The organism is Winogradskyella schleiferi (assembly GCF_013394655.1).
In the GTDB taxonomy this organism is placed as follows: domain Bacteria; phylum Bacteroidota; class Bacteroidia; order Flavobacteriales; family Flavobacteriaceae; genus Winogradskyella; species Winogradskyella schleiferi.
In genome coordinates this window covers 4,142,057-4,257,399 of record NZ_CP053351.1, presented here as the reverse complement: position 1 = coordinate 4,257,399, position 115,343 = coordinate 4,142,057, and the positions used below count along the sequence as shown (strand labels likewise).

The 115,343-nt window shown below is 34.7% G+C and carries 110 protein-coding genes, 1 tRNA gene and 1 pseudogene (1 of these 112 cut by a window edge); 50 read left to right on the top strand and 62 right to left on the bottom strand.

The genetic code is table 11. The features are described 5' to 3' along the window. Positions 1 to 399, top strand: partial view of a DUF4292 domain-containing protein gene (locus HM990_RS18430; RefSeq protein WP_178991243.1) — the 3' portion only. 393 nt of this gene lie to the left of the window's left edge; 399 of the gene's 792 nt are visible here — the last part of the coding sequence; its start codon lies beyond the left edge, outside the window; the stop codon is at positions 397 to 399. Positions 400 to 732: 333 nt separating this feature from the next. Next, positions 733 to 1,953 carry a murein hydrolase activator EnvC family protein gene (locus HM990_RS18425; RefSeq protein WP_178991241.1) on the top strand — a complete coding sequence of 407 codons (1,221 nt, stop codon included), beginning with the start codon at positions 733 to 735 and terminating at the stop codon, positions 1,951 to 1,953. A 3-nt stretch (positions 1,954 to 1,956) separates the two neighbouring features. Here HM990_RS18425 and HM990_RS18420 read toward each other — a convergent pair whose 3' ends face one another. Continuing rightward, positions 1,957 to 2,466, bottom strand: a complete 510-nt coding sequence (locus tag HM990_RS18420; protein WP_178991239.1) for an acyl-CoA thioesterase — start codon at positions 2,464 to 2,466, stop codon at positions 1,957 to 1,959. A 745-nt stretch (positions 2,467 to 3,211) separates the two neighbouring features. Then, on the bottom strand, positions 3,212 to 4,150 hold the full coding sequence (locus tag HM990_RS18415) for an HU domain-containing protein (protein ID WP_178991237.1): 939 nt from the start codon (positions 4,148 to 4,150) through the stop codon (positions 3,212 to 3,214). Positions 4,151 to 4,422: 272 nt separating this feature from the next. Between HM990_RS18415 and dprA the strand changes: the two are divergent. Further along, positions 4,423 to 5,526, top strand: a pseudogene (gene dprA, locus HM990_RS18410) (DNA-processing protein DprA). 41 nt (positions 5,527 to 5,567) lie between these two features. Here the strand turns inward: dprA and trpS are convergent. Further along, entirely contained in the window at positions 5,568 to 6,536 is a 969-nt protein-coding gene (gene trpS / locus HM990_RS18405; RefSeq protein WP_178991235.1) for a tryptophan--tRNA ligase, read from the bottom strand. A gap of 278 nt (positions 6,537 to 6,814) precedes the next feature. Here trpS and HM990_RS18400 point away from each other — a divergent pair, with 278 nt between their 5' ends. Further along, positions 6,815 to 7,579: a lysophospholipid acyltransferase family protein gene (locus HM990_RS18400; protein ID WP_178991233.1), complete on the top strand. Its 765-nt coding sequence runs from the start codon at positions 6,815 to 6,817 to the stop codon at positions 7,577 to 7,579. A 50-nt stretch (positions 7,580 to 7,629) separates the two neighbouring features. On the opposite strand, the gene HM990_RS18395 is transcribed toward HM990_RS18400, so the two are convergent. The 4 genes from HM990_RS18395 to recA all read right to left on the bottom strand — a co-directional run bounded on the left by HM990_RS18395 (position 7,630) and on the right by recA (position 11,352). Continuing rightward, the gene (locus HM990_RS18395) at positions 7,630 to 9,234 is read right to left on the bottom strand and encodes a hypothetical protein (RefSeq protein ID WP_178991231.1); all 1,605 of its coding nucleotides are present in this window, start codon (positions 9,232 to 9,234) and stop codon (positions 7,630 to 7,632) included. Positions 9,235 to 9,237: 3 nt separating this feature from the next. Further along, on the bottom strand, positions 9,238 to 9,783 hold the full coding sequence (locus HM990_RS18390) for an RNA polymerase sigma factor (protein WP_178991229.1): 546 nt from the start codon (positions 9,781 to 9,783) through the stop codon (positions 9,238 to 9,240). A gap of 56 nt (positions 9,784 to 9,839) precedes the next feature. Further along, a complete protein-coding gene (locus HM990_RS18385; RefSeq protein ID WP_178991227.1) occupies positions 9,840 to 10,253 on the bottom strand; it encodes a hypothetical protein in 414 nt (137 codons plus the stop codon). 94 nt (positions 10,254 to 10,347) lie between these two features. Then, on the bottom strand, positions 10,348 to 11,352 hold the full coding sequence (gene recA / locus HM990_RS18380; protein ID WP_178991224.1) for a recombinase RecA: 1,005 nt from the start codon (positions 11,350 to 11,352) through the stop codon (positions 10,348 to 10,350). 928 nt (positions 11,353 to 12,280) lie between these two features. Between recA and trhO the strand changes: the two genes are divergently transcribed. After that, a complete protein-coding gene (gene trhO, locus HM990_RS18375) occupies positions 12,281 to 13,345 on the top strand; it encodes an oxygen-dependent tRNA uridine(34) hydroxylase TrhO (protein WP_178991221.1) in 1,065 nt (354 codons plus the stop codon). A 135-nt stretch (positions 13,346 to 13,480) separates the two neighbouring features. On the opposite strand, the gene HM990_RS18370 is transcribed toward trhO, so the two are convergent. Beyond that, positions 13,481 to 14,899: a peptidoglycan DD-metalloendopeptidase family protein gene (locus HM990_RS18370; protein WP_178991219.1), complete on the bottom strand. Its 1,419-nt coding sequence runs from the start codon at positions 14,897 to 14,899 to the stop codon at positions 13,481 to 13,483. Between the two features lie 229 nt (positions 14,900 to 15,128). Here HM990_RS18370 and HM990_RS18365 point away from each other — a divergent pair, with 229 nt between their 5' ends. The 6 genes from HM990_RS18365 (at position 15,129) to HM990_RS19940 (ending at position 21,205) form a co-directional block, all read left to right on the top strand. Continuing rightward, the gene (locus HM990_RS18365; protein ID WP_178991217.1) at positions 15,129 to 16,376 is read left to right on the top strand and encodes a PSP1 domain-containing protein; all 1,248 of its coding nucleotides are present in this window, start codon (positions 15,129 to 15,131) and stop codon (positions 16,374 to 16,376) included. Then, positions 16,357 to 16,860 carry a gliding motility lipoprotein GldH gene (locus HM990_RS18360; protein WP_178991215.1) on the top strand — a complete coding sequence of 168 codons (504 nt, stop codon included), beginning with the start codon at positions 16,357 to 16,359 and terminating at the stop codon, positions 16,858 to 16,860. Before HM990_RS18365 ends, HM990_RS18360 begins: the two co-directional genes overlap by 20 nt. A 5-nt stretch (positions 16,861 to 16,865) precedes the next feature. Continuing rightward, positions 16,866 to 19,214: a penicillin-binding protein 1A gene (locus HM990_RS18355; RefSeq protein ID WP_178991213.1), complete on the top strand. Its 2,349-nt coding sequence runs from the start codon at positions 16,866 to 16,868 to the stop codon at positions 19,212 to 19,214. 92 nt (positions 19,215 to 19,306) lie between these two features. Continuing rightward, entirely contained in the window at positions 19,307 to 20,008 is a 702-nt protein-coding gene (locus tag HM990_RS18350; RefSeq protein ID WP_178991202.1) for a CoA transferase subunit A, read from the top strand. Positions 20,009 to 20,185: 177 nt separating this feature from the next. Then, positions 20,186 to 20,839, top strand: coding sequence for a CoA transferase subunit B (locus HM990_RS18345; protein ID WP_178991200.1), 654 nt, complete (start codon positions 20,186 to 20,188; stop codon positions 20,837 to 20,839). A gap of 240 nt (positions 20,840 to 21,079) precedes the next feature. Next, a complete protein-coding gene (locus tag HM990_RS19940; protein WP_262886555.1) occupies positions 21,080 to 21,205 on the top strand; it encodes a hypothetical protein in 126 nt (41 codons plus the stop codon). Here HM990_RS19940 and HM990_RS18340 read toward each other — a convergent pair. Beyond that, the gene (locus HM990_RS18340; protein ID WP_178991198.1) at positions 21,200 to 22,891 is read right to left on the bottom strand and encodes an ABC transporter ATP-binding protein; all 1,692 of its coding nucleotides are present in this window, start codon (positions 22,889 to 22,891) and stop codon (positions 21,200 to 21,202) included. The genes HM990_RS19940 and HM990_RS18340 overlap by 6 nt on opposite strands. 159 nt (positions 22,892 to 23,050) lie before the next feature. Here HM990_RS18340 and HM990_RS18335 point away from each other — a divergent pair, with 159 nt between their 5' ends. Continuing rightward, the gene (locus HM990_RS18335; RefSeq protein WP_178991196.1) at positions 23,051 to 23,206 is read left to right on the top strand and encodes a hypothetical protein; all 156 of its coding nucleotides are present in this window, start codon (positions 23,051 to 23,053) and stop codon (positions 23,204 to 23,206) included. 336 nt (positions 23,207 to 23,542) lie between these two features. After that, the gene (locus tag HM990_RS18330) at positions 23,543 to 25,882 is read left to right on the top strand and encodes a GEVED domain-containing protein (RefSeq protein ID WP_178991194.1); all 2,340 of its coding nucleotides are present in this window, start codon (positions 23,543 to 23,545) and stop codon (positions 25,880 to 25,882) included. Position 25,883: 1 nt separating this feature from the next. Here the strand turns inward: HM990_RS18330 and HM990_RS18325 are convergent, their stop codons facing one another. From HM990_RS18325 to hemA, 12 genes are all read right to left on the bottom strand, one after another. Then, positions 25,884 to 26,597 (bottom strand): 3'-5' exonuclease, encoded by a 714-nt coding sequence (locus HM990_RS18325; RefSeq protein ID WP_178991192.1) that lies wholly within the window; start codon positions 26,595 to 26,597, stop codon positions 25,884 to 25,886. A gap of 103 nt (positions 26,598 to 26,700) precedes the next feature. Further along, on the bottom strand, positions 26,701 to 27,846 hold the full coding sequence (locus tag HM990_RS18320; RefSeq protein WP_178991190.1) for a serine hydrolase domain-containing protein: 1,146 nt from the start codon (positions 27,844 to 27,846) through the stop codon (positions 26,701 to 26,703). A 37-nt stretch (positions 27,847 to 27,883) separates the two neighbouring features. Next, positions 27,884 to 28,357 (bottom strand): methylated-DNA--[protein]-cysteine S-methyltransferase, encoded by a 474-nt coding sequence (locus HM990_RS18315; RefSeq protein WP_178991188.1) that lies wholly within the window; start codon positions 28,355 to 28,357, stop codon positions 27,884 to 27,886. Between the two features lie 2 nt (positions 28,358 to 28,359). Next, positions 28,360 to 29,499, bottom strand: a complete 1,140-nt coding sequence (locus HM990_RS18310; protein ID WP_178991186.1) for a CNNM domain-containing protein — start codon at positions 29,497 to 29,499, stop codon at positions 28,360 to 28,362. A gap of 31 nt (positions 29,500 to 29,530) precedes the next feature. Next, positions 29,531 to 30,520 carry a porphobilinogen synthase gene (gene hemB, locus HM990_RS18305; RefSeq protein ID WP_178991184.1) on the bottom strand — a complete coding sequence of 330 codons (990 nt, stop codon included), beginning with the start codon at positions 30,518 to 30,520 and terminating at the stop codon, positions 29,531 to 29,533. A 75-nt stretch (positions 30,521 to 30,595) separates the two neighbouring features. Beyond that, the gene (gene hemF, locus HM990_RS18300) at positions 30,596 to 31,498 is read right to left on the bottom strand and encodes an oxygen-dependent coproporphyrinogen oxidase (protein ID WP_178991182.1); all 903 of its coding nucleotides are present in this window, start codon (positions 31,496 to 31,498) and stop codon (positions 30,596 to 30,598) included. Positions 31,499 to 31,501: 3 nt separating this feature from the next. Beyond that, the gene (locus tag HM990_RS18295) at positions 31,502 to 32,038 is read right to left on the bottom strand and encodes a GNAT family N-acetyltransferase (protein WP_178991180.1); all 537 of its coding nucleotides are present in this window, start codon (positions 32,036 to 32,038) and stop codon (positions 31,502 to 31,504) included. Next, a complete protein-coding gene (locus HM990_RS18290; RefSeq protein WP_178991178.1) occupies positions 32,035 to 32,808 on the bottom strand; it encodes an EI24 domain-containing protein in 774 nt (257 codons plus the stop codon). The genes HM990_RS18295 and HM990_RS18290 overlap by 4 nt, the downstream gene beginning before the upstream one ends. 298 nt (positions 32,809 to 33,106) lie before the next feature. Further along, entirely contained in the window at positions 33,107 to 34,138 is a 1,032-nt protein-coding gene (hemE, locus tag HM990_RS18285; protein ID WP_178992090.1) for a uroporphyrinogen decarboxylase, read from the bottom strand. Positions 34,139 to 34,179: 41 nt separating this feature from the next. Further along, positions 34,180 to 34,536 carry a four helix bundle protein gene (locus tag HM990_RS18280; protein ID WP_178991176.1) on the bottom strand — a complete coding sequence of 119 codons (357 nt, stop codon included), beginning with the start codon at positions 34,534 to 34,536 and terminating at the stop codon, positions 34,180 to 34,182. Positions 34,537 to 34,595: 59 nt separating this feature from the next. Continuing rightward, the gene (gene hemC / locus HM990_RS18275; RefSeq protein ID WP_178991174.1) at positions 34,596 to 36,176 is read right to left on the bottom strand and encodes a hydroxymethylbilane synthase; all 1,581 of its coding nucleotides are present in this window, start codon (positions 36,174 to 36,176) and stop codon (positions 34,596 to 34,598) included. Beyond that, positions 36,169 to 37,416 (bottom strand): glutamyl-tRNA reductase, encoded by a 1,248-nt coding sequence (gene hemA / locus HM990_RS18270; RefSeq protein ID WP_178991172.1) that lies wholly within the window; start codon positions 37,414 to 37,416, stop codon positions 36,169 to 36,171. The genes hemC and hemA overlap by 8 nt, the downstream gene beginning before the upstream one ends. A 209-nt stretch (positions 37,417 to 37,625) precedes the next feature. Here hemA and HM990_RS18265 point away from each other — a divergent pair, with 209 nt between their 5' ends. Continuing rightward, a complete protein-coding gene (locus HM990_RS18265) occupies positions 37,626 to 38,525 on the top strand; it encodes an AraC family transcriptional regulator (protein ID WP_178991170.1) in 900 nt (299 codons plus the stop codon). Between the two features lie 237 nt (positions 38,526 to 38,762). Here the strand turns inward: HM990_RS18265 and HM990_RS18260 are convergent, their stop codons facing one another. Beyond that, on the bottom strand, positions 38,763 to 42,275 hold the full coding sequence (locus tag HM990_RS18260) for a TraB/GumN family protein (RefSeq protein WP_178991168.1): 3,513 nt from the start codon (positions 42,273 to 42,275) through the stop codon (positions 38,763 to 38,765). Between the two features lie 347 nt (positions 42,276 to 42,622). Here HM990_RS18260 and hemH point away from each other — a divergent pair, with 347 nt between their 5' ends. The 8 genes from hemH to HM990_RS18220 all read left to right on the top strand — a co-directional run bounded on the left by hemH (position 42,623) and on the right by HM990_RS18220 (position 51,403). Further along, the gene (gene hemH, locus HM990_RS18255; RefSeq protein WP_178991166.1) at positions 42,623 to 43,657 is read left to right on the top strand and encodes a ferrochelatase; all 1,035 of its coding nucleotides are present in this window, start codon (positions 42,623 to 42,625) and stop codon (positions 43,655 to 43,657) included. Next, positions 43,657 to 45,012, top strand: a complete 1,356-nt coding sequence (locus HM990_RS18250) for an MATE family efflux transporter (RefSeq protein WP_178991164.1) — start codon at positions 43,657 to 43,659, stop codon at positions 45,010 to 45,012. Before hemH ends, HM990_RS18250 begins: the two co-directional genes overlap by 1 nt. A gap of 284 nt (positions 45,013 to 45,296) precedes the next feature. Next, positions 45,297 to 45,845 carry a CopD family protein gene (locus HM990_RS18245; protein ID WP_178991162.1) on the top strand — a complete coding sequence of 183 codons (549 nt, stop codon included), beginning with the start codon at positions 45,297 to 45,299 and terminating at the stop codon, positions 45,843 to 45,845. A 198-nt stretch (positions 45,846 to 46,043) separates the two neighbouring features. Further along, entirely contained in the window at positions 46,044 to 47,486 is a 1,443-nt protein-coding gene (locus HM990_RS18240; RefSeq protein ID WP_394351758.1) for a sensor histidine kinase, read from the top strand. 139 nt (positions 47,487 to 47,625) lie between these two features. After that, entirely contained in the window at positions 47,626 to 48,408 is a 783-nt protein-coding gene (locus HM990_RS18235) for an enoyl-CoA hydratase/isomerase family protein (RefSeq protein WP_178991160.1), read from the top strand. A 51-nt stretch (positions 48,409 to 48,459) separates the two neighbouring features. Beyond that, positions 48,460 to 48,993 carry a hypothetical protein gene (locus HM990_RS18230; RefSeq protein ID WP_178991158.1) on the top strand — a complete coding sequence of 178 codons (534 nt, stop codon included), beginning with the start codon at positions 48,460 to 48,462 and terminating at the stop codon, positions 48,991 to 48,993. A gap of 314 nt (positions 48,994 to 49,307) precedes the next feature. Continuing rightward, entirely contained in the window at positions 49,308 to 50,270 is a 963-nt protein-coding gene (locus HM990_RS18225) for a Fic family protein (RefSeq protein ID WP_178991156.1), read from the top strand. 59 nt (positions 50,271 to 50,329) lie between these two features. Beyond that, positions 50,330 to 51,403, top strand: a complete 1,074-nt coding sequence (locus tag HM990_RS18220; protein WP_178991155.1) for a PA0069 family radical SAM protein — start codon at positions 50,330 to 50,332, stop codon at positions 51,401 to 51,403. Between the two features lie 92 nt (positions 51,404 to 51,495). Here the strand turns inward: HM990_RS18220 and HM990_RS18215 are convergent, their stop codons facing one another. Beyond that, positions 51,496 to 52,053: a hypothetical protein gene (locus HM990_RS18215; protein WP_178991153.1), complete on the bottom strand. Its 558-nt coding sequence runs from the start codon at positions 52,051 to 52,053 to the stop codon at positions 51,496 to 51,498. A 332-nt stretch (positions 52,054 to 52,385) separates the two neighbouring features. On the opposite strand from HM990_RS18215, the gene HM990_RS18210 reads away from it, so the two are divergent. Then, the gene (locus tag HM990_RS18210) at positions 52,386 to 52,976 is read left to right on the top strand and encodes a hypothetical protein (RefSeq protein ID WP_178991151.1); all 591 of its coding nucleotides are present in this window, start codon (positions 52,386 to 52,388) and stop codon (positions 52,974 to 52,976) included. A 75-nt stretch (positions 52,977 to 53,051) separates the two neighbouring features. On the opposite strand, the gene HM990_RS18205 is transcribed toward HM990_RS18210, so the two are convergent. Continuing rightward, the gene (locus tag HM990_RS18205) at positions 53,052 to 53,609 is read right to left on the bottom strand and encodes a hypothetical protein (RefSeq protein WP_178991149.1); all 558 of its coding nucleotides are present in this window, start codon (positions 53,607 to 53,609) and stop codon (positions 53,052 to 53,054) included. 289 nt (positions 53,610 to 53,898) lie between these two features. Between HM990_RS18205 and HM990_RS18200 the strand changes: the two genes are divergently transcribed. Together HM990_RS18200 and HM990_RS18195 are read left to right on the top strand one after the other, a co-directional pair. Next, the gene (locus HM990_RS18200; protein ID WP_178991147.1) at positions 53,899 to 54,771 is read left to right on the top strand and encodes an AraC family transcriptional regulator; all 873 of its coding nucleotides are present in this window, start codon (positions 53,899 to 53,901) and stop codon (positions 54,769 to 54,771) included. Between the two features lie 16 nt (positions 54,772 to 54,787). Continuing rightward, the gene (locus HM990_RS18195; RefSeq protein WP_178991145.1) at positions 54,788 to 54,961 is read left to right on the top strand and encodes a hypothetical protein; all 174 of its coding nucleotides are present in this window, start codon (positions 54,788 to 54,790) and stop codon (positions 54,959 to 54,961) included. Between the two features lies 1 nt (position 54,962). Here HM990_RS18195 and HM990_RS18190 read toward each other — a convergent pair whose 3' ends face one another. The 10 genes from HM990_RS18190 to HM990_RS18145 all read right to left on the bottom strand — a co-directional run bounded on the left by HM990_RS18190 (position 54,963) and on the right by HM990_RS18145 (position 67,280). Continuing rightward, entirely contained in the window at positions 54,963 to 55,622 is a 660-nt protein-coding gene (locus tag HM990_RS18190; protein ID WP_178991143.1) for an HD domain-containing protein, read from the bottom strand. A gap of 9 nt (positions 55,623 to 55,631) precedes the next feature. Then, complete coding sequence (locus tag HM990_RS18185; protein WP_178991141.1) at positions 55,632 to 56,612, bottom strand: acyl-ACP desaturase; 981 nt, start codon at positions 56,610 to 56,612, stop codon at positions 55,632 to 55,634. A 20-nt stretch (positions 56,613 to 56,632) separates the two neighbouring features. Continuing rightward, the gene (locus tag HM990_RS18180; protein WP_178991139.1) at positions 56,633 to 57,370 is read right to left on the bottom strand and encodes a lysophospholipid acyltransferase family protein; all 738 of its coding nucleotides are present in this window, start codon (positions 57,368 to 57,370) and stop codon (positions 56,633 to 56,635) included. Between the two features lie 159 nt (positions 57,371 to 57,529). Further along, the gene (locus tag HM990_RS18175; RefSeq protein ID WP_178991137.1) at positions 57,530 to 57,940 is read right to left on the bottom strand and encodes a BrxA/BrxB family bacilliredoxin; all 411 of its coding nucleotides are present in this window, start codon (positions 57,938 to 57,940) and stop codon (positions 57,530 to 57,532) included. Positions 57,941 to 58,090: 150 nt separating this feature from the next. Further along, complete coding sequence (locus HM990_RS18170; RefSeq protein ID WP_178991135.1) at positions 58,091 to 58,498, bottom strand: hypothetical protein; 408 nt, start codon at positions 58,496 to 58,498, stop codon at positions 58,091 to 58,093. A gap of 217 nt (positions 58,499 to 58,715) precedes the next feature. Then, positions 58,716 to 59,855: a cytochrome-c peroxidase gene (locus HM990_RS18165; RefSeq protein WP_178991133.1), complete on the bottom strand. Its 1,140-nt coding sequence runs from the start codon at positions 59,853 to 59,855 to the stop codon at positions 58,716 to 58,718. A gap of 3 nt (positions 59,856 to 59,858) precedes the next feature. Further along, on the bottom strand, positions 59,859 to 61,340 hold the full coding sequence (locus HM990_RS18160; RefSeq protein WP_178991132.1) for a hypothetical protein: 1,482 nt from the start codon (positions 61,338 to 61,340) through the stop codon (positions 59,859 to 59,861). Beyond that, the gene (locus tag HM990_RS18155; RefSeq protein WP_178991130.1) at positions 61,327 to 62,775 is read right to left on the bottom strand and encodes a RagB/SusD family nutrient uptake outer membrane protein; all 1,449 of its coding nucleotides are present in this window, start codon (positions 62,773 to 62,775) and stop codon (positions 61,327 to 61,329) included. Before HM990_RS18155 ends, HM990_RS18160 begins: the two co-directional genes overlap by 14 nt. Positions 62,776 to 62,777: 2 nt before the next feature. Then, a complete protein-coding gene (locus HM990_RS18150; protein WP_178991128.1) occupies positions 62,778 to 65,804 on the bottom strand; it encodes a SusC/RagA family TonB-linked outer membrane protein in 3,027 nt (1,008 codons plus the stop codon). 51 nt (positions 65,805 to 65,855) lie between these two features. Continuing rightward, positions 65,856 to 67,280, bottom strand: a complete 1,425-nt coding sequence (locus HM990_RS18145) for a T9SS type A sorting domain-containing protein (protein ID WP_178991126.1) — start codon at positions 67,278 to 67,280, stop codon at positions 65,856 to 65,858. A 265-nt stretch (positions 67,281 to 67,545) separates the two neighbouring features. Here HM990_RS18145 and HM990_RS18140 point away from each other — a divergent pair, with 265 nt between their 5' ends. Next, complete coding sequence (locus HM990_RS18140; protein ID WP_178991124.1) at positions 67,546 to 68,319, top strand: TerB family tellurite resistance protein; 774 nt, start codon at positions 67,546 to 67,548, stop codon at positions 68,317 to 68,319. 76 nt (positions 68,320 to 68,395) lie between these two features. On the opposite strand, the gene HM990_RS18135 is transcribed toward HM990_RS18140, so the two are convergent. From HM990_RS18135 to HM990_RS18115, 5 genes are all read right to left on the bottom strand, one after another. Next, complete coding sequence (locus HM990_RS18135; RefSeq protein ID WP_178991122.1) at positions 68,396 to 69,556, bottom strand: metal ABC transporter permease; 1,161 nt, start codon at positions 69,554 to 69,556, stop codon at positions 68,396 to 68,398. Further along, positions 69,549 to 70,676 (bottom strand): metal ABC transporter permease, encoded by a 1,128-nt coding sequence (locus HM990_RS18130; RefSeq protein ID WP_178991120.1) that lies wholly within the window; start codon positions 70,674 to 70,676, stop codon positions 69,549 to 69,551. Before HM990_RS18130 ends, HM990_RS18135 begins: the two co-directional genes overlap by 8 nt. A 127-nt stretch (positions 70,677 to 70,803) precedes the next feature. Further along, entirely contained in the window at positions 70,804 to 71,577 is a 774-nt protein-coding gene (locus HM990_RS18125; RefSeq protein ID WP_178991118.1) for a metal ABC transporter ATP-binding protein, read from the bottom strand. Between the two features lie 115 nt (positions 71,578 to 71,692). Continuing rightward, positions 71,693 to 72,604 carry a metal ABC transporter solute-binding protein, Zn/Mn family gene (locus HM990_RS18120; RefSeq protein WP_178991116.1) on the bottom strand — a complete coding sequence of 304 codons (912 nt, stop codon included), beginning with the start codon at positions 72,602 to 72,604 and terminating at the stop codon, positions 71,693 to 71,695. A 40-nt stretch (positions 72,605 to 72,644) separates the two neighbouring features. After that, a complete protein-coding gene (locus HM990_RS18115) occupies positions 72,645 to 74,897 on the bottom strand; it encodes a TonB-dependent receptor (protein ID WP_178991104.1) in 2,253 nt (750 codons plus the stop codon). Between the two features lie 97 nt (positions 74,898 to 74,994). Between HM990_RS18115 and HM990_RS18110 the strand changes: the two genes are divergently transcribed. Then, complete coding sequence (locus tag HM990_RS18110) at positions 74,995 to 75,651, top strand: metal-dependent transcriptional regulator (RefSeq protein WP_178991102.1); 657 nt, start codon at positions 74,995 to 74,997, stop codon at positions 75,649 to 75,651. 234 nt (positions 75,652 to 75,885) lie between these two features. On the opposite strand, the gene HM990_RS18105 is transcribed toward HM990_RS18110, so the two are convergent. The 4 genes from HM990_RS18105 to HM990_RS18090 form a co-directional block, all read right to left on the bottom strand. Beyond that, on the bottom strand, positions 75,886 to 76,026 hold the full coding sequence (locus HM990_RS18105; RefSeq protein ID WP_178991100.1) for a FeoB-associated Cys-rich membrane protein: 141 nt from the start codon (positions 76,024 to 76,026) through the stop codon (positions 75,886 to 75,888). 46 nt (positions 76,027 to 76,072) lie between these two features. Next, complete coding sequence (gene feoB / locus HM990_RS18100; RefSeq protein ID WP_178991098.1) at positions 76,073 to 78,172, bottom strand: ferrous iron transport protein B; 2,100 nt, start codon at positions 78,170 to 78,172, stop codon at positions 76,073 to 76,075. Next, the gene (locus HM990_RS18095; protein WP_178992086.1) at positions 78,165 to 78,398 is read right to left on the bottom strand and encodes a FeoA family protein; all 234 of its coding nucleotides are present in this window, start codon (positions 78,396 to 78,398) and stop codon (positions 78,165 to 78,167) included. Before HM990_RS18095 ends, feoB begins: the two co-directional genes overlap by 8 nt. Before the next feature lie 92 nt (positions 78,399 to 78,490). Next, positions 78,491 to 79,171, bottom strand: a complete 681-nt coding sequence (locus HM990_RS18090) for an SCO family protein (protein ID WP_178991095.1) — start codon at positions 79,169 to 79,171, stop codon at positions 78,491 to 78,493. An 84-nt stretch (positions 79,172 to 79,255) separates the two neighbouring features. On the opposite strand from HM990_RS18090, the gene HM990_RS18085 reads away from it, so the two are divergent. The 9 genes from HM990_RS18085 (at position 79,256) to HM990_RS18045 (ending at position 85,260) form a co-directional block, all read left to right on the top strand. Beyond that, complete coding sequence (locus tag HM990_RS18085) at positions 79,256 to 81,190, top strand: M1 family aminopeptidase (protein ID WP_178991093.1); 1,935 nt, start codon at positions 79,256 to 79,258, stop codon at positions 81,188 to 81,190. Between the two features lie 91 nt (positions 81,191 to 81,281). Then, positions 81,282 to 82,625 carry an RIP metalloprotease RseP gene (gene rseP / locus HM990_RS18080; RefSeq protein ID WP_178991091.1) on the top strand — a complete coding sequence of 448 codons (1,344 nt, stop codon included), beginning with the start codon at positions 81,282 to 81,284 and terminating at the stop codon, positions 82,623 to 82,625. Positions 82,626 to 82,711: 86 nt separating this feature from the next. Then, a tRNA-Asn gene (locus HM990_RS18075) sits at positions 82,712 to 82,785 on the top strand. A 52-nt stretch (positions 82,786 to 82,837) separates the two neighbouring features. Next, positions 82,838 to 83,125: a GIY-YIG nuclease family protein gene (locus HM990_RS18070; RefSeq protein WP_178991089.1), complete on the top strand. Its 288-nt coding sequence runs from the start codon at positions 82,838 to 82,840 to the stop codon at positions 83,123 to 83,125. A gap of 139 nt (positions 83,126 to 83,264) precedes the next feature. Beyond that, the gene (locus tag HM990_RS18065; protein ID WP_178991089.1) at positions 83,265 to 83,552 is read left to right on the top strand and encodes a GIY-YIG nuclease family protein; all 288 of its coding nucleotides are present in this window, start codon (positions 83,265 to 83,267) and stop codon (positions 83,550 to 83,552) included. Positions 83,553 to 83,691: 139 nt separating this feature from the next. Then, positions 83,692 to 83,979, top strand: a complete 288-nt coding sequence (locus HM990_RS18060) for a GIY-YIG nuclease family protein (protein ID WP_178991089.1) — start codon at positions 83,692 to 83,694, stop codon at positions 83,977 to 83,979. Positions 83,980 to 84,118: 139 nt separating this feature from the next. Then, positions 84,119 to 84,406 carry a GIY-YIG nuclease family protein gene (locus HM990_RS18055; protein ID WP_178991089.1) on the top strand — a complete coding sequence of 96 codons (288 nt, stop codon included), beginning with the start codon at positions 84,119 to 84,121 and terminating at the stop codon, positions 84,404 to 84,406. Between the two features lie 139 nt (positions 84,407 to 84,545). Then, positions 84,546 to 84,833, top strand: coding sequence for a GIY-YIG nuclease family protein (locus HM990_RS18050; RefSeq protein ID WP_178991089.1), 288 nt, complete (start codon positions 84,546 to 84,548; stop codon positions 84,831 to 84,833). Positions 84,834 to 84,972: 139 nt separating this feature from the next. Further along, a complete protein-coding gene (locus HM990_RS18045) occupies positions 84,973 to 85,260 on the top strand; it encodes a GIY-YIG nuclease family protein (RefSeq protein ID WP_178991089.1) in 288 nt (95 codons plus the stop codon). Positions 85,261 to 85,394: 134 nt separating this feature from the next. Here HM990_RS18045 and HM990_RS18040 read toward each other — a convergent pair whose 3' ends face one another. From HM990_RS18040 to HM990_RS18025, 4 genes are all read right to left on the bottom strand, one after another. Next, entirely contained in the window at positions 85,395 to 85,805 is a 411-nt protein-coding gene (locus tag HM990_RS18040) for a nucleoside deaminase (RefSeq protein ID WP_229719313.1), read from the bottom strand. Positions 85,806 to 85,895: 90 nt separating this feature from the next. Next, positions 85,896 to 86,090 carry a hypothetical protein gene (locus tag HM990_RS18035; protein ID WP_178991087.1) on the bottom strand — a complete coding sequence of 65 codons (195 nt, stop codon included), beginning with the start codon at positions 86,088 to 86,090 and terminating at the stop codon, positions 85,896 to 85,898. Between the two features lie 145 nt (positions 86,091 to 86,235). Further along, positions 86,236 to 86,724 (bottom strand): DUF892 family protein, encoded by a 489-nt coding sequence (locus tag HM990_RS18030; RefSeq protein ID WP_178991086.1) that lies wholly within the window; start codon positions 86,722 to 86,724, stop codon positions 86,236 to 86,238. 137 nt (positions 86,725 to 86,861) lie between these two features. After that, positions 86,862 to 87,815, bottom strand: coding sequence for an NAD-dependent epimerase/dehydratase family protein (locus tag HM990_RS18025; RefSeq protein ID WP_178991084.1), 954 nt, complete (start codon positions 87,813 to 87,815; stop codon positions 86,862 to 86,864). A gap of 172 nt (positions 87,816 to 87,987) precedes the next feature. Here HM990_RS18025 and HM990_RS18020 point away from each other — a divergent pair, with 172 nt between their 5' ends. Then, positions 87,988 to 88,515, top strand: a complete 528-nt coding sequence (locus tag HM990_RS18020; protein ID WP_178991082.1) for a hypothetical protein — start codon at positions 87,988 to 87,990, stop codon at positions 88,513 to 88,515. A gap of 269 nt (positions 88,516 to 88,784) precedes the next feature. Here the strand turns inward: HM990_RS18020 and HM990_RS18015 are convergent, their stop codons facing one another. After that, positions 88,785 to 89,501, bottom strand: coding sequence for a hypothetical protein (locus HM990_RS18015; protein ID WP_178991080.1), 717 nt, complete (start codon positions 89,499 to 89,501; stop codon positions 88,785 to 88,787). An 89-nt stretch (positions 89,502 to 89,590) separates the two neighbouring features. Beyond that, complete coding sequence (locus tag HM990_RS18010; RefSeq protein ID WP_178991078.1) at positions 89,591 to 90,400, bottom strand: NAD(P)H-binding protein; 810 nt, start codon at positions 90,398 to 90,400, stop codon at positions 89,591 to 89,593. Positions 90,401 to 90,519: 119 nt separating this feature from the next. Here HM990_RS18010 and HM990_RS18005 point away from each other — a divergent pair, with 119 nt between their 5' ends. Further along, positions 90,520 to 91,005: a CBS domain-containing protein gene (locus HM990_RS18005; protein WP_178991076.1), complete on the top strand. Its 486-nt coding sequence runs from the start codon at positions 90,520 to 90,522 to the stop codon at positions 91,003 to 91,005. Here the strand turns inward: HM990_RS18005 and HM990_RS18000 are convergent. After that, complete coding sequence (locus HM990_RS18000; RefSeq protein WP_178991074.1) at positions 91,002 to 91,352, bottom strand: hypothetical protein; 351 nt, start codon at positions 91,350 to 91,352, stop codon at positions 91,002 to 91,004. The two genes, HM990_RS18005 and HM990_RS18000, sit on opposite strands and share 4 nt — an antisense overlap. 387 nt (positions 91,353 to 91,739) lie before the next feature. Between HM990_RS18000 and HM990_RS17995 the strand changes: the two genes are divergently transcribed. The 7 genes from HM990_RS17995 (at position 91,740) to HM990_RS17965 (ending at position 101,306) form a co-directional block, all read left to right on the top strand. Further along, positions 91,740 to 93,251, top strand: coding sequence for a sodium:solute symporter family transporter (locus tag HM990_RS17995; protein ID WP_178991072.1), 1,512 nt, complete (start codon positions 91,740 to 91,742; stop codon positions 93,249 to 93,251). Further along, the gene (locus tag HM990_RS17990) at positions 93,226 to 94,731 is read left to right on the top strand and encodes a class I adenylate-forming enzyme family protein (RefSeq protein WP_178991070.1); all 1,506 of its coding nucleotides are present in this window, start codon (positions 93,226 to 93,228) and stop codon (positions 94,729 to 94,731) included. Before HM990_RS17995 ends, HM990_RS17990 begins: the two co-directional genes overlap by 26 nt. Then, on the top strand, positions 94,728 to 95,672 hold the full coding sequence (locus HM990_RS17985; protein ID WP_178991068.1) for an alpha/beta fold hydrolase: 945 nt from the start codon (positions 94,728 to 94,730) through the stop codon (positions 95,670 to 95,672). The genes HM990_RS17990 and HM990_RS17985 overlap by 4 nt, the downstream gene beginning before the upstream one ends. Continuing rightward, on the top strand, positions 95,669 to 97,084 hold the full coding sequence (locus HM990_RS17980) for a hypothetical protein (protein ID WP_178991066.1): 1,416 nt from the start codon (positions 95,669 to 95,671) through the stop codon (positions 97,082 to 97,084). Before HM990_RS17985 ends, HM990_RS17980 begins: the two co-directional genes overlap by 4 nt. 169 nt (positions 97,085 to 97,253) lie before the next feature. Beyond that, positions 97,254 to 99,746, top strand: coding sequence for a TonB-dependent receptor (locus tag HM990_RS17975; RefSeq protein WP_178991065.1), 2,493 nt, complete (start codon positions 97,254 to 97,256; stop codon positions 99,744 to 99,746). Positions 99,747 to 99,757: 11 nt separating this feature from the next. Beyond that, positions 99,758 to 100,543, top strand: a complete 786-nt coding sequence (locus HM990_RS17970; protein ID WP_178991062.1) for an alpha/beta fold hydrolase — start codon at positions 99,758 to 99,760, stop codon at positions 100,541 to 100,543. Next, positions 100,533 to 101,306: a 3-hydroxybutyrate dehydrogenase gene (locus tag HM990_RS17965; protein WP_229719312.1), complete on the top strand. Its 774-nt coding sequence runs from the start codon at positions 100,533 to 100,535 to the stop codon at positions 101,304 to 101,306. Before HM990_RS17970 ends, HM990_RS17965 begins: the two co-directional genes overlap by 11 nt. Before the next feature lie 142 nt (positions 101,307 to 101,448). On the opposite strand, the gene HM990_RS17960 is transcribed toward HM990_RS17965, so the two are convergent. Then, positions 101,449 to 101,784 (bottom strand): single-stranded DNA-binding protein, encoded by a 336-nt coding sequence (locus HM990_RS17960; RefSeq protein WP_178991060.1) that lies wholly within the window; start codon positions 101,782 to 101,784, stop codon positions 101,449 to 101,451. Positions 101,785 to 102,024: 240 nt separating this feature from the next. On the opposite strand from HM990_RS17960, the gene HM990_RS17955 reads away from it, so the two are divergent. Continuing rightward, positions 102,025 to 102,531 (top strand): hypothetical protein, encoded by a 507-nt coding sequence (locus HM990_RS17955; protein ID WP_178991058.1) that lies wholly within the window; start codon positions 102,025 to 102,027, stop codon positions 102,529 to 102,531. Positions 102,532 to 102,569: 38 nt separating this feature from the next. Here the strand turns inward: HM990_RS17955 and HM990_RS17950 are convergent, their stop codons facing one another. Beyond that, positions 102,570 to 103,541 carry an IS110 family RNA-guided transposase gene (locus HM990_RS17950; RefSeq protein WP_178991056.1) on the bottom strand — a complete coding sequence of 324 codons (972 nt, stop codon included), beginning with the start codon at positions 103,539 to 103,541 and terminating at the stop codon, positions 102,570 to 102,572. A 563-nt stretch (positions 103,542 to 104,104) separates the two neighbouring features. Between HM990_RS17950 and HM990_RS17945 the strand changes: the two genes are divergently transcribed. The 4 genes from HM990_RS17945 to HM990_RS17930 all read left to right on the top strand — a co-directional run bounded on the left by HM990_RS17945 (position 104,105) and on the right by HM990_RS17930 (position 108,544). Continuing rightward, a complete protein-coding gene (locus HM990_RS17945) occupies positions 104,105 to 105,394 on the top strand; it encodes an alpha/beta hydrolase-fold protein (RefSeq protein ID WP_229719311.1) in 1,290 nt (429 codons plus the stop codon). A 214-nt stretch (positions 105,395 to 105,608) separates the two neighbouring features. After that, entirely contained in the window at positions 105,609 to 106,445 is an 837-nt protein-coding gene (locus tag HM990_RS17940; protein WP_229719310.1) for an MBL fold metallo-hydrolase, read from the top strand. 331 nt (positions 106,446 to 106,776) lie between these two features. After that, positions 106,777 to 107,256 (top strand): hypothetical protein, encoded by a 480-nt coding sequence (locus tag HM990_RS17935; RefSeq protein ID WP_229719309.1) that lies wholly within the window; start codon positions 106,777 to 106,779, stop codon positions 107,254 to 107,256. Positions 107,257 to 107,482: 226 nt separating this feature from the next. Then, positions 107,483 to 108,544, top strand: a complete 1,062-nt coding sequence (locus HM990_RS17930; protein ID WP_178991052.1) for a bestrophin family protein — start codon at positions 107,483 to 107,485, stop codon at positions 108,542 to 108,544. A 75-nt stretch (positions 108,545 to 108,619) separates the two neighbouring features. Here the strand turns inward: HM990_RS17930 and HM990_RS17925 are convergent, their stop codons facing one another. The 10 genes from HM990_RS17925 to HM990_RS17880 all read right to left on the bottom strand — a co-directional run bounded on the left by HM990_RS17925 (position 108,620) and on the right by HM990_RS17880 (position 115,301). After that, on the bottom strand, positions 108,620 to 109,453 hold the full coding sequence (locus HM990_RS17925) for a hypothetical protein (RefSeq protein WP_178991050.1): 834 nt from the start codon (positions 109,451 to 109,453) through the stop codon (positions 108,620 to 108,622). A gap of 31 nt (positions 109,454 to 109,484) precedes the next feature. After that, entirely contained in the window at positions 109,485 to 110,126 is a 642-nt protein-coding gene (locus HM990_RS17920; RefSeq protein WP_178991049.1) for a peroxiredoxin-like family protein, read from the bottom strand. Positions 110,127 to 110,160: 34 nt separating this feature from the next. Beyond that, positions 110,161 to 110,718: a carboxymuconolactone decarboxylase family protein gene (locus HM990_RS17915; RefSeq protein WP_178991046.1), complete on the bottom strand. Its 558-nt coding sequence runs from the start codon at positions 110,716 to 110,718 to the stop codon at positions 110,161 to 110,163. Between the two features lie 63 nt (positions 110,719 to 110,781). Then, positions 110,782 to 111,345, bottom strand: a complete 564-nt coding sequence (locus HM990_RS17910) for a TetR/AcrR family transcriptional regulator (protein WP_178991044.1) — start codon at positions 111,343 to 111,345, stop codon at positions 110,782 to 110,784. 263 nt (positions 111,346 to 111,608) lie between these two features. Then, positions 111,609 to 112,094: a hypothetical protein gene (locus tag HM990_RS17905; RefSeq protein ID WP_178991042.1), complete on the bottom strand. Its 486-nt coding sequence runs from the start codon at positions 112,092 to 112,094 to the stop codon at positions 111,609 to 111,611. A gap of 555 nt (positions 112,095 to 112,649) precedes the next feature. Continuing rightward, a complete protein-coding gene (locus tag HM990_RS17900; protein ID WP_178991040.1) occupies positions 112,650 to 112,826 on the bottom strand; it encodes a hypothetical protein in 177 nt (58 codons plus the stop codon). Between the two features lie 84 nt (positions 112,827 to 112,910). Then, positions 112,911 to 113,429, bottom strand: coding sequence for a ferritin (locus HM990_RS17895; RefSeq protein ID WP_178991038.1), 519 nt, complete (start codon positions 113,427 to 113,429; stop codon positions 112,911 to 112,913). Positions 113,430 to 113,515: 86 nt separating this feature from the next. Beyond that, positions 113,516 to 114,064 carry a YceI family protein gene (locus tag HM990_RS17890; RefSeq protein ID WP_178991036.1) on the bottom strand — a complete coding sequence of 183 codons (549 nt, stop codon included), beginning with the start codon at positions 114,062 to 114,064 and terminating at the stop codon, positions 113,516 to 113,518. Positions 114,065 to 114,070: 6 nt separating this feature from the next. After that, on the bottom strand, positions 114,071 to 114,433 hold the full coding sequence (locus HM990_RS17885; RefSeq protein ID WP_178991034.1) for a hypothetical protein: 363 nt from the start codon (positions 114,431 to 114,433) through the stop codon (positions 114,071 to 114,073). Between the two features lie 13 nt (positions 114,434 to 114,446). Continuing rightward, positions 114,447 to 115,301, bottom strand: a complete 855-nt coding sequence (locus tag HM990_RS17880) for a DUF5777 family beta-barrel protein (protein WP_178991032.1) — start codon at positions 115,299 to 115,301, stop codon at positions 114,447 to 114,449. Between the last annotated feature and the right edge of the window lie 42 nt (positions 115,302 to 115,343).

The following is a 115,343-nucleotide window of genomic DNA, read 5'->3' as shown; positions in this document are numbered from 1 at the left end:
GATCTCGATTTTATGAAAGTCCAAAACATTCTTTTAGGCCAATCGATTTATGACCTAAAAGACGAACCACATCAGGTTTCAGTAAACGGAAATTCATATGCCATAAGTCCAAAAGACCAAAATGCGATTATGGAATTGTTTTATTTGATAAATCCGTCACATTTTAAAATGGATAGTTTACAATTGCAACAACAACTAAAGAAGCGTATGCTTCAAGTCGATTACTCATCGTATCAAGAAGTTAAAAAGCAGATTATACCAGAAAACATCAGAATTATCGCTGTTGATGATACAGACCAAGTGGCTATTACGCTGGAGTTTAAATCGGTAGCTTTGGATGGTGAGGTTCGTTTTCCATTTAATATTCCTTCTGGTTATAAGGAAATTGAGATAAAATGAGATATGCGATATGAGACGTAAGACCGCTTCGCTTCAAGAACAAAGAACCAAGATATAATTTTAACTAACTGATAAACAGTATAGTTTGAAAATAAAACAATATCTAATTGTTTTTGATGGGTCACTAATAATTAAGTAAAAAAGACTTAAGACTAAAAATTGATGAAGGTTTATAATTTTGAAAAATCAATTTGTTTTTCAGCTAAAATTTATGATGCTTTCTAGGATTGTCCCCTTGAGGCTAATTAAAAACAAAATATGTTTTGTTTAGAAATTACCGAGCGAAGCTTTTAGGGTGTTTTTTTATAATAGGTTAAAATCATTAAAAAATTAATGAAAAAGAATTTTTATATACTTCTAAGTTTAGGACTTCTGTTGTCCTGCACGTCTCTCTTTGCGCAAAGCGACAAGCAAAAAAAGCTTGAGCAACAACGCCAACAGGTTTTAAAAGAAATGAAGCAAATCAACGCGTTGTTGTTTACGAAAAAGAAAGAAGAAAAATCAGCAATAACGTTGATTGAAGATATCAACTACAAGGTAAATGTTAGAAAAAACCTGATAAGAATTACCAACGAACAGGCTAATCTTTTAACAAGGGAAATAAGTACCAATCAAAAAGAAATTACAAGTCTTAGAACTCAGTTACAAGAATTGAAGGACGATTATGCCGCTATGGTCGTCAAATCATATAAAAGTAAATCTGAACAGAGTAAAGTGATGTTTTTACTGTCTTCAAGAAATTTTCAGCAAGCCTATAAACGACTACAATATATTAGGCAATATAGAGAATATCAAAAAGAACAAGGCGAAGCAATTAAGACCAAAACAAAGGAATTACAAGAGTTGAACATTCAATTATCCAAACAAAAGGAAGATAAACAAAAACTCATAGAAGAAAATCGAATTGCAAAGCGAGAATTAGAAAGTGAATTAAAACAGCGTGAAGTTCTGATGGCTTCCATTAAATCTGATATGGGAAAATTTGCCGCTCAGATTAAGAAGAAAAAGCAAGAAGCAGATCGTTTAGATAAAGAAATCAATCGAATTATTAGAGAAACTATTGCTGCGGCCAACAAAGAATCAAGTAAAACATCTTCTAAAAGTAAGTATGGTGAAACACCAGAAGCAAAACTGCTATCTGCAAATTTTGAATCCAACAGAGGTAAACTGGGTTGGCCAGTCTCGAGAGGTGTTGTTAAGGTGAAGTATGGCAAACAACGCTCATTGGTTGATAATTCCGTGACACAAAATTATAAAAGTATCTATATCGCAACAGAAGACAAATCTGGAGTTAAAGCGGTTTTTAATGGAGAAGTGACTAGAGTACTGGTCATTAAAAATGGTAATCCTGCCGTATTTATTCGACACGGTATATATTTTAGTGTCTATATGAACCTTTCTAAGGTTAATGTAAAGAAAGGCGATAAAGTTTTGGCAGGCCAAGTTATTGGCGAAGTATTTACCAATAAAATTAAAGGTGAATCGCTACTGGGTTTCAGAATTTATAAAAATGATCAAGTCATGAATCCAGAACCTTGGTTGGCAAAATTTTAAGACTTACTCAAAAAGCGCTTTCAACTCAGTAGCTTCATTCGGTTTCATTTTTCCAGCTAAAAGTAAACTCAATTGTTTACGACGCAAAGCCGCATCAAAACGTTGCTTTTCCAATTTTGTTTCTGGTACTAATTCTGGCACTTTCACAGGTCTTCCAGTTTCGTCAACAGCCACAAACGTATAAATCGCTTCGTTGGCTTTAATACACTCGCCAGATTCCCTGTCTTCAATCCAAACGTCCATATAGACTTCCATAGATGAGGTAAATGCTCGCGATACTTTAGCCTCAATCATTACCACACTTCCCAAAGGAATAGAGCGATTAAAAGCGACGTGATTTACTGAAGCCGTAACAACAATCCGTCTGGAATGTCTTCGGGCAGAAATACTAGCGGCTCTGTCCATACGTGCTAACAATTCGCCACCAAACAAATTATTGATAGGATTGGTTTCGCTTGGTAATACCAAATCGGTAACTATAGTTTTAGATTGAAATGCGGTTCTAGATTGCATAGGTGTTTAAAATTTGTGCAAAGATAGAGCGATTTTAGGATGAAGTTGGTTAATTATTAGTGAAAAGTGAAAAAGAAGAATGGAGGGTGAAGTTGGAAGCACGAAGCACGGAGTTAGAAGTTTTCTCACCATACCGAAAGTTTTCGAAAGCAAAGTCGCAGAGCGAATTGTGCAAATATATTTCTTTTTTTATCCGTGAAACCTCCCGAAAAAAACAGGACAAGCTGTGTCAAAAAATAGCATACATCGCAGTGATTATCTGCAAAGATTAGTGTAAATCAGTGAAATCCGTGTTAACTTTTTTTTCTCTACGCATCTCTGTGAAACCTCTATGAATCTCAGTGTAACAATTTCAGGGTAAATCCGTGAAATACGTGGCAAAAATAACATACATCACAGTGAGTAACCACAAAGATTAGTGTCAATCAGTGAAATTCGTGTCAACTTTTTCTCTCTGAGCATCTCTGTGAAACCTCTGTGAATCTCAGTGTAACAATTTCAGGTTAAATCCGTGAAATAAGTGTCAAAAAATAGAACACATCAAAGTAAGTATCCGCAAAGATTAGTGTAAATTAGTGAAATTCGTGTCAACTTTTTTTTTTCTCTACGCATCTCTGTGAAACCTCTATGAATCTCAGTGTAACAATTTAAGGTTTAATCGGTGAAATTCGTGTCAAAAAATAACATACATCACAGTAAGTATCCGCAAAGATTAATTAGTGAAATTCGTGTCTGAAATTTAACCTTACTTAAGACGCTTTATCAACAACCAAGCATCACGATTGTGCTCACGACGAATCTTAAAAAGTTCTCGCTGTGCTTCACTTCTGGTTTCAAAACTAGCATAAACCACTTCATGCAATCCATAGCGGTTCGCACCAATTTTACGTGCTTTAAAGCCTTTTTCCCTTAATTGTTTTACTTTCTTATCGGAATTAGCTTCTACTCTAAAAGCACCAGCAACAATATGGTAGTTACCGCTTTGTTTTTCCAACGATAATGTGGCGGCAGGCAAAGGGTTACTGATTATAAAAGTCGCTTCTTGTACCTTAGCATCGAGTTGCTCATTGGCTTGCTCTTGTGCTAATTGATTGTGATTCTCAATCGTATTATTGTAATAAGTCGCGGCACCAAAACCACCAAGACCTATTAAAACAACAGCTGCAGCCGCATATTTTAACCAATTACGATTAGATCGTTTTTCTGGAGTCAATGCAATAGGTGCAGTCTCTTCTATTGTTTCAACGGTTTCTTTATAAACTTCACGTGTAATATCAGAAGACGTGAAGTGAGATAAACCAAAAGCATCAGTTAGGTAATTAATATGGCTAGATGGATCAAATTGAATTTTTCCATCAGCATTCAGCACCAATTCTCCAATGTTTTTAAGTTGAATGGTTTCCCCTTCAACCAAATACGATTTAATCGATTTTATTTGCTTAGAGATTTTATTTAAAGCCGTTGAATAAGGTATTTTTTCAACTTCAGCAATGTAATTAGCCAACAAACCATCATTTTGTTGCAATTGCTCGTTAAAAGATAACGCTTTTTTTGGTGGATAAAAGGTGTGTGTGGATTCGTGAATTTTAGCCGAAACACGATGTGTTAAAAATGCTCCAAACTCAGGAACAGTAACACAATCGTAACGGTATAAAAGGTCGCTAATGTAAGTCTCTAACTGCATATTAACGCAAAGTTAAAAATTTTTATTTCTGAACGAAGTGAAGTTAAGTTTAGTTATTAACATAGAAAATAATAGTTATACAGGTCATTGATTTACAATCATTTTTTTATGACAAATACCTAAATATTTTATTTGCTTATAGAAATTTAATCATGAAATTGTGGTAATTTATTTTCTATTCAAACAAACAGCATCTTAATTTTCAATCCATTAAGAATTAAATAATTATATTCGTGAACAGGCGATTAAATTCTTCAAACATCTAGTTTTTAATGACGGACCAACAACTCATTTATGCTTTAGCCTTGCAGCATGTTCCGAAAATCGGGTCAACAACGGCTAAAAAATTAATAAATCACTGTGGTTCTGCAGAAGCTGTATTAACTGAAAAAAAGTCTAAGCTTTTAAAAATCGATGGTATCGGTACTATTACCATTGAAGGCCTTTATGATAAAATACATCTGGAAGAAGCCGAACAGGAATTAAAATTCATAAAGGACAATGCTATTACTGCACACTATTTTACGGAAGACACCTATCCAGAACGTTTGAAACATTGCATCGATGGACCGCTTGTGTTGTTCCAATCCGGAAATATTAATATAAAAGCGCAACGCATAATCAGTATTGTTGGTGCTAGGAAAATCACGACTAGCGGTATTGCCTTTTGTGAAAAATTGGTGGAAGCGCTATCGCCATTTAACCCAATTATTGTTTCAGGTTTTGCTTAAGGAACCGATATTACGGCGCAAAAAGCGGCTGTAAAACACAACCTGCAAACCATTGGTTGTTTGGCCCATGGGTTAAATCAGATTTATCCTAAAGTGCATAAAAAATATGTGCCAGATATTGAAAATCATGGTGGATTTTACACCGACTTTTGGAGTACGGATCCATTTGATAGAAATAATTTTTTAAAACGAAACCGCATCATTGCAGGACTCAGTGAAGCCACAATTGTTATAGAATCTGCAGAAAAAGGTGGCAGTTTAGTAACCGCAGATATTGCCAATTCATATAACAGGGAAGTTTTTGCTGTACCAGGAAGAACAACGGATAGCCAAAGCGTCGGTTGTAATAATTTGATAAAATTCCAGAAAGCCCATTTATTGTCCAATCCATTGGATGTGCCTTATATGTTGAACTGGGAGCTGGAATCCGATAAACAACCAGCAGTACAACAAAAATTATTTGTAGAGTTAGAACCCGATGAAAAAATCATCTATAATTTCTTGAAAGAAAACAACAAGGAATTATTGGATGTCATTGCGCTAAGATGCGAAATGCCAACGTATAAACTCGCTGGATTGTTATTGAATATGGAATTGAAAGGCGTGGTTAGGCCTTTGCCTGGTAAGTTGTTTGAGGTTATTTAGAAAATAGGAGACCATTCATGTTTTTAAAACCTGGTCTGATTTTAATACCCGACCTTCTTCCTAACACGTCCCATAACAGCATCAGCAACAACCTTGGCCTTTGCAGCACCTTTAGCTAAAGCCGCATCAACCTCTTCAAGATTATTCATGTAATAATCGTAGCGTTCTCTCTGTTGGGAAAAACGCTCCAAAATCAATTCATACAAAGCTTGTTTGGCGTGTCCATAACCATAATTGCCACGGTCGTAATTCGCTTTCATTTCTGCTATTTGAGACTCTGAAGCTAATAAACTATAAATAGCAAAACAGTTACAGGTTTTCCAGTCCTTTGGATCTTCAAGTGGTGTGCTATCGGTTTCAATAGACATTATTTTTTTTCGTAATTGTTTTTCGGGTAAAAAGATGTTGATAAAATTACCGCGACTCTTGCTCATTTTTTCGCCATCCGTTCCAGGAATGAGCATGGTGTGTTCCTGTATTTTTTCTTCAGGTAGTACAAACGTCTCTCCCATTTTGGTATGAAAACGGGAAGCAACATCACGCGTCATTTCAATATGTTGTAATTGGTCTTTTCCAACCGGAATAATTTCGGCATCATACAATAAAATATCTGCTGCCATAAGCATAGGATACATAAATAGACCCGAATTAACATCATCCAGACGGTCGGCTTTATCCTTAAAACCATGTGCGAGTTTTAATCTTTTATAGGGAAAAAAACAATCTAAATACCAAGCCAGTTCAGTCACTTGCGGAATATCACTTTGTCTGTAAAACACGGTTTTTTCAATATCCAAGCCAAAAGCCAACCAAGTTGCAGCTACCGAATAGGTATGATTTCTCAGCGCTTCAGCGTCTTTAATTTGGGTTAAGGTGTGCATATTTGCAATAAAGAGAAACGATTCGTTTTTAGCATCGTTTGACATTTCTATTGCTGGTAAAATAGCACCTAAAATATTGCCTAAATGTGGTGTTCCTGTACTTTGTATGCCTGTTAGTATTCTTGCCATAATATTACTTGCGAAAGCAGGTATCTTTTTAATTAAACTTCAATTCAACTTAAAGGTTAAATCTCAGGATAAGCCCTGAAACTTGAAAAATTGACATAAGTGTCAAGTTATTAAACCAGAGATCCCGCCCAAAAAGCGGGATTAGTTCAACTAACTATTTTGAATGCATTACTTCGTAACTTTTCAAAACAAAGTTTCACTAAAAAGCAAAGGTAATTTTTTTAGTAGAATTATGAAGAGCGATTGATAACTCATTTAAATTAACTAGTTTTGGTGCTATGGCATTTTTCAAATATCCATTCTGGTTGTTATATCGCATTTGGTTCTATGTTTTGGTGGCCATTCCAATTATTGTGCTGTTTCCTTTATTGATTATTTCCATATCTAGAGAGCAATGGTATCCATACTTTTTTAAGTTGGCTCGTATATGGTCTAAATTTATTTTAATTGGTATGGGTTTTGGCTATAAAATTACAAGGGAAGAAACGCCAGATCCAAACATGAGTTATATGTTTGTGGCCAATCACACTTCAATGGCAGATATAATGATGATGCTTGTTGCGGTTAAGAATCCATTTGTATTTGTTGGAAAGAAAGAGTTGGCTAAAATCCCGCTCTTCGGATTCTTTTATAAACGCACCTGTATTCTGGTGGATAGAACTAGTGCCAAAAGCAGACAAGCGGTTTTTTTAAGGGCACAACGACGCTTAAAACAAGGCTTGAGTATTTGTATTTTTCCTGAAGGTGGCGTGCCAGAAGGAAATATTTTGTTAGACGAATTTAAAGACGGAGCGTTCCGTTTGGCGGTAAACCATCAAATTCCTGTGGTGCCCATTACATTTTACGATAATAAAAAGCGTTTTTCTTATGTTTTTTTTAGTGGTAGTCCTGGGAAAATGCGCGCCAAGATTCATAAATTTATCCCTACGAAAGGTTTAACTATTGCAGACACAAAAACTCTCAATGAAAACGTTAGAACGATCATTTGGAAGGCACTTACAAATGGCTTAAGCACAAAAAAAAGCCACTCCAACCAAGAGTAGCTTTTGTCATCATTGCATTCATCATAGCTTTTTGCAATAACCTAACTAACCTAAAACTTAAAACTTAATCCTGTATAAACACCAACAAAGAAAGGTTTAAAATCTCCTGTGGTATTATTAAATGTGTTTAATTGATACTTAAAGGTTGGTTCAAGATTAAAATTCCATTGTTTTGAAAGATTGTAATCCATTCCCAAACCAAAATTGGCACTAAAACTAGTAGCGTTAATATTATTTGCTTCTCCAATTAATGTTGAAGTGCCATCAACGTCGGCATAAATTTCATTGTCATTTAATATAAAGGTGCTAAAACCACCAATTACGTTAATCCCAAATTTTTTGTCTAATACGGCATATTCTAATCCAATAGGTATTTCAATAAAACCAAATTTTTGTTCAATATTGCCCGCGACTTTAGAATTGATTAATTCTGGTGTAGAAGATCTATTCATCAATGTAGAACTCATAAGCGATACGCGTTGTTCACCTTCACTAAATGAAATATTACCGAATCGAGCTTCAACACCTCTTGCGGCTGTTGCTGGCCCAGTAAAAGCAAATACATCTGTAGTGGTTTGGTTTAGGTTTACACGATTAACACCAGCTCTAATTTTTAATTTCTTTGAAATAGCATAACTACCAGTAATACCATAACTCATATTAACGTCACTGCTTTTAGCGTTGTCGTTAAACTGTTGGTCCAATGAAGAGCCTTGACCCAAAGAGCTAAAATAAACAGGCGCAACATTTGGCGCAATGCTCCACCTGTTTCGTTCATCTTCTTTTTCTTCTTCATCTGTAGTTTCGTTATTTTCTGCAATAGCAGCTTCGATAGATTCTTTTTTGAGGTCTTCAATAAGTGAATTTTCAGGTTCAGAAGTTTCTGCTTTGTTTGTAACTAAATTTAAACTTTCAGATATTTCTTTTTCTGAGGATTTATTATCTGCCACAGCCGTTTTTTGGTCTTCAATGGTCTTTTTAATTGCCGATTTTCTATCGGATTCTGCATTTAACAACGACTTATCATTTTTCTCTAGGAGTAACTTTTCGTCAGTTTTTAAAGTAGAATTAGAATTCGTTTCATTGGCAATTTTTGTGATATGCTGCTCATCTTCTAATGTTGATGGACTTCTGCGTTTTTGAGAAGCTTTCGTTTTTTCTTCTACCTTAGAATTAGTAACCACTACATTCGATTTTTGATTCGAATTGTTAGGGTTTATTAATGGGTTTGAATTCGAAGGGTATGTTTTTGGAGTTGAATCATCATCAGAATTTTTCAAATTGGATTCTTTTTCTGAATCTAAGTTTGAATCAACAACCTTAGTATGGTTATTCTCAGCAGTATTCAACTCATTTAGACTTTCATCAGATGACGTCTTTGTATTAGTCTTTTCTGAGTTATCTCCTGTATTTACAACAGGAAAATCTTGAGCGTTATTATCATCAGAGTTAAATAGAGAAACACCAACAGTTAGCAAAAGTGCAATTACAGCTGCGACGCCTCCAAGTTGCCCCCAAAGTGCAATAACCCGTCGTTTTTTCTTTTTCTTAGGTAGACTTTCGCTGATACGATTCCAAACGGTATCATTAGGTGCTATCTCAAAATCCTTGAATTTTTCTTGAAAAAGTCTATCTATGTTTTTTTTATCGTCCATTATTTATAAACTCTGCGAATTTGGGGTCGCGTTATGGGCTTCTATCTTTTCTTTTAAAATCATTCTTGCTCGCGCTAAGTTAGATTTTGAGGTGCCGGTTGAAATATTTATCAACTCACTAATTTCAACATGGGAATACCCATCTAAAACATATAAGTTAAATACCAATCGATATCTGTCTGGCAACTCTTGAATGATTTTCAGTAAGTACTCAATACCAACATCATTTTCATTAATATCTACTTCTACATCTTTAATATTACCTTCATTAACAATGTCATAAACACCAACATCTTCCCTGTAGCGTTGCAATGCTGTATTCATGGCGATTCGTTTGAGCCAACCCTCAAAAGACCCTTTATTTTTATATTGTGCTATTTTACTAAAAATAGTTATAAATGCATCATGCAGATTATCTTCCGCTTCCGCATAGTTTTTAGAGTACTTAAGACAAAGCGAAAATAGTTTACTTGCATACTGCTTGTATAATTGGCTTTGAGCTTGAGCATCTTGATTAATACAATTTTTTATGAGTTGTTCTAAACTCACATTGGTCTTGAGTTAATTAATAATTAGTCTATTTCTAGGGCATTTGAATCGCGTAATCAGTCCTCAACAGGTACTTCTACTAAATAATATTGATCTTCTCCTTCTTCATCATGTCCTTGATAAAACTTAAATAAATAGGTTTCATTCGAATTGACCATAAAATTTAAAGTTACAGTAACAGATTCTGGGTCCTGTACACAAGTACCATCAATATAAACCGAATTGATTACAGCAACAGTACGTTCATTTCCATCAATGTCATAGAAAAAGTTATAAAATTGATAACAATTGGACGGTCTAACATAGGTGATTTCAATTTCATAAGTTTCGCCAAAAACAAAACTTTCGGGCATCACAACACTTTCAATAGGTAAAATCTCTGTACCTGAATAATTAGTGCCGTCATCGTCAAGACTACAGGATGTAAACAATGAGATAAAAGCAAAGACTAAAAGGGCATATCTTTTCATAATATAATATTTTCTATGCTGTAGATGCAAAAATCATAAAAGGGTTGCGTCTAAAACTAAAAAAATCCTGGTTTTAACAGGATTTTTAATTTTCTTAGTTCGATTCATTAATAAAAGCTCTCACTTTCTCTTCCAATTCATCCATTAAATCCGGATTATCTTTAATGAGCATCTTTACGGCGTCTCGTCCCTGACCTAGTTTGGTGTCTCCATAACTGAACCAAGAACCACTCTTTTTAATAATATCATGTTCTACAGCAATATCTAAAATTTCTCCCACTTTAGAAATGCCTTCGCCGTACATAATATCAAATTCAGCCAATCTAAATGGTGGAGCAACTTTGTTTTTTACCACTTTTACTCTGGTTTTGTTTCCCCTAACATTACTGTCACTATCTTTAATCTGCGTAGAACGTCTAATATCTAAACGTACAGAAGCATAAAATTTTAAGGCATTACCTCCAGTTGTGGTTTCTGGGTTGCCAAACATCACGCCAATTTTTTCACGTAATTGGTTAATAAATATTACCGTACAATTGGTTTTACTTATCGAAGCGGTTAATTTTCTGAGCGCTTGTGACATCAATCTGGCGTGCAGACCCATTTTAGAATCTCCCATTTCCCCTTCAATTTCACTTTTTGGCGTTAAAGCAGCAACAGAATCAATTACCACGATATCGATAGCACCAGATCTAATTAAATTATCCGCAATTTCTAACGCTTGCTCGCCATTATCAGGTTGTGAAATAATTAAATTATCAATATCTACGTTTAATTTTTCGGCATAGAAACGATCAAAAGCGTGTTCAGCATCAATAAATGCAGCAATACCACCTGCTTTTTGTGCTTCGGCAATTGCATGAAGGGTTAAGGTTGTTTTACCAGAAGATTCTGGGCCATATATTTCAATCACACGACCTCTCGGATACCCACCAACGCCTAATGCAATATCTAATCCTAATGAGCCTGAAGGTATAGCATCTACATCTACCACAGCCTGATCGCTCATTTTCATTACTGTTCCCTTTCCATAAGCTTTATCTAACTTGTCTAAAGTTAGTTTTAAAGCTTTTAATTTCGCATCTTTTTCACTACTCATTATATTATATTTTTTCTTAGAATTTTTCTTGATTTTTAATTTTGAAGGTAAAAGTAAAACTTAAGATGAAATTCTTAATTAAACTGTCTTCAAAAATACGGCTATTTTTAAATATTTTTTCATTCATGTCCATTAAAAAATGTTTTCATTTTGGTTGAGCTTTTAAAATTTTGTTAGCTTTTTAAAATGAAATCTTACTTTATATAAATTAGCTTTATTTATTATGCGATACCACTATAGTATTTCTAGGTATTTCTTTTTTTAGTTGAATCATAATTAAATTTTTTCAAGGCTCTAAAACTGATAACATATTGATGATGCATATTTAAGTAGACCACCTTTATTCCTGCTTCAATAACGGCATAGTCTTCCATAAATAAGCGGCCTTTTATCTTTTTTAAATTTTTAACGCAACCCTTTTACACTTTTTGCATCTACTAAATGAAAAAGGAAAAAATTGCTATGAAATGCGCTACTTAAAAACTCTAAAGTTGTCTTTAGAGTTGAGTAGCGAATTATTTCTCAACAGTTTTAGTAAAACATTAGGTGTTTCAGTTACCGTTAAACCAAGTAAATTTTAAGATCTATTTGGAATTAATCCCTCAGTAACTGTCAAGCCCATGAAGATTAACTTTTAGTTTAAGTTTTAGGTTGATAAGTTAATCTTAAAAGCACTTTGAATTATTCAAGGTGCTTTTTTTGTGATTAATGTCAAGCCTTTTCACTAAAAACAATACCTTTGCATCTAAAGAGCGTAAGGTTTAATAAGGGGTTGCTCATTTTTATAGAAAAACTTTTTATTGAGATCCAGAACATAATTTATCAACTAATTGTCAATTGATAACGGTTAAGTCTTGTTTCTTGGTTCTAAAAGCGAATCGGTCTTATGTCTTTTATTTAAAATCTTTAACTCTTAAATTAGTATAGCATGCAACTGTACAATAACTTAAGTGCTAAGGAAAGAGCAGAACTCATTGAACAAGCGGGAAAAGAACGCTTAACCATCTCTTTCTACAAGTACGCCAAAATCAACAATACCGAAATTTTTAGAAATCACTTATTTCTTGCTTGGGATCAATTAGAGGTCTTGGGAAGAATCTATGTGGCGAACGAAGGCATAAATGCCCAGCTATCTGTACCCGCAGAAAACTTTGAACCATTTAAAAAGCACTTAGACACCATTTCGTTTTTAGAGAATGTAAGATTGAACATTGCTATTGAGCACGACAATTTTGCCTTTTTAAAACTGAAAGTTAAGGTCCGAAATAAAATAGTGGCAGATGGATTAAATGATGCTACGTTCGATGTTACTAATAAAGGAATACATGTTAACGCAGAAAAGTTTAATGAACTTATTGAAGATCCCGATACGGTTTTGGTAGATATGCGAAACCATTATGAAAGTGAAATAGGTCATTTTAAAAATGCTGTAACTCCAGATGTGGATACCTTTAGGGAATCTCTCGACTTAATTGAAGAGGACTTAAGGGAACACAAAGAAGACAAAAAATTGGTGATGTACTGTACAGGTGGCATTCGATGTGAAAAAGCTAGCGCCTATTACAAGCATAAAGGATTTAAAAATGTGTTTCAGCTCGAAGGTGGTATTATAAATTACGTTCGTCAAATTGAAGCCGAAGGTTTGGATAATAAATTCATTGGTAAGAATTTTGTATTCGACCAAAGACGATCCGAACGCATTTCTGAAGATGTCATTGCCAATTGCCACCAATGCGGAAAACCAGCAGATCTACATACCAATTGTGCAAACGAAGCTTGCCATCTATTATTCATCCAATGTGAAGACTGCAAAGAAAAAATGGAAAATTGCTGCTCTACAAATTGCATGGACATAAATAGATTGCCTTACGAAGCGCAAAAAGCATTACGAAAAGGTCAAGGGAATAGTAACGATATTTTCAAAAAAGGACGCGCAGATCATTTACCATATAAAAAGGATTTGAGGAATATTTTTGAGTCTTCAAATCCTTAAATGTAAATTAATGTCAGACTGAGTATTAGCAAGGTTAAAATATATTTTGACTGAAGATAGCTCACGCAATACTTAGTAAGTCGAAGTCCGTTTTACACATAAACCTATCTACTTTGCTCAGTCTGACATTTAGCTTTATTTCTTAATCAATTTAATAGTTTTCTTTTGATCCTGTTCTCCTTCAAGAGTTACAAAATATAGGCCTTTAGAAAGTTGTGTTAAGTTTAATTTCTTGATACCCTCTTCAGCCATATCGTCAACCATATGAACGGTTTTACCTAACACATCTACTACATTTGCTTTAGTTATTTTGGTCGTAGAATTAATGTTTACAATATCATTACAAGGGTTTGGATATATTGAAGTGTCTTTAAATGCTTCATCATTAACGCTTAATGCTCCAGAAACATTGAAAGTGTGGCTTACAGTTTCTCCTCCAAAAGTAGCTTTCCAAGTCCAGTCACCGTTCATATTAAAATAACCATTGTAAGAATAAAGATAGTACCAATAGGTTGCTGTAGTTTGTACGGTGATGTTCCAATTACCAAATAAAGACGAATTGTCTGGTCTAAGAATTTCAAGGGTAATATTATCACCCGCAGTTTGATCTCTTACAAAAACAGTAAAAAAAACGGTGTCATTAGTATCAAACGTGTTACTTAAGTTTGGCGTTTCTGTTGTTGGGCAATTAGGAAACACGATAGGAGCTTCATTATGAGTCAATACGGCATTTATCTTGGGATTGACATAAGGTTTTTGGTTTGCCCACCAAGTATCATTGTTCATGCTATTATGTGCGCCTTGGTAAGGGTCTACTAGTTGTGTATATGAGTTGTCTGTGTAAACTTCAAAATGTAGATGAGGTCCAGTAGAAATTCCTGAACTACCTACAATACCTAAATATTCTCCAGCAGTTACCATATCTCCTACATTTTTGGTCGTTGTTGATCCATTTTTCATGTGGCCATACCATGCAACACTTCCATCATTATGCTGAACATAAACGGCGTTCCAAGGTGTTGTAGTGTTAAAATTGCAACTCTTATCAAAATTCCCATCGCCTTTTGCTATTATTTGACCAGGAGCTGCTGCAACAATTTCAACTCCATCCGTCTCCATTAAATGCCAAGTAAATGGCCAAGTAAATATGTCGAGGCCTTGATGGTTATAGTCAGAAGTATCATAAGTTTTTGTACCTCCATTATAATCCAAGAGATTATTATTAAATGCCAAATTATGATCTACATGACCAGAAATTGACCAGACATCATTATAAGTCACAGTGCTGGCTTTTTGAACGGGCCAAATAAAAAGTGGATGACCTCCTCTTGCTGTATTTGCATCATAAGCTAACTTATTTTGACGTTGAAGTGCTTCAACATTAGATTTTAGTTCTTGCTTAATCGCATCTCTTTGTTCTATAGTTAAACATGGAGATTTAATTGTGACAGAATTACGCTCACCACCTTCCTGCAATGGAAGTCCGAGATTTTGAGCACTGCTAAAACTTAAAAAGAATAGCATTAATACAATTGTTGTAATTTTAGTTTTCATAATGAATTAATGTTTTGGTTCATAGTTATATCGGAAAAATTTGAAAATGTGAGCATAAATATGTAATCATCACAATATGAGAAAGTTAAATGTATTTAAGTTTAATTTAAAATCTCAGTCGAGTGTCCAATTAATTTTCTGAATAAATAATCTTATCTTTACTCATTAATTATTTACGAATCCTGTATCTAAATTTTTTAAAGATTTAGATTTAATATATAAATTTTTTATGGCTTGTAACAGTTGCACAACTGGTAAAGATGGCCAACCAAAAGGATGCAAAAACAACGGAACTTGCGGCACAGATAGCTGCAATAAACTTACTGTTTTTGATTGGTTAGCCAACATGTCGCTTCCAAATGGACAAGAACCCTTTATTGGCGTTGAAGTTCGTTTTAAAAACGGCAGAAAACACTATTATAAAAATACCGAAAACCTTACACTGAGTATTGGAGATATTGTGGCAACACAAGCAAAGTCTGGTCATGATATTGGCATGGTTACACTTACTGGTGAACTGGTACGTGTACAAATGAAGCGTAAAAAAGTAAAGCTTGACGACGCAGAAAATGTTCTGAAAATCTACCGAAAGGCAACACAAAAGGATATTGATATTTGGTCCGCTTCTAGAGACAAAGAAGAACCAATGAAGGTAAAAGCACGTCAGTTTGCTATTGATTTAAATCTGAAAATGAAAATTTCGGATATCGAATTTCAAGGCGATGGCAGCAAAGCGACGTTTTACTATACTGCTGAAGAACGTGTCGATTTTAGGGAATTAATCAAGGTCTTTGCTCGCGAATTCAGAACACGCATTGAGATGAAACAAGTCGGCTTTAGACAAGAAGCAGCAAGACTTGGTGGCATTGGATCCTGCGGAAGGGAATTGTGCTGCTCTACTTGGCTCACCGATTTTAGATCAGTTAGTACATCTGCAGCGCGTTACCAGCAATTGTCTTTAAATCCGCTAAAACTTGCAGGACAATGTGGTAAATTAAAATGTTGTCTTAATTATGAATTGGATGCATATTTGGATGCTTTAAAAGCCTTTCCAAAAAACGATACTAAATTATATACCGAAAAAGGAAATGCCGTATGCCAAAAAACGGACATTTTTAAAGGACTCTTATGGTATGCATATGAAGGGGAATGGATGAATTGGCACATCATCACTACAGACCAAGCCAATGAAATCATAGAAAAAAACAAGAAAAAAGAAAAGGTCGCAAGTCTTGAGGAATATGCTGCAGAGCACATTCAGGATACTAAAACTGAGTTTGAGAACGTTGTAGGTCAAGATAGTTTAACGCGTTTTGATGGTCCAAAATCGAATAAGAAACGTAAAAACAATAGGAATAAGAAAAATAATAAGAACCGAAACCACAAGAATAAAAACGGTAACACCAAAAATAAATCCCAAAATCGAAACCGCAAACAAAAACCAAAAGCCAATTCAAATGCTAAAAAAGACTCATAGGTTAGTTTTGGTTGTAATCTGTTGTTTTTTATTCACAAGTTGCGACCCCGATGCTGCGTTTGATAGGTACAAATCAGTTCCAAATAAATGGCACAAGGATTCTATTGCCAGTTTTAATTTTAAAGCTCCCGATACCACAAAAAATTATAATTTGTACGTTAATCTAAGAAATACCAACGCTTATAAATTCAGTAATTTATTTCTTATTGTAGAATTAAATTACCCTAACGGAAAAGCCGTTAAGGACACATTGGAATATAAAATGGCAGCGCCAAATGGAGAACTTTTAGGAAGTGGTTTTTCAGATTTGAAGGAAAATAAGTTATGGTTTAGAGGTTATAAAGACCCATTTAAATTTAATGAAGAAGGTGATTACCAAGTAAACATTCAACATGCTATGCGAAACAATGGCGATGTTGATGGTGTTGAGAATTTAGAAGGTATAACAGATATTGGTTTTAGAGTAGAAAAAGCTCAAAAGTAGTAATTATGGCAAAAAAGAAAACAACGAAATCTAAATCAGAAACTTTAGATTATTCAAAGTATGTACGTTGGTTTTGGATGGTATTTTTAGGTGGCATCTTAGCGGTTGTATTATTATTTCTATTGGCATCTTGGGGAGCTTTAGGAGAAATGCCAGATCACACCAAATTGGAAAATCCTGAAACTAATTTAGCAACTGAGATTATCTCATCTGATGGTGAAACACTGGGGAAATTCTATTTTGATGACAATAGAACGCCAATAGGTTATGAGGATTTACCTCAAAATATAGTGGATGCTTTAATTGCTACAGAAGACGTTCGTTTTTATGATCATTCAGGTATTGATGGTAGAGGTACTCTTAGAGCGATTTTTAAATTAGGAAGTGGAGGTGGAGCAAGTACTGTTTCTCAGCAGTTGGCTAAAAATCTTTTTACAAAGCAAGTCTCTGAAAATAAGTTTGGTCGTGTCTTTCAAAAAATAAAAGAATGGGTTATTGCTATTCGATTAGAGCGTCAATATACCAAAGAGGAAATTATTGCTCAATACCTAAATATCTATGATTTTGGTAATAATGGAGATGGTATTCGTTCTGCCTCTCGTATATACTTTAAAAAAGAACCTAAAGATTTAGATATTAAGGAATCTGCAATGCTGGTTGGAATGCTCAAGAATTCGTCACTTTATAACCCAAGGCGAAACCCTGTAGGTGTCAAAAACAGACGTAACGTTGTTTTGGCTCAAATGAATAAATATGAATTTCTTTCACAATCCATAAAAGATTCACTTCAAAACACAGAATTGGATTTAAATTATTCGCCAGAATCACATCGCGAAGGCATTGCCACTTATTTCAGAGAGTATCTCAGAGGATTTATGAAGGACTGGGCGAAAGACGAAGCTAATAGAAAACCAGATGGAAGTAAATACGATTTATATACTGATGGACTTAAAGTTTTTACAACAATAGATTCACGCATGCAGCAATATGCTGAAGACGCCATCTCTCAGCATATGCCGAGATTACAAGCCGAATTTGATCACCAAAACACTCCAGACAGAAATAAGACCGCACCATTTTTAGAGCTCAGCAATTCTGAAATTAAAGACTTGATGAATGAACACATGAAACGTGGAGAGCGTTGGAGAATTCTAAAAGGTCAAGGAAAATCAGATAAAGAAATTAGAGCTTCATTTGAAAAACCAACACAAATGACGGTTTTTAAATGGATAGATGGTAAAGCAAGTGAAGTGGATACCATAATGAAACCTATGGATTCCATGCGTTATTATAAATCATTTTTACGTCCAGGAATGATGTCTATGGATCCGCAAACAGGTCATGTAAAAGCGTGGGTTGGAGGCATGAATTATAAGCATTTTCAATACGATATGGTTAAGCAAGGTGCACGACAAGTGGGTTCTACTTTCAAGCCTTTTGTGTATGCCACAGCCATTGACCAATTGCAATTTTCGCCTTGCGATTCATTTCCAAGAACACCAATTACTATTGAAGCCAATAAATTCGGAAATCCAGAAGCTTGGACTACGAAAAATTCTGATGGTAATTATTCCGGAAAACAAACCCTTAAAGACGCATTAGCAAGTTCTACCAATACGGTTACGGCACGTTTAATTAATGAAATAGGACCACAACCTGTTGTGGAAATGGCTAAAAAATTGGGTGTTTCGGCAGATATTTTACCAGTACCTGCAATTGCATTGGGCACGCCAGATATTAGTGTTTACGAAATGGTTGCGGCCTATTCTACGTTTGCGAATAAAGGGGTTTACAATAAACCTGTAATGGTGACTCGTATTGAAGATAAAAATGGTACTATTTTATATCAGTTTACGCCAGAGAGTAAAGATGTTCTTAGTGAAGAAGTGGCTTATGTAACTGTAAATCTTATGGAGGGTGTAACACAAGCAGGCTCTGGTAGACGATTAAGACATAGTGGTTTTGATAAATGGAATGCTGTTTATAAAGAAATTATTACAGGGTATCCTTACGAATTGAAAAATCCAATTGCAGGTAAAACAGGAACGACTCAAAACCAAAGTGATGGTTGGTTTATGGGCATGGTGCCCAACTTGGTCACAGGTGTTTGGGTTGGTGCAGAAGATAGAGCTGTGCATTTTAAGAATATTCAATATGGTCAAGGTGCTTCTATGGCCTTGCCAATTTGGGGATTATATATGAAAGCCTGTTACGCCGATAAGACCTTGGATGTTTCCGGTGGAGAGTTCGAGAAACCTTCAAATTTAAAAATTGATGTCGACTGCGAAGCCAGGGACGAAGGTGATCTTGGTAGCGATGATGATCCTGAGGAACCCGTGGACTTCGATTTTTAAAAACCTTCAATAGTCACACCTTTATTTTATGATTTTTAATTATTGGTTTAGAACTTAGTTTCGTATTTTTCAGAAGCAAAATATTTCTAGCTATGATTAATAAAAAAGTGGATAATATTTCTGATGCACTCAAAGGTGTAAGAGATAATATGACCTTTATGTTCGGTGGTTTTGGTCTATCCGGAATTCCCGAGAATGCCATTGCCGAACTCGTAAAACTAAATATTAAAGGACTGACCTGTATTTCCAATAATGCAGGAGTAGATGATTTTGGCTTAGGTTTACTGTTACATCAAAAACAGATTAAAAAGATGATCTCATCTTATGTTGGAGAGAACGATGAGTTTGAGCGCCAAATGTTATCAGGTGAACTAGATGTTGAGCTAATACCGCAAGGCACATTAGCAGAACGTTGTCGAGCAGCACAAGCTGGATTTCCTGCCATATTTACACCAGCTGGTTACGGAACAGAAGTTGCAGAAGGCAAAGAAGTACGCGAATTTGATGGAAAAATGTATGTCTTGGAACATGCGTTTAAGGCTGATTTCGCTTTTATCAAAGCCTGGAAAGGCGACGCGGCCGGAAACCTTATCTTTAAAGGTACAGCCAGAAACTTTAATCCTAATATGTGTGGTGCTGCAGAGATTACTGTCGTTGAGGTTGAAGAATTGGTGCCAGTAGGCGAATTAGATCCTAACCAAATACATATTCCTGGAATTTTTGTGCAACGGATTTTTCAAGGTGAGACCTATGAAAAACGAATTGAGCAACGGACTGTTAGGCCAAAAAGTTAAAAGTACTTAGAGTGCCTAAAGTTTTGCGAATCAGTCTTATAAACTTATAAATAGTAATGCTACAAACACATAAACCATAAGCATATAAATAGTAATGAACCGACAAGTGCCCATACTTCAAGCACATTTCAACTCTAAGTACTTTAGGCACTTTTTTATAACTTATAACTTTAAAAGATGTTAGATAAAAACGGAATAGCAAAACGTATAGCAAAAGAAGTACAAGATGGTTACTATGTCAACTTAGGCATAGGAATACCTACTTTGGTAGCTAATTATGTAAGAGATGATATAGAAGTAGAATTTCAAAGTGAAAATGGCGTTTTAGGAATGGGTCCATTTCCATTTGAAGGTGAAGAAGATGCCGATATTATCAATGCCGGAAAACAAACCATTACAACATTACCAGGCGCTTCATTTTTTGATTCTGCCATGAGCTTCTCAATGATACGAGGTCAACATGTTGATTTAACCATACTTGGAGCAATGGAAGTATCAGAAAATGGCGATATAGCAAATTGGAAAATTCCAGGAAAAATGGTTAAAGGCATGGGAGGCGCTATGGATTTAGTGGCAAGTGCAGAAAACATCATTGTGGCCATGATGCATACCAATAGGGCAGGCGCTTCTAAGTTGTTGAAAAACTGTTCATTACCATTAACTGGTGTTGGTTGTGTGAAGAAGATAGTAACAAATATGGCCGTATTAGAAGTTACACCTAATGGATTTAAACTATTGGAACGCGCGCCAGGAGTTTCTGTTGAAGACATTAAAAAGGCAACCGAAGGAGAAATGATAATTGAAGGGGAGATTCCTGAAATGAAAATTTAAAACAATTTATATTCTAAAATAGAAGCCGCTAATTCTAGCGGTTTTTTTGTGCGAAAAAACTTCATATAACTTGTTAAATGTTAAAAAATAACGTATTTCAACGATTTATAACGTATTTAGACTGATTAATTGAAAATAAGTTTCATATTGCTATCCCAAACGAATAGAACTGAAATTAACTTGATTTAACATAAACCGCAATTTGCCTTTTTGCCCTAAATCTACCATGAATTACAGCTTATGAAAACTAAATCTACTTTACCAGAACCTACTTCTAATAAAGAAAACGAATTTTCAGTTCTAGAAAACACTTTAGAGTTAGTCTCAAATGTGTTTAAATTAGCAAAAAAAGTATTCATGCTATAATCCTTTTGGAATAGCATGAATTAGCTTTTTTGTGTAAGCTTGCTTTGGTGAAGCATAAATAGTATCGGCATCGCCAATTTCTTCAATTTTACCTTTATTCATTACTAGCAGCTGATCTGCCATATATTTCACGACTGCTAAATCGTGCGAAATAAATATATAGGTAAAACCAAACTGTGCTTTTAAATTATTCAATAAGTTTAAAACTTGGGCTTGTACAGAAATATCCAATGCCGAAACCGATTCGTCACAAACAATAAGTTGAGGTTCTAAAGCAATCGTTCTTGCAATACCAACACGTTGACGTTGCCCACCAGAGAATTCGTGTGGATAACGATCAAAAGCCGAAGCGTCTAAACCTACTTTTTCAAGAATTGCTATAACTTTTTCTTTTCGGGCTTTGTTGGACGTACCAATATTATGAACTTTCATAGGTTCTAAAATTGCATTACCAACGGTTAATCGTGGATTTAAAGATGCAAACGGATCTTGAAATATAATTTGAATCTCTTTCCGTAACATTCGCATTTCCGAAGTACTCAAATTGGTAATGTCTTTTCCTTTGTACAAAATGCGACCAGAAGTGGCTTTATCTAATTGTAAAATCGCATTTCCCAAAGTCGATTTTCCACAACCAGATTCGCCAACCAAACCTAAGGTTTCGCCAGGAAATACTTTAAAACTTACGCCATCAACAGCATTAAAAGGTTCATCTTTAGAAAACCAGCCTGTTTTTGAGAGGTAAATTTTTTCTACGTCAATCACTTCCAACAAAGGCGCTTGAGCATATAGTTTTTTGTGATTTTCAGTTCGATCAGTATCGGAAATAATGGTTTTACTCACCTTATCCTTCATAAAATCTGAAATCGTGGGTAAATGTTTCAAACGGAAATCCGTAGAGGGTCGTGCTGCAATTAATGCTTTGGTATAATTATGTTGTGGATCATTAAATATGGTTTCAGTCGTACCTTGTTCCACTATTTTACCTTGATACATTACTAAAACACGATCTGCCAATTCAGAAACCAAAGACAAATCATGCGAAATAAACAAAACGCTCATTTTGGTTTCCGTTTGAATGTCTTTTAACAAATCTAATATCTCTTTTTGAACGGTAACATCCAGCGCTGTTGTAGGTTCATCAGCAATCAATAATTTTGGTTTACATGCAATGGCCATCGCAATCATCACACGTTGTTTTTGGCCGCCTGAAATTTCATGAGGATAGGCTTTGTAAATACGTTCGGGATTAGGCAATTTTACTTTTTCAAAAAGATTGAGAACTTCAGATTTTATGTCTGAGGACGATAATTTAAAATGCTGTTTTAAGATTTCCTCAACCTGTTTTCCACAACGCATGGACGGATTTAAAGAACTCATAGGCTCCTGAAAAATCATGGCGATTTCTTTACCTCTTATAGCTTGGAATTCTTTTTCGGATAAGTCAACCAGATTTTTATTTTCAAATAGGATAGACCCAGAGGTAATTTTGGAAATTTGTTTCGGCAACAAACCCATTAAAGCCAATGAAGAAATAGATTTACCTGAACCAGATTCTCCAACGACGGCTACGATTTCGTTGGGTTGAACGTAAAAGGAAATATGTTTTATTATCTGATTTTCAATGTTCTCTTTAAAGAATGAAATATTCAAGCCATCAACTTCAATTAGTTTTTTATTTGCCATATGTAAAAATACTTATTTTCTTTAATTTTAGTCTTGAAAAACTAACCAGATAGAAGTTGTGCTAATAGTACCATATTTTATAATGCACGCACATTTCTAAATTAGTTTTTAAAAACGAAATATTTACTAAATGGGCAGCCATAAAATTTAAGCTTGACTATGATACAAGCACCTTATGGTAGCGCTCTTAGTTTTGGAAATAGTTCTTATCCAATTGAGAATTGTATAGGTTTGGATATGGCAATTCAATCTGTAAGTTTGCCAGATCGAAATGATAATTTAGTCTATGTATTGGGTATAACCACCATGCACTGAAAACAAATTACATTGAGTATGTCTAATACTACATTACAAAAATACTATCGAGGCATACTCAAAAGATAGTTTATAGATACCTTTAAATAGCTAAACGCTAGCTGTTTGAATTTTAACTTTCTCTTTATTATACTGCTTTACCTATAAACGCATTTAACAAATTTTGTGGCTTAATAATGGCCTTTAACAGCTATATATCCATTCATAGATAGATAGCGTTTCATTCGTCTACAGCAAATTGCAATCTGTCGAAATACAACCCAATAGTATTCAAAATCATATGATCTTTGACTCGGATTTTAACTCATTATAATCGAATAATAAACCAAATTTATCATGTCTTATAATTTACGCTTTTTATTTTTTACAATACTTTTTGCGATTCAAATTAATGCACAAATGCCACCTGCACCTATCAATTTACTCGCAAATAATATAACTGCAACGTCCGTAAATTTATCTTGGGATGCAATTACAGATCTGAATGGATCATTAACTTATAACATTTATAAGGATGGTATTTTCCTTGCAAATACATCAGAAACAACTTATCAAGCTGCAGATTTGTCTTCAGGAACTTTGTATGTATTTACGGTCAAAGTAGAAGATACGTCAAATACTGAATCTTCAGCGAGTAACGAAGTGGCAGTTATGACTTTAATAAACTACTGCTCGTCATATAGTAATGTTTATAATGAAGAGTGGATCAGAAACGTTCAATTGAATACCATAAATAATTATTCTAGTAATTTACCTTACTCGGATTTTAGTTCTTTATCTACACTTCTAAGCAAAGGAACGCAATACACTATCTCTATAATTCCAGTTTGGTCAGGTATAGTTTATAATGAAGGCTATTCAGTTTGGATAGATTATAACAATGATGGAGATTTTAATGATGCAGATGAACAAGTTTGGACACAAAGTGCTACAAGAAGTGGACAAGTAACGGGATCATTTACGGTACCAGTGTCTTCTGTAAGTGGAAAAACGAAAATGAGAGTATCCATGAAATATAATGGCATACCATCCTCATGTGAAAACTTTACTTATGGAGAGGTAGAGGACTATACTGTCAATCTTGTTGGCTCAAATGATTTAATTTATACTGGTGGAAATTGGATAACGGAAGAACCTTCTAACTCCTTGTACGACAAGGATATATTTATTTTGGATGGAAATATTAATATAGATTCTGATGTTAGAGTCAATACTATTGAAGTTTCAGAAGATGCATCACTGACCATATCAAAGCTTGGCTCATTAACAGTTGATGCAAATTTTATAACCAATGGTAATGTGACGTTAGAATCGGATTCAAATGAATTTTCTAGTCTAATAGTCAATGGCTACGTTATTGGAGAAGTGACTTACAAACGCCATGTCAATATCTCTAGTGGAGGAAAGGATTTAATTGCAGCCCCTGTTTTAGGACAGCCATTTAATGATTTTTTAGCGGCAAATTCTAATATTGTGAGTAATGGTGATAATACCTTATATTTATTTGGACCTTTTGAAAAACCCACTAATGAATATATTACTTATTCTAGTACAGAAACAGCAAAATTAACAGCTTCAACCGGATATCGTGCGGCTTCTACAGATAACGATACATTTACTTTTAAAGGTTTAGTGACAACTGAGGCAGTTTCTGCACCAGTATTTATTTCTGGTTCCACAACGCCAGAATGGAATCTTATAGGTAACCCGTACCCTTGTTACATTAGTCTTAAGGAATTTTTAAGGTTAAATAATTCGAAATTCAATACGGCACGTGCTGGTATTTATGGCTACGATGGAGACGCCTCTAATGGCTGGACGATATGGAACCAAGCCTACGTAGATGATAACCCTGAAGCTAAAATTGCACCAGGACAAGGTTTTTTGGTTGCTACTAATACAGATGGAATCAATTTTGAATTTACACCTTCAATGCGTGTTTTGGGTAATACTGATGATTTTATTGCAGGTAGACAGCAGACTACGAGTATTTCACATTTACAAATTAAGCTATCTAATACCACCAACTTTTACAAAACTGACTTCTATTTTACTGATAATGCCACATTAGGTCAGGATCCTAATTACGATTCCGAGATAATAGGAGCATCCACATCATTGGCCATATATTCACATTTAGTTGAAGATAATTTAGATAAAGCAATAGGTGTACAGTCCATTGGAAACACAAGATTATCTGATGTTGTTATTCCTTTAGGTGTGACTATTGAAAGTGGTCAACAAGCAACATTTAATATCTCCGAAACTACACTTAGCGCAGATATTAATGTTTATTTAGAGGACAGAATGTTAAATACATCTACTTTGTTAAATAATATGGATTACACTTTTACATCGAATGTTGAGTTAAACGGAACAGGGCGTTTTTATCTCCGATTTTCAGAGGAGAGTACACTAGGTATTATAAATAATGAACTCGCTAACATTAAAATTTATAATAAAAATGCCTCTAAAATCATTAGTGTAGAGGGAGATTTGGCTTCTAATTCAAGATTGTCTATTTATGATTTACAAGGTCGATTGATAAAGGTAGAAAGCTTGAAAACAAACGGTAGTTTGCAAACTATAAATGCCTCTTATTTAAGTACAGGTATTTACGTAGTAAAATTAAAAACTGGCTTACGAGAGAAGGCTCAGAAAATAATAATAAAGTAAATTAAATATGTTTTATTTCACTATTGTGCAGTAGTTCATCGCCTCTTAATCTTAAGAATATTTGAGCTACTGCAATAGTATCTTTTTCGCAATAGATAATAATACGGTCAATTTCTTTTTCTTTATAATAAACGCGGTAAACTTCGCTACCATCAATATCATCTTTAGGCGATGGAATACCGAGAACATTAGTTAATAATTTTAACGAGGTATAGGTTTTATAGTCACCAAATTTCCAGAGTTCTAAGGTGTCGAGGTGCGGTACTTCCCAAGGTTTTTTACCAAAAAGGTTCAGTTTGTACGGTAATTCTATATTGTGGATAATCATGCGTCTAGCGATGTATGGAAAGTCGAATTCTTTTCCATTGTGCGCACAAAGTAAATGTTTGTTAGCGCTAAAATGTGAAATCAGTAAATTTTTAAAGTCCTTTAAAATCTTAATTTCATCGCCATAAAATGAAGTGACTCTAAAGCTTCGAGATTCACCTTGCATTTTAAAATAACCTACCGAAATACAAACAATTTTGCCAAACTCAGCCCAAATCCCTGCTCTGTCGTAAAATTCTTCGGATGTAAACTCTTCTTTCCTTTGGTATCGCGATTTGGCATCCCAAAGCTCTTGTTTAGTTTTGTCTAAATCAGAAAAGTTTTCCGTTTCAGGAACGGTTTCTATATCAAGGAATAGGATGTTTTCAAGGTTGAGTTTGCTGATCATATCATTTCGTGTGAAAAGGCATTTTTTTTATTTTCAACTAAAGTTAATATTTTTAATTTACTTTTTATTTGAACTTGAGATTGAAGTGTGTTATTTGTGTAAATTATGACCGCGAAGCCATCATCTCATACGCCTCATCTATATAAACATAAAAATCCGAAGGAAAAGAATTGATGGTTCTAGGACTTCTATGATGCCCTAATCTAACTACGATTAAATTATCTTCAGGAATCACTATAACATATTGCCCTAAAATTCCTCGCATGGCAAATATATCCTTGCCCAGATAATCGCTAATCCAAAATCCGTAACCGTAAGGCGCACCGCTAAATCTAGCTTGTGTTGCAGTAGCTACAAAGGTTGAATCCAGTACTTGATTACCATTCCATTTTCCATGGTCTTTGAAGAGCTTACCAAAACGTGCAAAATCTCTTGCATTACTAGAGATACAACAAAAAGCTTTTGCTAATTTATTTTCATCATCATCCAATTGCCACAAAGCGTCACTTTTAGCACCTAGCGGTTGCCAGAAACTTTCAGAAAGATAATCTGCCAAAGGTTTTCCTGTAGCTTTTTTAATGACCATACCAAGCAATTGTGTACTGCCGCTTAAATATTCAAATTCTTGACCAGGTGCTTTAATCACTTTTTGATTTAGAATAGTTTCGGCTAAGTCATCATCATAATTGGCTCTTGCCGTAATTGAGAATGGACTCGTATAAGATTCTACCCAATCTAATCCAGAAGCCATAGAGGATAAGTCACCAACAGTGGTTTCGGCACCTTCAAATTCCTTGTAAAAATCACTAACAGGTTGATCTAAACTTTTTATATGACCGTCCATTATAGCTTTGCCCAATAAAGATGTGGTTATACTTTTAGCCATTGAAAATGAATTGGTTTTAGAATCATTACTGTAATTATCTGCATACTGTTCGTACCAAATACTATCATTTTTTATGATTAAATAGGCAATTGTACCAAGTTCCTTATTTATAGTAGTAAGTTCTTTTGTAGGACTGGATTTGTTGTAATCCTTATGCAAAGGCCATTCATCTGTGGTATTTCCCTTTTTAATAGTATCATTTTCAAAATAGGGATAGTCATCAATAAAAGCTGTTTTGTGGCCTGTAAAATAAACGACATGAACACCTTTTAAAATATAGTCGTAATCAAAAATATAAGCAACTATTATGAGCACACCAATAATTCCGATAAGCCATTTTAATAGAGTTTTGATGAATTTCATAAGAAGAGTTTAAAAAATAAATATAGTGAAACTCAAATTAAAAAAGTGACTGCTGTTTATATTCACTTTCATGATTTAGCAACCATTGCTTTCTATGCAGACCACCAGCATATCCTGTTAAACTGCCATCACTTCCGATGACTCTGTGGCAAGGCACAATAATCCAAAGTGGATTTTTTCCGTTAGCGCTAGCAGCAGCTCTAATGGCCTTTACATCGCCCAATTGTTTAGATAATTCTAAGTACGAAATGGTTTTACCAAAGGGAATGGTCTCAAGTTGATTCCACACTTTTTTCTGAAAAGTGGTGCCTTCAGGATTCAATTTTAAATCGAAGGCTTTACGTTTTTCGTTAAAGTACTCCTTGAGCTGAATGACACAATCCAATAAGGTTTCTGGGATGGTATCTGATACTTCTTTTGGTGTATCCAATATGGAAACCGAAGCAATACCATTTTCGTTTCCGATGATTTTGGCACAACCTAATGGTGTATCAATGGTACAGGAATCCATTTTTATTCGTTTTCTTCGGAAGTGTTCTCTATAGCAGGTTTATCCTCTAGAATACCTAATTTTTTAGCTCGGGCTTCCCAACTTTTTCTTGCCATGTGCTGTAGGTCTGAAACATCATCACTTTCGTCCATAATTTCCAAACCAAGTAAGGTTTCGATAACATCTTCCATGGTTACGATTCCGCTTACAGAGCCATATTCATCAACGACCATAGCCATGTGATTCCGACTATCTACCAATTTCGAGAACAAGGTTGGTAAAGGTGAGTTACGCTCTACGACAATGATATCTCTTTTAAGATCAGATAAAGTTTTTGAACCATTATCCAAGGCCATTTCTTTAAACACCTCATCCTTTAGTACCAAACCTTTGATATTATCAGCTTCTTCCGAGTAAATTGGAATTCTGGAAAAACGAAGGTCCATGTTTTTCTTAAAAAATTCTTCAACACTTGTGTTTTGATCAACAGCTTTCATAACGGTTCTTGGTGTCATGATATCTTTGGCAAAAACCTGCTTAAAGGTCAATAGGTTTTTTATAATAGTACTTTCATTTTCTTCAAAAACCCCTTCTTCATGAGCAATATCTGCCATGGCTGCAAAACTTTCCCGATTTAAAACACTTCCATGACCTTTGCCACCAATTAGTTTTGTGGTTAATTGTAATAGCCATAGAATACCTGTCCATTTTAACGGGAAAATTAAAATATTCAATGCTTTAGATGTAAAATTGGCCAATTTTTTCCAATATGTTGCACCAATAGTTTTTGGAATAATTTCTGAAGCCACCAAAATTAGAATGGTCATAACAGTAGAAACGATACCAACCATTAGGTCTTCTGTAAAATTGATGCCTAAAACAGTTCTTTCTGTAGTACCATACAATTCTGCATAAGCCACTTTGGCCTGCACACCAACCAAGATGGCACCAACGGTATGCGCTATGGTATTTAGCGTAAGAATAGCAATTAAAGGACGATCCACGTCCTTTTTTAAATTTTCTAGATTTTCGGCATAAGATTTTCCTTCTTTCTTTTTAAGATTTATAAACGTTGGTGTTATACTTAAAAGTACGGCTTCCAAAATGGAGCACAAGAATGAAAAAAATACGGATATGACGGCGTAAAAAATGAGTAAGCCCATTAATGTTTTGAAGTTTTAAGTTAATGCGAAGTTACGAAATCAATTTAACAACATCCTTTGCAAAATATGATGCAATAATATCTGCACCAGCACGCTTAATAGAAGTCACTTGCTCCATCATCACAGCATCATGGTCCAACCAACCTTTTTCGGCTGCAGCTTTTAACATGGCATATTCTCCAGAAACTTGGTAAACAGCAAGTGGGATATCAAAACTATTTTTAATATCGCGAACAATGTCCAAATAGCACAAACCTGGTTTTACCATCACAATATCTGCACCTTCATTAATATCCATTTCGGTTTCCCTAATAGCTTCGTCTCTATTGGCAAAGTCCATTTGATAGGTTTTTTTGTCTTTTGGTATATCAACCAAATCCACAGGTGCAGAATCCAAAGCATCTCTAAAAGGCCCATAAAAAGCCGAGGCGTATTTTGCGGAATAACTCATAATGCCTACATCGAAAAGATTAGTTTGGTCTAAAGCTTCACGAATACCTAATATTCTGCCGTCCATCATATCACTTGGTGCTACGAAATTGGCGCCAGCTTCGGCATGGGAAATGCTCATTTCGGCTAAAACCTCGACCGTTGCATCGTTTATTATTTTTCCGCCTTCAATAATGCCATCGTGTCCGTAGGACGAAAATGGGTCTAAAGCCACATCGGTCATTACCAACATATCTGGGCAAACTTCCTTTACGGTTTTTATAGCACGTTGCATTAATCCGTTTGGGTTCAAAGCTTCAGTTCCTTTGTTGTCTTTTAATTGATCATCCACTTTCACGAATAGCAAAACCGACTTTAAACCTAGGCTCCACAATAATTTCACTTCATCTTTCAATAAATCCAAACTAAAACGGTAGTAATTTGGCATCGATGCTATTTCCTCTTTTACGCCTTTGCCTTCAACCACAAATAGTGGCACTAAAAAATCGTTTGGTGTGATGTAGGTTTCCCTAACCAAACTTCTTATGGCTTCGTTGGTTCTTAATCGTCTATTTCTTCGTATTGGAAACATAATTTCATTTTATTAATAGCGCTCTAAGTTCAATTTAGAATTATGAGATTCTTCACTGCGTTCAGAATGACAAAGTTATACCCATTCTTTTGGATTATGCAAAACTTTAAGCAGTTTTTCTTCGTCACTGCCGGCTTTTGGATGATGGTCATAAACCCACTGTACATGTGGCGGTAAACTCATTAAAATACTTTCAATTCTTCCATTGGTTTTCAATCCAAATAACGTGCCTTTATCGTGTACCAAATTGAATTCTACATAGCGACCTCTTCTAATTTCTTGCCAGTCGCGTTGTGCTTTCGAGTACTCTAAGTTTTTTCTTTTTTCAACTATTGGCACATAAGCTTCTAAGAAACTATCGCCAACTTCTGTAACAAAGGCGTACCAGTTTTGCATGTTCATCTCCTCTGTTTTTTTACAATAGTCAAAAAACAATCCACCTATGCCACGACCTTCATTTCGGTGTGTGTTGTAAAAGTATTCATCACAACGTGCTTTGTATTTCGGATAAAAATTAGGATTATGTTTATCGCAAGCTGTTTTACAAGTTTGATGAAAATGTCTCGCATCGTCTTCAAACAAATAGTAAGGCGTTAAATCTTGTCCGCCGCCGAACCATTGGTCAACAATATTACCGTTTTTATCATACATTTCAAAGTATCTCCAATTTGCATGAACTGTTGGTACCATTGGATTTGTAGGATGCAATACTAAACTTAATCCACATGCAAAAAAATCGGCGTCTTCAACACCAAAGTACTTTTGCATACTATCGGGTAATTTTCCGTGAACCCCAGAAATATTGACACCTCCTTTTTCGAACACATTGCCGTTTTCTATGACTCGTGTTCTTCCGCCTCCACCTTCTGGTCGTTCCCAAATGTCCTCTTGGAATTTGGCTTTGCCATCAACGGTTTCCAGTTTTGAGGTTATGGTGTCTTGTAATTGATGTATGTATTTAAAGAATTTGTCTTTCAAAATTTAGTATTTATATAATTCGTACAACTCCATATCCAAAGGTGCTTCTCCATTTGGTGTAAATTCATTCAGCAATGTTTTTCGCCATTCAAAATTATTGTTTGTAGCGACTTTCACACTCTGCAAATTTTCTTTATGTGCTATAATTTGGATCGTTTCCAATCCTATTTCATTAAAAGCATATTTTGATAAATGTTGAATAGCTTCAGAAGTCAAACCTTGGCCTTCAAAAGTATAACCAATACAATAGCCGAATTCGCCTTGATTTGTTTCCCAATCTAGTTCTTTAAGGAAAAGTAATCCTACCAATTCCCGTGTTTCAGAATGTTTTAATGTGAATAGAAACTCTTCTTTATTCTGAAATTGTTTTACTTTTTGTGCAACAAAGAGTTTGGATAAAGTGGGATTATAGTTGTCTTTTAAAGTTTTAGGGAAGTAGCGGCTTAATCGGGTTTCATTTGCAATAACGAAATCGCAAATTTTCCAAGCATCTCCATTGTGGACAGGATTGATTTCAAAATCTTTGAACTTCGCAATCATCCTTCTTGATTTAAAACCACATTGTTCAAGAGATCTTTTTCCTTTAAAATTTCAACGGTTTTTAATGATGCGGCAGTGACACTCATAGGCAACACCAAAATAACGCCAATTACCGGAATCAATAGAAATAACATAAACACAACGCCATTTCCAATAGCAATTCCTCTATGCTGTCTTACAAACCGAATACTTTCGCGATATTTAAAATGGCGCTCTAAGGTATAGTCCATATTTCCAAAGCCAGCATAATACGCCTGAACTAAAAACAATAATACAGTTGAAAATATATTGACGACAGGAATAAACTTTAACATCAAAATAGGGATGGTAATAATGAGTTCTCTACCTAGATTTCTAACATTAATTCGAATCCCTCTCCAGAGTTGTTCCTGAAATGAGGTATTGCGGTGCTGATGTTTTTCTACACCTGTTAGATGCGCTTCAATTTTTTCTGAAACCGGACTCATAAATGGCGCAGACAATGCCATGATAATATGTTTGTACAAGATCAAACCCATAGCAATAATGACAATGGCGCCTATAAAAGTGGAGATGGAAGTAAAGGTGTCCTTACCCCATTCCCAAACCCATACTTTGGCAATAAAACGGCCCATATTATCCGATAGTCCGTATGCCGAAAGTCCGATGATAGTAGCTGTTACCAAACTAATAATAATAGGAACGGCAAAGTATTTCCAAAGTTTTAATCTTGAAATCAATGTGAAGGCTCCTGTATATGCTTTTATGCCTTTTAGTATGTTGTTTATCATCCTTACTTCCTGCGAAGGCAGGAACCTCATTTTAGTTTAACTTAATGCGCTCACATCAAAGTTAAGAATATTTATGTGTTTTTTTAGATAGGTAAATAGTCTGACTTTGAGATTTTGACCAACAGTCTGTGCTGAGGTTTTAAAACAAGAAGGTTTTAGAAACCTCTAAGAATATAGTAACGGTCGTTTTTAAAACTCAGCCTTTAGTTTTAAAGTTAGCGATTTCAAAGCACACTTTTTCCATTTTTCACGTTAGAGGTAAGCCGCCCGAGTAAGCGTCCCTTCCATTATGGGAAGTTTAGGATGGGCTCTTATACGCCTTCACCGCATCAATAAAGGCCTTAGCGTTTTCCAAAGGAATATTTGGTAAAATACCATGACCTAAATTAACAATGTATTTGTCTTTTCCAAACTCATTAATCATTTGAGTTACCATCTTTTTTATTTCAGATGGTGGCGAAAATAAACGCGTTGGGTCAAAGTTTCCTTGTAATGTAATATTACCTCCTGTCAAATAGCGTGCATTTCTGGCAGAACAGGTCCAATCTATTCCTAATGCTGATGCTCCAGATTTAGACATTTCATTTAGAGCAAACCAACAGCCTTTTCCAAACGCGATGACAGGTGCCTCATCTTTTAAAGCATTAATAATTTGTTGAATATACTGCCAAGAAAATTCTTGATAATCGACTGGTGACAACATGCCTCCCCAAGAATCAAAAACCTGAACCGCATTACAACCCGCTTTCACTTTTTCCTTTAAATAAGCAATGGTTGTATCCGTAATTTTCTGTAATAATTGGTGTGCTGCTATTGGATTGGTAAAACAAAACTCTTTAGCTTTATCAAAGTTTTTAGAGCCTTGACCTTGTACACAATAACATAGAATGGTCCATGGCGAACCCGCAAAACCAATTAGCGGAATTTCATCATTGAGTTTTTCTTTGGTGGCTTTTATCGCCTCGTAAACATAGCTTAAAGCTTCCTTTACATCTGGAACAATTACATTATCCACATCTTTTTGAGAACGAATAGGATTTGGTAAATAGGGCCCAAAATTTGGTTTCATCTGTACCTCAATATTCATGGCTTGTGGAATCACCAAAATATCTGAAAACAAAATTGCAGCATCCATGCCATAACGACGAATCGGCTGAACCGTAATTTCACTTGCTAATTCAGGTGTTTGGCAACGTGTAAAGAAATCGTACTTGGCTTTGATTTCCATGAATTCAGGTAAGTAGCGTCCTGCTTGACGCATCATCCAAACAGGCGGGCGTTCTACGGTTTCGCCTTTTAATGCTCTTAGGAATAAATCGTTTTTCATAATTGGCTTTTAGCTGTTAGCCATTTGCTTTTAGCTCTGGAAAATCAGCTATTTTTAATTCTGTTTATTAAACTATTCATCATTTTTGCTTCTTTATTGAGAAGTTCAAAAATGTCTTTTAAATTATCTTTGGGAATAAAATCTAATTCCTCTGAAATAATCAATTGTGTTTCAACTTCAAATAGTGAACCCATTGCTATTTCAAGAAATCGTTTGAATTCTATATCGCTGTTTCTGCTGCAACCTTCTGCTATATTTGATGGTATTGAAACCGCAGCTCTAGTTACTTGACTTCTTAAACCAAATTTTTCTTCAGATGGCAATTGTTGTGAAAGGACATAAACCTGCTTTACTAGTTCGATTCCGTTTTTCCAAATTTCAAGTGTTCTAAAATTTCTCATTTTATAAAGGTTTTATTAGTTACTCAATTTGCGAAAAGCTAAGAGCCAAAAGCTAAAGGCTAGCTGTAATACTCATTTACCAACTCCACAACACTCTCTACCAGCGGCACTTTAGCCACTCTTACGTCTTCAAAATATTTTTTAGCCTCTGCAGCGGTCGTTTCTCCAATACAAAATGCAATGCCTTTCGCTTTGTTCTGCTTTAAGAAGCTTTGAACAGTCGATGGACTATAAAACATGACGCCATCTATATCGCTTTCTACTTTTTCAGCATCGAATTTGGTTTCGTAGGCTTCAACCTCGTTTACTTTGATGTTATTTTTTGTTAGAATATCTGGAATGGTATCCAATCTTAAATTACTACAAAAATACGTCGCTTCTGTCCCATCCATAAATTCCATCATGTGTTCGGCTAAATCTTTAGCATACTTTTCATGATGTTTAACCTTTCCTATGCGTTTTTCAACTAATCGTTTCGTTTTTCTACCGACGCAATAGATATTCTTGAATTGTAATTCTGCAGGCGAAAAATTATGCAGAAGAGCGTCGACTGCATTTTTGCTAGTGATAATCACGTTTTCAATTTCGTTACGAACAATACTTTTACTCAATCGATTTGGGTTAATTTTTATCGCATCATTACTTTCTGTAACCACAGCCTCGTGAAACAATGCCAACTGGTCATTAGTGAGTTTTTTTGTTGAATAAATATTCGTGACTTTATCGCCACGACCCAATTCGTCAATTAAAATCCGACCGCCTTTGCCAATGACATAATCGGCACAGAATTCTGCTATGTCGTCGTGTTTTCCCAAGGGGACAACCTTGGTAACTTCAATTTTTTTGGTGCCATCTTTACTTAAAAGAATGCCTTTAAAGTTAACTTCTTCCTCTTTATTGATATAACAAATAGCTCCGATTGGTGCTGTACAACCACCTTCTAGGCGATTTAGAAACTCACGTTCTATAGAAGTACAAATTTCAGTTACCTCGTCATTGATTTCTGCGCAAATAGCTCTAGTTTCTTCGTCAGCTTCCAATGCGACAACCATAACAGCTCCTTGTGCTGGCGCAGGAATCATCCAATGTAGATTGATTGAATTTTCGGGTGTAATATTTAAGCGTCCCAAACCTGCTCCTGCAAAAATAGCCGCATTCCAGTCCTCATTAGTTTCAAGTTTCTCCAATCTTGAATTTACGTTGCCTCGCAACCCAACAACGGTATGCGTAGGATAACGATTCAACCATTGTGCGCGACGTCTTAGGCTTCCCGTAGCGATAATCGCATCTTTTGCAGATAAAAACTCTTCATTTTTTTTAAACACCAAGGTATCGTTAATATTGCCTCGTTTTAAAACTGCAGCCTGTACAATGCCTTTAGGTAAAACGGTTGGAACATCTTTCATGGAATGTACTGCGATATCGATATCTCCATTGAGCATCGCAATATCTAAGGTTTTTGTAAAAATACCTGTAATACCAAGTTCGTACAACGGTTTGTCGAGCACTAAATCTCCTGTTGATTTTACGGGGACAAGGACGGTTTTATGACCTAAATGTTCAAGTTGGGATTGAACGGTTTTTGCTTGCCACAAAGCGAGCTGGCTGTCGCGTGTGCCAATGCGAATTATTTTAGACATTCTGGGTGTTTTCTAACTGAAATATTTTTTTGATGAGCTCTATACTCTCATCGGAAGTGTTGCTATCTTCCCTTAGGTGGTGTGCGAATTGATTCGTGATTTTCTGAATGAGATTATTTGTAATGATTTCAGCTTGGTCTTCATTAAAATCCACCAATTTCTTGCGTTGGGTATTAAATTCAGAATTTTTAAAATCCGTTAATTTATGCTTAATGGCCTGTATGGTTGGTACAAATTTAAGGGTGTCTAACCACGCATTAAATTCTGCCATGATTTCTGAAATAATGGACTCAGCAGCGGGAATATAGGTTTTCCGTTTTTCTAAAGTATCATCCGTAATTTTCGCCAAATCATCTAAATGCACTAAAGTGATATTGGAATGTTCCCTAATATCTTCATTCACATTTTTCGGAATCGATAAATCTAAAACCAATAAAGGTTTATCCGTAGAGATTAAAGACTTATAGACGGTGGGATTTTCTGCTCCTGTAGCGACAATAACAATATCAGACGCATTGAGTTCTTCTTGTAAATTTTCGTAATCCTTTACAACAAGGTTAAACTTACCAGCAACTTCTTCAGCTTTATCTTTAGTTCTGTTGATTAAAGTAATGTGAGGATTTTTAGTATGTTTTACTAAATTCTCACAAGTATTACGTCCTATTTTTCCAGTTCCAAAGAGTAGAATATTCTTTTTTGAAATTTGCTTAACATTATTCATGATATACTGAACGGAAGCGAAAGATACAGAAGTTGCACCTGATGATAATTCGGTTTCATTTTTAATGCGCTTACTGGCTTGGATAACGGCATTTAGCAAACGTTCCGTAAACGAATTTAGTAAGCCGGCTTTTTTTGACGCTCTTGCACCAAATTTCAGTTGACTGATAATTTCAAAATCGCCTAGGATCTGACTATCCAAACCAGAACCTACACGAAACATGTGGGTTATGGCGTCCTTGTTTTTATAAACATAAGCCACATCTTGAAATTCTTCAACTGTACCTTTAGTGTTGTCACACAACAGTTGAATCAATTGAAAAGGATGTTCCGCAAAACCGTAAAGTTCGGTTCGGTTACATGTCGAAACCAATAGAATACTTTCAATGCCATTCTGTTTCGCTTGCGCCAAAACGTTTTGTTTTGCCGTGTCACTTAAACTAAAATGACCACGCACTTCCGCATCAGCTTTTTTATAGCTGAGACCTATAGCGTAAAAATATTTGCTTCTGTTTGGCATGTGTTGCTTTACTCGTTTACCTGACTTTGGAAAGTAACGGCACAAATGTAATTTTGATATTCATAAAAAAACAACGCTAGAAGAACTTAAAGTATCGTTTCTGGTTTTTTAACAATGTTTTTTATAAAAACATGATAAATGTCATATTTTTGTAGTAAAACCAAGGGCTTTTTAGACCTTTGTTTAGAACGAATCTAAATAACAGCAACATGAATACGGAAAAAACATCCCTAAAAAGTATCGCTACAGGTACTTTCGAAGAAACCTTCATCGAAGACGGCTTTTTTGTGTTGACCAATAAGAATGAAGATGATACGGCTGAAATTCTTGAACGTGAGATTGATAGCAGCTATATTCAATTTCATTTTTGTACCAAAGGGTCTGCAGCTTTTGTTTTTAACCAAGGCACTTATACGCTGAATATTAATGAAGATACCTCGCTTTTACTTTATAACCCACAGCGCGATTTGCCGATTCATTTAGAAATGAAACCACATTCTTGGTTGGTGTCGCTTGTCATTTCAATTAAAAAATTTCATGGCTTATTTTCTGAGGATGCTAATTATGTTACCTTTTTAACCGACGATAATAGAGATAAAAAGTATTATAAAGATGGCGACGTTTCGCCGTCAATGGCTGTGGTTTTGAATCAATTGATGAGTTTCAACTTAAATTCATCCATAAAACAATTATACTTTAAGGGAAAGGCTTACGAATTATTGAGTCTGTTTTTTAATAGAAGTGAAGATGCAGATATTGAGCAATGTCCGTTTTTAGTAGATGAGGTCAACGTAGCCAAACTAAAAAAAGCCAAAGACATCATCATAGCCAATATGGCAGAACCGCCGACCTTGCAGGAATTGGCAGATGACATAGGACTAAGCCTAAAAAAATTAAAAGAAGGTTTTAAACAAATTTATGGCGACTCTGTTTTTAGCTTTTTGTTCGATTATAAAATGGAAGTGGCCCGTAAACTTTTGGAATCTGGCGATTATAACGTGAATGAAGTTGGGCTAAAAGTGGGTTACAGCACTGGAAGCCACTTTATAGCTGCTTTTAAAAAGAAATTTGGGACAACGCCTAAGAAGTATGTTTTGGGTTCGAGTTAGGGCTATTCAATCATATCGTTAGTTTCTCGAAAAGCCAAATAACTAATATAGAAATGACTAAAGGCAGTATTAAATATGATGTAATATTTTTTATATCTACTGTACTTATCCCTTTCACTCCTACATTGAGAACATACCTATCCGAAATAAAATATAACGTCAGAATTATAATTAATAAAAGACCTATCAATAAAGAAATACGAAGTGTTTTTAGAAACATATTCATATTTGTTAAAATTAATAATCATAATACCCATCACGTCCAGTTGGCGTCACACGTTGTCTATCCTTATAAATCGCTAAGTTGAGGATTTCAGTATATTGCTCTTCCAGTTCCTTGGTTTTATCGACGATGGTGCCATAATTTTCAGATTTAGAATAGTAATCTACGACCAATTGGTTAGGATCTTTTGGCTTAATAAAAGAGATGTAATGTAAAGCTTCGACTCTGCCAGAGTAGTCGTCGTCCTTATCAATTTTAAAGAAATACATTTCCGCATTTTTGCCTTTATCAGTTACAAAACCGCGTTTAAAAAGAAACTGAATGGAGTCTTTTTCCTTTTCGAAATTCGCATCGGATAAGAGTTTGGATTTGGCGAATTGTCGTTGACTGATGTTTATGGATTTCAGTTTACTTAAAAGCTTAGCCTCATCTAATTCTTCTAATAATAAATATTGGTTTTCTTCATCTTCCAAAAGCTTTTCTGTTAGTTTCTGAGGAATCTTTTCTTTCGCCTTGGTCAACAATACATAATATTTGACTAAAGCGTTGGTGTCATCCACATTTAGCAGTTTATCAAAGAAATCTTGTGCTGTGCGTTCATTTCGGTAAGGAAAAATAAGTCTAACGTAAGTCGCTAAATTATAAGAATACGTATTATAGCCATAATTGTAGTTTCCTAAATTTCGCTTCACTTCCATTTTACCATCATTAATCAATTGGTTTTTGTATTTCTTATAGGTTTTAGGTTTTACCAATCCGCTATCTTTTACTTTTGCCAGTAAGGTGTAAAGTGGTTGTTTGTATTCTGAAATCGTACTGTATTCCAATATTTTTGGAAACAAGGATGCCTTCAGTTCCAAGGAATCTTCTTTGTAATAATTATAGAACATAGAGCCAACACTTCCCAATGGTAAATCGCGTTCCATAAGTTCTAAGGCGATATTATAATTTTCTTTTTTGTTTGAGCGGAGCAAACCTTCCAGAATGGAGGTTTGGGTTTGTGGATCTGAATAACTATCGTGATACAATTGTTTTATAAATGGTAAATTGTTCTTTAAATCGATTTTAATAAGTTGTTCAACCAGATGCGATTTTATGTTTAAACGTTCTTTATCGAATTTAAAATCCTTGAGCACCGAAACAATAGCTTTACTGTTGTGTTTTTTGAATTTAACCAAGTCATAAGATTCAAACACTAAACTGTCATTGGCTTTTAAAGCTTTAAAAAATTGTTTGGTTTTATCTTGAAGTACATTTTTGCCTAAAAGCGTGTCTTTTGGTGAAAAGGACTCGTAAAATTCGGTTACAAATTTTGAAGGTCCACTTATAGAATCCACCAGAGTTTTTAGTTCGAAAAGCACGCCTTCTTTCAAAATATTTTTAACCAACACTTTTTTGGCACTTGCCGAATCCGTATAACTAAAACTGTTGGTGTAAATATTATCCTTTTTATTTGACGACCGATTTGAAATTTTAAAGCCTTTGGCTTCATTATAATAATGTGCTCCGTAATTGACTTTGTGCTCTAAATCCTTCCAAAGGCTATCGACATTATGAAACATTTGTAAATCGTGAAACTTGGTTCTAGAAACTGAGATTTGCTCATTGGCATTTGTGGAATAAGTAGTTTCCTTAATGGTCTCTTCGTAATCTTTCGGTTTTTGTGAACCGCTATAATTGTAACTGTAAGGATTTGGTGCAGGTGCTTTGGCGTTACTGTTCACAGTAAAATGCAAAGACGTATCCACGACCTTTTCAAAACCCGAATAATCTGTTTTATTAAATTTAAAGGACTTAAAAAAGTCGGTTTTTTCATCTTCGTTAGTACCAACATAGCCCAATAAATAATAACTGCCATCTTTTACGATGGTCTTGAGATGTAAATTTTTGTTCTCTTTAGAATCTAATACAGCTTGGGATTCATAAGTTTTGTAATCGCCTGCTTTAAATCCGCCTTTAGCTTCAGTAAGCTTGTAATTTTTATATAAGGCATGATGAAAATATTTAGCTTCAAAACTATCTTCTTCAATATAAGCTAAATCGTTCAAAACAGCTTCTTCTAGAAAGTAATAAGCATCGTTTTTATAGCCTTCAATTAATTTTTTACCATAGTTGTGCATGTTGCTTGAGACATAATATTCCGGAAAATTGACTTGGAATTTATGACTTGGTGCAACAAATAGTTGATTGTTGTTTGAAGGTGTTTTCAAAGTGATTGAAGTGAAAATTTTATCTTCATGTTGAAGGACAAAATCACTACGGCCAGCAAATTTTATAATAATAATCTCCAACGGTGTCTGGTAAATATGATATTTCTGAAATTCGCCTTTCTTGGTTTTATTAACGATACTAATGCCAGGATAAGGTGTGGTCAATTCTGTCTTTGAAATAATATCGCCAGGAATATCTTCGTACAATAAATGATCAATATCTTTTAAGGTAATATTCTCTTTTTCGTTAGGTAAATAGGAAAACCGACTGATTCTGTTTATAGTTAAATAGGCACCATTGGTCATGTCTGGGTCTAAATAATATTTTTGTCCACCATAGGAAAACTCGCGCAGTTCATCATAAGTATTGATGCTTAAAAATCCATCTGGTGTTTGGTGTTTTTTGAGCTCTGGTGTTACAAAAAGACTGTCGAGCTTTGTTTTTTCGGTTTTGCTATAATCTGTTTGCTCAGATGTTAAGGCTTTTACTTTATAGCCTCTTTTGCGCAACATGTTAATCATGCCTTGTTCTCCTGGCAAATGCGCTGCGCCAACTCCTGCAAAAACGGATTTGGTTGGCATGAGTTCCATTAAGGAAATGACCATATTTTCATTTCGGATATAGAGCATATTTTCTCGGTAGAATTCCGTATTCACGCCAGCACCAATGGAATCCAATAAATCTAAATTCCTATCGCGATATAAGTTTTCTTGAATTAAATAAGCGTTTTCCTTCGCGTATAATTTTTGTACCCAAGGATCCAATTCTTTTTTGTTGGCATTGTAAGCGGCTTTGGTGGTTAAGTATCGGGACTCGGCTAAATCTTCTAAACCATATATTTTCTTATTGTTTTTCTTTCCGGCTTGAAAAATAAACATGTCCAAATAGGTTTCTTCTTCAAAATTATCCGAAGAACTACTTTTTCTATACAAATAAGCATTTACGGCATTATTATCCATACGAACCGAACCTCTAATCGCCATTTCCTCAGGATGCGTTAGTTTGAAAAGATTGGAGTAAAAATCGTTGTTATAATTGTTATAGGCAGCCATCTGGTCTAGCATCAATTCATAATTAAAACCAGGCCACGTGGTTGGGTCTGATTCCAAGGCAATGCAATCACTTTGTTCCAGAGCTTTATAAAACACATCGTCTAAGCGAAAAGCCACTTTTTTACTTACGTGCATAGTGCCATAGAGATAAGATGGTTTTTCGAGTCCGTTTCCTGTAATTTTCCAGAGTAAGCTTTGATACTTTTGTTGTGAGAAGGCAACTATCGTGAATAATATTAGGAATATAGATAGGATTTTTTTCATAATTAAGTGTAATCAGGGCTTGTAAAGATATTTATTTCACTCAAACAGCCATATAGAATCTATAAAAGTCGATAAAAAACGATAATTATAGATGTCTTTTTCAAATTAATTAACTTTTAAATTCACAAAATATTTGATGATATAACTATAAATAAAACGAATGGAAAGCACTATTAAGTATTACATTAAGTGTTGTACTTTTGCAATTGAAAAAGAAAATCACTTGGCTCCTTTAAGGGATACTGAAATAAATTCAGCATGAAACCAGCATGTTCAAAAATTTATCACGCAACGCAATGTTTAATTGCGAACAGCATGTGTCCTAAATAAAAAATAAACACAAACACATGAAAGGCATATTATTAGTCAATTTAGGCTCTCCAGACAGTCCAAATCCAAAAGATGTAAAGAAATATCTTGGTGAATTTTTAATGGACGAACGCGTTATAGACGTTCCTCTTTGGGCGCGAACACTATTGGTTAAGGGTATTATTTTAAATACACGACCAAAAGCGTCGGCTGCAGCGTATCAACAAATATGGTGGGAAGAGGGTTCTCCACTAATTGTGCTGTCAGAAAGGCTACAACAAAAAGTTCAGGACAAAGTTGATTATCCTGTGGCTTTGGCCATGCGTTATGGAAGCATGACTTTAAAAAACGGACTTCAGGAATTAGTAGATAAAGGATGTACTGAAATAAAAACAATTCCGCTATATCCACAGTTTGCCATGGCAACTACAGAAACCATTGACGTTAAGGTAGATGAGTTGGTTGCCAAATATTTTCCAAATGTGAAAATCACACGAACACCAGCGTTTTACCATCGTGAAGATTATATCAATGTATTGTCTAAAAGTATTGCTGAAACTTTGGATGGCTTGGATTACGAACATATTCTTTTTAGTTATCATGGCGTTCCTGAACGACATATTCGTAAGAGTGATATTACGAACGGAAATTGCAAGATGAACGGTAAATGTTGTTTTAAAATGGGCAGTAAACAACATGAATTTTGTTACCGACACCAATGCGAAATTACAACCGTGAACGTCGCCAAAAAACTCGGGTTAAAAAATGGGACTTACTCAACCACGTTTCAATCCAGACTTGGATTTGACCCTTGGTTAAAACCTTATACAGACCGAACAATTGAGCGAATGGGCAAGGAAGGCATCAAAAAAATGGCCATAGTAACACCTGCTTTTGTAAGTGATTGTTTAGAAACTCTTGAAGAAATTGCCATGGAAGGTGAAGAAATTTTTCATGAAATGGGAGGAAAGGAATTTACCGTAATACCTTGTTTAAATGAACGTGAAGATTTTGCTCAAGTGCTTACCAATATCGTAGAGGAATGGGCAAAAACTAAAACAGAAGCCGTTTAATGGCAAAAGTATCGTCACAAGAATTAGGGAATCAGTCCATTGGTAAATTACTGATTAAGCAAGCCGTACCTGCATCTATTGGAATTTTGGTCATGTCGCTTAATATCTTGGTCGATACCATTTTTGTTGGTAATTGGATTGGGCCAACTGCCATAGCAGCCATAAACGTGGTGCTTCCCGTATCCTTTTTTATTGCAGCGCTTGGGATGTCGATTGGTATTGGCGGTTCTTCAATAATATCTAGAGCTTTGGGTGCAGATAATACCGTAAAAGCTTTAAAAACATTCGGAAATCAAATTACATTGACTACGTTAGTAACGGTTGTTTTTGTAGTCTTTGGTTTACTATATATCAACGATATCGTACCTGCATTTGGTGGAAAAGGAGCTATTTTTCAACCTGCAAAAACCTATTACAGAATTGTATTGTATGGCGTTCCGGTTTTGGCACTTTGTATGATGGGAAATACTGTCATTAGAGCAGAAGGCAAACCAAAATTTGCCATGTATGCCATGATGTTTCCGTCCGTAGGCAATTTGATTTTGGACGTATTGTTTATCAATGTATTTGATTGGGGAATGGCAGGAGCGGCATGGGCAACCACAGGCTCTTATATCTTATGTTTTGTGTTTATACTTTGGTTTTTCCTATCTAAAAATTCAGAATTAAAAATCGATTTTAATCATTTCGGATTAGACCTTCCTATTGTCAAGGAAATTGGTGCACTTGGATTTGTAACGTTAACGAGACAAGCTATTGTTAGTGTCACTTATCTATTGATGAATAATATTTTATTCGATTTAGGAGGTGAAACGTCTGTTACGGCTTATGCCATTGTTGGTAGAATGCTAATGTTTGCTTTGTTTCCGGTTTATGGTATCACCCAAGGATTTTTACCCATTGCAGGTTTTAATTATGGTGCAGAAAAATATGAACGGGTACGAGAAGTTATAATTACAGCTATAAAATATGCCGCTTTACTAGCAGCTATCGTTTTTGTGTTTTTAATGATATTCCCAGAATCCATTACACGATTATTTACGCAAGATGCTGAGGTACTCATAGAAACACCACCTGCCATGCGTTGGGTTTTTGCAGCCACACCAATTATTGCCGTTCAGTTAATTGGTGCTGCCTATTTTCAAGCGGTGGGAAAAGCGATTCCTGCGTTGCTGTTAACCTTAACGCGTCAAGGATTTTTCTTTATTCCATTAATTTTTATTTTGCCTAAATTTTACGGAGCGTTGGGCGTTTGGATAGCGTTTCCGGTTTCTGATGTGTTATCAACCATTGTAACGGCCTATTTTTTACATCGTGAAATGAAGTTGAATTTAAAAACGGAAGCGGTTAAATAAGTATTAATCCGTAATTTTAAATTTAGGGAATAGAATTATTTTCATTTATTAGTAATTAAGTCTAAGGATTACAATGTCCCGATAGGCACAAAATATGGGTAAAGGGATAGAATAGTTTTTAAAATTGTGCCTTTAGGTACAATATATGGTGTACCTAAAGGCACACTTGCTCAAAAGTTATGGTGTTTTTTAACTACATAAAGTCCTTAACGGGACGATTTAGAAGAACATATTTGTAGAACAGAGCCTATTTCATAACCATATAAAATTATCATCTTTGCATTATGGAATATTATAACTATATAAAATCACTTCATCTTATCTTCGTCATCACGTGGTTTGCTGGGTTATTTTATATTCCTAGGTTATTTGTATATCAAATTGAAGCGTTTCATAAACCATCGCCAGAAAAGGAAATATTAGGTAAGCAATTAAAATTGATGGCAAAGCGCTTATGGTTTATTATCACTTGGCCATCAGCAATTTTAGCAACATTATTTGCGATTTGGTTGATCATCTTAATGCCAAGTTGGTTACACCAAGGTTGGATGCATGTGAAATTATTGTTTGTACTTCTATTGTTTATTTACCACTATAAAACACATATCTATTATAAACAACTTCAAAAGGATGAGGTAAAGGTCACATCAAACTATATGCGCATCTGGAACGAAGGGGCTACTTTTATTCTGTTTGCGGTAGTTTTTCTGGTCATCCTTAAAAATTCTATCAATTGGATATTTGGCGTTCTCGGCATTGTGGTTCTGGGAATTCTAATCATGTTGGGTTTCAAATTGTATAAAAATATTCGCTCTAAAAATCCGGATGCTTAAATAATAAATTTAAAATTACAAGCTCTAAATATTCACGATAGGAATTTTGCTTTTTTAATTTGAAATTTGTGTTTCGCAGGTTTGGATTGATTATTGCTATATTTAAAACTTAGAATTCCGAATTAAAAGCTTCCCATTTTCATGGGCATTTCTATGAATAGAAAACGTTTATCCTTACGAACTCGAATCATTATCAACATGATACTTTTGGTCTTGGTGGCTTCAGTTTTAATCGCTGCAGTAACGATTTACCAATATCGTGAAGAGGCTAAGGATTACCACAAGGAACGTTTAGAGCGTAAAGAAGCCGCTATTAAAGAACATATCGATTTCATTCTAAATGGAAGAGAAAATACTTATGAGGTAACGACAGAAAACATCCCTTTAATTTTTAAGGATAAAATATTTGAAATTGATGCCATACATAAACTACAAATTAACCTTTATGATTTAGATGGGCAATTACTAAAAAGCTCAAAGCGCATTATACAACGAGACACTTTAGATAGTTGTTTAGATGCCGAAATTTTGAATACACTTTCCAATACTTTAGAACATCGTTATGTCGTTAAAAATAAGGAGGCTGGCGAAACGTTTCAATCGTCTTACTCTTATATAACTGATGATAAATTTAAAAACTTAGCGATTTTAAATTTACCCTATTTGGAGAACGATGATTTTTTAAACAAAGAGTTAAAAGAGTTTTTAACACGATTGGCTTATGCCTATTTAGTGTTGATTTTGGTGGCGATTATTTTTGCTTATTTCATATCTAATTTCATCACAAAATCATTGCGAACCATTAGTGATAAAATGAATGAAACACGTTTGGAAAAGCGAAATAAAAAAATTCAGATTGAATCGTCTAGCGAAGAAATAGAAACTTTGGTCAATTCTTACAACAGCATGATTGATGAGCTTGAAGCAAGTGCTGTGGTGTTGGCAACCAATGAACGCGAGCAAGCATGGCGCGAAATGGCAAAGCAAGTGGCGCATGAAATAAAAAATCCTTTGACACCAATGCGATTGACCGTACAGAGTTTTCAACGTAAGTTTGACCCTGACGACGAGAATATCAATCAAAAGGTAAATGAATATAGCAATACTTTGATTCAACAGATTGATACCATGAGTTCTATTGCGTCGGCATTTTCAAACTTTGCTAAAATGCCAGCTCAAAAAAGCGAGAACCTGAATGTTGTGCACATTGTAAAACTAGCGCTCGATATTTTTAATGAAGGTTATATTGAATTTCATTCAGAAGCTGAAGAAATCATCGCCAAATTCGATAGAACACAATTAATTAGAGTGGTTACCAATTTGGTTAAAAATGGCATTCAAGCGATTCCTAACGATTCCGAAAACCCCAAAATCGATGTTCGTGTGTTTAGTGAAGCTGATATGGTCAATATCACGATTGAAGATAATGGCTCTGGAATTGAAGAAGACACGAAAGCAAAAATATTTGAACCTAAATTCACAACCAAATCTAGCGGAATGGGATTAGGTTTAGCAATGGTCAAAAACATTGTGGAAACTTACAATGGAAGTATTACCTTTACATCACAACTAGGAAAAGGGACTGTTTTCAAAGTAACTTTTCCTGCGCACCAAATTCCTGCGAACGCAGGAATCTTATAGCAAGCATGCAACAATTATAGTTATTGCCAAAGATTTTGCAAAGAAGGTTTACAGAACATAACCGAGAAATTTCCACAATAGTGGAATAAATTAAAAATAAGATTCCCTTTTTCAAGGGAATAAAAAACAACGTTTTTTTATGAACTACGAAAACATACAATCAGCACATTCAAACGGTATTACAACCATTACTATTAACAGACCAAAAAAGTTAAATGCCCTAAATAAAGGTACTATTCAAGAATTACACGATGCTTTTGATGAGGCGAATAAAGACAAGGCGACTAAAGTCATCATCATCACCGGAAGTGGCGAAAAAGCCTTTGTTGCAGGAGCTGATATTAGCGAATTTGCCGACTTTGATGTTAAGGAAGGCGCAAAATTGTCGGCCCAAGGACAAGACTTGTTATTTAATTTTGTAGAAAACCTAAACACACCAGTTATTGCGGCCGTTAACGGTTTTGCTCTTGGTGGTGGACTGGAATTAGCTATGGCCTGTCATTTTAGAGTCGCGAGTAGCAACGCCAAAATGGGCTTGCCAGAAACGTCACTTGGCGTAATTCCTGGTTATGGTGGCACACAACGTTTACCACAATTAGTCGGTAAAGGTAGAGCCATGGAAATGGTTATGACTGCGGGAATGATTGATGCCGAGCAAGCCTTAAATTACGGTTTGGTTAATCATGTTGTGGAACAAGGTGAATTATTGCCACTAGCGGAAAAAATCGCTAGTAAGATTATGCGAAATTCATCCGTTGCTATTGGTAAAGCCATAAAAGCGATTAACGCTAATTATAAAGATGGAAAAGATGGCTACAAAGTAGAAATCAAGCAATTTGGAAAGTGCTTTGGTACTGAAGATTTTGTTGAGGGTACGACTGCTTTTTTGGAGAAGCGTAAGGCTGAGTTTCCTGGGGAGTGATTTCAAATAGGTATTGAATTATTTAAGAGTAATAACAATCAATGAATACAAATGAATTTTCAAAAAATTTCTATCATAATTCTTTCCGTAGTAATTATTGGATTAGCAATTGGATATTACAACCTGAATGAAACCAACAAGAACTTAATGGAAAGCAAAAATTTCAAGTATGATTGGAGTCCAGGTCAAGAAATTTTATTTACTTTTTGGAAGAGTAACAGTAAATTATCAGACCAATATATTGATAGAAATTTTGACAACAATTTTGAATTATTTAACACCTATGATATTTTTGAAAACCTTCATCAAACAGGCTATGATTCTAATGAAAATGGTGTTTATGAAAAATTTGCAATTTTTGATCCTTCTGGTGAAAAGGTTGGAAATAACATCGACTCTAATGAAGATGGAGTGATTGACGAATTTTCGTTGGTTTTAGATAGTCAAAATGAATTGAAATTTGTAGACTCTGATCATGATGGACGTTTCGAAAAGGTTATTTTCTTTAATAAGAAAAACAATAATACATTTGAAATGTTGACTGAAAAATTACTGAAAAATAATACTATGCTGAAATCTGAATAAATTAATCGGCTATATTCTACCTACAAAATTTGTGAATAATCAACCAAATTAAAGCTACAACCTATAGCAACACCCAAACCCATTCTACCCTAACTTAAGGAATGGATGCCCAATGCAGGGTAAATTGTTTTTCTAAATACGAGAAATCATCTCGCCATTACCGCATTTGTACTTTATTTTGTGTTTTTTGGATACGATGTGATAAGGAATGATCAAATGCACATATAAAACATTTTTTTATTTAAAAGCTTACTTCAATAAAGAATTGCAATTATTTATTATATCTTTGATAGTATCAAATGATACTATAAATATTGAAACCACCTTACGAAATAACACCAAAGATATTACGATTAATCACTTCCATTTCCGAAAAAATCGGAGAAGTCAATGCTAATTTTTTAAACAGACCTTCGCCACAATTAAGAAAGCAAAACAGAATTAAAACCATCCATTCTTCTTTAAAAATTGAAGGAAATACATTAACCGAAGAACAAATCACGGCACTTTTAGAACATAAGAGGATTATCGGTCCAAAGAAAGATATTACTGAAGTTTTAAACGCCATAGCCATTTATGAAAATTTAGAAAAATACAACCCAAATAGTGAAATGTCATTTCTAAAAGCCCATCTAAAATTAATGGATGGCTTAATCGAAAACGCAGGAGAATACAGGCAACAAGGGGTTGGAATTGTAAAAGGTGCAAAAGTAGAACAAATGGCACCACCTTTTAATAATGTGCCTTACTTAATGAAAGACCTGTTTGAGTATTTAAGTAAAGAAGATGAAATTATTCTAATAAAAAGTTGTGTTTTTCATTACGAAATGGAATTTATTCATCCGTTTATAGATGGAAATGGTAGAATGGGCAGATTATGGCAAACCCTAATTTTAATGGAGAAATATCCCGTTTTCGAATTTCTGCCTTTTGAAACTTTAATCAGCAATGACCAGGAAAAATATTATAAAGCACTATCCGAAAGTGATAAATACGGACAATCCACTAAGTTCATAGAATACATGCTCAATGTTATCGATATGTCGCTAAATGAACTTTTAGGTTTCAAAAACAGGACCCTTAATGAAAAAGATAGATTGGACTATTTTGTTGCTATGAACACGTCCGAATTCAGTAGAAAAGATTATATGGCTATTTTCAAAGATATATCCTCTGCAACAGCAAGTAGGGATTTAAAGAAAGGCGTGGAATTAAATCTATTTGAGAAATTTGGAAAAAAAAACAAAACAATTTATCGTTTAAAACAGAACAATTGAATTAGTTAAAACTACAACCTATAGCAACACCCAAAACCATTCCATCATAACTTTATGGCATGGATTCCAAATCGAAAATTAAGGGTCGTGGTGCCCAAAAAAACATCCACAATCGTTTTTTTGAATTGTCTTACGAAATGCGAGACGATTTCCTTGAGTTCTGCCATAAAAAAGGGGAACTCGCCGACAAAAACAAAACACAATATCTTAATGTGTTTCCTAAAACTATAGTCAATAAAGTGACAAGTCCAGATGTTGGTATGGCCTATTCCATGAATATGTACCAAGGTTGTGAACATGGTTGTATTTATTGCTATGCTCGCAATAGCCACGAATTTTGGGGTTATGGCGCAGGATTGGATTTTGAGCGAAAGATTTTAGTAAAAAAAGAGGCACCAAAACTCTTAGAAAAACACCTTAAAAAGAAAAGTTGGAAAGCGCATCCCATAGTGATGTCTGGAAACACGGATTGTTACCAACCAGCCGAAAAGAAATTTGAGATTACCAGGCAATGCTTGAAAATCTTTTTAAAGTACAAACATCCTGTTGGCATTATTACTAAAAACGCTTTAATATTAAGGGATTTAGACCTTTTAAAAACCTTGGCGGAAGATAATTTAATTTCCGTTAATGTGTCCATTACCTCATTGTCGGAAGACACGAGGCGAATCTTAGAACCGAGAACGGCAACTATAAAAAGAAGACTTGAAGTAGTAAGAGAGTTGGGTGCTAATGGTATTCCTGTAAATGTAATGATGGCACCAATAATTCCATCCATTAATAGTCATGAGATTTTACCTATGGCCAAAGCCGTTTCTGAAGCTGGAGCATTGAGTATTGCGCATACCATCGTAAGATTAAATGGCACAATTGGAGAAATTTTTACGGATTGGATTAAAAAAACAATGCCAGACAAAGCCGATAAAGTTTTGCACCAAATTGAAAATTGCCATGGTGGTACGCTCAATGAAAGTAGATATGGTGTTAGAATGCGAGGCGAAGGGCAAATTGCACAACAAATCAATGATTTGGTAAAATTAGCTAGGTTAAAATATTTTAAAAATAAAGCTATGCCCAAATTAAATACAAGTCTTCATGAAACCTATAAAAATGGCCAAATGAAATTGTTTTAAATGACACTGTTTTAAACAAAAAAAAGTGGGCTGTCTACTGCCCACTTTTCTACTAAATAAATAAACTAATAAATATATAAATAAACAACAATTTATATTCTGAAATCATTAACAAACACGCGGTTGTTAGACCTAATAATGGTTGTGTAATTACCTTTAAGTGTTTGATCTAGTTTGTACACACGGCTTAAAGTACTGTCTCCTTTTACGGTTTCAGTATGGATCATTTCGCCTTCATAATAAAGTTCTACATCCATTTTGTCGGTATCAAAAGCCAATTTTGATATTAAAACCTTACCCTTTTCATTTCTTACTACAGGCTTATAGATGGTTTTTTTATTCTTATTGATATAAGAAACAGCAAAATCTTTTACCTCAATGGTATTGATTTCAATTTCAAAACCTTTTGATACTTCTACAGTATATTTTCCATTTTTTAATTGTGTGAAATCAAAAAGCGTTGTAAGGTTTCCGTTATAGTTAATTTCTCCGCTGTAGATAACTATACCAGACGCATCCGTTACCGAAATTTGACTTCCTTTCTTTACGTAGTTAAAAGTTGGTGTATCTTCTAAAACTTCGTTGGCGTAGCTTGTATATGTTCCGAACATTACAGCTAATACTAAAATATTTCTAAATAAATTTTTCATAATAATCTGTTTAAGTGATTACTGGTACAAAGATATGGCGCATTACAAGTATAGAAAACAAGGATTTTGGCACATTTATATGCAAAATTAACCACATGTGAACATGAAAGACAGCATTGGGTTAATATAGAATATATTAGTGGTAATCTGCTGTAGGTTTTGTATTTCTATCGAAATTTTAACGATGAATATAAGCTCTTGAATGAATCAGAAATTGAGTAACTAATTGTAAAATATCAATAACTTAGTGAGAATATCCTATTGCTCATTGTTTGCTTTCGGAATAAATAAAAGTTTTTAAACTTGAATTATTAATCATACAACTCAAGCGCATGAAGAAAAATTATTTGCTCCCAATAGTATTGTTACTTGCAATGCAGTCATTTAGTCAAACACTTTCAGAAAGAATGACCATAGACAAACCAAAGTATTCGGCAAATTCTGAAATGAAAGTTATTTATAAAGAAAGTGTAAGGGCATATCAAGCCAATAACAAAGCGGCAATTTTTGTTAATGAACATTTTATCAAAAATGAATCTGCCCTAAAAACAATTAATGAGGATAACATAAAAAACGTAGAAATTGAAAAAGGGACTTTTCAAATAAATGGAAAAAAATATCAAGGGAAAGTCTTGATTGAAACAGAATCTGGTTACGATCCTAAATTTATTTCGTTGAAAGCGTTTTTAGAAAAACACTTAAACTTGGATGCAAATCCTGTTATATTTCAAATAGACGAAAATATTATTAATGAAGATTATAATGACTATGTGGTGGACGAAAAGTATATCTTAAAAGTTATAGTTCAGAAGATAAAAACGTCTGATAAGGCTACTGATATTAATCACATTAAACTGATTACTCGAACCGCAGAAAATATAAAGAAGGCCAATCAAATCATAATTGGAGGAACTGATTTTTAAAAGTAATTTTAAAATGAAACAAAAAAAGTGGGCCATCAACGACCCACTTTTATTTACAATCTATTTCTCTTTCATTTATAGATAAAAGTTTTTAATAAATACGCGACCGTCAGATTTAACAATGGCAGTATAGTCTCCTTTAATGTCCTCATCCAGTCTGAATACGCGGTTTATAACCTCGCTGCCGTTAACTGTTTCTGAGTATATCAATTCGTTTTCAAAATAGAGCTCAATTTGCATTTCTGGATCAGTTAAGGCTAATTTTGAAATGATAACTCTGCTATCTTCAACCCTAAATACAGGCTTAAAAACCGTTTCGCTTTTGTGAATTATAAAATTAACGCTATTATTTTTCACTTCTACCGTACTCACTTCAATTTCAAAATCCTTATCAATTTCAATCCTATATATGCCATCTTTTAATTGTGAAAAATCGTATAGATTTTTAATGTTCCCATCAAAATTTATAGAGCCTCTAAAAATAATTGCTCCAGCAGCATTAGTGACAGAAATTGAGTTTCCTTTTTTTACATTCTTAAAAGTCGGTAGAACTTCTAATTTTGCATTTGCGAAGCTTGTGTATGTTCCTAACATCACAGCTAATATTAAAATGTTTTTAAATAATCTTTTCATAATGTTTCATTTTTTAGATTAAACCGACAATAAAAATTGGTCTTTAAATTTGATTTGGTTTAATTAATATAATGACCTCAATTTTTAATAATCAGTTTAAATGATTCAACACTTCAAAGGTATTGTGACTTTAGCTTTATAAAAACATCGATTTTGGCGCATTTATATACATATTTAACCATATGACTGTTAAAATTATCATAATGGGTTAATATGGTATATATTATTGATAATTGTACATAGGTTTTTATTCTAAATACAATTAACTTTGCATTTATTAAACTTATTAATGAAAGCAAGAAAACCTACTTTAGAAAAAATTAGCCCACAATTTGGTAGCTCCATAAAAGTTAATAAGCACGAAGCTTATATTGGCGAGAATAAACCGTTTTGGCATTTCCACCCAGAAATAGAATTGGTATATGTTAATAAAGGTCAAGGAAAACGTCATATTGGCAATCATTTATCTTACTTTAATAATAGCCAGTTATTGCTTATTGGGCCCAACCTGCCTCATAATGGCTTTACAGATCGACTTACCATTAATGGAAGCGAGACCTTAGTACAATTTAAACCCGAATTTTTAGGAAATCATTTTTTTGATATTCCAGAAATGGGAAAAATCAACCAATTATTCGAACGTTCTAAAAAGGGGATTCTTTTTGGTGTAAAAACAAAGAAAAAATTAGGTCCCAAAATCGAAAAGTTAAACGAAAAGGAAGGTTTCAAAAAAATATTGATTTTACTAGAAGTGTTACATGGTTTGGCAAAAGCTGAAGACTATACCTTATTGAATGCTGATGGTTTTGCCTTTGAAACCGAACCACAAGATAGTGCGAAGATCGATATTGTTTTTAAACATGTGAACCAAAATTTTAAAGAACATATTAGTTTAGATGAAATTGCAGACAAGGTCAGTATGACAGTTCCAGCATTTTGTCGTTATTTCAAAAAAGTAACAGGAAAAACATTTACAAAGCTGGTTAACGAATATCGTGTGGTACATGCTACTAAATTACTCTCTGAAAGTCAAATGAGCATTGCGGATGTAAGTTTTGAGTGTGGCTTTAATAATTTTTCGCACTTTAATAAATTGTTTAAGGAATTTACAGGCAAAAGTGCTTCTAAATATAGAGGAGAGCTGAAAATGATGGTTCAATAATTAAATTTTGATACTGATGGAAGATAAAATAGAAATCACAATTGCCTATTACACTAAAAAAGGTCAAGAGATATTGAACACCGTAAATTCTCGAAATGATCTAACTGCAGATGAACTGATTCATTATGGAGAGGAAATGGCGATCATTGAGTATAAATTGACTGCTCTTGAAGTGGCCAATGAAAACTAGACTATTTTTCCCCTTCCCATTCAGCATAGAACTGTTTTAAAAAACCTTCCATATATTTATGCCTATCTGAGGCGATTCGCCTCCCTGTTTTGGTATTCATTTGGTCTTTAAGAAGCAATAATTTTTCGTAGAAATGATTAATCGTTGGTGCGTTGGATGTTTTGTATTCAGACTTTGTCATGTTGAGGTTAGGCTTAATTTCAGGATTATAGAGTGGTCTATCCTTGAAACCTCCATAATTAAAACAACGTGCAATGCCAATGGCTCCAATGGCATCCAAGCGATCTGCATCTTGAACGACTTCCATTTCCTTTGAAGTAAATGAGGTGTCTAAATCGAACGAGTTTTTAAAGGACATATATTCGATAATCTGAGTAACGTGTTCAATTATTTTACTGTCAACATCGTTATTTAGAAGAAATGTTTGTGCTTTTTTGGGCCCAATGGTTTCATCTCCATCATGAAATTTTGAATCCGCTATATCGTGTAAAAGTGCTGCCAATGAGACTACTAATACATCTACAGGTTCGGTTTTCGCAATGAGAAGTGCATTTTTATAAACACGCTCGGTATGAAACCAATCATGTCCACCTTCTGCATCAATTAATTCTTGTTTTACAAAAGTAATTGTAGATATGATAAGTTTACTTTTATGACGCATAAGACTATGTTAGGCAGGATCCACCCATTTAAATTGGAAGGAATTTTCTGGTATTTTCATACGCTCAGATAAACGGTACATTCTTGGTGGTAATGTCATTAAATAGTCTCTTGCTTTTTCAGCTTCTTCATTTAAACCCGTCATATTGCCTATATCCCAACGGTCAATCAACTTTTGCAGAATATCTACATAATCGTTTGAGGTATAAACACCAATCCGTTGTGCAGTATTCGAAAACTCTTCGAACGCAGCGCCAATGCTCTCGCCAGATTCTCTTAGGAAATGTGCTGGCATGGCAATTTTTCGTTTCATCATATCGTGAAAAGCCATCATCATTTGGTTGGGATCTACGGCAAAGATACGCTCAACAAACTCGGAATAGGCATGATGATGACGCATTTCGTCTCCAGAAATGATTCTACACATTTTAGCCAATCGTTTATTGCCTTTTTCTTTGGCGATTTTAGCTACGCGATTATGCGACACATACGTTGCCAGCTCTTGAAAGCTTGTGTAAACAAAGTTTTTATAAGGATCTCTGCCAGTACCAATATCAAAGCCATCGTTAATAAGGTATTGTGTGGTTTTTTCAATTTCACGCATATTTACACGGCCAGATAAGTATAAGTATTTATTCAATACATCACCATGTCTGTTTTCTTCGCCTGTCCAATGTCTTAGCCAAGTGGACCAACCATTGCGTTCTACTTGGTCTACACCTTCTACGTCCATGAGCCATGATTCATAACTTGGTAGTGCTTCTTCGGTAATCATGTCTCCAACTAACACCACCCAAAAATCATACGACATTTCTTTACTTAACTCCCTAATTTCTCTGACTTCTTCATAAAATGACTCTTTTGTGGAATCTGGTAAGAAATCAGTAGGTTGCCAGATTTGTTCAACAGGAATTAAATATTTTTCAATAAGGGATTGTACATCCTTTTCCAGATGCTGCATCACTTCCAATCTTACATTTTTCAACGACATATTTGATGGTTATTTAAGGGTTATTTCTCAATGCCTTCAACAATAGTTTGTTCTACTTGCTGAATTAATTCGGACTTATCTGTAAAGTTAATAATTTCTAAGGGCTTATGTACAGTAAATTTCATATGATTTCCAATTCCCATTGGGAATTTTCCGTACCTCAACATTTTCCAAGAGTTATTGACTGTTATCGGAACCATGAGAGCTGATGGTACTTTTTTGATTAACATTTCCAGACCTTTGGTTTTAAAAGGTTTTGGTGCTCCGTCTTTACTACGTGTGCCTTCGGGAAAAATTACTGCTGCTCTTTTTGTTTTTTCAATATAGTCGCCAAACTTCATCATGGCAACCATTGATTGTCTTGGGTTCTTCCGATCTATTAGAACCGATCCACCATGACGTAAATTATAGGACACGCTTGGGATGCCTTTTCCCAACTCTTTTTTAGACACAAATTTGACATGATGTTTGCGCAAGTACCACATAATTGGTGATATGTCATACATACTTTGATGGTTGGAGACTATAATTAAAGGTTTGTCAGTTGGTAAGTTGTAAGGATTATTAAAAGAAATCCTTGTTCCCAAAACATTAAGACAGCGCATTATAAAGAACTGAAGCCAATCTACGGTAACCTTAAGTGCCTTGTAACCAAAGAGATTGTTCGCCAACCACTGTAGAGGATGAAAAATAACCAAGGTCGAAAGAAAGCAAACCGCATATAGAGCAGTTAATGGATATGCTAATAGTTTTCTCATTTAGCAAATTTAAATCAATGGATTCTATGCACAAAAAAACCACGATTTTTTTCGTGGTTTTTTTACTTCCGTCTTCCGACTTAAAAGGTTTTTAATACCAATCTGCCTAAGTTTCCTTTTTCTTCTGGAAAGAATGCTAGGAAGAAGGGCTTTTTTTAACTAGCAATGCTCATTATAAGCATCCATAAGGTTTTCTGAGATTAACTCTGCAGGTCTGCCTTCAATGTGGTGACGCTCTAGCATATGCACTAATTCCCCATCTTTAAATAATGCCATACAAGGCGAACTTGGAGGAAATGGAATCATATATTCTCGTGCCTTATTTGTAGCCTCTTTATCTACACCTGCAAAAACGGTTACTAGATGGTCTGGTCGTTTTGCATTTTGTAAACTGGTTCTAGCGCCTGGTCTGGCGTTGGCAGCTGCACAACCACAAACCGAATTAACAACCACAAGTGTGGTGCCTTCTTTTGCAATCGCCTTATCTACAGCTTCTGATGTATGTAATTCTTCAAAACCGACGTTGGTTAAATCCTCACGCATTGGTTTTACTAATTCTGCTGGGTACATATTCTAATATTTTAATTAATCTTAAATTTCTTCCGATAACTATCGGAATGCAAAGATAAGGAAAATAAGTCGGCAGTCTTTAGTCTTCAGTAAGCAGTTTGAATCGTGGTATTTTTGTTTTCAATAACTAAAACACGTAAAAAAAGGAAGTTACCTGCTAAAAGTAAGTAAAAACCCATCTGCTGCAACGCCTTCGTCTAATACTAATTGGGTATTGGTTAAAACGCTTATGTCATAGCTAAATGAATTTACAACCACTTTAGCATCTTCACCTGTAGTTGTGAGGATCTGATAATCATAAGTTCCTGAAGAAAAACCATCATATATAACATCAGCGTTATTGGTGTTGGTAATCGTTAACTCTAAATTGTCTTGGTTAAAGTTCCATTTTATTGTACCATTTTCAAAATCGTCATCCACACCTGCGAAACCTCCATAGACATTCACTAATGACCAAGTGCCACTGATTGTTGGTGCTGTGTTTTGTGGTGCATCGTCATCAGAGTTGCAACTGAATAAAATCAATACTGAAACTAGAATATAAAATGGCGCTTTCATATGTTGAGTAATTGGATTTTACTTATAAGATGTAATTATATGCAAAAGGTTGCACTCAAAACGTAACGAATTTCGTTTTAAACCCGCTACCAACAAATGAACTTGTCTTTATAAAATTAAAAATAGAATATGAGTTTTGCAAAATGGATTAACGGTGCATTAGGTTGGTCTTTTAGATACTAACAGCGGATCGGTGATGAGATATATGGCCAAATTACTATTCAGGCATGAGGTTAAGGTTCACACGCTGGGTATTTGTTGAAAGCGTTTCCATAAATGCAATAAGCGCATTGATTTCATCTTTAGTTAAATCCAATCTTTTTAACATTGGTGAGGTCGTAGGTATTAAAGAATCACGACCAATACCTAAATATTTCTTTTGAATTGGAGCCGGATTTCCAAGGTTATAAAATTCAACGACATCTAATAAGGAAGGAAAATGACCGTGATGCATCCAAGGGCCTGTTTTCGAAACTTCCCTTAATGTTGGTGTTTTAAACTTGCCCAAATCTTCCTTGTTTTTAGTGTGGTAATAACGTCCAAAATCTTCATCTTTTGTTCCGAAAAGTGCTTGCCCATCATTATGAAATTGATTATCGCTAAAATACGGCGTGTTATGGCAATTGATACAACGTGCTTTGGTTCTAAATAGATGCATTCCTAAGACTTCTTGATCTGTAAAAGCATCTTTTTTGCCTTTTATAAAACGATCGAATTTACTTGTTCTACTCACTAAGGAACGCTCAAAAGTTGCAATTGATTTTAGAATACGGTCTAGGTTTATTTCGGTATCGCCAAAAGCATCTTCAAATAATGGCAAGTAACCTTCAACAGCTGCAATTCTCTCCACCGCAACGTTGTTTTCTGTATTCATCTCTTTTGGGTCTGAAATGGGAAATGAGGCTTGATGCTCCAAACTCTCAGCACGTCCATCCCAAAAAAGCGTGTGGGCAAAAGCCACATTTTTAATCGTCATGGAATTGCGCTTATTGTTTTGCCGGTCATGTCCAAGAGATCTTGTAATGTTGTCTGTCCAGGCTAACTCCGGGTTATGACAACTCGCACAGGCAATTTGTCCCGTTTCAGACAATCTTGCATCAAAGAATAGCATCTTTCCCAAAAGCTTCTTTTCTGCAGAATATGGATTGTCCTTTGGATGTTCAACCTCTCCTAATAGGCCAATATCCTTAAATGTAGTTTTATCAATTAAAGAGTCTAGATGAGGTTCCGGCCATTTGCTGGCATCGGGTTGCGAGTAAATATCGCGCAAGTAACTGACATTTTCTAATTGATTATTTTCGTTTTTACAGCTCAGAAAAAAGAAGGCTAAACAAATGGATAAAATAATATGTTTCATATTTTAAAGGTCTATTGGTATATTACAACCATCAGTTAAAGGAGCTGGTTCTGTGTATGAGTTATTACTATATATTCTATAGATATCCGTTCGAGTACCACCAAAAAGCTCATTATTTGTAGCATTGAATTCTAGTAGTATTTCGAAGAGTCCAGGTGAAATTTCACTATACGTTCCGTTGCCACTGATAGAAATAATATGTTGCGTGCCTGTATTACTACTGATTAAAAGGTCTTGCTCAATAACTTGTATAAAACCACCTGTTGTACTAGTACCATTTGTAGGATAGAACTCTAAAGCTTCAGGAATATTAAATCCCGGTGAATTGGCTTGGTTCGAAGATTCATTGTCAAACCAACGTCTTAAATCAAACGAATTTGTTGTTCCAGTAGTATTTGGTGAATTAAAGCCTATTCTAAAGGCATGATGGTAAACATCGTCTGCAGTATCTGGTGTTCCCATATCATCAAATAGAACGGCATTGGGATTTGTAGACTCTACGATAACGGGATAGGTAAAGGCAAAATAAGCCTGCCAAGAACAAACACCATCTTCATTAGAATCGAACCAATGTTCGCCATAGGTTCTATGAAACTGATCACTTAAATTAATAAATTGATTAGCCGTATAGACACTGTTATCTCTAATAGTCACAATTGGCTTTTTTATGGTGTAATTTGTACTTCCGTTTACGGTATAGCCCATTAGGTCATTCAATTGAAAAACTGTTCTAAATTCTAATTCGTCAAGTTGAATATCCTCTACTACAGTTAACGTATAGTCCACTTGGCTCGAATTTGTAAATGAGGGCTCACTTAGAGTATAGCCGAAATTACTCGATGTCTCACTAATCAAATCTGTAGCATTTATTTCCGAAGGTAAATATCCATCAGGAAACTCAACACTAAAATTTACAGTTTCGCCAGCACTACCAATAATCTCTTTTTGGTTAGGCGACGGAAAACGATAGGTGAAATTCAAAGCATCAAAATCTATAGTTAAGACGTCATTTTGTGCATCATTATTGGGCATACCAATAGTAATATTTGGATCGCTAGCACTTAATAATGTAAATTTCAATTCAGGATTATTAGCTATATCCCAGCGTTCCGTAAAGTTTACAAATATGGTATCCACCAGTTTCGTTGGTGTAAATGTTACGTTATTTTGAGGTTGAATAGTCACTCCACTTAATCCAGAAATTAAAGCCTCATAATTTACCGTGACGTTGCCAGATAATTCTGCAGAGGTTAACGCTACCGGAATTTTTAAGGTTTTGATATTGTCTTTTGTATATTCTGAAACAGGCTGCAAGCCTCCATTAACTTGAGGATATTGTAATACATCATTATTACTATTAACCAACATAAAGAAACGCACAAACTCTCCATTGGTATTTGAGTATGTTTTGTTCACATCATCATTAGAACAGGTCCAAATAAAACTTAACGTAATTAGTATGGTTATAATTTTAATAGCCTTCATTTTGTTCTATATTTTGATTTAATGAGATACTAAAAAATGGAATAGGTTGAATTAAAAAGTCTGAAGGATAAGCCAGATTACAAACAGTCGCTATGCAATCTTCATTTCTAATCACATCCTTTTTGTAGCGTATAATATCAAACAATAAATGATTTTCAAAGGCTAATTCGCGTCGTCTTTCTAAGAAGATTTCTTCAAGAATATTATTTGTAGTATCCAAAGTATTATTGTTGGCACGAGTTCTTAAAATGTTTAAATCGGCAAGAGCCAGGTCGAGATTATTTAAGCGTGCGTTCGCTTCCGCTCTTATTAAGTATAATTCGGAAAGTCTAATAAATGTTGTACCCGCTTGATTTTGAAATTTTTTAGTAAAATAATAGGGTTTAGGACTTATTACGCCATTCTCATTGGTGTTCAAATCTTGTACAATAAACATCTCTCCTCTAATGTCGTCTTCAGAATATAAAGCTAAAAGGTCACCAGATGCTGAGTGTTTGGCGACATTAGATGTTTGAACTATGCTATAATACTGAGTGATACTAGAACTTACAATAGTTCCGTCTCCATCTAGAGGCGCTGTGAATTCCATCACAATTTCATTAATGGGTAATACCTCCTGTTCCCACTGGGAAACATAGTCTTCAGTAGCAGTTAATGTAATGCCTGATGTATTGATAACATCGTTTGAAAAATCCCTGGCGATTTCCCAATCATTCATTTGTAGAGCAATCCTTGCATATAATGCTTTTGTAGTTTGCATATTAAAATAAGAATACGACGGACCAGATAAAAGTTGTAAATCCGTGTATAAGTCTAACGCACTATTTAAATCGTCATTGATAAGATTATAGGTTTCAGCCATAGTATTGCGTGCTGGAAAATCTTCTCCTATGGCAATGGTCGATGTATTATAAACAACACCGAGGTGAGAAGCATCCGAAGTAAAGTTATAGTTCTGGGCAAACATTAAAGACACTTGGTAGTGCGCCATAGCTCTTACACTTAGTAATTCAGCTTCAAGTTGTTGTAATTCTTCAGATGTAAAAAAGCTAAAGGTATTTAGACGCTCAAGTAATATGTTGGTTTGATTGATAATCTCGTAAGAAAGCAAATAAGAATCTAAGAATTCTAGTTCTGTTTCCGTTGATCTAAAATTATAAGCTTCAGACATTTGGTTAAATTCCATTACAATGCCATTTGTAGAATTTGGTGTATAAGCTATATTCCCACCCAAGGCATCTGCGTATAAAATATAGTTAGAGGACATTAAGCTTTCGATATCTCTATAAATACCATTATAAGCTTGTAAAACTCCCTCTTTTGTGGACAACTGCTCATTTAGTGAGACTTGTAAATCTGGCTCAACATCTAAAAAATCATTACAAGACCAAAAACCTAATGAGATAAACAAAATATATATAAATCGATTTTTCATAATTAAAAAGAGGCATTTACACCTAACGAAATAGTTCGCATTTGTGGATATACATTTCTATACTCAGCAATCCCATTTTTATTAGCTGCACTTTTATCCTTATACCATAGTTTTACGTTGGCCGCATTAACAAAAATGGATAAGGCCTTAAATGGGTTCTTTTTCGAATTGACTGGAATATCATAACTTAAATTGATAGATCTTAGGTTAATATGCGTTTCATCAAACAGGTATTTTGAAGAATTTGAAATAATACGGTTGTTGTCTGATATTAATGGTAGAGAGGCATTATCGCCTTGCTGTTGCCAAGCATCATCAAAAACATTTACACTAACGTTTCTATTAGATAAAATACGATAGTTATCTATAAGATTACGATCTATCAAAGCATCTTGGCCATAAGCAAATGCCATGATAACATTTAGATTAACACCCTTGTAACTAAAGCTGTTGCGTAAACCACCAAAAAAATCGGGTTGGGAATCGCCTATAGGTTGCCAATCACTAGAATCAAAATTTGCTGCTACATAGCTCGCATCATAAATATTTCCGTCAACATTAAAAAGCGCTCTGCCTGTTGCAGGATCAATACCTATAAAATCAAAACCCCAAATTGTAGAGGTTGAAAAGCCAACACGCTGTGCTCTTGCTCGTTCTGCCGCCGAGGTGTTAGAACCCAATCCAACTAGGCTAGTCACTTCATTTTCAATTTTTGAAATGTTAAAATTAGTATTCCATTTAAAGTCTCCCGAATTTAACCAATTGGCTTGAATAGAAAATTCAATACCTTGATTGTACATTTCGGCACCATTGATTTGAACATTATTAAAGCCAGACTCAGGAATAGCATTTCTTGATACAATGAGATCTTTAATATCATCTCTAAACACTTCTAATGTAAGTTTAAACATCTTAAAAGCATTGACGTCAATACCCAAATTAAATTTGTTATTACGTTCCCAGCCTAAGTTCGGATTTGGTGCACTTGAAGGATTGGCATAATCATTTCCATTGTAACCATCAAAATCGTCTAAATCATCATCAACGGTATAAAGCCCCAAAGCACGATAGGAGCCTATTCTAGAGTTTCCTGTTGAACCATAACTAGCGCGTAATCTTAAAAATTCGATAGGATTTTTAGAGCTCTTTGAAAAGAAGCCTTCGTTACTTATTACCCAACTTGCGCCAAGACCTCCATTAATCGCAGTATTATTATCAGACCCAAACGCAGAGCTTTGATCTACTCTAAAATTTACTAAGAAAAAATATTTCTTCTTAAAATCATAATTGAGCTGTGTAAAAATTGAACGCCCAGTATTTTCAGAGCTATCGCTTTGATAATCTTGAGATTCTGCCGTACTAATGGGTTGAGGTGTGTCTAAAATGGCAAACCCTCTGCCTCTAGCATAAGACAAATCAACCATTTCTTGCCTAGTTTCAATACCTAAAAGGGCATCGAAATAGTGTTTGGATTTGGACTTTGTATTGTAAAATAAGTTTGCACTCCAGTTCCATCGTTTTGTATTTCGCTCTCTTAGTATACGTCTGCCTAGTGTACCATCATTAAATTGACCAGAGCCATTTAGGCCAGAGAATAAATTATCTTCTTCTTTTTCGGAATAATCAAGACCAAAAAGGGTTGTGAACTTTAAGTTATCAAGAATTTGATAGTTAAGTGATAAGCTATTCAGAATTCCAAAAGTCTGAGATTCTTTTTTGTTTTGGTTAGCAACAGCGACAGGATTCCCATAGGTTTCGAAAGGTGTATAGTTTCCATCAGCATCATAAACAGAAATTGTTGGTGCTACAGCAAAGGCATAAAGCGTGTTAGGGTCGTTTTTTTCTGTTATGGATGGCGAGAAACGTAAACTTACAGAAATTTTTTCTCTTTTATAATCTAAGGCTAAGGTTGTATTCAATTTGGTATAACTGTTGTTGACTTGCGCTTCATTATTTTTTTGATAAGTACCATTCGCGCGATAACTCCAATTTTTGGTCCCACCAGAAGCACCCATAGTGTATCGATTAAAAGTACCTGCTTTATTAAGTAATGAAAACCAATCTGTATCTATACCATTCCATGGCATAACAGCGTTAAGATTTCCACTATTAGTATTATAGAGGTTAAAAACGGTTTGATACTGTTCGCCACTAAGGAACTTAAACTGGTTAACAGGTGAGCTAATACCAGATTGTAATTGTGCGTTAAAACGCAATTTTCCTTTACGCCCAGATTTTGTCGTAATGATAATGACACCATTTGCAGCATCTGCTCCATATAAACCTACAGCAGCAGCATCTTTAAGTACATCAAAACTCTCAATGTCTTGTACGCCAATTTTTGCTAAGGGATTTAGAATATTTTCTGAAATATTCCCAGTACCAGCATCAAAAAAATTACTTCCATCAATACCAACTTCTTCTGCTAGAATAATACCATCGACAATAATTAAAGGTTGTGTTGAGGTGCCCACAACATTCGCTCCAAGAGGTGTTAATGACCCTTGGCCTCGAATATTGATTTTAGTTTCCTCACCGAGTCTATTGTTCGTTTCAATATATACACCAGCTAATTGCCCTTCTAATAGTTCATCAAAAGTAATAACGGGTTGCTCGGCAACAATATCTTTTGTTTTTACCCTCGCAATACTTCCAACTACCTCCTGTTTCAATTTCTTTGTCCCATAGGAAGATGTAATAACCACTTCATCTAAAGCCTCAGAATCTTCGGTTAGTAAAATTTCGAAAAACGATTTATTACCTACCAAAATCCTCTGTGTTTCAAATCCCAAATAAGAGACGACTAACACGATGGATTCTATCGCAGTATTAGCTTGTATTGTATAAGCAAACTTACCTTCTAGATCTGTACTCGCACCTTTGGATGTTCCTTCAATGATTACAGTAGCGCCTGGTAAGGTCTGACCAGTAGTTTGATCTTTTACGATACCAGAAATGTCTCTTCTATTTTGGGACAAACCACAAAAAAAAGTGAGGCTAAAAACTATTATTAACGTGATTTTAGTCATATAAAAAACCCATCGTTATACATCTATAACGATGGTTTATAGTTTTAATAATTAATCAACAATAATTTTCTTTGTAATTTTGGAATTGTTCGCATTTAACTGTAGTAAATACATGCCAGATGGAAGTTGATAATTAATAGTATTATTAATTAATTCACCTTTTAAAATAGTACGTCCGTTGATGTCTGATATTAGGTAATCTACGGAATCTGTAAAATTACCTTCCACCGTAATTGAGTTTACAGAAGGATTTGGATAGATTTTTAAATCGCTGAATGTCACTCTATCAATACTTAGTGTTGTCGGATCCAATCGATATAATTCATTTCCAGTAATTTCATCATCCGCTTCAAAATATAAAAATCCATTCAAAACAGTGATTTCGTCAATATCAATAATAGTGTCGTCTAATCTCACAGAAGTAGTACCATCAGTTCTAAATAGATATTGGCTAGTGTTATCTGAAATTTCTCCTGCATAATATAAAAAATCACCTAATGGCGCAAAATCAGAAGGGTCGTGATTGTTTCCACCTGTCTCAATACTGCCAGTGATATTGCTGATGTTAGTTACAGTATCTAAAACGGGATCATACGACCATAATTGATCATTAGAGCCATCGTCTCCTTCAAAAAACAGTTTATCATTCCAAGCGTAAAGATTATTGACACCTCCAATTCCTGCTATATCAGCTGCAACTACGGCAATTGTGCCTGCATCGGTTCCGTCAGTTTTCCATAATACACCTAAGGCTTCAAAATAGAGATCCGTTCCTAAAATAGTAAAATTACTAATACCAGAATTCCCATCGTCACCTGTAATATCCTTAATTAATGTAAAACCATCTGTCGCAGGATCGTAAGCATATAGTTCTCTTCCAATAGTTGGTTCGTCTGTAGTTTCACCCATATAACAGAAAATTTTACTTTGATAACCAATCATTACTGCTCCGACAAGGCTTTCAGGTCCAGAGCCTCCAACTAAAGTCGCAGTAGTGCCATTAAATTCATTAAGGCTATTACCTGTTGTAGTGTCAACAAAATAAACTAAACCATCTAAAGGTGTAGGATTGAAAACAAATCCATCACCTGTTGCGGTTGTACCAGCAGTAGTGCCGTCCGAAGAGAATAAAACATTACCACCTCCAGAATTTGCTGAGAAATACATTGTGTCATTGTATTCAAAAAAGTTTCCAGGACTAGAACTATCATCTCCAGTTCTTAAATCAATCACAAGCGAAGTTCCTGCAGTAGTGCCATCAGTGGTCCAAAGTTCTCTGCCTAAATCAGCACTTCCAGGCGAATTAACTCCACTGCTGTCATCGGCACCAAAAAAAAGAGCACCGTTAAAAACAAATAAATTGTTAGGTGAACTATTACCTTCACCGTCGTTTATATCTAAAACTTGTTCTATTTGCGCAAAACCTGCAAGACTAATAAGAGTTGTAAATAGTAAAAAATTGTAATTTTTTTTCATAAAAAATGTTTTTAGGAGTTAATTTATCGCGGAAAAGTTCGAAAAAGACTTGGTTAGAGAGTAAATGTACTCAATTTTAAATTTACCTACTAATGCATTGAGTTAAAACGGAGGTTATATATTGCCAATTCATATTTACAAATTTAATTATTTTATCTGTTTCGTGAATATGGGAATCTAGAATTTTTTTTGGTTTAAAAACAAAATGGCGTCAGAAGTTCATAGTATATTTACAGCTTTATAAAAATAAAAATAAAAATAGAACATGAGTTTTGCAAAATGGATAGGAGGTGCTTTGGGTTGGTCTTTTGGTGGTCCAATAGGTGCTATTATAGGTTTGGCTATCGGTAGTTTTGTCGATAATTTAACAGGTGACGGAACACCGTTGTTAGGTGAACGACAAGCAGGACGACGACAAGATCCTTATCGTCAAAGAAGAACACAGCGACCAAAAACACAGTCTGGTGACTTTGAAGTCAGCTTATTGATTTTAGCTTCAATAGTTATAAAAGCCGATGGCAAACAAGATCAACGCGAATTGGATTTTGTACGTCAGCAATTTGCTAATATGTATGGAAAGGATAGAGCCAATAAGGCTTTTGAGTTGTTTAAGCGTATTAGCAAACAGGATATTTCTACACGTCAGGTTTGTTTGCAGATTAAGCAGATGATGGATCATGCATCACGATTACAATTGTTGCATTTTTTATTCGGAATTGCCAAAGCAGATGGTTTAGTTACTGAAGATGAACTACGACAGATATACACAATCACAGGTTATTTAGGCATTAGCAATAGGGATTACCAAAGCATAAAAGCAATGTTCTACAATAGTAGTGATAATGCCTATAAAATCCTTGAAATCAGTAAATCAGTTTCTGATGATGAGGTCAAAAAAGCATATAGAACAATGGCCAAGAAATACCATCCAGACCGCGTTGGACATTTAGGCAAAGAACACCAAGAAGGTGCTGAAGCTAAGTTTAGACAAGTGCAAGAAGCTTATGAGCATATTCAGAAGGAGCGTGGGTTTAAGTAATGTTTGCAGTCTAAGTTTAAAGTGAAGATCTCAAAATCAAAAATCGTAATTCAAAAATCGTAATTCGTAAATCGGTTCATCCTCTAAACAAAAAGAAATCATCCTTCATGTCTTCAATTTGTGCATCTTCATTGGTAATGATATAGTCGATAGCCTTTGATGTAAATTCATCGCCTTTTTTGGTTAAGGAAACCACTTTGTTTTCAATATGGATCAAATTGTTTTTCTGGGCTAAATCGAGAACAGTTTTAGAACGTACTTTTTGCCAATTGATATGCTCGTTAAGATGGTTGACATGGCGTTCTTCAATTTCATCATGGTTTTTTAAGTGCAGTAAAAAGGTAAGTAAGGAGACTTCGGTTCGCTGTTGCTTTTCTCGGTACATTACCGCAATAATTCCTTTTGATGGTGCAAACAAATAGACTAACAAAAACACCAATCCAAGAACTGTTGTGATCGAGCCAGCAATGGAAGCATCTAACCAATGTGCCATCCAATACCCTAAAATGGCGCTAAAAATACCGAAACCTATAGCAAGTGTCAACATTTTCTTTAAATCAGTGGTCAGTAAATAGGCAGTTGCGGCAGGTGCAATCATTAAGGCAACAACCAAAATTGCGCCAACGGCATCAAAAGCACCAACTGTAGTTACGGAAGACACTGACATTAAACCATAATGAATAATGGCCGGCGAGAATCCTAAGGAAGCGGCCAAGCCTTTATCAAAAGTGCTTACTTTTAATTCTTTAAAAAATAGAATCAAAAGTGTAATGGTAATTAAAAGAATAGTACCAACAACCCAAAGTGATTTTGGGCCAACATCTGTTCCTGCGATTAGTAATCGGTCAAAAGGAGCAAATGCCAATTCGCCTAACAAAACCGCATCAACATCTAAATGGACATCATTGGCATTTTTAGCAATTAGAATCACGCCAATACTAAACAATGCAGGAAATACCAATCCAATGGCAGTATCTTCTTTTACGAGTCCTGTTTTTTGAATGTATTCAACCAGTACAACAGTAATTATGCCTGTGAAAGCTGCCAAAAGAATCAATAAAGGGGAATTTAAATCTTGAGTGATAAAAAAGCCAACAACAATGCCTGGTAAAATAGAATGACTAATCGCATCACTTATCATTGCCATTTTCCTCAGCACCAAAAAAGTCCCAGGAATAGCACATGCAACGGCGACCACACTTGCTATGAGTTGTATTTCTATCTGCGCGCTACTCATCTTCTGTGGATTGTTTGGTGTACAAATTGGCAGCAGTTTCAAAGCCTGTTTTTGTTAAACTCCACATATTGCCATGGAGTTCTACATAGTCTTTATCTACTAATTTTTGAAGCGTAGTTTTGGTATAACCTTGAAAATTATTTAAAAGTTTAATGGCGTGAGGATGTGAAATATCTTCATGTGTTTCTGCTATATGATGCATAAAAGTCAGCGTTTTATGCAATTGTAGATCACGACGATTTTTAATAAATCGAACTTGTTTGAACAACAACCCACGACTTGGAGAAAATAGAAATGAAATTACGACAAAAACCGCAGCCACTAAAACAATAACAGGACCAGTAGATAAATTATTTTGACTTGCACTAATCGCTGTGCCAAAAACACCAGAGAATGCGCCGAAAATAGCAGCTAGCAAAACCATAACAGATAGGCTGTTTGTCCATTGTCTTGCAGCAGCAGCAGGCGCTAAAAGCATAGCACTCATTAATACTACACCAACGGTTTGTAAACCTAAAACGATAGCTAAAACGATAAAACTTGTGATAAGAATATCAATGAATTTAGTGTTGAAACCCAGTGTTTTGGTGTAATCGGCATCAAATAGAAGGATTTTGAATTCTTTCCAGAAGGTAAGCATAACGAGTAAACAAATTCCTGTCACAATGGCCATTAACCAAACATCACTTTCTACTAAAGTTGCTGCTTGCCCGAAGAGATACTTGTCCAAACCCGCTTGGTTGGCATTCGGTTGTTTTTGAATAAAAGTCAATAATAACATTCCAAATCCAAAAAATAAGGAAAGAATTAAGCCTAAAGCCGTATCGGATTTTAGATGGGTTTTAGTAACGATTCCTCTTATCCAAAACGTACCTATTAAACCGCTTACCATTGCGCCAATTAACAGTGTATTACTGTCTTTTGCTCCTGTAATTAAGAATGCGATGGCAATGCCTGGTAATGCGGCATGGGAAATGGCATCGCCTAATAAACTCTGTTTTCTGAGTACAGCGAAACTGCCCAGCATTCCTGTAACTGCACCGAGAATTGCCGTGCCAAGAGTGATGGTTCTTAAGGTGTAGTCTGTGAAGACTAGTTTTATGTATTCTGTTATATCCATAATTCCTGCGTAAGAAGGAATCTCCTACTCATTTTGTACTAATATTATTTTTTTAAATCTGTTCATTTGACAGTTTTATCAGCAGCAGTAAGCATTGCAAATTACTCACTGAACACTGCCAACTTATTTACTCCTGAATGCTAACTTTATAATTAATACCATAGGTCTTGGTTAAGTTATCATCATTAAAGATATCCTTCACTGGCCCTGTGGCGATTTTTTTTACGTTTAAAAAGGTAACCCAATCAAAATATTCTGGTACGGTTTGCAAATCGTGATGTACTACAATGACTGTTTTCCCCGCTTTTCTTAATTCTTTTAATATATTGATAATGGCAATTTCAGTCGTGGCATCTACACCTTGAAAAGGTTCGTCCATAAAGTAGATGGACGCGTTTTGTACTAACGCTCTTGCTAAAAATATACGTTGTTGTTGTCCGCCTGACAGCTGACTTATTTGTCGACTTTTAAACGCTAGCATACCTACTTTTTCTAAAGCTTCAAGCGATGCTTTTTTCTCTTTTTGACCAGGACGTTTTATCCAACCTAAACTTCCGTAAGTTCCCATCATTACCACATCTAAGGCTGTAGTAGGAAAATCCCAATCCACGCTTCCCTTTTGAGGAACATAAGCGACTAGCTGTCTTTGTTTTTCGTAAGGTTTGTCATAGATGGACACGCTACCAGCTATTGGTTTTAAAATGCCTAGAATTGCTTTTATCAGTGTGGATTTGCCAGCACCATTTGGACCAACAATTGCCATAAGTACACTTTCCGGGATTTCTAAATCGATATCCCAAAGTACAGGTTTGTAGTTGTAGGCAACGGTAAGGTCGTCCACTTTCACGGCTATTACTCCTGAAGAAGTAGGCGTCTCTTTCTCTATTGACTTGTTATTCAAATTTAATATATTTTAACACCTGCAAGATTATTAAAAACTTGCAAGAAAAGATGTAACCTATGTTTTACTAATTCACAACTAATCTTAATACCTGTTACTAAGACCAAATACTCACTTAGTACAATGCACTAAAGATTGTTTTAATATTGTAACGATACATCCCAAGATAAGTGCCTTCTAAGGTGCCAGCATCTCCAAGTGCATCAGAGTATAAGGTGCCTCCAATAGCCACATCATGACCTTTGGATTTTACGGCTTCTTGCAAAGCTTCAATAGTTCGCTTAGGGACAGAACTTTCAATAAAGATTGCTTTTACTCTATTTTCTATAATTAGAGTTGCCAACTTTTGAACATCTTGAACGCCTGCTTCGGTAGCTGTCGATAAGCCTTGTAAACCCACAACTTTAAAATCGTAGGCTTGTCCAAAATAATTAAAGGCATCATGCGCTGTAACTAATATTCTTTTTTCAGGTTCAAGAGCGTCAACCACGCTCTGTACATCGTTATTAAGTTTATTTAACTCTGCTAAATAGCGTTTTTCATTAGCTCGGAATATTTCAGCGTTTTCAGGGTTTTTTTCAATTAACACTTGGGTAACCTTTTCTGTAAAATGCTTAAAAAAGCTAATATTAAACCACACATGTGGGTCGTAGTTTGAGGCGAAATAATCAGAACCGATTAATTGATTTTTACTTAGATCATCGGCTAAGGCAATCGGTGTTTTTGTCGAACTTTTCATTTTTTCAAAGACATCAACTAACTTGCCCTCCAAATGTAGACCGTTGTAAAATATAATATCTGCATTGACCAATTTTGTGACGTCGCCTTCACTGGCTTTATATAAATGCGGATCGACACCCGAACCCATTAAACCTTGCACATTTATTGAATCTCCACCAATATTTTTAACCAAATCGGTAATCATGGTAGTTGTAGTAACTACATTTAGTTTTCCGTTTGTTTTCTCCTCATTTTCGCAAGAGGTTAACAGTATAACAAGAATAAAAATGCTTATAACTTTTTTCATGTATCTAAATATTTATTACGAATGTACTAAAAATGAATGATTAATTTAATTTATAACCTAATCCAAAAAATGCTCTTATTCCCTGATTTGGACCATAGACATAAGATGGATCGAAGGTAAGTGCAAAAGGATTATTTTGTGTTGCAACCACATTACCATTGTTATCAAATTCCACATTTTCATCAAATGGATCATCAGCGCGTGCAATAATGAATGGATTTCCTTTATTTGGAGTCCAATTTAATAGGTTTTTAACCCCTCCATATATTTCAAAATTGTTAAAGCCATCAAAAGTAACTTGTATATTTTGAATACTCCATGTTGGCGAGAATTCTCTTCGAGGATCTAATTCTCCCAATAGAGGTAACCGCATTGGTCCGTAGAGGCTTCCTGTATAGTCGAAGGCGAGGTTAGTTGCATAATTTTTATAACTAAAAGACCACACACCCGAAAAACTTTCTGTTAATATTTGTTTTGATTTTACGCCATTTTCAGTTTGGGATATATCTTGGTATGTTGCACCTATAGATCCTGAAATTCCGCTTCCAAAAACCGCATCAATATTAAGACTTAATCCTTTTGATGTCGAATAGCCATCGAGATTGTCATAAATAATTTGATTAGGATTAGTATCATAATCTGGTATAATGGCGTTTGTAAAATAAGTGTACCAAGCCGACGTGTCAAACGTAAAATACATGCTGTTCTTTAAGTAAAACTTTTTGAGGTAATTAAGGTTTACATTGTACGATTGCTCAGGTTCTAAGGTTTCTTCTATAATGACATCTCGAGCACCTGTAAGTGCAGCATGTTCTTCTGTGAATAGATTAACCACTCTAAATCCTGTGCCAGCATTTAATCTGATAATATCTTCGTCGGTAGGTTTATATCTGTATGCAATTCTTGGTGTAAAAATATTTCCATGCCTACAATCATAATCGTATCGGATACCTAATAATAAACTCTGCTTTTTATTAAAGCTTATTTCATCTTGAACAAATATTGAGGGTATGGTTACTTCGTCAGCTTTTAAAGTCGCAGTAGTATTATCGTTATAAAAATTATATCGTAGGGTAGAGCCAAATAGCAAATCATGGTTGTTTATTTTTTTGTCCCAGATTAACTGACCAAAACCAATACGTTGTTGGGCAAGATAAGGAATATTGCCGTATACAGAATTTTGATCATGATCTGAATAAGAGAACTGAAAATCTATTTTCTCTGTGGTTGGTAATTGGTAATTTCCTAAAAGCTCAAAACGCGATGTGTAAATGCTTTCACCATAAACTTCATCTCCACCTCTAAAGTTGTCATTCCATTGTAATTCGCCTCCCCAACGATCTTCATAGAAATAACGACCAGCTAAGGAGAACTTTCTCTTATTTGATCTTTTGAAATCCCATTTCTGAAAAATTGAAATCCGATCTTGAAGTGTTAAGTCCGTAAAGTTATCGTTATTGTTATCGATGAGTTGGTCATATTTAAAGTAATTAGTGCCGACTAAAACAGTAGCTTTTTTACCTACTTTAGATTTAAAACCTGCATCTAAATTAGCCTCTCCCCAACTTGTGGCAAAGCCATCAGCAAAAAAACGTGGTGCGTTTTCTGGCAATTTCGTAATAATATTAATTAATCCACCTACAGCCTCGCTTCCATAAAGCGATGATGCTGGTCCTTTAACAACCTCTATCTGTTCTATGAGGGAATTAGGGATTCCAGACAAACCATAAACGGTTGATAAACCACTGACTATGGGCATACCATCAATAAGTACTAAAGTATATGGGCCTTCTAATCCATTGATATGGATATCTCCAGTATTACAGATATTACAATTGAGTTGCGGACGTACACCGTTAACATTTTGTAAGGCTTCAAAAATGTTTGGAGTTGGATTTTTCTTCAAAAATGTGTTATTGTAAACTTCTACAGGCACAGGACTTTCTAATCTTGATACTGGTTTTAAGGTTCCTGTAATAATAACTTCATTTAGTGCATCGCTTTCATTTAAATGAAAAATGATTTTTAAATCTTTATCTGTAATTGTAACCGTTTTTTTCTTTTTAGTGTAGCCTGTAAAGGATGCCACAATGGAATAGGTTCCTGGCTCTAAATTGCTAATTGAGAATTTACCCTTGTCGTCGGTTATTGCGCCTTTTTTGGTGTTTTCTGCATAAATATTAGCATATGGAAGTGGTATACCTTCGGACAATACCAAACCTTGAACCTTAAAAGATTCTTGTGCAATTGATAATGTGCAACTAAACCAAATAAAAATTTTAAGTAGCTCCATAAATATATTAGTACAAATATAAAATAAAATTTAGGCTAGTCTAAAAATATAATGATAAAATATAACTTTCCCTATATTTGTAAAACAATTTTGAGACATGATTACATTAACTGAGGAGAATTATATAAAGGCCATTTATCATTTAGGAAATAATGGTAAGGAATTGGTAAATACTAATGCCATAGCAGAAGTAATGCGCACTAAAGCCTCTTCAGTTACTGATATGATTAAAAAACTTTCGGAAAAAAACTATGCGGTTTATAAAAAATATCAAGGTGTCAATTTAACTCCAAATGGCAAGCAAATTGCTATAAATATTATAAGAAAGCATAGGCTTTGGGAAGTCTTTTTAGTTGAGAAATTGAATTTTCAATGGGATGAAGTCCATGTTGTTGCCGAACAGTTAGAACATATAAAGTCGGAGAAATTAATCGACCAACTTGATGATTTTTTAGAATTTCCTTCTCACGATCCTCATGGTGACCCTATTCCTGATAAAAATGGAAATTTCAAACACATCGAAAAAATACGTTTGGCTAAAGCCGAAATCGGTGTGGCATATCAATGTGTCGGTGTGGACGATAGCTCGTCAGCATTTTTACAATACTTGGACAGCAATAATATTGGCCTTGGCAAAATAATTACAATTATGCATAAGGAACCATACGATAACTCCGTAAAGATTAAACTCGAAGATTCTAAAATTATGGTATCACAAAGTGTTGCTAAGAATATTTATTTGAAGAAAGTTTAAAGTAATAATGAATTATTTTAACTTTTCTTTTGAATGCTATCTTTTAAAATAAAAACAATAATCATTTCAATACCTAAGAATAGTATGCCATGAATAATAGTTAAGTTAAAAATCGAAATAAAGACAATAACTGAAATTATAAACCCTATACATAGAATTAAACCAATATTAAGTTTTTTGTGAAGGTCTGTGGGTTAGACTTATAGTCGAAAAAATACGCTATTAAGATGACAATTAATGACATCCACAGCCATCGTCTCCTCCACAAGCTTTTGAAGATTTTTTCTTAGGTGACCAAATAAACTTACGTATTAAGAATAGCAAGGCAAGAGCCAATGCTGAAAAAACTAATATGTTTTGAATAATCAGATTCATAATTTTTTTACTGTACAGACCTACTAGATTTTAAAATCTGCGAGCTTTATTTTAAGACTTGAAAAGCCACTAATGCTACAATATACGCAAAAGCACTCATTATTACTAATTGGTAGATGGGCCATTTCCAAGAATTAGTTTCACGTTTAACGATGGCCAGCGTACTCATACATTGCATGGCAAAAGCATAAAACAATAATAATGAAATACCAGAAGCAAAATTAAATAATGGTCCGCCAAGAATGGGGTTGACTTCTCCAGCCATTCTATTTTTAATGGTTTCTTCTTCATCACTTCCAACACTATAAATAGTTGCCAAAGTACCGACAAACACTTCACGAGCTGCGAAAGAACTTACTATGGCGATTCCAATTTTCCAATCGTAACCTAATGGTCTAATAGCGGGTTCAATAGCATGACCAGCAATACCAATAAAGGAATGTTCTAATTTGTGAGATGCTATTTCTTGTTCCAATTCGTCATCACTTAAGTTTTCCGATTCGTATTGTTCTGTAACAATACTTTCGGCATTATTAAATTTATCGCCTGGTCCATAAGATGCCAAAAACCACAGCACAATCGATATCGCTAAAATTATTTTACCAGCACCAAATACGAATGATTTTGTTTTTTCCAGTACGGTCAATGCCACATTTTTGAACATCGGTAATTTGTAGTTGGGCATTTCTACTACAAAAAAGGTCTTACTTTTTATTTTTAATATTTTATTTAAAATCCAAGCGGATCCAACGGCTGCGCCAAAGCCAATGAGATATAATAGCATTAAGGTTAAGGCTTGGTAACTCAGTCCTAAAATTCGTCCTTCGGGAATTACCAATGCGATAATAATAAGATAAACGGGTAATCGAGCAGAACAAGTGGTGAAAGGCGTTACTAAAATTGTAATTAAGCGTTCTTTCCAGCTTTCAATATTACGAGTCGCCATAATTGCAGGTATCGCACAGGCTGTTCCTGAAATTAATGGTACCACACTTTTCCCACTCAATCCAAAGCGTCGCATAATTCGGTCCATTAAAAAGACCACACGACTCATATAGCCACTTTCTTCCAAAATTGAAATAAATAGAAATAAGAACGCAATCTGTGGAATAAAAATAACAATACCACCAAGTCCGGAAATGATACCTTCAGCGAGCAAATTTGTAAATGCACCTTCTGGTAATGTATTTTTGGTCCATTCACTTAAAGATGCAAAAGCACCATCAATAAAATCCATTGGAATACTGGACCAATCGTAAATAGCTTGAAAAATGGTTAATAAAATAACCCCAAAAATGAGATAGCCCCAAACTTTATGGGTTAGAATTCTATCTAATTTTATACGTAAATCTTTTGCGGTATTAAGATCAATGGTTTGCCCTTTGGTAAGGGTTTGGTTAATAAACTGGTAACGCTTTATGGTTTCTTTTTGTTGAAGCCGTTTTAAATCGCCTTTGGATTTGGTTTTGAAATCTTCAACTTTATCAAATGCAGTTCGGTCCGTTTTTCCGAAATTAACATCTTGTGTAATGACCAACCAAAGTTTGTATAATAATTGATTGGGAAATGCTTTTCTAAGGTTATTAAAATAAGCTTCATCTATAGACGAGGCGTCCATACAGGGTTTGGTAGAAAGCTCTTTGTAATGGGTGATCAGTTCTTTAAGTTCATTGATACCACTGTTTTTTCTAGTACTAATTAAGGCAATTTTAGTTTCGAGCTGTTTTTCCAGGTAATCGATATCCAATGAAATGCCTTTGTAAGCCATTCTATCAGACATGTTAATTACCAATATGGTTGGAATTTGTAAATCTTTAATTTGTGTGAATAATAAAAGATTTCGCTTCAAGTTTTCAACGTCACTTACCACAACGGCCACGTCAGGATAGTCCTTATCATTCTTATTGAGAAGCAATTCAATAACTACATTTTCATCTAAAGAGGAGGCATTTAAACTGTAGGTTCCAGGTAAATCAATGATATGAGCTTTAACACCTCGTGGAAGTTTACAAATGCCTTCTTTTTTTTCAACGGTAATGCCAGGATAGTTTCCAACCTTTTGATTTAAACCCGTCAGTGCATTGAATACCGAAGTTTTCCCTGTGTTGGGATTTCCGATTAAAGCAACGTTGATCTGCTTACTCATGTACCGTTTCGATTATAATGTGAATAGCAGTTTCTTTCCTAATCGCCAAATGTGTTCCGTTGATGTTGAGGTACATGGGATCTGCAAATGGCGCAACCTGTACCAGCTGTACAGAATTACCAGGTAAACAGCCCATTTCGAGAAGTTTCAACGGAATATGAATAGAAGACACATCAGTAATAATGCATTTTTGTCCACGTTTTAAGTCTGCTAATGTCAACCTTATCCTTATTTAGATTAATTTTAAAGAAGCAAAAGTAAGAGAAATTTATTAGTGTAAAAAACTACACAATGAATATTTGAGTACTTTAAGTTTTTCTAAGAGCCACCGAAGTATTTTAAGGTTTCAATATCTTCTAAAATACGCTCAATATCTTCTGGTTTTGTTCCATCATAAAATCCTCTGATTTGACGTTTTTTGTCAATGAGCATGAAGTTTTCGGTATGAATCATGTCGTACGCATCGCCATTACCATCTGTTTTTACGGCCAAATAACTTTTTCTAGCGAGTTCATAGATTTGTTTTTTATCGCCTGTTACTAAATTCCATTTCCTATCAATAACCCCTTTTTCTTTGGCATATTTTTTTAATTGCTGGACACTATCAATTTTTGGAGTTACGGAATGTGACAATAACATCACATCATCATCACTAATAATTTCCTTTTGTATCTGAAACATATTGTCGGTCATGATCGGACAAATTGTTTGGCAGGTGGTGAAAAAGAAATCTGCCACATAGATTTTATCTTTATAAGTATCTTGTGTTATGGTTTTACCATTCTGATTGGTTAAACTGAAATCTGCGATTTTATGGTATTTTAATTGGTGTTGAATAGTGCTATCTACCAACTCTTCGCTTACCATAGCGGGTTGATAAATAGGAAGTGGTTGTTTCACGTTTAGCACATTATAAATTATGGCCAAGATGATAATAGAAAGAACAGAGAAAAAAATCCCGAAGTTTTTATAGCCTTTAAAAAATGAAAGAAATGACATTATGTAGGTGTAAATGAAAGTTGAGCGGCAAAAATACGACTGAATCTCAATAAAAGCCTTATTTTTAACATTAAAATGACCGCTATGAAACGAACTATTACTTCTGTAATATTACTTATAACGCTACAAATAAATGCTCAAGATTATAATGAAACATTAAACGCTATCCGAGCTTCTGAAGCTACCACAGCTTTGCGACAAATGATGAATAGTCAAAATCAGAATACGGGTAATTATGATGTTAAATATCATCGTTTGGAATTAAATGTAAATCCATCTTTTGCGCAAATTTCTGGAGATGTCACAACCTATTTTGAAGCTAAAGAAGCCATGACAGACATTACTTTTGACCTGGCTGATAACATGACAGTTTCTCAAGTTTTGCAACGTGGAAATAGCTTAAGTTTTACTCAAAATTCAGATGATGAACTGGTGGTCACTTTACCTATGGCCCAAGCACAAGGCGTTTTAGATTCTTTAACAGTCAGTTATTCTGGTAATCCTGTGAGTTCCGGTTTTGGATCCTTTGAGCAAACCACCCATAATGGCGATCCCATAATTTGGACGCTGTCCGAACCTTATGGTGCTAAAGGTTGGTGGCCTTGTAAACAAGATTTAGTTGATAAAATTGATTCTATAGATGTGTATCTTAAAACACCAGTATTTAATCCTACAAATGAAACTTACGTGGCAGTTTCAAATGGTTTGGAAATGAGTCAAACAGTTGACGGTTCTGATAAAATTACGCATTTCAAACATGGTCATCCCATACCTGCTTATCTAATTGCTATTGCAGTCACAAACTATGAGGTGTATTCTCATGAAGTTCCTAATAACGGAACACCGTTTGATATTGTGAATTATGTTTATCCTGAAGATTTAACAAGTGCTCAAGCTAGTACAGGTGTTACTGTGGACATTATGAATATTTTTACAGATTTATTTGAAGAATATCCTTTTTCAGACGAAAAATATGGTCATGCCCAATTTGGTTGGGGAGGTGGTATGGAACATACTACCGTTTCTTTTATGGGTTCTTTCAATAGAAATTTAATTGCACACGAACTTGCCCATCAATGGTTTGGTAATAAAGTAACCTGTGGCAGTTGGAAAGATATTTGGTTAAACGAAGGCTTTGCAACTTATTTATCCGGATTGGTTATTGAAGATTTGGATGGAGAAAACAGTTTTAAGACTTGGAGGCAACAACGTGTTAACAATATTACATCGCAACCAAGTGGTGCCGTATATCTTTCGGATCAAGATACCACAAGTGTGAACCGAATTTTTAGTGGTCGTTTGAGTTATAATAAAGGGGCTATGGTTTTACATATGCTAAGAAAAAAACTTGGAGATACCGATTTTTACCAAGGTTTACAAGATTATTTGGCAACACCTGAGTTAGCTTTCGATTATGCCAAAACACAAGATTTTAACAATGTTATGGAATTATCTACAGGTGAAAACTTAGATGAATTTTTTGATGATTGGATCTATAATGAAGGTTATCCGAGTTACGCTGTTAATTGGAATCAAAATGGAAATCAATTGCAACTTGTGGTTTCGCAAACCCAAAGTCATCCGTCCGTTTCGTTTTTTGAAGCCGGTGTGCCCATTAGAATTGTGGGAACCTTGGGCGAAACATTGGATGTGAATTTAGACCATACAGTGAATAATGAACAATTTTTTGAAACCGTAAATTTTACGGCTCAAGAGGTATTGTTTGATCCAGATTACCATTTAATTTCAAAAGACAATTCAGTAATACTAAGTAATTCTGAGTTTGTTTTTAATGATGACATTAGTATATATCCTAATCCAACATCATCTGTAATTAACATTGAAAAACCCGAACTTGTAACTATTGAAAATATAAAGGTTTATAATAGTTTGGGTCAATTGTTACTGCTGTCTAGTTGGACACCTCAGATCGATTTAAAGGCTTTGTCTTCAGGCTTGTTGTTTATAAAATTTCAAACCGAAGACGGGATAATTAATAAACGGATTATAAAAAATTAACGTAAAACCGTTTTCAATATATTGGCATTTATTTTAGAATTCGTTTGAGATAAAAACCGTACTTTTGCAAATCGAAATTTGAAAAAATGACATGGAATTTATAATAAAAATATCCCAATTCTTACTCAGTTTATCCTTGCTTATTGTCTTGCACGAGCTAGGACATTTTATACCAGCCAAACTATTTAAAACTAAAGTTGAAAAATTTTACCTCTTTTTTGATGTGAAATTTTCACTTTTTAAGAAGAAAATAGGCGATACGGTGTATGGCATAGGATGGTTACCACTTGGAGGTTATGTGAAAATTGCTGGAATGATTGATGAAAGCATGGACAAGGAACAAATGGCACAGCCACCACAACCATGGGAATTTCGTTCTAAACCTGCTTGGCAAAGATTGATTATTATGCTTGGTGGCGTCACAGTTAACTTTATTTTGGCATATGTAATTTATGTAGCTGTTTCTTTTGCTTATGGCGATTCTGATGTTAAGGTTGACAGTTTAAAGGATGGATATTGGATTGATAATCCTGCGTTGCTAGATTTTGGTTTTAAAACAGGAGATAAGGTTTTAGCTGTAAACGATATACCAGTTGTAAATGATTCTGATATTGGTTTTAATCTTATCAGTGCAGAAACTATAACAATTAATAGAGAAGGTGAAAAGAAGGTCATTGATTTGCCTGAAGATTTTCTAGGACAATTTTCATCTAGTAAAAGCAAACGTAATTTTGAATATCGTATTCCTTTTATGGTCGGAGAAGTGGCAGACACATCTTCAAATGCCAAGAAGGGTTTAAAACAAGGAGATATTATTCAAAGTATTAATGGTAAAGAATTAAAATATTTCGATCAGCTTGATTCGGTTACACAAGGTTTAGAAGATACTACAGTATCTGTTGAGGTTTTGAGAGAAGACAATTCAATAGTGAATAAAGAATTAAACTTAAATTCCGAAGGTAAATTTGGAATATTACCTTATAACAATCCTTCTCGATTTGAAGAATTAGGCTATTACGATATTTTTAGAAAGGAATATTCTTTTGGAGAAAGCTTTGCAGCTGGAGGCCGTAAATTCACGAAAACAATTACCAATTATTTTGATCAGCTAAAAGCCATTTTTAGTCCTAGCACAGGAGCTTATAAAGGCTTAGGAGGCTTTAAGGCTATTTACGATCAATTTTCGCCAGTATGGAGTTGGCCTTATTTTTGGGGATTAACAGCATTTTTATCTATTATGTTAGCCATCCTTAATTTGTTGCCAATACCTGCGTTAGACGGTGGGCACGTCATGTTTTTATTGTATGAGATGATATCTGGTCGTAAACCAAGTGAAAAGTTTTTAGAGCGTGCACAAATCGTTGGTTTCTTTATATTAATCGCTTTAGTATTGTTTGCTAATGGTAATGACGTTTTTAAAGCCGTTACGAATTAAAATTTTTAACAAAAAAAATAATATTTCATTTTGTGGTAATAGAAAAAATGATTTATATTTGCATCCGCTAACGCGAAAAATAACCTTCCTCTTTAGCTCAGTTGGTTAGAGCATCTGACTGTTAATCAGAGGGTCCTTAGTTCGAGCCTAAGAAGAGGAGCAAACAAAGCCATTACGAAAGTAGTGGCTTTTTTGTATTATATTTATAAATCATGAACCATTGCTGTTACATTCTATATTCAGAAAAACTATCACGATATTATGTTGGGTATAGTTCTGATTTGGAAGTTCGATTAGTATTTCACGAAAATTCAGAATCACGAAAATTTACTCACAACGCCAAAGATTGGCAACTCTATTATAAAATTGATTGTACGAGTAAGACACAAGGGAAAGCAATTGAGGCCCATATTAAAAGAATGAAAAGCAAAACCTATATTGAGAATCTTTTAAAGCATCCTGAGATTACAGCCAAACTGCTGGAGAAATATAATGAGTGATACCAACAGTAAAAAAAGGTTAGAGCATCTGACTGTTAAACTGAGTCCCGAAAGCTTTCGGGATTAGTTCGAGCCTAAGAAGAGGAGCAAACAAAGCCATTACGAAAGTAGTGGCTTTTTTGTGTTATATTTATAAATCATGAACCATTGCTGTTACATTCTATATTCAGAAAAACTATCACGATATTATGTTGGGTATAGTTCTGATTTGGAAGTTCGATTAGTATTTCACGAAAATTCAGAATCACGAAAATTTACTCACAACGCCAAAGATTGGCAACTCTATTATAAAATTGATTGTACGAGTAAGACACAAGGGAAAGCAATTGAGGCCCATATTAAAAGAATGAAAAGCAAAACCTATATTGAGAATCTTTTAAAGCATCCTGAGATTACAGCCAAACTGCTAGAGAAATATAATGAGTGATACCAACAGTAAAAAAAGGTTAGAGCATCTGACTGTTAAACTGAGTCCCGAAAGCTTTCGGGATTAGTTCGAGCCTAAGAAGAGGAGCAAACAAAGCCATTACGAAAGTAGTGGCTTTTTTGTATTATATTTATAAATCATGAACCATTGCTGTTACATTCTATATTCAGAAAAACTATCACGATATTATGTTGGGTATAGTTCTGATTTGGAAGTTCGATTAGTATTTCACGAAAATTCAGAATCACGAAAATTTACTCACAACGCCAAAGATTGGCAACTCTATTATAAAATTGATTGTACGAGTAAGACACAAGGGAAAGCAATTGAGGCCCATATTAAAAGAATGAAAAGCAAAACCTATATTGAGAATCTTTTAAAGCATCCTGAGATTACAGCCAAACTGCTGGAGAAATATAATGAGTGATACCAACAGTAAAAAAAGGTTAGAGCATCTGACTGTTAAACTGAGTCCCGAAAGCTTTCGGGATTAGTTCGAGCCTAAGAAGAGGAGCAAACAAAGCCATTACGAAAGTAGTGGCTTTTTTGTGTTATATTTATAAATCATGAACCATTGCTGTTACATTCTATATTCAGAAAAACTATCACGATATTATGTTGGGTATAGTTCTGATTTGGAAGTTCGATTAGTATTTCACGAAAATTCAGAATCACGAAAATTTACTCACAACGCCAAAGATTGGCAACTCTATTATAAAATTGATTGTACGAGTAAGACACAAGGGAAAGCAATTGAGGCCCATATTAAAAGAATGAAAAGCAAAACCTATATTGAGAATCTTTTAAAGCATCCTGAGATTACAGCCAAACTGCTAGAGAAATATAATGAGTGATACCAACAGTAAAAAAAGGTTAGAGCATCTGACTGTTAAACTGAGTCCCGAAAGCTTTCGGGATTAGTTCGAGCCTAAGAAGAGGAGCAAACAAAGCCATTACGAAAGTAGTGGCTTTTTTGTATTATATTTATAAATCATGAACCATTGCTGTTACATTCTATATTCAGAAAAACTATCACGATATTATGTTGGGTATAGTTCTGATTTGGAAGTTCGATTAGTATTTCACGAAAATTCAGAATCACGAAAATTTACTCACAACGCCAAAGATTGGCAACTCTATTATAAAATTGATTGTACGAGTAAGACACAAGGGAAAGCAATTGAGGCCCATATTAAAAGAATGAAAAGCAAAACCTATATTGAGAATCTTTTAAAGCATCCTGAGATTACAGCCAAACTGCTGGAGAAATATAATGAGTGATACCAACAGTAAAAAAAGGTTAGAGCATCTGACTGTTAAACTGAGTCCCGAAAGCTTTCGGGATTAGTTCGAGCCTAAGAAGAGGAGCAAACAAAGCCATTACGAAAGTAGTGGCTTTTTTGTGTTATATTTATAAATCATGAACCATTGCTGTTACATTCTATATTCAGAAAAACTATCACGATATTATGTTGGGTATAGTTCTGATTTGGAAGTTCGATTAGTATTTCACGAAAATTCAGAATCACGAAAATTTACTCACAACGCCAAAGATTGGCAACTCTATTATAAAATTGATTGTACGAGTAAGACACAAGGGAAAGCAATTGAGGCCCATATTAAAAGAATGAAAAGCAAAACCTATATTGAGAATCTTTTAAAGCATCCTGAGATTACAGCCAAACTGCTGGAGAAATATAATGAGTGATACCAACAGTAAAAAAAGGTTAGGGCATCTGACTGTTAAACTGAGTCCCGAAAGCTTTCGGGATTAGTCGAGCCTAAGAAGCCGAGTCAAACAAAGCCATTACGAAAGTAGTGGCTATATTGTGTTTGAGTTAACTAAATTCCAATATCCTCATTCCAAAGTTGTGGGCTGTTTTCTATAAATGTTGTCATGATACTAATGCATTCTTCATTATTTAAAACAATGACTTCAACGCCATTGGCTCTTAGATGATCTTCTGCTCCCAAAAACGTCTTATTTTCACCAGCAACTACTTTTGGAATACCATAGAGAAGAATAGCACCAGAACACATTGGGCAAGGCGAAAGCGTGGTATAGATTACAGACTCCTTATAAACAGATGCTGGTTGTCTGCCTGCATTTTCTAAAGCATCCATTTCGCCATGTAGCAAAACACTACCATTTTGAACTCTTTTATTATGACCTTGACCTAATATTTTTCCATTGTGAACAAGAACACTCCCTATGGGAATACCTCCTTCATCTAATGCTTTTTTTTGCCTCACAGATCGCTATTTTTAGATATTTATCGTGCATATTAAAATTATTTATTGATTGTCTGTCTTCTTTAAGCGCTCTAAAAGGCTGTCCAATTATTAATTATTAAGTTTGGTAGTACCAGACTTTATAATAAAACTAATGGCGATAGCCACACCGGAAACACGTTTCTTATTTGTAGGCACCACTTTATATTCTGCAAGTGCTTGTTTTTTGGTAAGCGTGAGTAAAACGTAACCATGATCTTTTCGGTTAAGGTATTTAAGGTGTGGATTTTCTTTTGGATTCAGCATATTTTTTTTCAGTACACGAATTCAAGAAACATCATAAAAATATGCGAATACAAAATGAATGTTTCATAAGCAAATTTAAGAAAAAGGAGATTTAATTCTTCTGATGAAATTCATACTTGTTCCCGGAAGAACTAATGATTGTGCTTTATGACTTAGCAGCCTTTTTAAACACTTTTTTTCTTGCTAAAACTTTCAGTTGGTGCTCAATATCCGCATTTTTTACTTTAATAGGTCTGAGCTGTCTTGCTTCCCGCTTCATATTCATGGCTTTTGCCATTCGTCTAACATTGTAATAATTTACGGTTTTATAGCTGACCAAACGGTACAATGAAGCTACCAAACCTGCATTTTTAACTTTGTTTGGAATCTCTTCCATAGAGGAGATTTCCGAAATATTATCCAACATTTCTTGGGCTACGCTATCTACCGTGTTGCCGGGATTTATGGATAAGTTATTTGCAATTTCCTGTACGGTGTTTAAATCTGAAGTGTTCCGTTTTTTTAGTTTCTCAACACAGGCTTTCAAACCTTTTGGTTTTGGTGATTCTAGGGTCTCGAAAGTATCTTGCATTTGCTTTTCTAAAGCATATAGGTTTTTCAGCTCTTTTTCAAATAAATCATTTAAGTTTTCCATGGGTTTTATGTTTTAAGTATAAACCCAATTTATTATGAAACAATTGAATAGCTTATTCCAATTGCTAAAATTATTAGTCCTAATAAGTAAATTTAGTTAAAATGTCATATTTTAAATATAACATGATCTAGTTGTTTTCAGGAATTATAGGTTTTAGCCAATTCCCTCAGCATCACTTTTGTCATCGTATCCAGATTAAAATCGTGCGACCAATTCCAGTCTTTTCGTGCCACACTATCGTCAATGGACGAAGGCCAACTATCAGCAATGGCTTGTCTAAAATCTGGTGTATAGGTTATTTTAAAGTTTGGCATTACGGCCTTAATACTTTCGGCAATTTCCTTTGGAGAAAAACTAATTGCAGATAGATTATATGATGATCTAATACTTAAATTTTCGGAATTTGCAGCCATGATTTCCGTCGTGGCTTTAATGGCATCATCCATGAACATCATTGGCAAATTGGTGTTTTCAGATAAAAAACTCTCGTATTTGCCTTCTTTTATAGCTTCATGATAAATTTCCACAGCATAATCGGTTGTGCCACCTCCTGGCATAGCCTTATGGCTAATAATTCCTGGATAACGTATGCTTCTGACGTCCACACCATATTTTTCATGGTAATATTCGCACCAACGTTCGCCTACTTGTTTGGTAATTCCGTAAACGGTTGTGGGTTCGCAAATGGTATGTTGAGGTGTTTGTTCTCTTGGTGTTGTTGGGCCAAATACAGCAATACTGCTTGGCCAGAACACTTTTTGTATTTGTTTGGATTTAGCCAAGTTGAGCACATGAAACAATGAATTCATGTTTAAATCCCAAGCTTCCATTGGATATTTTTCGCCAGTTGCACTCAACAATGCTGCCATAAGATAAACTGTATCGATGTTATGGTTGTTACAGCAATCTTTAATAGCATTAAAATTTTTGGCATCTAAAATCACGAAAGGACCAGCATTTACTAAATCTAAATTTCTAGTATTGATATCACTTGCAATAACGTTATCCACACCATGGATTTCACGTAATTTGATGGTGAGTTCTGTTCCTATTTGCCCACAGGCACCGATGATTAATATTTTTGAAGACATATACTCTAATTAAATAATTCACAAAAGTAATAAGAATAAATACTTATGAATAATAAAAATTTTAAAAATAAGACTGTTTTATTGCGAAGTTTTCATCTTAATTTTAAAAGTAAAAATACTAAATAATGGAAAAGGATAGTTTAAGTATCTTTACCATTCAAACTAAAAAACTATGAAGATTATATATGTCGTTTTATGCTTTTGCTGCTTCGTCCTATTCAGCTGTGGTAATGATAACAGCAATGCTAGTGAATCAGAAACGGCAGAAACCACTGAACAAAATGCGCGTATTTCAGCGAAAACCATAGAAAGTATAAACTATAATGATTATGCACTAAGTCTTGAAGGCGAAAAAGCGGTTGTCACTTGGGAAAAATACCAAGAATTAGCTACACAGATTAGTTATTTGAAGCGCGCTGATTTTTCGTTTTTTAATGGAGAGAAAAAAATGTTGAAGGAGTTTATTGACAAATTTATAGCGCAATTGCCAGATGAGTTAAGAACGAACCCTATAATCTCGCGCAATGCCGTTATTGAAACTGCCCTTTTAAAGTTGAACGAACATTTGACCATAGATAATATTGATAGGGATGATAAATTAGTAAGTATAAAAGAACTTTTCGTCGCGTTTTCGAATCTCAATTATCAGATTAATAAAAAGCTCGAGCGGGATATGTACGATAAAATTCAACCTGAATAGAGTTTATATAAGAGAAAAGACCGCTTCGCTGTTAGAATCAAGAACATAGACGAAATTCTAACTAACTGAGAAACAGAATGAAAATCATTGTTGCATTTTTATTTTTCAGGATTTATAAAAACGGAAGACACTTTATTTTAAAAACACCAAAAACCAACTAAAAGTCAATACTTTAAACTAGAATAAATTATTTTATTCAGACATTAATAGTTTAAAAAAAATGCAGCCCTAAAGGAGCTGCATTTTATATAAGTAATTCTGTAATTCGATTAATTCTTCTTCTCGGCAGCGGCTTTTTGGGCGCGTTGTGCTTTTTGAGCTTCTAAAGCTTCTCGACTTACTTTTGCCAAATTGAAATTTGGATCAATAGCCAAAGCATCATTCATTAATTTTAAGGCGGCATCCATATTAGCTTCTTTATTTTCTGTAAATTTCAATAAGCCTTTCAGATACAATAAAGCCGCTTTCATAGAGGTTTCATAAGGTTGCTGTCTTTCGTAAAACGCACGTTTCATATCATCCGTTACGTTGGTCAATGCATAATCAATATTCAATTTTGCACCTACTAAATCTTTGGTTTGAAGCTTCATATCTGCCATTTCGTAAGCTAAAAACACATTAGGTTTACGCTTGAAAAGCTCTTCAAAATGTTCTAAAGCCATTTTGGGTTGGTTCAGATTTTTTAACGCCAAAGCTTTTACTTCAACATTCATATCAGAATCGGTAGGGTTTTTTTCTACGCCTATAGTGTTTAAGGCTTGCATGTGCTGCCCTTCGGAAAGGTAGATGTATGCTAGCGTATCTTTGCGCGCAACGGAAGGCTCTAACACATCGAGATGTGTCATGGCATTAATAATGCCTTGAACATCACCTTGTAGCTTCATTTGTTTGTAAAAGGCTTCATAGTGTTGCTTTAATTCTGTATTCGTTTGGGCAAAGATGCTTGCTGAAAAAAGCATAAGTATTGCAATGGTAATCGTCTTCATTTCTATGACTTTAAGGGTTTATTTTTTATAAATTAATGGGCTAAAACTATAAAATTTTATATGAATAGGTCTTAAAAAACTAATAAATTCTATGGTTCTACTTTAAAAGTGTAATTCAAAAGTTGTACCAATTTAGAACTATCGATGATTTTCCCTAAACTTTCTTCAGAAAAATTATAATTTGGGAGCGGTAGATTTTCTTGTTTACAATAGTTTGAATAGTAACTTTCTTTCCTGATATGTTTTGGGTATGCAGCATTTAAGGTCCTGTTCCAAAGGTCTTGTTCGAGAATGGCTAAAATGATATCGATACAATCTGTTTTATGAATTAGATTTATTGGAGCATCTGGATTTGAAATATGATCTCTTCCTGATAAAAATTTTGCAGGATGACGTTCTTTATCAATCAAACCACCAAAACGTAAAATCGTGGTTTCAAAATTGGAATTTGTTTGAAGCCTATTTTCAATTTCAATAAGTTGTTTTGCTGTGCTCGAGGTCGCATTTGGCTTTGTTTCATCTGTAATAACAGGAAAATTGGCTTCATTTTCAAAAACCGAAGTAGAACTTATATACAATACATGTTTAACAGCGGATGCTTCAATAGCATTCATTAAATGTGCTATTTCAGCAACATGGTTTTTAGTTGGATTTTTCCGTAATCCAGGAGGAATGTTAATGATTACCGTATCACTTCCTGTTAAGAATTCAGCGCAATTTCCTTTAATTTCGGACGCATTTAAAGTGATTAAAAATGGCTTTATTTGATGTCTTTTCAGCGCTACAAATTTGGCTTTTGAAGTTGTAGAACCATACACCAAAAATCCGTTTACTACTAAAGTTTTTGCCAATGGTAAACCTAACCAACCACAACCGATGACGCTAATTTGTGTTTTCAAGATAAACGTATAGATATTAACGACAAAAATACAATTTATAAATCCTTTTCTTTTTCGATTTTTTTAAATCATTAATTTTCAGTAACTTTAATATTCACACTAATCTAAAATTAATCGTTATGGCAATTAAAAGTTTTCAAGGAGCGCGAAGGCAGCAAAATACGACAGGTTCTTCTCAACTTAAAGTGAGAGATTATATGACCACTAATCTTATAACATTTAGGCCTGATCAGTCAGTCCAAGAGGTTGTGGAAGCTTTGATAAAGCATAAAATTTCCGGTGGTCCTGTGGTTAATGATAAGCAGGAACTAGTTGGCATTATTTCTGAAGGCGATTGCCTAAAACAATTAAGTGAAAGTCGCTATTATAATATGCCTTTGGAGCACGACAATGTTGAAAAACGTATGGCCATAAACGTAGAGACTATTGACGGTAACTTGGATGTTTTTGATGCTGCCAACAAGTTTTTACAGTCCAAAAGACGACGTTTCCCAATTGTTGAAAACGGAAAATTGGTTGGGCAAATTAGCCAAAAAGATATTCTGATAGCTGCTCTGGAACTTAAAGGGGAGAATTGGAACAGTACCACTAAGGGCGGTTCTTAGTCATCGCGTTTTACCAAAGCATAGTATTCGCCTTCGAGCGGTAAATAACCTTGGTCGTAAACAAAATAGTAAACGGTTCCCGCTTTTGTGGTGTAGATGCTTGTAAAATAATTAAAATCGAAGCCTTTTTCTATGAGTTTGGCTCGAGAACATTTCATCTTTTTGTTCGGATTGAGTGCTTCTAGTATTCTGTAATTTTTTCTTAATCGGTTATTGGTATTTCTGACCAGGTTTTTGGAATCTTTATTCAAACGGTTATTTTGCGCATTTCTGCAGCCATCACTACAGTATTTTTTATCAATTCTACCAATGATGACATCGCCACATTCTGGACATTTTTTGCGCATGGTCTAAATTTTAGTTCTTACAAGATAATTAAAATCCTTTTAAACCACTAAAAATGATTTTTTTGCCGTTGCGCTTTTCGATCTATAAGTCTTAAACGAATGAATGAATTTTGAAAGAAAATTTCAGCAAAATATTGTGCTAAAAAACAAAATAAGAACACATTGATTTCTTACTATTTTTCCTAATGCCCTTGAAAAAGATTGAACCGACCTTCAAATCTAAATTTTATCATTGAATAAAAGTCACACCTAATATTTATATACATATATTTGATCAATTACGTTTTATGTGATATGAATTTTAAATAGTCACACCTTTAGAAACAAAAATAAAAAGTCCTAAAATTATTTAAAGTTTGTTATTTGTTTTTAAAGACAATATTCAAAATGATAGCATCAGACAAGTTGGTCACTTATATGTGGATTTTATTAGCGGTTTACGCTACGGTCATCCTATTTTTCGTCATACGAGGTGCTCGTAAAAACACGAGTATCAACGATTATGCCGTTGGCAATATTGGCTTTCCGTCTTGGGTGGTTGGTTTGTCCTTGGCGGCTTCCATGACGAGTGCCGCTACTTTTATTATCAATCCAGGGTTTATTGCGCTTTACGGAATTTCTGGTGTCATTTCATTTGCAGTTGTGTTACCCATTGCGGCGTTTATTTCGCTAATTGTTTTTACTAAAGGATTTGTAAAACAAGGAAATGCTGTAAAAGCTACGACTATGGCGCAATGGATTGGTAAACGCTATCAAAGTAAAAAGTATGCCTTTTTCTTTGGGATTATTGCGCTTTTACTCATCACGTTTATTGTACTGATCAATGTTGGATTGACGCAAGTGATTTCAAAATCCCTTAATGCAGACCCATTTTACGTCCTTATGGGAATTACCGCTTTCGTATTTGGCTATATGATGTTTGGTGGTGCCAATTCCATGGTGTACACCAATACGATTCAAGCCATCATAATGTGCATTGTGGCACTGATATTAATTGGTTCTGGTTCGGAATATTTTGCAGATGGCATTACTGGATTTTTTGAAAAACTTAATACCATTGACCCAAATCTGACAAATCCCACAAACCCAGAAAGTTTCCTGTTTCGGGATTATTTTGAAATTATTGTTACGCAAATCGTAATTGGTGTGGCCATTGTTTGTCAGCCACACATTATTACAAAATCCCTACTTTTAAAAGATTCCAGTAAAATAAACACTTATCTTTTCAGTGGCATTGCCTTTATGATTGTGTTCTTTTTAGTGGTTGTTGTAGGCTTGTATGCTCGAATCAGTTTTCCAGACTTTATGGTTAATGGCGAAAAATTAAGAATGGATGAAATTATTCCAACCTACGTTGTCACTAAATTTTCCGTTGGTGTTGGTCTGGTCATTGTTGTTGGGTTGATTTCCGCAGGATTATCCACTTTAGAAAGTTTAATACAGTCCTTATCCATTACGATTACCTCAGATATCATAAACCCATTATTCAAAGATAAATTTACCGAAAAGACCATAACCATCAATAAAATGGTCATTATTGTGTTGGGAATCGTGAGCTTTATACTAAGTTGGGAACAGATAAAAAACCCAGACGTTAGCGTGGCCATTTTTGCCCAAAATGGTGTTTATGCCTATTTTGCTGCTGCCTTTGTGCCTGTATTGTTTGGTACTTTTTTAAACCAGGTGTCAATACGGTCGGTTTTTATTGCGAGTATTACCGCCATCGTAGTTCACTTCGGGATTTATTACGGCAGATTGACACCTTACATGCAAGAACCCGTAAACAATCCAGGCGTTTCGGCAGCCATCGGAATTATAACATCGTTAATTGTAGGTTACATTATTTATAAAATAGATTCAAAAAAAGTAGGAATTGGACAGACTAGATTGGACAGCTAAATGGGCAGATTACACGCCCAATAAAATTGCGTTAACCTCGTATGACGCCAACAAAAGTTATACGTATAGCGACTTGCATGTCTATGCCAATCGGTTAATCGAAAAATTTACGTCACTCAATCTCGAAGAAGGCGACCGCATTGCAGTTTTAGCAGACCATGGTTTAGAATTCATGACACTTTTTGTGGCATGTCAACGCATGGGATTGGTTATGGTGCCTTTAAATTATCGGCAATCCATCAACGAAATTTCAAAACTCGTTATCGATTGTACGCCAAGCTTATTCATCTATAATAACAACCACAAAGCTAAAGCCGAACAACTACCAATTCAGAATTTAAAAGTTACATCTTTTGAAATATTGGCTGATTATTATCAAAATTCGCAAAGTAATAATGCAAAAACCTTTCAGATTAAAGAAGATAATCCGCTATTTATTTTCTATACCTCTGGCACCACAGGCACACCAAAAGGTGTGGTTTACACCAATAAAATGTTGTTTTGGAATAGCTTGAATACATCCATGCAACTCGGCATTACCTTTAGGGATTCCACCGTAAACACCTTACCACCTTACCACACCTCTGGTTGGAATGTTTTTGTAACACCATTATTGCACAAAGGCGCACATATTGGCATGCTCGAAAAATTCGATGCCGAAAAAATATTATGTCTTTTAGAACTCAATAAAACCACCTTGTTCATGGCATTGCCAACCATGCTGTTAATGATGCAAAAAACACCTGTTTTTAAAGACGTTAACCTTAAAAAGTTACGCTATATCATTTCTGGAGGTGAAAAAGTACCTTCGGAACTCGTGAGTTTTTGGAAAAACGAGAAGAATATTTACATAAGACCAGGTTATGGATTGACTGAAGCTGGACCAAGCATCACCTCATTACATCATAAAATGGCTGAGCTAAAACCAAATTCCATTGGTAAACCCAACTTTTATTTAGATATAAAAATCGTGAATAAAGATGGTGAAAGCGTTAAACCAAACGAGGTTGGAGAACTTTGTATAAAAGGTGATATCGTCACACCAGGTTATTGGAACAATTCGGTTGAAACCAGCAACAAAATCAAGAAAGGCTGGTTGTTTACAGGCGATTTTGCCTATAGTGACGATGAAGGCTTTTTATACATGAAAGGCCGAAAAAACGACATGTACATTTCGGGTGGAGAAAATATCTATCCACAGGAAATTGAAACTCAACTGGAACAGATAAAAGCCATAAAAAAAGCTGTTGTTTTAAGTGTGAAGGACGAAAAATGGGGCGAATGTGGCATAGCCTTTGTAACCTCAGCAAACAAGAACCTTTCAGTAACAGAAATCCGTGAAGAATTAAAAACAACTTTGGTGGCTTTTAAACATCCAAAATACATTTTTATTCTCGACGAAATTCCGATTACCAGTTTAGGAAAAGTATCGCGAAAAAAACTCAATAAATATTTTAACGCCATAAAATCCCAAGAATGAAACGATTCGGAATAGTACTGATAATTGTACTTTTTAACACCACTTTACTTTCGCAAAACACTAAAAAACCAATGAAAGAATTACTTTCAGATTATAAATTTCAGACGTATAGCACCACTTTGGATAGCTTGGAAATTAGCTATATTAAAGCAGGCACTGGCGAAAAAACATTGTTGTTTGTGCACGGTTTAAGCAGTAATTCTGATGCTTGGTCTAAAAATATGGCCACTTTAAAAGCCGAATACACTTGCATTGCCTTGGATTTACCTGGCTACGGAAAATCGTCTAAACCTGAAGCTGATTATACACCTTCATATTTCGCTAAAGTTTTACACCAATTCATAGAAAAGCTAGCACTAAAAAATATCATTCTCATTGGTCATTCCATGGGAGGACAAGCAAGTATAAAATTTGCAACAACCTATCCAAAGGAAATTGAAAAATTAATCTTGGTCGCACCAGCTGGCTTGGAGCAATTTACAGAAGCCAATGCCAAGATGATGAAAGCTTATTTTACACCAGAAATGGTTAAGAATACCACAGATGAGCAAATAGAGAAAAATTATGCGCTTAATTTTCATACCGTTCCGGAGTCGGTTTCAAAAATGATTGATGATCGTACGAAAATTAAAGAAGCTTCGGATTTTGAAGCGCATTGTGAGGCGATTGTCAAGAGTATTTCTGGTATGTTGGACGACCCTGTTTTTAAGGATTTAGCAACCATCTCACAACCGACCTTGGTTTTATTTGGTGATAAGGACCAATTGATCCCAAACCGTTTTTTTAACCCTAAATTGAGTATTGAAGATATAGGAAACGTTGCAGCAGAACATATTAAATCCGTTAAGCTTAACTACGTAAAAGATGCTGGTCATTTTGTACAATATGAAAAGCCAGCGGAAGTCAACAGGCTCATTGAGCAATTCGTCAATGCGGAATGAAAACGAAGCTTAAAAAGTTCACGGAATTTAGCAAAACCATTTTACCCAATGAAGCTAAATATCTGGAAAACAGTTATCAGTTTACAGACATAGAAAAGCGTCATATCATTGCGCTGGTAATTATCAATGCCTTGTCTCAAAACAATCCTGTGGATTTTGATGCCACGATTAACAAACGAAAATATTCCTATATAAAAAATTGGATTGAAAAAAAACTGACGAGCATAGATGTCGATGCGAACATTGAATGGATAATGGCCTTGAACAAAAAAATACTCACGGATGCCATCGCGTCAAATGAGGAAAAAGAGTTTCTACATTATATTTCTTCCTATCGCACTATTGAATATAATTTTCAGAATTTATACGAACTTGCTAAAGAATATAAGTCTTACCTCTTGGTTAGAATGCGCTATAAAGACCACCAAACCGTAGCCGATTTTATAAAAACCTACAAAACCAATTATGACCAAGCTATAATTGTGAAAGATAAATTATACGCTGCTACAGGTGAAATTACTAATCAATACACGCGTAATGATAACGAAACCAAACATTTAGAGACATGGTTGCTCGACGTTTTTAATGACAAAAACATAGACGGAAAAAACAGGTATCAGGCTTTTATTTTACTTGCTTTTATGTACACCAATTACAATGAGAACGATAAATTAAAAGTCATTTTCGACCAAATTGATTGTTGCTTTAACCAAGGCGAAATGTACTCTAAACGTATTTTGTCCAATTATTATGCGAGTCGTGTTTTGCTGCATTCCAAACAAGATGAGTTTGAGGAAGCTGAATTTTACGGCTATCTTTCCATACGGCAAAACAATAACGATGCGCTAATGTATCTCAATAATTTGGTGGCTATATTATTGCGAAACAACAAGCCCGAAAGTGCTTTTTCGTTATTGGAACAGCACCATGATTTATATAAAGAAACCCATAACTATCATCAAAAAATAGGCTACTGTTCTTATCGAGTGCGTGTGTTATCCGAGCTTAATAAGCACAAACTTGCAGAATCAACGGCCAGAACTTTTTTGAAAACCTATAAAAACGAAGTCTTAAACCATCGTTGGCACCATTTTTTTACTTCTTATATCAATGTGTTGATTGTCCTCGAAAAATATGAGGACGTTTTAAAGTTGGCTTCAAAATTCAACCTCATCGAAAAAGAAAGCGAACGCCAAAAACAGAATAATTATGTGCCTAATGTGTCCTGGAGCATTTCATTGTCGAGCTATATGGAAGGTCACATTAATTCGAGTCGTCTTTTGGATGAAATCAAAGCACCACTTAAAGCGATTCAACCTACAAAAAACCAAAAACAATTGATGATTAAAGTCATTGATACACTTTCAAACAACTTACCTGAAGCTTTTTTGGAGCTAAAGTCACACATCTAATTAGGCCTAGTAAAAATGACGTTTCCGAACGATTAATCGTTTATATTTCGCATTTAAAAATAATAAGTCACACATAAAAGCTTATGCTTTTGATGGCCTTTATTTTCAATTTCATGATAGATTGCCCTACAAACTAATAAATAATCTAACTTAATCAATTGTCTATATTATGAAAAAACTACTTTTATTACTAACCCTCATTAGTACGTTTACTATGGCTGCGCAAGATAGTGGTAGTATATCGGGAACAATAACGGAAGCCAATGGCGCACCTTTATCTGGAGCAACCGTTTATATTAAGGCTTTGGACAAAGGAACGGTAACCGATTACGACGGAAAATTTAAGCTCGATAATGTGGCGGCAGGCACTTATGATGTGGCTATTTCTTACGTAGGTTTTGCTACCACAACTCAAAATGTTACGGTAACTGCTGACAACGCATCAACGCTAAATACATCTCTAAATGAATCTGATAGTCTTTTAAATGAAGTGGTCATTACCGCAAACAAACAACCTCAAAAACTTACAGATGTACCAGCAACAGTCAATGTAATAACGTCTAAGGATATTTCAGAATTTCCAAGTTTTAATATTGGCGAATTGGCAGCAAGACAAAAAGGTGTTGACTTTGTAAGAAGTGGTGTTTTAGGAACAGGCATTAACATCAGAGGCTTTAACTCGGCTTTTAACGCAAAAAACCTACAGGTTACTGACGATAGATTATCCACATTGATTGCCACAGGTTTACCAATGGGTTCGTTTTCAACCGTTACAAAAGATGATATAGCACGTGTTGAAATCCTATTAGGGCCAAACGGAACACTTTACGGTCCCAACGCACACAATGGTTTGGTAAGTACCATTACTAAAAATCCAAGACAATCTGAAGGTACAACTTTAGCTTTAGGTGTTGGTAACCAAAGTGTATTTACTACGCGATTGAGACATGCTGAAGCGATAAACGAGAAATTTGCTTATAAGTTTCATTTAGAACATTCTGAAGGTAAAGAATTCAACTATACAGATAGTGTTTACGTGGGAGATAGAGCCTTTAAGGAATTGGATTTGGACCGTGATTTCAAATCCCAAAAATATGGTGCTTCTTTATTCTATAAACCAACTAAAAGCTCTGAGATTATTGGTTATTATGGTCATAGTTTGAATAGTAATATCGGAATTACAAATGCTGGTCGGAACCAAATTAAAGATTGGAGTATTGACGTAGCACAGTTAAAGTTTGTGTCCAAGCACTTTTTTGCTAACGCTTACTATACGTGGAGTAAAACAGAAGACACTTATGCTATCAACCAAAGAACACAAAACTACGTGTCGTTTATAGACAATGGGTTTTCTGAAGCTGTAGCGCGTGAACGTTCGTTTACGGAACAATGGCTTCAAACGGGTCCTAATCAAGGCGACGGAATTGCCTTGCCACGTGGCGCGGTTTTTAAGGATGACTCACAACGTTTTAATGCAGAGGCGCAGTACAATAATAATTGGAATAAACTCTATGTAACTGTAGGTGCACAATACCAATTGGATATGGCGGATTCTAAAGGTACTTATCTTTTAGATAAAGATGGTATTGATATAGGTCAAACCGGAATCTACACACAATTAGAATACAAGTTAGACGACTCTGGATGGGGATTTTTATTTGGAGGACGACTTGATAATCACGAATTATACGGTTCTAATTTTATCCCAAAAGCGGCTATTACAAAGAAAGTTAACAACGGCACATTTAGAATTACTTATGGTAAAGGAATTGCGGTACCTTCAATTTTAAACCTTAAAGGGAATTTATTTGGTGGGTTAGTATTAGGTAATGGCGAAGGGTTTACCTTAACAGATGGCACCAAAATTCAAAAATTAGATGTAGAAACCATTAATTCTTACGAGATTGGTTACAAAGGCCAATTAACTGATAAATTATTTGTGGATGTTAATGGGTATTACAATCAGTCTGATAACTTTATCAGTCCATTACGCAACATTGCAGATGCAGCTAACGGAAATTTTGTAACGCAAGTTGGTGATCAACCAATTGGAGATGTGGTAGAGGGAAGTACAGGCGCTTTTATATTAACCTATTTAAACTTTGGTCACGTTGATACTTATGGTGTTGATATCGGATTGAATTATTATTTCTCAGATAGTTTCAGAACCTCTGTTAACTATTCATATTTCGGACGTGATTTAGATAAAGATGACCTTGCCAATGATGGAAATTTAGATGGGCAGGTTTTAGAAAGCGAATTACCAATTAATACACCAAACCATAAGATGAGTGTTGGATTTCACTATAATAAAGGAAAATTTTATGGCGCTATTTACGGAAGGTATGTTCAAAAGTATGATTTCTTCTCTGGTATCAATGTAGCTGCGGAAACACAAGATTTAGATGGCGATGGCGTTAATGAAATTGTTGAAAATGCACAAATAGGAAGAACATGGAATTACGGACAATTAGGTGGTTTTACGGTAGATGCAAATGCAGGTTATAACGTGACTGATCAATTTTCAATGGGAGTTAGTTTTACCAACTTATTGAACGCAGAGGTTAGGGAATTTGTAGCATCGCCAGTGATAAACACTCTATTTTCTTTAGAGATGAAGTATCAATTTAGCTTAAAGCAAAAGAAGGCAGCCGTAAACTAAGTTTCTAAAACATGTTAAAAATACACGTTAACGATATAGAGCTCGATTACGAAGATCATGGCGCAGGAGCTGTCCTTTTATTTCTTCATGGTCTAGGATCCACAAAAAAAGATTGGGACGCACAAGTCCCTTTCTTTTCCAAAACACATCGTGTTATTACGGTCGATTTAAGAGGTCATGGAAATTCTACAAAACCACAAGATGCGTATAGTGTAGAATTAATGACCGAAGATGTAAAGCAACTTCTTGATCAACTGAACATTAAAAAGGCAACACTAGTTGGCTTTTCAATGGGAGGTGCTGTGGCTTTTGAAATGGCAGCACAACATCCTGATTATTTAGAAAATTTGGTCATTGTAAATAGTGGTCCAGATTTTAACGACATGGGCAAAATTGGAGAGGAGCTTTTAGAGAACCGAACCGAATTCTTGGAAACCAAAGGATTGGCCGCATTAGCCAAAGAGATTTCATTCAATATGTTTCCTGAAGATCATCAAATTGAGTTGAGAAACGAATTTGAAATACGATGTAAAAACAACGATTATAATGCGTATTACAAATCTTTTGTTACGCTAATGGCTTGGGGCTTGGGAGACCGTATAAAAGACATAAAAACCAGAACGTTAGTCGTAGGCTCAGATATGGATTATACACCAGTTTCCTTTAAGGAAGACTACGTTAATACATTGCAAAATGCCACTTTAGTTGTGATTAAAAATTCTAGACATGGCGTTGTTATAGACCAACCTGAAGCGTTTAATATGGAACTTCGAAAATTTTTAAATCATGATGGATAAAACCGCTCTTATTACAGGAAGCACCAGCGGAATTGGTTTAGGCATCGCACGTCAATTTGCTAAAGAAGGCTATAACATAATGTTTCATGGTTTAGAATCCAATGGACAAGATATAGCCAATGACATTGGAAAACAGTACCATATTAAAGTCAGCTTTTCAAAGGCCAATTTATTACAATCTGAAGCCATTGAGACTTTAGTAAAGGAAGCCATAGATACGTTTGGAAGCCTGCATGTTTTAGTCAATAATGCAGGTATTCAATATGTGTCGCCAATTGAGGATTTTCCAAATACTAAATACGAAAACATAATTGCCATAAATATGAATGCTGTGTTCTACGCTTCAAAAGCGGTCTGGAAACAGATGAAAAAGCAAAATTTCGGAAGAATAATCAATGTATCATCTGTACATGGTATAAGAGCGTCAGAATTTAAATCGGCTTATGTAACGGCAAAACATGGGGTAATTGGAATGACCAAAGTATTAGCGTTGGAAGGCGCTAAATTTAATATCACTTGTAATGCTATATGTCCTGGATATGTCAAAACACCTTTGGTGGAAGGTCAGATAAAAGACCAAGCCAAAGCGCATAACATGACGGAAGACGAGGTTGTGGAAAAAGTAATGCTAAAAAAGCAAGCCGTTAAACAATTTGTGCCACTTGATGCTATTGCAGATATGGCCATTTTATTAGCCAAAGATAGTTCGACGACCATTACAGGTACATCATTTGTTTTAGATGGCGGTTGGAGCGCACAATAACAAGAGGTATGAAATTTATAAACTTCTGCTATTTATAAAATCATACTTTATTTAAAATTAGGCATCAGAAAAATTTTAAGTGTTAGTCAAAAATCCTGATGCCTTTTTTATTTAATCCATAGGAGGTATATCCTTTTGTTTTCTATTTATTACCGAGCATTAGAAGCTCACTGCAAACCACTTCGGTGATGTAGCGCTTTATACCATCCTTATCGTCCCAAGATCTTGTGGTTAGCTTTCCTTCAATAGCTACTTCTTTACCTTTGGTGACATATTTTTCAATGATCTCAGCCGTTTTTCCCCACGCTACGACGTTATGCCATTGCGTGTCATCAACTTTTTCGCCTTTTGCGTTTTTGTAACTATCGTTAGTAGCGATAGAAAATTTTGCTAAGGTTTTTCCGGATTCAAAATTGGTGATTTCTGGGTCTTTTCCTAAGTTACCAATCAACTGTACTTTGTTTTTAATGGTGTTCATAATTTCTAAATTTTTTAATGGTTAAACAGTTAATACTATCGAGTTCTTATGTTTCGACACTACAAAGCTATATGGGCTTGCAAATGTTAATCGGTATTTACATATTTACATACGTTTGTAATTAATTGTAACCGTTTAAAACCGCTTAATTGACTGCTAGTATTGATTTTGGTTGTTTTGTGTAAAGATTGGATTTATTGCGTATATTTATGTGTTAGCTACAATTTAACCAACCAGCGATTGAAAAAGAAATTAGTAGAATATACCATTTACAAATCAGCAGATGAATTCTATAAAACTGTCCGAACTGAATTAAATCGAAAAACATTCGGAAAGAAATTCAATCTATCAGGCGATTATCCAGATAATGGCGGAATTGATATTTATAGCACTATTTCGTTTGCAGTTTTTAAACCAAATCTTGGTCCATTAGTAAAACTGAATTTGAACTGCGTGAATACCAATCAAAACGGAACTGAAAGCAAACTGACTTTAAATCGTGTAAATGGAGCAACATATAAGATGCAGTTTTGGTTTATGATTTTATTTGTTGCACTAACTCTGATTATAGCATTGTATCAAATTATAATTGGAAATGACATTGGATTTGAAATGCTAATGTTACCGCTTTTTGGACTAATATATATTCTGATTATCGAACTGTTTTCTGAATTTACTATTAGCAGTCTGAATAAAAAAGTGGAAAAAATGTTAAACTCTGAAAAACTAAAATATAAAAAACTGTAGCTAACAAAGTACTGTGGATAAAAACAAGTAAAAACTCATTAATTTTTCACTAAAGTGCTTCTATAAGTATCATCATATATTAATCCTGATTTAGCAATTGCAAAGGCCTGTTTTAGTAGTTTATTACATACGGCTATTAACGCTAGTTTTTTACTCTTTCCTTTGGCTACTATTCGCTCATAAATTTCACGACAAGCCTTGTTACATTTGCAAGCATTAAAACTGCACATAAATAACAGATTCCGAAGCTTTTGATTGCCCATTTTGCTTATCCGAGCTCGTCCATTTACACTAGTTCCACTCTGCCTAATAACTGGTGTAAGTCCTGCATAACTGCATAATTCTGAGGCGCTGGTAAAGCGATCAAACCCTCCCGTTAATACCACTAACATCATGGCAGTTTTTGGTCCAATACCAGGTATAGATTTTAATCGTGTTAACAGATCTTGGTGTGATTGATTTACTAAATCCACCAACTTATCTTCTAACATTTTTGCCTCTTTCTCTAACTGTTTTAAACTACGTTTTAGAGACCTTACCACAGCTTTACTTGGTTCGCCCAAAACAGATTCCCCGTGTAACTTATTTTTAAGCATGGTGCTCTGTTTTGTATAGGTCGCTAAGGTTCTCACGATTTGAAGACACTCTATTTCATCTTTAGAATTGCCTCTCCAAAGGTTTAAATCTACTTGGCTAGCATAGTCGCAAATCAGTTTAGAGTCACTCTTATCTGTCTTTACCTTTGAGAGCTTCATCTGGATAAATCGTTTCACCGCTAAAGGATTCTCAACTGATAATTTGATACCTGATTCAAGTAAATAATAGGCTAATTGATAGTGGTAATAACCCGTAGCCTCCATAGCACAATGACTCTTTGAATCTAAGAGTTTTATAAACTTCCTAAAACCTGAAACGTTGTTTTTAAACTGATAGTAATTGCCGTCAGAGTCCGTAACATCGAACACCAAATGGCTAATGTCAATTCCAAAAAATTTAATACCTTTATTCATAACAAAATGTTTTTTATGAAAGGACAACCTACGCGAGTTTCTACGACTTAAAATCGAGGTCCGAAAGGCCTCATAGAACTGTACGAAATCTGTGTAGAAAAGAGAGGGGATTTTCAATGTTGACGAGATCTAAAGTCTCTGCGTGTATATTAACCTTATTCCTCTCTTTTGTCTTTTCTGATTAATCCTTAAATTTAAGGAATTGTAAACTTAAGAAGTACTGTGCTAAAAAACATTGCATATTTTAGGTTAACCGTTTGGTCGTTGCTTTGTTTGCTAGCATCTAATTTTCCTACGGATAATCCTCGCAATCAAGCTCGCAACGTTCCCTGCATATAACTGTGCTTCATTACCAGAAACCAGAAACTAATAATAAAATTCTTTAGAAAAATACGATTCGTGCTTTTAGATAAAAATAAAAATTAGAATCTTATAGATCTAACTGACATTTGATATGCTATTCAACAACCTAAAGTTGTTGATTCCTTATAAAATTCTGTTATCTATCGCTTTTCATATTTTTTAAATCCAAATATGAATAATTTAGCTTTAGATTTAACATTATGAAAACCAAAATAAGAACGATTAAAGACATTAACATGACCCAAGGATTAAAACTAGTATTGACGATAGGATTCATTATTTTCTTTCAACAATTTGTAAAATCACAGGACAAACATAATCAACAGTTTTTACAAAAAGTAGGTGTTTTGGATAGCCTCTATTCCAAAATATTAGACGAGTCAAGAAAGATTTATGTGCAATTGCCTGCCAGTTATACCCCTGAGAAAAGTCAAAAATACCCTGTAGCATATGTATTAGATGGAGAAATGTTTCTTCCCATAGTCAATGAAGTGCAAAATTTTTATAGCGGTGGTTTTACGCCTGAAATGGTACTAGTTGGTATCTCGAATGATAAAAATAGAGTAAGAGACTTAACCACTTCAACTATAACCACTAAATATGGGATGCCTTTTAATGAAAAAAATGGGGAAGCCAATAATTTTAGAAAATTTATCGAGACCGAACTGATTCCTTATGTAGAAAACAAATATCCGGTTACCAATTATAGAACACTAATTGGTCATTCTTATGGCGGTTTGTTTACTATTTCTACACTAGTTAATCAACCCAATTTATTTGCAAATTATTTAGCCATCGACCCAAGCCTGGATTGGGACGACCAAAAACTATTAAAAGAAGCCCAACAAGTATTTGCTAAACAGAATTATAAAAACAAAGCTCTATTTATGTCATTAAATGGACAATTACATATGCAGAACTCGCAAATAACCATAGACAATGTAATGCAGGATACAACAGATTTCACTTTGTTTTCCCGTTCGAATATTGCCTTTTCGAACATGGTAGAAGAAAATGCAAAAAACGGATTATCTTTTGAATGGAAATTTTACCCCAGAGATATACATGGAACAATTCCTTTTCCATCTCTCATGGACGGCTTAATTTTACTTTTTGAATGGTACCAAATGGAAAATACGGATAAAATTAATTCATTTAACACGTCAAAAGATGAGCTTTTTAGTATTATAAAATACAGGGAAGAGAAACTCAAAAAACATTTTGGATATGCTGAACCACCGTATCCAGAAGATCTATTAAATATGTCAGGTTATATGAATATGGACATGCAACAACCTGAAAAGGCCAAAATGTACTTTGAGCTTGCCACTGAGTATTATCCTGAAAGCGCGAACACTTATGATTCTATGTCCGAATACTATGAAGCACAAGGAGACTTTGCTAATTCAATTAAATATGTAACTAAAGCTTATGAATTAAGTGGTAACGATTTCTACAAGAAAAGAATCGAGGAACTTAAAAGAAAATAACTGAGGCTAACATTTTGTATAAGTAATGGCAGGTGATGTCATAAATTTCATATTTTATCCCACTCAAACAGAGTAGTGGTCTGATAGTAAACTACCACGCAATCTGCCACTACTCATACAATTTAACGTTAGAGCCAATATAGACCAACAGATGAAAACAAAAATCACAATCTTACTATCAACACTAATTCTGGTTTTGTCATGCAAAGCTTCGATGGAAGAAACCGCTGACTTAAATGATCAAAATTGGATTCATGGTTCTGAAAACTGTGAAGATAATATGGACCCACCAATTCAGGTAGTTCAATACAATAGTCATACTTGGATTTTACGTCAAAACAAGTGTACAAATTACGAAGCACCTTTTATGTTCCTATTTTTTGGAAATGACAAAGCATTATTAATGGATACTGGAGCTACTGAAGAGGGTGATATTTTTCCTCTTTATGAAACTGTAAAGGAAATTATTAACAATTGGTCTGAAAAAAATGGAGAAGTTGAATTAATAGTTGCTCATACTCATAAGCATGGAGACCATTATGCTGGCGACGGACAATTCAAAGGAAAACCGAACACCACTGTAATCGGTCATGAGGTTGAAAATGTACAAAATTTTTTTAAGATAAAGAATTGGCCTCAAGAAATCGTAGATTATGATTTAGGAAATCGTATGATGAAAATAATACCTATTCCTGGACATCAAGCGTCTTCAATTGCTGTTTATGATACTTCCACCAAAATTCTTTTGACTGGAGACACCTTTTATCCTGGTAGACTATATATAAAAGATTGGAATGCTTTTAGAATAAGTATTGAACGACTTGTGAAATTCACTGACAGTAATGAGGTTTCAACGCTACTTGGAAATCACATTGAAATGACTCAAACAGCTGGCGTTGATTACCCCATGGGAACTATCTACCAGCCTAAAGAACATCAACTTCCGTTAAGTATACTAACATTAAAAGAACTTTCAAGCGCTCTAACAAATTTGGGAGATACACCAACAAAAGAAGTACATAATAGCTTCATAATATTTCCTGTCAATTAAAAAATACTGGCCCTAGCAATGAGTATAAGTCATTGCTAGTTAGAGCCTACTTACGAATCCCGATAGCAATAGGGACGGAATTTCTATTCGTCGTGATTTATTTGCTAACTTAAATGCTTAAACGCGCAACGACACGAGCAAAGCGAACTGGCGAAGCAAATCCTACATTAAAACGTTGCATTAATTAGAACATGTAACATTTAATTAGCCCTATAGTCTTATAGAGAAACCCAAACATTGAAAGTAATAAAAATTTTAGTGTCCGTTTTATCAATCATCTTGATTGGTTCCTGTAAACACAAGGTGGCCAATACATCTAAAGCAGAAATGATTGCCACCATTAACCAAATCCATTAAAGACAGCGGAATTAAAACATGGAATAAACTCATAGAATTCGTAAAAAAATTACCCTACGAACGCCATACCAATCGAACAGATTTCGGACTGGTAATCAGTGAAAAAAAAGGCAGTTGCAGTTCAAAACATGCGCTCTTAAAAAAAGTGGCAGACCTCAATAATATCGACAATATTAAACTTATTCTTGGTATTTACCGAATGAACCGATTTAATACACCAAAAATAGGAAATGCGCTTTCAGATAGTGCGTTAGATGATATGCCAGAAGCCCATTGTTATCTAAAAATAGATGGTAAGAGTAGAGATTTTACATCATCTCAGTCCAATTTCAAAAAAATAGAAAACGACATCATTACTGAAGTTGAAATTGTTCCAGAACAGGTTGTCGAATTTAAAGTGGATTATCATAAACAGTATTTAAAGCATTGGATTTCAAAACATCATATGAATTAAAGTTTTAGCGAGATTTGGGAAATTAGTGAAAAATGCATTGCAAATTTGAGCAATTCTTAATCATACAAATGAAAGGATTGATATCGAGCTCAAAGAAACTGAAATACCACAAGCTTCATAAAATAATGGCTTAACGCTAATCCTAAATTAAGATTTTATTTGCTAAATTAGAGGGTTGAACCTGCGTAATTTAAGGAACGCTTTGGTCAAAATATAAAACAATACTATGTACACAAGAAAAGTTTTCAAAATAAAGGACATGGCAAAATGGACTCGTTTTGAGACCTTTTTGTTTATTGGTATTATTACAGCAGTTGTAGCATTATACTATTTTTTTGATTTAGCATGGTTAAAAATTCCATGGACACCGTTAGCTTTAATTGGTACAGCCGTGGCTTTCGTAATTGGTTTTCAAAATAATTCTGCTTACGGTCGAATTTGGGAAGCGCGAAAAATTTGGGGAGGCATTACAAATACCTCGAGAACGTTTGGAATGTATGTTCAAGATATGGTAAACAATGACTACGCTACCGAAAAACAATCAAAAGAAGCGCTGCAACAAGAAATAAAAACACTTACCTATAGACATATTGCATGGATGACTGCATTAAGGCATGCGATGCGAGTTTCTAAGCCTTGGGAAACCGTAATGAACGAAAAAACCAACAAAGAATGGAGTAAAAAATCGAGTCCACCAGAACGGAACTCCACTGTTGAAGACGATCTGAAACCTTATCTTTCTAAAGAAGATTTAGACTATGTAATGAGCAAAAACAATAAGCAAACCGCCATGCTTTATTTGCAATCGCATCATCTTCAACGTTTGAAAGAAAAGCATATGATCTGGGAATTTTCCTTTTTGGAACTGGAAGGTATCTTACAGGAATTATTCACGCTACAAGGACAGTCAGAACGTATTAAAAATTTTCCATATCCACGTCAATTTGCGACTTTAAATCATTATTTCATGTGGATCTTTGTCTTGTTATTACCATTGGCAATTGTTCCGCAATTTGCTGAAATTGGAAATGATATGAGTGCTTCCCATCCTACTATTGGAGGGCTTTTCATTTGGATTTCAATCCCTTTTTATGTGAGTGTCGCTTGGGTTTTTCACACTATGGAACGTATTGGTAGAACAGGAGAGAACCCATTTGAAGGCTCTGCAAATGATGTTCCGATTTCTACAATGGCTCGTGGCATTGAAATTGATTTAAGACAAAATTTAGGAGAATCATTGGAAGACATTCCAAAACAGTTTCCTGAGATTTATGATACGCAGATGTAGGACGATCATAGACATTTCAAAATGTTAAAAATGGTGAGTCTTACAACTACGCATCAGACGACATGTTATAGCCATCTATTTCATAAATACTTCTTTTTTTAAGCTATTATCGAATTCAATATTAGACCAATTAACTAAAATCCAAGGCCCATCAGTTACGTCAGCATTCCAAGTAGATTTTTTGTATTTACGCTTACTAGGAATTAAGAAACCATCAACCTCTTCATAATCCATTTGCATGAGAAACGGTTCTTCCATAACCCCAAAATCGGCTACCGTAAATAAGAACTGATCCACTAATCCCGTTTCCTTGTTGATGTAGAGCTGATAAATATCAGTTGGTTTCTCATTTTTTGATTCAAAAGATACGTTTACAATATCAAAAGTTTTTAGATTGACTTCTTTTTCTCCTAAATAGTCATAATTCAAATTTGGGTCTAAAAGTTTTTGAAACATGGTAAACCAATAAAAGTTGGTTGGTCTACTAAACATCACTCTTTTTAATGCCGTTGTATCGTTAACTAATTTTCCGTTAACCTTTAACCAATAGTCTTTACCGTTATAGGCTTGCTCCATGGTGCCTTCAAGTTGCGGTAAAGTGCGTTGGTGTTGTTTGTATTTGCCATAGGACAATTCGCCTTCAAAAATGTACTTTTCTGTTGAAATGTCTGCCTTACCATCTGGTGTTGTATACGTGTAAGTGTACACCACATCCTTTTTTGACCTTAGTTTTTGATAATTACCGACTTTTTCGACCATATGGTATACCAATTCATGGCCTTTATTTTGAAAATTAATGATAGCTTCTTCTTTCACGGTTTGCACTTCTATTTCTTTTTTTGAATTGTCTTTGCAACTCATAATGGCTAAAAGAGCGCCAAATACGATGATTCTGGTTTTATAGTTCATTTTTATATATTTTTAAAGTTGATTTTAAAATTTACCTATTCTTAATTATCTCTAAGATTTTAGTAGGTTCTAAGCGCTCTGTATAATCCTCAGGAACAAAACTGTAGATAACCTCTCTATCTTTATTTACAATATAAGTTGCTGGCATTGGTAGTTCAAAATCGGTATTGCCATTATGACTTGCTACATCAATACCAAATTCGTTGTAAACGCCTTGCAAATCTTCCGGTAACTGAAAGACTAATCCCAGTGATTTTGCATAAGCGTTATCAATGTCGCTTAATACTGAAAATTTTAATTCGTTTTTCTCTGAGGTGGTTAATGAATTATCAGGTGTTTCCGGTGATATTGCGATTAATTCTGTATCCAATGCTGTTAATTCAGGAAGTATGTCTTGCAAAGCTTTTAATTCCATATTACAATAGGGACACCAACCACCTCTATAAAATGAGATGACTAAAAAGTTGGATTGAAACTGTTTTAGAGAGCTAGGCTTGCCTTCAACATCCTTTAAGGTGAAAGCTGGCAATTTTTGTCCTTTTGTTAACGCTGTTGCACTCAAATTTTGAGATTGAAGTGCAGCGGTGCTGTTTTGCATTATGGCATGCTTATCTGCCGGAATAGCTTTAGCACTATTGGTTTTTCTTTCTGCTAATTGGTCTGTGAGGTTCATTTTTTTATGTTCTTAATTACTATGCTTACTAGTTTTATGCAGCCTGTGGTTCCCAAGCATATTTTTGAAACGCTTTATCAACAGGTGTATTGGCAATGTGATTAGTATAATTGCTTATCACTTTCTGAGATATACCTAAAATAACCTCTAGGACTTGTCTCTCTTCATAACCTGCTTTATAGAATGCGTTTAGATCTTCTTCTGTAACGTTGCCACGATTTCTTACTAACTTTAATGTGAAATCGTGTAAGACCTGTAATTTTTCAGATGGCATAGGGTTTCGGTTTCTTAAGGCTTCTGAAAGCTCTGGATTAACTTTCATCATATTAGCAATCCCAGTATGTGCTGGTACACAGTAATGGCATTCGTGCTCTACATTGATGGTTTGCCATACAACGGTAAGCTCTTCGTCATTAAATGAGGAATCTGAAAATAAGCTGTGTAATGTTTTATAAGCCTCTAAAATTTGAGGTGATGAGGCTAAAACTCCATGAAGTCCAGGTAACATTCCAAATGCTTTTACAGATTGTTTTAGTGAAGCTTTACTTTCTTCTGGTGCTGATTCGATAGTGTTTACTTTTAAAGTTGTCATAGTTTTGAGTTTTATTACATGTTAAATAACTAAACAAACGTTTAGTTATGGATTAAAAAAATATTATAGATTTTTAAATGTCATTTCGATATAGTCTTCTATTTCCTTTTGGGTATTTACTCTAGATGCAGCTGCCAAACCGTGTTTCGCCAATAGCAAAAAGTTGGCTTGTTTTAATATTGTAGCTTCATCTTTATCAGAATTCAATCTTAATTTATCAATGAATAATTGTTTTAGATGGTTCATAAAAGAACTCATTTCTTCATTAATCAATACATCTTGCTTATCTGAGAACTCATTATAGGTATTTGTTACTAAACAGCCTTTTTCATTCCCCTTAGTATTGGAAATTTTTATAGAATTGTAGAAAAAGGTTTTTATATCTTCAAGGCCATTATGAGAATTCTTAAACTCCTCGAAAATAGAATTTACTTTTTTTTTATAACTCTTTAAGCTTTCAACAAATAAACCATGCTTGTTTCCAAAACTGGAATAAATCGAAAACTTATTGATGCCCATTTCTTGTTCGAGCATTTGCATGGTTGTAGCTTCATAACCATTTCGCCAGAACAAGTGCATTGCTTTGTCGAGTACTGCAGCTTCATTATATTTTTTAGTCCTAGCCATTGTTTCTAATTACAGCACAAAACTAACCGATTGGTTAGAAATAACAAACTAGTTTAACTTTTATTTTAGAATTTAAATGTATTTAGTTGATTTCGAGAAGTGAAGTTTGAAGGTGGTGCTCTCCATATCTAGTTCAAATATGGTAGTTGTGTAGTTAGCAACTAATTTAGTAATCAAAAAATAACCCAAAAAAATTCCGAAGGAATTTTCTAAATGAGCAACGTCCAAATAAATTTGTAATACATGTTTTTGACAAATGTTTTTTATTTCGTTCCAATTAATTTTCTAGCATTTTCGTGATTTGGCCACTTATCAGCTTTCATAAATATTCCAATTTGTTGAATCCAGTATTTTTTGTTTTGAATATTGCTAATTAATAATAATTCAGAACTATGTTGATTTGGCAATTTACTAATATTCTTTACCGTTGATAGCTTAGCAAAAGTCAGAGCTAAAGTTTCTTTCGTTAGTTTTAGCGATTTTAGATTTTCGGGTAGAATGTCGAGTGTGCAAAATAAGGAATAATATAAATTATATAATTCTTTATAATTCAACGAATTCGGTAATTTTAGATTCAGATAATCATAAAGTATTTCGGCGCTTTCTGTTTCAATTTCTGCCAATTTTTGTTCTATCATTTTCTTTTCAGCAAGACGTTCTCCTTTCCAGAAAAATCGTTTTCCAATTTTTCTTAAATGCTTATGCCATTCAATGTCAGTTGTTAATTGACCTTTACGTTTATTTCCCATAATCAGAAAATTGTTGCCAATTGTCTCGTTTAACCGTCAGTTGCGGCTTAAAAGTTAAACAATCTTTCGGAAGAAACCGAAGATAGCAATTCCGAGTGGATTTGAACGCAGTCGGATTTGCCGTAATTACGGTTATATATACAACTTTTTCATCGGTAATATAATAATCCAACAGTCTTTTAAAAAAGTTAATTCTGCAGCTTTAATTCATTTATTCTATTCAGTTTTATCAGTGGCTTTGTCATTCCGCAATTCAATTAGGTAAACTTGCGTATTTGCCATATTTGGTCGATATAACCAAAATCTAAATCTTTTTGTTTTAAGTGAGTAAGATAGAAACTCTAATTCTTCTAAAGCCGTTATGTTAAAAATTTCGTTAATTCAAATGACCTATAATTTGTTATATAGTCACATTTATTACTCATTTCCCGCAAATAATTCAGGTTATGGTAAGATTAGTGTTAGCGTTATCCCGTCAAGATAAATTTTTTATAATATAATTGGAAGGAGCATATATTTACTACAAAATTATTGAAAGAGGGAAATAATGAGGGATTAAGCTACTTTCTTTAATAAATCAAAACAAGGACATTTTTTACAACGCTTGTTTTCAGATTTTTTATACTTTTTACAGCATTTGGACTTTACGTTACCAAGCGATTCTGCACCAGAAGCTTTAAGAACTTTAAGCCGTTCTTTCTTTAACTTTTTATTTTTCTTCTTTTTGCCCATCTTCAGTTTCCTTGAAAAAGGAAATCTTATAAATTTGAAAACAAAAATAGTTATTTATACTTAATCTAAATAAATTTTAACATTTTAAGCGCCAGGTGTTTCCGCAGCTGAGCTTATAGTAAGTTGCTGTATGTCCCTGTCAAATAAATATAAACCACCTTTGTCATCTCCTATCATTTTAACTTTATCTAAGATGGTTCTTGCCATAGCTTCTTCTTCAATTTGCTCGGCAACATACCACTGTAAGAAATTGTGTGTGGCATAATCTTTTTCCTGTAAGGAGATGTGAACCAATTCGTTGATGCTTTCAGATACAAATATTTCATGTTCCAAAAGTTTTTCAAACATTTCCTTATAGGATTTATGCTTTACGTTGGGTGCATTCAATTCAGAAACATGTGCTTGTCCGCCACGTTCGTTAATAAATTTCACAAGCTTAAGCATGTGCTCGCGCTCTTCGTCAGATTGGCTGTACATAAAACTAGAGATGCCTTCCAGTCCCTTAACTTCTGCCCAAATAGCCATCGCTAAATAAATTTGCGAAGATTCAGCTTCAATTCTCACTTGTTTGTTCAATGCGGCTTCTATGGATTTTGATAACATAATTTCTGGGTTTTACACAAAGATAGTTAAAACACCAGTAAAGCTTTTATAGGCTATTGCTTTTATTAACAGTATTATGTAGTCATCTATTTCTTAATCAGCTTAAAATTAAAAACGATAGCAACCTCTTCAGATAATTTATTCTTTACAATTTTAGGAATCTCTATCTCGAAGTCCGATACCATGACTTTAAAACTGCCAGATATAATAATGTTATCCTCTTCAATTTTCAGTATAATGGGAAGAGAATTCAGGACTTTAGTAACGCCGTGAAATGTGAGTGAACCATCAATGGTCATTTCGGACTCGGTTTCACTTAAATTAGAAAGTTCAAAATCGTTTATTTTACCTTTGAATATCGCTTTGGGATAACTATCGGATTCAGCATAATTTTCGTTAAAATGCTCTTCCATCAAAGCGTTTTTAAATCTAAATGCTTTGACTAGAGCTAAAGCGGCAAATTCACCATTTTCAGTATTTAATATCGCAGTAACCGATTCGTTTTTTGCGGCTACTTCTTCAAAAGAAGGCACGGAAGCCTCAAATGAGAGTTCGCCAGTCTTGGTTAAATATCTATTTTGACTTGTAGCGATTGTGCCAGTTAATAGCAGTAATAAACCTATAATTTGTCTCATAATTCGCTAATTTTCTATTAATCCGTCCGCTTCCCATTGGATAACGAGGTCTATTAAATTTTGTGGTAATCTTGGCCCACCAAATGGCATTACAAACCCTAAATCTGTAGAAGAGATTCGGTTGATTAATCCTCTATTTTCAACAGCATCCTTTACATTAGCGTAGGTGGTTAATGGCATTGGTGCTCCGTTTTCTGGCGGATTGTTATGGCAAAAAACACAGTTATTATCAATAATGGTTTTTATATGGTCTTCATAATTTATCAAATCTTCACTGATAATATCTTCTGTTAAATCGTCCTCATTTACATACGAACAATTGTAAAGTGAGACAACCACTAAAATGTATAAAAGTTTTTTAAGTTTCATAGTTTTTCTTTTGTTAAAACACACGGCTTAAGTTAAACCCAAAATAAATATTACCATCGGTCCAATCTCCTGTGGCTTGGCCTAAAAACCCGTTGGTATTCATGGCTTGCGCATTTGAGAAATGCATTTGAAACACATGGCCACCAGTTTCTAAATCGAAACCAATAGACAACGGATTTTTAAATGGTGAGTTTTCGGCTCGGTTTAAATGCCAGCCATAATCGACGTTGATGGACCAACGTTTCGCTAATTTTTGTCGTCCTCCAAAACCTATAGCATACTGTGAGTTGTGTTGCTCGTTGTAAGCCACAAAATTGTCGTGGAAAAAAGTTGGTGCTAATTCCAACGACAAATTTGAACTTAATTTTCTCGATATTAACACTTGTACAGTGTAACTTAAGCGATCTTTAAATTCTAACTTTGGTAAATTTTCCTGTTCTAATGCGGAATTTATAAGTATGGAATTAAAGCCAACAATAGTAAATGGAAATCCATTATCTTTTTGTCTAACTAATCTATATTTTGCTGAAGTTTCATAAATTTTTTGAAACGAACTTCTAGAAACGCCAATGTTAAGAGCATCGGTAATGCCATATACAAAATTCAGTCTGGTAACAGCATCATCTAATCCAAAGAAGCTATCAAATCCATTTTCTATACTTCCAAAACGATGCGAAACAATAAAGGTCAACTCCTTCTTTGCAACAAGTTTTGTAGATTCAAAATTTACAATTTTCAAACCTTTAAAAGCAGCTGTGGCGTAATTATTAATTACAGAATCGGTGTTAATTTCACTTAATAAATCATCGTCTTGAGCGCTTAAAAATAGGCATGACAATAGTAGTGAACATATAAAAGTATATTTCATGATGCTATTGGATATAAAAAAGGGTTTTGGTCTCTTTCTTAG

Coding starts and splice junctions, on each gene's coding strand:
- HM990_RS17885 (WP_178991034.1), bottom strand. CDS start 114,433: ATGAAACTTAAAAAACTTTTATACATTTTAGTGGTTGTCTCACTTTAC.
- HM990_RS18420 (WP_178991239.1), bottom strand. CDS start 2,466: ATGCAATCTAGAACCGCATTTCAATCTAAAACTATAGTTACCGATTTG.
- HM990_RS18145 (WP_178991126.1), bottom strand. CDS start 67,280: ATGAAAAAAAATTACAATTTTTTACTATTTACAACTCTTATTAGTCTT.
- HM990_RS18200 (WP_178991147.1), top strand. CDS start 53,899: ATGAAAGCAAGAAAACCTACTTTAGAAAAAATTAGCCCACAATTTGGT.
- HM990_RS18385 (WP_178991227.1), bottom strand. CDS start 10,253: ATGAAAAGATATGCCCTTTTAGTCTTTGCTTTTATCTCATTGTTTACA.
- HM990_RS18170 (WP_178991135.1), bottom strand. CDS start 58,498: ATGAAAGCGCCATTTTATATTCTAGTTTCAGTATTGATTTTATTCAGT.
- HM990_RS18175 (WP_178991137.1), bottom strand. CDS start 57,940: ATGTACCCAGCAGAATTAGTAAAACCAATGCGTGAGGATTTAACCAAC.
- HM990_RS18425 (WP_178991241.1), top strand. CDS start 733: ATGAAAAAGAATTTTTATATACTTCTAAGTTTAGGACTTCTGTTGTCC.
- HM990_RS17910 (WP_178991044.1), bottom strand. CDS start 111,345: ATGGCTAGGACTAAAAAATATAATGAAGCTGCAGTACTCGACAAAGCA.
- HM990_RS18290 (WP_178991178.1), bottom strand. CDS start 32,808: ATGATAAACAACATACTAAAAGGCATAAAAGCATATACAGGAGCCTTC.
- HM990_RS18110 (WP_178991102.1), top strand. CDS start 74,995: ATGATTACATTAACTGAGGAGAATTATATAAAGGCCATTTATCATTTA.
- HM990_RS18395 (WP_178991231.1), bottom strand. CDS start 9,234: ATGGACGATAAAAAAAACATAGATAGACTTTTTCAAGAAAAATTCAAG.
- HM990_RS18265 (WP_178991170.1), top strand. CDS start 37,626: ATGAATACGGAAAAAACATCCCTAAAAAGTATCGCTACAGGTACTTTC.
- HM990_RS17975 (WP_178991065.1), top strand. CDS start 97,254: ATGAAAAAACTACTTTTATTACTAACCCTCATTAGTACGTTTACTATG.
- HM990_RS18130 (WP_178991120.1), bottom strand. CDS start 70,676: ATGGATATAACAGAATACATAAAACTAGTCTTCACAGACTACACCTTA.
- HM990_RS18015 (WP_178991080.1), bottom strand. CDS start 89,501: ATGAAGACGATTACCATTGCAATACTTATGCTTTTTTCAGCAAGCATC.
- HM990_RS17895 (WP_178991038.1), bottom strand. CDS start 113,429: ATGTTATCAAAATCCATAGAAGCCGCATTGAACAAACAAGTGAGAATT.
- HM990_RS18140 (WP_178991124.1), top strand. CDS start 67,546: ATGAGTTTTGCAAAATGGATAGGAGGTGCTTTGGGTTGGTCTTTTGGT.
- HM990_RS18070 (WP_178991089.1), top strand. CDS start 82,838: ATGAACCATTGCTGTTACATTCTATATTCAGAAAAACTATCACGATAT.
- HM990_RS17950 (WP_178991056.1), bottom strand. CDS start 103,541: ATGAATAAAGGTATTAAATTTTTTGGAATTGACATTAGCCATTTGGTG.
- HM990_RS18245 (WP_178991162.1), top strand. CDS start 45,297: ATGGAATATTATAACTATATAAAATCACTTCATCTTATCTTCGTCATC.
- HM990_RS17880 (WP_178991032.1), bottom strand. CDS start 115,301: ATGAAATATACTTTTATATGTTCACTACTATTGTCATGCCTATTTTTA.
- HM990_RS18055 (WP_178991089.1), top strand. CDS start 84,119: ATGAACCATTGCTGTTACATTCTATATTCAGAAAAACTATCACGATAT.
- HM990_RS18060 (WP_178991089.1), top strand. CDS start 83,692: ATGAACCATTGCTGTTACATTCTATATTCAGAAAAACTATCACGATAT.
- HM990_RS17920 (WP_178991049.1), bottom strand. CDS start 110,126: ATGAACCTCACAGACCAATTAGCAGAAAGAAAAACCAATAGTGCTAAA.
- HM990_RS17965 (WP_229719312.1), top strand. CDS start 100,533: ATGATGGATAAAACCGCTCTTATTACAGGAAGCACCAGCGGAATTGGT.
- HM990_RS17995 (WP_178991072.1), top strand. CDS start 91,740: ATGATAGCATCAGACAAGTTGGTCACTTATATGTGGATTTTATTAGCG.
- feoB (WP_178991098.1), bottom strand. CDS start 78,172: ATGAGTAAGCAGATCAACGTTGCTTTAATCGGAAATCCCAACACAGGG.
- HM990_RS18280 (WP_178991176.1), bottom strand. CDS start 34,536: ATGAGAAATTTTAGAACACTTGAAATTTGGAAAAACGGAATCGAACTA.
- HM990_RS18215 (WP_178991153.1), bottom strand. CDS start 52,053: ATGAAAAATTTATTTAGAAATATTTTAGTATTAGCTGTAATGTTCGGA.
- HM990_RS18005 (WP_178991076.1), top strand. CDS start 90,520: ATGGCAATTAAAAGTTTTCAAGGAGCGCGAAGGCAGCAAAATACGACA.
- HM990_RS18320 (WP_178991190.1), bottom strand. CDS start 27,846: ATGAAATTCATCAAAACTCTATTAAAATGGCTTATCGGAATTATTGGT.
- HM990_RS17940 (WP_229719310.1), top strand. CDS start 105,609: ATGGAAGAAACCGCTGACTTAAATGATCAAAATTGGATTCATGGTTCT.
- HM990_RS18360 (WP_178991215.1), top strand. CDS start 16,357: ATGCTAAAAAAGACTCATAGGTTAGTTTTGGTTGTAATCTGTTGTTTT.
- HM990_RS18120 (WP_178991116.1), bottom strand. CDS start 72,604: ATGAAAAAAGTTATAAGCATTTTTATTCTTGTTATACTGTTAACCTCT.
- HM990_RS18205 (WP_178991149.1), bottom strand. CDS start 53,609: ATGAAAAGATTATTTAAAAACATTTTAATATTAGCTGTGATGTTAGGA.
- HM990_RS17925 (WP_178991050.1), bottom strand. CDS start 109,453: ATGAACTATAAAACCAGAATCATCGTATTTGGCGCTCTTTTAGCCATT.
- HM990_RS18090 (WP_178991095.1), bottom strand. CDS start 79,171: ATGTCATTTCTTTCATTTTTTAAAGGCTATAAAAACTTCGGGATTTTT.
- hemB (WP_178991184.1), bottom strand. CDS start 30,520: ATGTTTCCAATACGAAGAAATAGACGATTAAGAACCAACGAAGCCATA.
- trpS (WP_178991235.1), bottom strand. CDS start 6,536: ATGGCAAGAATACTAACAGGCATACAAAGTACAGGAACACCACATTTA.
- HM990_RS17930 (WP_178991052.1), top strand. CDS start 107,483: ATGTACACAAGAAAAGTTTTCAAAATAAAGGACATGGCAAAATGGACT.
- HM990_RS18345 (WP_178991200.1), top strand. CDS start 20,186: ATGTTAGATAAAAACGGAATAGCAAAACGTATAGCAAAAGAAGTACAA.
- HM990_RS17980 (WP_178991066.1), top strand. CDS start 95,669: ATGAAAACGAAGCTTAAAAAGTTCACGGAATTTAGCAAAACCATTTTA.
- HM990_RS18325 (WP_178991192.1), bottom strand. CDS start 26,597: ATGATCAGCAAACTCAACCTTGAAAACATCCTATTCCTTGATATAGAA.
- trhO (WP_178991221.1), top strand. CDS start 12,281: ATGCAACTGTACAATAACTTAAGTGCTAAGGAAAGAGCAGAACTCATT.
- HM990_RS18085 (WP_178991093.1), top strand. CDS start 79,256: ATGAAACGAACTATTACTTCTGTAATATTACTTATAACGCTACAAATA.
- HM990_RS18045 (WP_178991089.1), top strand. CDS start 84,973: ATGAACCATTGCTGTTACATTCTATATTCAGAAAAACTATCACGATAT.
- HM990_RS18160 (WP_178991132.1), bottom strand. CDS start 61,340: ATGAAGGCTATTAAAATTATAACCATACTAATTACGTTAAGTTTTATT.
- HM990_RS17970 (WP_178991062.1), top strand. CDS start 99,758: ATGTTAAAAATACACGTTAACGATATAGAGCTCGATTACGAAGATCAT.
- HM990_RS18350 (WP_178991202.1), top strand. CDS start 19,307: ATGATTAATAAAAAAGTGGATAATATTTCTGATGCACTCAAAGGTGTA.
- recA (WP_178991224.1), bottom strand. CDS start 11,352: ATGAGTAGTGAAAAAGATGCGAAATTAAAAGCTTTAAAACTAACTTTA.
- HM990_RS18295 (WP_178991180.1), bottom strand. CDS start 32,038: ATGATTGCGAAGTTCAAAGATTTTGAAATCAATCCTGTCCACAATGGA.
- HM990_RS18185 (WP_178991141.1), bottom strand. CDS start 56,612: ATGTCGTTGAAAAATGTAAGATTGGAAGTGATGCAGCATCTGGAAAAG.
- HM990_RS18415 (WP_178991237.1), bottom strand. CDS start 4,150: ATGCAGTTAGAGACTTACATTAGCGACCTTTTATACCGTTACGATTGT.
- HM990_RS17900 (WP_178991040.1), bottom strand. CDS start 112,826: ATGGGCAAAAAGAAGAAAAATAAAAAGTTAAAGAAAGAACGGCTTAAA.
- HM990_RS18155 (WP_178991130.1), bottom strand. CDS start 62,775: ATGAAAAATCGATTTATATATATTTTGTTTATCTCATTAGGTTTTTGG.
- HM990_RS17985 (WP_178991068.1), top strand. CDS start 94,728: ATGAAACGATTCGGAATAGTACTGATAATTGTACTTTTTAACACCACT.
- hemH (WP_178991166.1), top strand. CDS start 42,623: ATGAAAGGCATATTATTAGTCAATTTAGGCTCTCCAGACAGTCCAAAT.
- hemA (WP_178991172.1), bottom strand. CDS start 37,416: ATGCCAAACAGAAGCAAATATTTTTACGCTATAGGTCTCAGCTATAAA.
- HM990_RS18335 (WP_178991196.1), top strand. CDS start 23,051: ATGATACAAGCACCTTATGGTAGCGCTCTTAGTTTTGGAAATAGTTCT.
- HM990_RS18065 (WP_178991089.1), top strand. CDS start 83,265: ATGAACCATTGCTGTTACATTCTATATTCAGAAAAACTATCACGATAT.
- HM990_RS18035 (WP_178991087.1), bottom strand. CDS start 86,090: ATGCTGAATCCAAAAGAAAATCCACACCTTAAATACCTTAACCGAAAA.
- HM990_RS18340 (WP_178991198.1), bottom strand. CDS start 22,891: ATGGCAAATAAAAAACTAATTGAAGTTGATGGCTTGAATATTTCATTC.
- HM990_RS18190 (WP_178991143.1), bottom strand. CDS start 55,622: ATGCGTCATAAAAGTAAACTTATCATATCTACAATTACTTTTGTAAAA.
- HM990_RS18370 (WP_178991219.1), bottom strand. CDS start 14,899: ATGAAAACTAAAATTACAACAATTGTATTAATGCTATTCTTTTTAAGT.
- HM990_RS18355 (WP_178991213.1), top strand. CDS start 16,866: ATGGCAAAAAAGAAAACAACGAAATCTAAATCAGAAACTTTAGATTAT.
- HM990_RS18105 (WP_178991100.1), bottom strand. CDS start 76,026: ATGAATCTGATTATTCAAAACATATTAGTTTTTTCAGCATTGGCTCTT.
- HM990_RS18115 (WP_178991104.1), bottom strand. CDS start 74,897: ATGGAGCTACTTAAAATTTTTATTTGGTTTAGTTGCACATTATCAATT.
- hemC (WP_178991174.1), bottom strand. CDS start 36,176: ATGTCTAAAATAATTCGCATTGGCACACGCGACAGCCAGCTCGCTTTG.
- HM990_RS18315 (WP_178991188.1), bottom strand. CDS start 28,357: ATGGATTCCTGTACCATTGATACACCATTAGGTTGTGCCAAAATCATC.
- HM990_RS18150 (WP_178991128.1), bottom strand. CDS start 65,804: ATGACTAAAATCACGTTAATAATAGTTTTTAGCCTCACTTTTTTTTGT.
- HM990_RS17905 (WP_178991042.1), bottom strand. CDS start 112,094: ATGGGAAATAAACGTAAAGGTCAATTAACAACTGACATTGAATGGCAT.
- HM990_RS18165 (WP_178991133.1), bottom strand. CDS start 59,855: ATGAAACATATTATTTTATCCATTTGTTTAGCCTTCTTTTTTCTGAGC.
- HM990_RS18030 (WP_178991086.1), bottom strand. CDS start 86,724: ATGGAAAACTTAAATGATTTATTTGAAAAAGAGCTGAAAAACCTATAT.
- HM990_RS18180 (WP_178991139.1), bottom strand. CDS start 57,370: ATGAGAAAACTATTAGCATATCCATTAACTGCTCTATATGCGGTTTGC.
- HM990_RS18000 (WP_178991074.1), bottom strand. CDS start 91,352: ATGCGCAAAAAATGTCCAGAATGTGGCGATGTCATCATTGGTAGAATT.
- HM990_RS17890 (WP_178991036.1), bottom strand. CDS start 114,064: ATGAGACAAATTATAGGTTTATTACTGCTATTAACTGGCACAATCGCT.
- HM990_RS19940 (WP_262886555.1), top strand. CDS start 21,080: ATGAAAACTAAATCTACTTTACCAGAACCTACTTCTAATAAAGAAAAC.
- HM990_RS18135 (WP_178991122.1), bottom strand. CDS start 69,556: ATGAGTAGCGCGCAGATAGAAATACAACTCATAGCAAGTGTGGTCGCC.
- HM990_RS18220 (WP_178991155.1), top strand. CDS start 50,330: ATGGATTCCAAATCGAAAATTAAGGGTCGTGGTGCCCAAAAAAACATC.
- HM990_RS17945 (WP_229719311.1), top strand. CDS start 104,105: ATGAAAACCAAAATAAGAACGATTAAAGACATTAACATGACCCAAGGA.
- HM990_RS18365 (WP_178991217.1), top strand. CDS start 15,129: ATGGCTTGTAACAGTTGCACAACTGGTAAAGATGGCCAACCAAAAGGA.
- HM990_RS18250 (WP_178991164.1), top strand. CDS start 43,657: ATGGCAAAAGTATCGTCACAAGAATTAGGGAATCAGTCCATTGGTAAA.
- rseP (WP_178991091.1), top strand. CDS start 81,282: ATGGAATTTATAATAAAAATATCCCAATTCTTACTCAGTTTATCCTTG.
- HM990_RS18260 (WP_178991168.1), bottom strand. CDS start 42,275: ATGAAAAAAATCCTATCTATATTCCTAATATTATTCACGATAGTTGCC.
- HM990_RS18210 (WP_178991151.1), top strand. CDS start 52,386: ATGAAGAAAAATTATTTGCTCCCAATAGTATTGTTACTTGCAATGCAG.
- HM990_RS18230 (WP_178991158.1), top strand. CDS start 48,460: ATGAATTTTCAAAAAATTTCTATCATAATTCTTTCCGTAGTAATTATT.
- HM990_RS17960 (WP_178991060.1), bottom strand. CDS start 101,784: ATGAACACCATTAAAAACAAAGTACAGTTGATTGGTAACTTAGGAAAA.
- HM990_RS18195 (WP_178991145.1), top strand. CDS start 54,788: ATGGAAGATAAAATAGAAATCACAATTGCCTATTACACTAAAAAAGGT.
- HM990_RS18025 (WP_178991084.1), bottom strand. CDS start 87,815: ATGTCTTCAAAAATATTAATCATCGGTGCCTGTGGGCAAATAGGAACA.
- HM990_RS18400 (WP_178991233.1), top strand. CDS start 6,815: ATGGCATTTTTCAAATATCCATTCTGGTTGTTATATCGCATTTGGTTC.
- HM990_RS17915 (WP_178991046.1), bottom strand. CDS start 110,718: ATGACAACTTTAAAAGTAAACACTATCGAATCAGCACCAGAAGAAAGT.
- HM990_RS18050 (WP_178991089.1), top strand. CDS start 84,546: ATGAACCATTGCTGTTACATTCTATATTCAGAAAAACTATCACGATAT.
- HM990_RS18235 (WP_178991160.1), top strand. CDS start 47,626: ATGAACTACGAAAACATACAATCAGCACATTCAAACGGTATTACAACC.
- HM990_RS18240 (WP_394351758.1), top strand. CDS start 46,044: ATGATACTTTTGGTCTTGGTGGCTTCAGTTTTAATCGCTGCAGTAACG.
- HM990_RS18310 (WP_178991186.1), bottom strand. CDS start 29,499: ATGGGCTTACTCATTTTTTACGCCGTCATATCCGTATTTTTTTCATTC.
- HM990_RS18020 (WP_178991082.1), top strand. CDS start 87,988: ATGAAGATTATATATGTCGTTTTATGCTTTTGCTGCTTCGTCCTATTC.
- HM990_RS18330 (WP_178991194.1), top strand. CDS start 23,543: ATGTCTTATAATTTACGCTTTTTATTTTTTACAATACTTTTTGCGATT.